The organism is Micromonospora sp. Mcm103, assembly GCF_024519755.1.
GTDB classification, from domain to species: Bacteria; Actinomycetota; Actinomycetes; order Mycobacteriales; family Micromonosporaceae; genus Micromonospora; species Micromonospora aurantiaca.
Window position 1 is genome coordinate 167146 of the sequence record NZ_JALJRJ010000007.1, and the last position, 97960, is coordinate 265105.

86 protein-coding genes, 3 tRNA genes, 1 other RNA gene and 1 pseudogene (1 of these 91 cut by a window edge) are annotated in these 97960 nt (G+C 72.7%); 44 read left to right on the plus strand and 47 right to left on the minus strand.

Translation table 11 applies throughout. From position 1 onward, the window contains the following. Positions 1 to 9 carry the beginning of a CapA family protein gene (locus OC439_RS11700; protein WP_355511559.1) on the minus strand. Its footprint begins 1212 nt before the window's first position, so 9 of the gene's 1221 nt are visible here — the first part of the coding sequence; it begins with the start codon at positions 7 to 9; its stop codon lies beyond the left edge, outside the window. 106 nt (positions 10 to 115) lie between these two features. Continuing rightward, positions 116 to 823 carry an adenosylcobinamide amidohydrolase gene (locus OC439_RS11705; protein ID WP_262013416.1) on the minus strand — a complete coding sequence of 236 codons (708 nt, stop codon included), beginning with the start codon at positions 821 to 823 and terminating at the stop codon, positions 116 to 118. A 219-nt stretch (positions 824 to 1042) separates the two neighbouring features. On the opposite strand from OC439_RS11705, the gene OC439_RS11710 reads away from it, so the two are divergent. The 9 genes from OC439_RS11710 (at position 1043) to OC439_RS11750 (ending at position 11783) form a co-directional block, all read left to right on the plus strand. Continuing rightward, positions 1043 to 1720 (plus strand): Crp/Fnr family transcriptional regulator, encoded by a 678-nt coding sequence (locus tag OC439_RS11710; RefSeq protein WP_007466162.1) that lies wholly within the window; start codon positions 1043 to 1045, stop codon positions 1718 to 1720. A gap of 157 nt (positions 1721 to 1877) precedes the next feature. Continuing rightward, positions 1878 to 2621, plus strand: coding sequence for a metallophosphoesterase family protein (locus OC439_RS11715; protein WP_262013417.1), 744 nt, complete (start codon positions 1878 to 1880; stop codon positions 2619 to 2621). 104 nt (positions 2622 to 2725) lie between these two features. Then, complete coding sequence (locus OC439_RS11720; protein ID WP_013289007.1) at positions 2726 to 3337, plus strand: TetR/AcrR family transcriptional regulator; 612 nt, start codon at positions 2726 to 2728, stop codon at positions 3335 to 3337. A 33-nt stretch (positions 3338 to 3370) separates the two neighbouring features. Further along, complete coding sequence (locus OC439_RS11725; protein ID WP_262013418.1) at positions 3371 to 4165, plus strand: TIGR03084 family metal-binding protein; 795 nt, start codon at positions 3371 to 3373, stop codon at positions 4163 to 4165. Next, a complete protein-coding gene (locus tag OC439_RS11730) occupies positions 4162 to 5838 on the plus strand; it encodes an acyclic terpene utilization AtuA family protein (protein WP_262013419.1) in 1677 nt (558 codons plus the stop codon). The genes OC439_RS11725 and OC439_RS11730 overlap by 4 nt, the downstream gene beginning before the upstream one ends. Further along, positions 5835 to 6974: an acyl-CoA dehydrogenase family protein gene (locus tag OC439_RS11735; RefSeq protein ID WP_262013420.1), complete on the plus strand. Its 1140-nt coding sequence runs from the start codon at positions 5835 to 5837 to the stop codon at positions 6972 to 6974. Before OC439_RS11730 ends, OC439_RS11735 begins: the two co-directional genes overlap by 4 nt. After that, positions 6971 to 8578, plus strand: coding sequence for an acyl-CoA carboxylase subunit beta (locus OC439_RS11740; RefSeq protein ID WP_262013421.1), 1608 nt, complete (start codon positions 6971 to 6973; stop codon positions 8576 to 8578). The genes OC439_RS11735 and OC439_RS11740 overlap by 4 nt, the downstream gene beginning before the upstream one ends. A 68-nt stretch (positions 8579 to 8646) precedes the next feature. Then, the gene (locus tag OC439_RS11745) at positions 8647 to 10623 is read left to right on the plus strand and encodes a biotin carboxylase N-terminal domain-containing protein (protein ID WP_262013422.1); all 1977 of its coding nucleotides are present in this window, start codon (positions 8647 to 8649) and stop codon (positions 10621 to 10623) included. Then, positions 10620 to 11783 (plus strand): acyl-CoA dehydrogenase family protein, encoded by a 1164-nt coding sequence (locus OC439_RS11750; protein WP_262013423.1) that lies wholly within the window; start codon positions 10620 to 10622, stop codon positions 11781 to 11783. The genes OC439_RS11745 and OC439_RS11750 overlap by 4 nt, the downstream gene beginning before the upstream one ends. 218 nt (positions 11784 to 12001) lie before the next feature. Here the strand turns inward: OC439_RS11750 and OC439_RS11755 are convergent, their stop codons facing one another. Beyond that, entirely contained in the window at positions 12002 to 13780 is a 1779-nt protein-coding gene (locus tag OC439_RS11755; RefSeq protein ID WP_262013424.1) for an alpha/beta hydrolase, read from the minus strand. Positions 13781 to 14015: 235 nt separating this feature from the next. On the opposite strand from OC439_RS11755, the gene OC439_RS11760 reads away from it, so the two are divergent. Beyond that, on the plus strand, positions 14016 to 14480 hold the full coding sequence (locus OC439_RS11760) for a hypothetical protein (protein WP_262013425.1): 465 nt from the start codon (positions 14016 to 14018) through the stop codon (positions 14478 to 14480). Here OC439_RS11760 and OC439_RS11765 read toward each other — a convergent pair. The 7 genes from OC439_RS11765 to OC439_RS11795 all read right to left on the minus strand — a co-directional run bounded on the left by OC439_RS11765 (position 14467) and on the right by OC439_RS11795 (position 22182). Next, complete coding sequence (locus tag OC439_RS11765; protein WP_262013426.1) at positions 14467 to 15930, minus strand: serine/threonine-protein kinase; 1464 nt, start codon at positions 15928 to 15930, stop codon at positions 14467 to 14469. The two genes, OC439_RS11760 and OC439_RS11765, sit on opposite strands and share 14 nt — an antisense overlap. Before the next feature lie 30 nt (positions 15931 to 15960). Beyond that, entirely contained in the window at positions 15961 to 16419 is a 459-nt protein-coding gene (locus tag OC439_RS11770; protein WP_262013427.1) for a hypothetical protein, read from the minus strand. 134 nt (positions 16420 to 16553) lie between these two features. After that, positions 16554 to 20135, minus strand: coding sequence for an adenylate/guanylate cyclase domain-containing protein (locus tag OC439_RS11775; protein ID WP_262013428.1), 3582 nt, complete (start codon positions 20133 to 20135; stop codon positions 16554 to 16556). Further along, positions 20132 to 20926, minus strand: a complete 795-nt coding sequence (locus OC439_RS11780) for an MBL fold metallo-hydrolase (RefSeq protein ID WP_410054910.1) — start codon at positions 20924 to 20926, stop codon at positions 20132 to 20134. The genes OC439_RS11775 and OC439_RS11780 overlap by 4 nt, the downstream gene beginning before the upstream one ends. A gap of 130 nt (positions 20927 to 21056) precedes the next feature. Then, positions 21057 to 21518 (minus strand): RidA family protein, encoded by a 462-nt coding sequence (locus tag OC439_RS11785; RefSeq protein WP_135242382.1) that lies wholly within the window; start codon positions 21516 to 21518, stop codon positions 21057 to 21059. A gap of 5 nt (positions 21519 to 21523) precedes the next feature. Then, a complete protein-coding gene (locus OC439_RS11790) occupies positions 21524 to 21679 on the minus strand; it encodes a DUF4177 domain-containing protein (RefSeq protein ID WP_013289021.1) in 156 nt (51 codons plus the stop codon). A gap of 62 nt (positions 21680 to 21741) precedes the next feature. Continuing rightward, complete coding sequence (locus OC439_RS11795) at positions 21742 to 22182, minus strand: hypothetical protein (RefSeq protein ID WP_194801986.1); 441 nt, start codon at positions 22180 to 22182, stop codon at positions 21742 to 21744. A 336-nt stretch (positions 22183 to 22518) separates the two neighbouring features. Here OC439_RS11795 and OC439_RS11800 point away from each other — a divergent pair, with 336 nt between their 5' ends. From OC439_RS11800 to OC439_RS11810, 3 genes are read left to right on the plus strand one after another with little or no spacing between them, the layout of a single operon-like run. Next, positions 22519 to 23097, plus strand: coding sequence for a hypothetical protein (locus tag OC439_RS11800; protein ID WP_262013429.1), 579 nt, complete (start codon positions 22519 to 22521; stop codon positions 23095 to 23097). A gap of 49 nt (positions 23098 to 23146) precedes the next feature. Continuing rightward, positions 23147 to 24121 (plus strand): ArsA-related P-loop ATPase, encoded by a 975-nt coding sequence (locus OC439_RS11805; RefSeq protein ID WP_030273789.1) that lies wholly within the window; start codon positions 23147 to 23149, stop codon positions 24119 to 24121. 54 nt (positions 24122 to 24175) lie between these two features. Continuing rightward, complete coding sequence (locus OC439_RS11810) at positions 24176 to 25324, plus strand: ArsA family ATPase (protein WP_262013430.1); 1149 nt, start codon at positions 24176 to 24178, stop codon at positions 25322 to 25324. A gap of 9 nt (positions 25325 to 25333) precedes the next feature. Here the strand turns inward: OC439_RS11810 and OC439_RS11815 are convergent, their stop codons facing one another. After that, positions 25334 to 25654 carry a WhiB family transcriptional regulator gene (locus tag OC439_RS11815; protein WP_043327856.1) on the minus strand — a complete coding sequence of 107 codons (321 nt, stop codon included), beginning with the start codon at positions 25652 to 25654 and terminating at the stop codon, positions 25334 to 25336. 402 nt (positions 25655 to 26056) lie between these two features. Here OC439_RS11815 and OC439_RS11820 point away from each other — a divergent pair, with 402 nt between their 5' ends. Further along, a complete protein-coding gene (locus OC439_RS11820) occupies positions 26057 to 28501 on the plus strand; it encodes a transglycosylase domain-containing protein (RefSeq protein ID WP_262013431.1) in 2445 nt (814 codons plus the stop codon). Between the two features lie 77 nt (positions 28502 to 28578). Here the strand turns inward: OC439_RS11820 and OC439_RS11825 are convergent, their stop codons facing one another. After that, a complete protein-coding gene (locus tag OC439_RS11825) occupies positions 28579 to 29034 on the minus strand; it encodes a GatB/YqeY domain-containing protein (protein WP_262013432.1) in 456 nt (151 codons plus the stop codon). Positions 29035 to 29059: 25 nt separating this feature from the next. Between OC439_RS11825 and OC439_RS11830 the strand changes: the two genes are divergently transcribed. The 4 genes from OC439_RS11830 to OC439_RS11845 all read left to right on the plus strand — a co-directional run bounded on the left by OC439_RS11830 (position 29060) and on the right by OC439_RS11845 (position 32097). Further along, positions 29060 to 29953, plus strand: coding sequence for a metallophosphoesterase (locus tag OC439_RS11830; protein ID WP_262013433.1), 894 nt, complete (start codon positions 29060 to 29062; stop codon positions 29951 to 29953). 130 nt (positions 29954 to 30083) lie between these two features. Further along, a tRNA-Pro gene (locus OC439_RS11835) sits at positions 30084 to 30160 on the plus strand. An 82-nt stretch (positions 30161 to 30242) separates the two neighbouring features. Next, on the plus strand, positions 30243 to 30917 hold the full coding sequence (locus OC439_RS11840; RefSeq protein ID WP_262013434.1) for an HAD family hydrolase: 675 nt from the start codon (positions 30243 to 30245) through the stop codon (positions 30915 to 30917). Positions 30918 to 30993: 76 nt separating this feature from the next. Beyond that, a complete protein-coding gene (locus tag OC439_RS11845; protein WP_262013435.1) occupies positions 30994 to 32097 on the plus strand; it encodes a calcium:proton antiporter in 1104 nt (367 codons plus the stop codon). A gap of 37 nt (positions 32098 to 32134) precedes the next feature. Here OC439_RS11845 and OC439_RS11850 read toward each other — a convergent pair whose 3' ends face one another. Next, complete coding sequence (locus OC439_RS11850; protein WP_262013436.1) at positions 32135 to 32608, minus strand: hypothetical protein; 474 nt, start codon at positions 32606 to 32608, stop codon at positions 32135 to 32137. Between the two features lie 110 nt (positions 32609 to 32718). Between OC439_RS11850 and OC439_RS11855 the strand changes: the two genes are divergently transcribed. Further along, positions 32719 to 34005, plus strand: coding sequence for an MFS transporter (locus OC439_RS11855; RefSeq protein ID WP_262013437.1), 1287 nt, complete (start codon positions 32719 to 32721; stop codon positions 34003 to 34005). A gap of 94 nt (positions 34006 to 34099) precedes the next feature. Here the strand turns inward: OC439_RS11855 and OC439_RS11860 are convergent, their stop codons facing one another. The 5 genes from OC439_RS11860 to OC439_RS11880 all read right to left on the minus strand — a co-directional run bounded on the left by OC439_RS11860 (position 34100) and on the right by OC439_RS11880 (position 39576). Further along, complete coding sequence (locus tag OC439_RS11860) at positions 34100 to 35842, minus strand: bifunctional metallophosphatase/5'-nucleotidase (RefSeq protein ID WP_262013438.1); 1743 nt, start codon at positions 35840 to 35842, stop codon at positions 34100 to 34102. Between the two features lie 466 nt (positions 35843 to 36308). Continuing rightward, a complete protein-coding gene (locus tag OC439_RS11865) occupies positions 36309 to 37574 on the minus strand; it encodes a hypothetical protein (protein WP_262013439.1) in 1266 nt (421 codons plus the stop codon). Between the two features lies 1 nt (position 37575). After that, positions 37576 to 38088, minus strand: coding sequence for a SigE family RNA polymerase sigma factor (locus OC439_RS11870; protein WP_262013440.1), 513 nt, complete (start codon positions 38086 to 38088; stop codon positions 37576 to 37578). A gap of 81 nt (positions 38089 to 38169) precedes the next feature. Further along, positions 38170 to 38784 carry a histone deacetylase gene (locus OC439_RS11875; RefSeq protein ID WP_262013441.1) on the minus strand — a complete coding sequence of 205 codons (615 nt, stop codon included), beginning with the start codon at positions 38782 to 38784 and terminating at the stop codon, positions 38170 to 38172. Between the two features lie 12 nt (positions 38785 to 38796). Next, the gene (locus tag OC439_RS11880) at positions 38797 to 39576 is read right to left on the minus strand and encodes a phosphodiesterase (RefSeq protein ID WP_262013442.1); all 780 of its coding nucleotides are present in this window, start codon (positions 39574 to 39576) and stop codon (positions 38797 to 38799) included. A gap of 178 nt (positions 39577 to 39754) precedes the next feature. Here OC439_RS11880 and OC439_RS11885 point away from each other — a divergent pair, with 178 nt between their 5' ends. Next, entirely contained in the window at positions 39755 to 41212 is a 1458-nt protein-coding gene (locus tag OC439_RS11885) for a sensor domain-containing diguanylate cyclase (RefSeq protein WP_262013443.1), read from the plus strand. An 80-nt stretch (positions 41213 to 41292) separates the two neighbouring features. Next, complete coding sequence (locus OC439_RS11890) at positions 41293 to 42477, plus strand: peptidase M23 (protein ID WP_262013444.1); 1185 nt, start codon at positions 41293 to 41295, stop codon at positions 42475 to 42477. 33 nt (positions 42478 to 42510) lie between these two features. Here the strand turns inward: OC439_RS11890 and OC439_RS11895 are convergent, their stop codons facing one another. Both OC439_RS11895 and OC439_RS11900 read right to left on the minus strand, forming a co-directional pair. Next, a complete protein-coding gene (locus tag OC439_RS11895) occupies positions 42511 to 43572 on the minus strand; it encodes an aspartate-semialdehyde dehydrogenase (protein ID WP_262013445.1) in 1062 nt (353 codons plus the stop codon). 6 nt (positions 43573 to 43578) lie between these two features. After that, entirely contained in the window at positions 43579 to 44844 is a 1266-nt protein-coding gene (locus OC439_RS11900; RefSeq protein ID WP_135242401.1) for an aspartate kinase, read from the minus strand. Between the two features lie 238 nt (positions 44845 to 45082). Here OC439_RS11900 and OC439_RS11905 point away from each other — a divergent pair, with 238 nt between their 5' ends. Further along, positions 45083 to 45844: a hypothetical protein gene (locus OC439_RS11905; protein ID WP_262013446.1), complete on the plus strand. Its 762-nt coding sequence runs from the start codon at positions 45083 to 45085 to the stop codon at positions 45842 to 45844. A 10-nt stretch (positions 45845 to 45854) separates the two neighbouring features. On the opposite strand, the gene OC439_RS11910 is transcribed toward OC439_RS11905, so the two are convergent. Further along, a complete protein-coding gene (locus OC439_RS11910; protein ID WP_262013447.1) occupies positions 45855 to 46841 on the minus strand; it encodes a helix-turn-helix domain-containing protein in 987 nt (328 codons plus the stop codon). Positions 46842 to 46913: 72 nt separating this feature from the next. On the opposite strand from OC439_RS11910, the gene OC439_RS11915 reads away from it, so the two are divergent. Further along, positions 46914 to 48188 carry an MFS transporter gene (locus tag OC439_RS11915; protein ID WP_262013448.1) on the plus strand — a complete coding sequence of 425 codons (1275 nt, stop codon included), beginning with the start codon at positions 46914 to 46916 and terminating at the stop codon, positions 48186 to 48188. Positions 48189 to 48426: 238 nt separating this feature from the next. Next, positions 48427 to 50172: a 2-isopropylmalate synthase gene (leuA, locus tag OC439_RS11920; RefSeq protein ID WP_262013449.1), complete on the plus strand. Its 1746-nt coding sequence runs from the start codon at positions 48427 to 48429 to the stop codon at positions 50170 to 50172. A gap of 24 nt (positions 50173 to 50196) precedes the next feature. Here leuA and OC439_RS11925 read toward each other — a convergent pair whose 3' ends face one another. Next, positions 50197 to 51636, minus strand: coding sequence for an MFS transporter (locus tag OC439_RS11925; RefSeq protein WP_262013450.1), 1440 nt, complete (start codon positions 51634 to 51636; stop codon positions 50197 to 50199). A 108-nt stretch (positions 51637 to 51744) separates the two neighbouring features. Here OC439_RS11925 and OC439_RS11930 point away from each other — a divergent pair, with 108 nt between their 5' ends. After that, complete coding sequence (locus OC439_RS11930) at positions 51745 to 52404, plus strand: HNH endonuclease family protein (protein WP_262013451.1); 660 nt, start codon at positions 51745 to 51747, stop codon at positions 52402 to 52404. Further along, positions 52386 to 52832: a hypothetical protein gene (locus OC439_RS11935; protein WP_262013452.1), complete on the plus strand. Its 447-nt coding sequence runs from the start codon at positions 52386 to 52388 to the stop codon at positions 52830 to 52832. Before OC439_RS11930 ends, OC439_RS11935 begins: the two co-directional genes overlap by 19 nt. A gap of 53 nt (positions 52833 to 52885) precedes the next feature. Here OC439_RS11935 and OC439_RS11940 read toward each other — a convergent pair whose 3' ends face one another. The 9 genes from OC439_RS11940 to ffs all read right to left on the minus strand — a co-directional run bounded on the left by OC439_RS11940 (position 52886) and on the right by ffs (position 63160). Beyond that, positions 52886 to 53989 (minus strand): ABC transporter ATP-binding protein, encoded by a 1104-nt coding sequence (locus OC439_RS11940; protein WP_030273815.1) that lies wholly within the window; start codon positions 53987 to 53989, stop codon positions 52886 to 52888. After that, a complete protein-coding gene (locus OC439_RS11945) occupies positions 53986 to 55101 on the minus strand; it encodes an ABC transporter ATP-binding protein (RefSeq protein ID WP_262013453.1) in 1116 nt (371 codons plus the stop codon). Before OC439_RS11945 ends, OC439_RS11940 begins: the two co-directional genes overlap by 4 nt. 11 nt (positions 55102 to 55112) lie before the next feature. Next, complete coding sequence (locus OC439_RS11950; RefSeq protein ID WP_252448187.1) at positions 55113 to 56081, minus strand: ABC transporter permease; 969 nt, start codon at positions 56079 to 56081, stop codon at positions 55113 to 55115. After that, positions 56078 to 57082, minus strand: a complete 1005-nt coding sequence (locus OC439_RS11955) for an ABC transporter permease (protein WP_194803309.1) — start codon at positions 57080 to 57082, stop codon at positions 56078 to 56080. Before OC439_RS11955 ends, OC439_RS11950 begins: the two co-directional genes overlap by 4 nt. A 78-nt stretch (positions 57083 to 57160) precedes the next feature. Further along, positions 57161 to 58822: an ABC transporter substrate-binding protein gene (locus OC439_RS11960; protein ID WP_262013454.1), complete on the minus strand. Its 1662-nt coding sequence runs from the start codon at positions 58820 to 58822 to the stop codon at positions 57161 to 57163. A 322-nt stretch (positions 58823 to 59144) separates the two neighbouring features. Continuing rightward, positions 59145 to 59738 carry a recombination mediator RecR gene (gene recR / locus OC439_RS11965; protein WP_013289050.1) on the minus strand — a complete coding sequence of 198 codons (594 nt, stop codon included), beginning with the start codon at positions 59736 to 59738 and terminating at the stop codon, positions 59145 to 59147. An 8-nt stretch (positions 59739 to 59746) separates the two neighbouring features. Beyond that, complete coding sequence (locus OC439_RS11970; RefSeq protein WP_228533033.1) at positions 59747 to 60055, minus strand: YbaB/EbfC family nucleoid-associated protein; 309 nt, start codon at positions 60053 to 60055, stop codon at positions 59747 to 59749. A gap of 108 nt (positions 60056 to 60163) precedes the next feature. Then, positions 60164 to 62962, minus strand: coding sequence for a DNA polymerase III subunit gamma and tau (locus OC439_RS11975; protein ID WP_262013455.1), 2799 nt, complete (start codon positions 62960 to 62962; stop codon positions 60164 to 60166). A 108-nt stretch (positions 62963 to 63070) separates the two neighbouring features. Further along, positions 63071 to 63160: signal recognition particle sRNA small type (gene ffs / locus OC439_RS11980), an RNA gene on the minus strand. 81 nt (positions 63161 to 63241) lie between these two features. Between ffs and OC439_RS11985 the strand changes: the two genes are divergently transcribed. From OC439_RS11985 to OC439_RS11995, 3 genes are all read left to right on the plus strand, one after another. After that, positions 63242 to 63326 (plus strand) — tRNA-Ser (locus tag OC439_RS11985). A 311-nt stretch (positions 63327 to 63637) separates the two neighbouring features. After that, the gene (locus OC439_RS11990) at positions 63638 to 64027 is read left to right on the plus strand and encodes a type II toxin-antitoxin system RelE/ParE family toxin (RefSeq protein ID WP_030502119.1); all 390 of its coding nucleotides are present in this window, start codon (positions 63638 to 63640) and stop codon (positions 64025 to 64027) included. After that, entirely contained in the window at positions 64027 to 64332 is a 306-nt protein-coding gene (locus OC439_RS11995) for a helix-turn-helix domain-containing protein (RefSeq protein WP_043327835.1), read from the plus strand. The genes OC439_RS11990 and OC439_RS11995 overlap by 1 nt, the downstream gene beginning before the upstream one ends. Before the next feature lie 65 nt (positions 64333 to 64397). Here OC439_RS11995 and OC439_RS12000 read toward each other — a convergent pair whose 3' ends face one another. Beyond that, positions 64398 to 65618 (minus strand): RNA polymerase sigma factor, encoded by a 1221-nt coding sequence (locus OC439_RS12000; RefSeq protein ID WP_262013456.1) that lies wholly within the window; start codon positions 65616 to 65618, stop codon positions 64398 to 64400. Beyond that, positions 65615 to 65947: a YciI family protein gene (locus tag OC439_RS12005; protein ID WP_262013457.1), complete on the minus strand. Its 333-nt coding sequence runs from the start codon at positions 65945 to 65947 to the stop codon at positions 65615 to 65617. The genes OC439_RS12000 and OC439_RS12005 overlap by 4 nt, the downstream gene beginning before the upstream one ends. Before the next feature lie 965 nt (positions 65948 to 66912). Between OC439_RS12005 and OC439_RS12010 the strand changes: the two genes are divergently transcribed. The 4 genes from OC439_RS12010 to OC439_RS12025 are packed head-to-tail and all read left to right on the plus strand — an operon-like array spanning position 66913 to position 69200. Beyond that, a complete protein-coding gene (locus tag OC439_RS12010) occupies positions 66913 to 67482 on the plus strand; it encodes a hypothetical protein (RefSeq protein WP_262013458.1) in 570 nt (189 codons plus the stop codon). A gap of 21 nt (positions 67483 to 67503) precedes the next feature. Continuing rightward, a complete protein-coding gene (locus OC439_RS12015) occupies positions 67504 to 68016 on the plus strand; it encodes an NUDIX domain-containing protein (protein WP_262013459.1) in 513 nt (170 codons plus the stop codon). A 51-nt stretch (positions 68017 to 68067) separates the two neighbouring features. Beyond that, a complete protein-coding gene (locus OC439_RS12020; RefSeq protein ID WP_262013460.1) occupies positions 68068 to 68682 on the plus strand; it encodes a hypothetical protein in 615 nt (204 codons plus the stop codon). Continuing rightward, entirely contained in the window at positions 68679 to 69200 is a 522-nt protein-coding gene (locus OC439_RS12025) for a hypothetical protein (RefSeq protein ID WP_135242414.1), read from the plus strand. Before OC439_RS12020 ends, OC439_RS12025 begins: the two co-directional genes overlap by 4 nt. A gap of 39 nt (positions 69201 to 69239) precedes the next feature. Here the strand turns inward: OC439_RS12025 and OC439_RS12030 are convergent. Then, positions 69240 to 69329: transfer RNA gene (locus tag OC439_RS12030), tRNA-Ser, on the minus strand. A 75-nt stretch (positions 69330 to 69404) separates the two neighbouring features. Between OC439_RS12030 and deoD the strand changes: the two genes are divergently transcribed. The 3 genes from deoD (at position 69405) to OC439_RS12045 (ending at position 71327) form a co-directional block, all read left to right on the plus strand. After that, positions 69405 to 70112 carry a purine-nucleoside phosphorylase gene (gene deoD, locus OC439_RS12035; RefSeq protein ID WP_047891806.1) on the plus strand — a complete coding sequence of 236 codons (708 nt, stop codon included), beginning with the start codon at positions 69405 to 69407 and terminating at the stop codon, positions 70110 to 70112. 112 nt (positions 70113 to 70224) lie between these two features. Then, the gene (locus OC439_RS12040; RefSeq protein ID WP_262013462.1) at positions 70225 to 70863 is read left to right on the plus strand and encodes a TetR/AcrR family transcriptional regulator; all 639 of its coding nucleotides are present in this window, start codon (positions 70225 to 70227) and stop codon (positions 70861 to 70863) included. Next, on the plus strand, positions 70860 to 71327 hold the full coding sequence (locus OC439_RS12045) for an acyl-CoA thioesterase (RefSeq protein ID WP_262013463.1): 468 nt from the start codon (positions 70860 to 70862) through the stop codon (positions 71325 to 71327). Before OC439_RS12040 ends, OC439_RS12045 begins: the two co-directional genes overlap by 4 nt. An 11-nt stretch (positions 71328 to 71338) precedes the next feature. Here OC439_RS12045 and OC439_RS12050 read toward each other — a convergent pair whose 3' ends face one another. From OC439_RS12050 to OC439_RS12065, 4 genes are all read right to left on the minus strand, one after another. Beyond that, the gene (locus OC439_RS12050; RefSeq protein WP_262013485.1) at positions 71339 to 71776 is read right to left on the minus strand and encodes a nucleoside deaminase; all 438 of its coding nucleotides are present in this window, start codon (positions 71774 to 71776) and stop codon (positions 71339 to 71341) included. Between the two features lie 178 nt (positions 71777 to 71954). Then, complete coding sequence (locus OC439_RS12055) at positions 71955 to 72479, minus strand: tRNA adenosine deaminase-associated protein (protein WP_262013464.1); 525 nt, start codon at positions 72477 to 72479, stop codon at positions 71955 to 71957. Positions 72480 to 72601: 122 nt separating this feature from the next. Further along, positions 72602 to 72772, minus strand: coding sequence for a hypothetical protein (locus OC439_RS12060; RefSeq protein ID WP_018786529.1), 171 nt, complete (start codon positions 72770 to 72772; stop codon positions 72602 to 72604). 72 nt (positions 72773 to 72844) lie between these two features. Further along, positions 72845 to 73141 (minus strand): hypothetical protein, encoded by a 297-nt coding sequence (locus OC439_RS12065; protein ID WP_262013486.1) that lies wholly within the window; start codon positions 73139 to 73141, stop codon positions 72845 to 72847. Between the two features lie 172 nt (positions 73142 to 73313). On the opposite strand from OC439_RS12065, the gene OC439_RS12070 reads away from it, so the two are divergent. Continuing rightward, positions 73314 to 74045 carry a M23 family metallopeptidase gene (locus tag OC439_RS12070; RefSeq protein ID WP_262013465.1) on the plus strand — a complete coding sequence of 244 codons (732 nt, stop codon included), beginning with the start codon at positions 73314 to 73316 and terminating at the stop codon, positions 74043 to 74045. 71 nt (positions 74046 to 74116) lie between these two features. Beyond that, on the plus strand, positions 74117 to 75187 hold the full coding sequence (locus OC439_RS12075; RefSeq protein WP_262013466.1) for a PHP domain-containing protein: 1071 nt from the start codon (positions 74117 to 74119) through the stop codon (positions 75185 to 75187). Between the two features lie 4 nt (positions 75188 to 75191). On the opposite strand, the gene OC439_RS12080 is transcribed toward OC439_RS12075, so the two are convergent. Further along, entirely contained in the window at positions 75192 to 76166 is a 975-nt protein-coding gene (locus OC439_RS12080; RefSeq protein WP_262013467.1) for a DMT family transporter, read from the minus strand. A gap of 73 nt (positions 76167 to 76239) precedes the next feature. Here OC439_RS12080 and OC439_RS12085 point away from each other — a divergent pair, with 73 nt between their 5' ends. Continuing rightward, entirely contained in the window at positions 76240 to 77910 is a 1671-nt protein-coding gene (locus OC439_RS12085; protein ID WP_262013468.1) for a DUF885 domain-containing protein, read from the plus strand. Between the two features lie 46 nt (positions 77911 to 77956). On the opposite strand, the gene OC439_RS12090 is transcribed toward OC439_RS12085, so the two are convergent. From OC439_RS12090 to OC439_RS12100, 3 genes are all read right to left on the minus strand, one after another. Further along, positions 77957 to 79504 (minus strand): DUF6114 domain-containing protein, encoded by a 1548-nt coding sequence (locus OC439_RS12090; protein ID WP_262013469.1) that lies wholly within the window; start codon positions 79502 to 79504, stop codon positions 77957 to 77959. 77 nt (positions 79505 to 79581) lie between these two features. After that, on the minus strand, positions 79582 to 80205 hold the full coding sequence (locus OC439_RS12095; RefSeq protein ID WP_194803292.1) for a DUF6230 family protein: 624 nt from the start codon (positions 80203 to 80205) through the stop codon (positions 79582 to 79584). Between the two features lie 392 nt (positions 80206 to 80597). Further along, entirely contained in the window at positions 80598 to 81755 is a 1158-nt protein-coding gene (locus OC439_RS12100) for a DUF3068 domain-containing protein (protein ID WP_120572659.1), read from the minus strand. 113 nt (positions 81756 to 81868) lie between these two features. Between OC439_RS12100 and OC439_RS12105 the strand changes: the two genes are divergently transcribed. Next, a complete protein-coding gene (locus tag OC439_RS12105; RefSeq protein WP_262013470.1) occupies positions 81869 to 83092 on the plus strand; it encodes an acyltransferase family protein in 1224 nt (407 codons plus the stop codon). 152 nt (positions 83093 to 83244) lie between these two features. Next, positions 83245 to 84423, plus strand: coding sequence for a glycosyltransferase family 4 protein (locus OC439_RS12110; protein WP_262013487.1), 1179 nt, complete (start codon positions 83245 to 83247; stop codon positions 84421 to 84423). Here OC439_RS12110 and OC439_RS12115 read toward each other — a convergent pair. Genes OC439_RS12115 through OC439_RS12125 form a run of 3 tightly spaced genes read right to left on the minus strand, consistent with a single transcriptional unit; the run spans position 84408 to position 88224 of the window. Next, the gene (locus OC439_RS12115; RefSeq protein WP_091425994.1) at positions 84408 to 84602 is read right to left on the minus strand and encodes a hypothetical protein; all 195 of its coding nucleotides are present in this window, start codon (positions 84600 to 84602) and stop codon (positions 84408 to 84410) included. The two genes, OC439_RS12110 and OC439_RS12115, sit on opposite strands and share 16 nt — an antisense overlap. Before the next feature lie 35 nt (positions 84603 to 84637). Continuing rightward, entirely contained in the window at positions 84638 to 86347 is a 1710-nt protein-coding gene (locus OC439_RS12120) for a DUF3367 domain-containing protein (RefSeq protein ID WP_262013471.1), read from the minus strand. Continuing rightward, positions 86347 to 88224 (minus strand): hypothetical protein, encoded by a 1878-nt coding sequence (locus OC439_RS12125; RefSeq protein ID WP_410054913.1) that lies wholly within the window; start codon positions 88222 to 88224, stop codon positions 86347 to 86349. The genes OC439_RS12120 and OC439_RS12125 overlap by 1 nt, the downstream gene beginning before the upstream one ends. Before the next feature lie 169 nt (positions 88225 to 88393). On the opposite strand from OC439_RS12125, the gene OC439_RS12130 reads away from it, so the two are divergent. Next, positions 88394 to 92917 (plus strand): alpha-(1->3)-arabinofuranosyltransferase family protein, encoded by a 4524-nt coding sequence (locus OC439_RS12130; RefSeq protein ID WP_262013473.1) that lies wholly within the window; start codon positions 88394 to 88396, stop codon positions 92915 to 92917. Next, the gene (locus tag OC439_RS12135) at positions 92893 to 94197 is read left to right on the plus strand and encodes a lipopolysaccharide biosynthesis protein (protein ID WP_410054914.1); all 1305 of its coding nucleotides are present in this window, start codon (positions 92893 to 92895) and stop codon (positions 94195 to 94197) included. The genes OC439_RS12130 and OC439_RS12135 overlap by 25 nt, the downstream gene beginning before the upstream one ends. On the opposite strand, the pseudogene nudC reads toward OC439_RS12135, so the two are convergent. After that, a pseudogene (gene nudC / locus OC439_RS12140) lies at positions 94088 to 95011 on the minus strand (NAD(+) diphosphatase); the annotation flags it as partial. The gene OC439_RS12135 and the pseudogene nudC sit on opposite strands and share 110 nt — an antisense overlap. 186 nt (positions 95012 to 95197) lie before the next feature. On the opposite strand from nudC, the gene OC439_RS12145 reads away from it, so the two are divergent. After that, the gene (locus OC439_RS12145; RefSeq protein WP_262013488.1) at positions 95198 to 97021 is read left to right on the plus strand and encodes a VanW family protein; all 1824 of its coding nucleotides are present in this window, start codon (positions 95198 to 95200) and stop codon (positions 97019 to 97021) included. Positions 97022 to 97079: 58 nt separating this feature from the next. Here OC439_RS12145 and OC439_RS12150 read toward each other — a convergent pair whose 3' ends face one another. Next, entirely contained in the window at positions 97080 to 97706 is a 627-nt protein-coding gene (locus tag OC439_RS12150; protein WP_262013475.1) for an NADPH-dependent F420 reductase, read from the minus strand. Between the last annotated feature and the right edge of the window lie 254 nt (positions 97707 to 97960).

Here is a 97960-nt window from a genome sequence, read left to right on the forward strand (position 1 = left end):
ACGGGGCACAGAGCGGGCGGAAGCGTACATCGTCGGCGACGCTACCGTCCCCGGAACGCCGCGACGAGGGCCGATCGGTCGGAAAACCCGGCGTGTCGCGTGTGCCGGGCGCACGTCAGCCCGCCCGCCGGTCGGACCAGGGCACCACGGTCCCGGCGCCGCCGGAGCGGACGGCGGCGTGCACGGCCCGGGCCAGCGGTGCGCCCCAGGCCGACCGGGGACCGCCGTACGGGGCCGGATCGCCGTCGGCCGGGCAGAGCACGGTCACCGCGTCGGTGGGGGTGCCGGTGGCGGGCAGTCCGAGTTCCCAGATCGCCTGTGCCTTCGCCTCGGTGGCGGTGGCCACGGCGTTGACCAGGGCGGCGTCGCCGAGCCGCACCGGGACGTACACGACGATGTTGACGGTGCCGACGTGCTGCGCGGGCCGGGCCGGCTCGCTCGCGGCCGACGGCGCCGGCCCGGGTGCGGCGGCGGACGGCTCGGGGGCGGCGGCCCAGACCGGCGTGCCCAGGCCGACAGTCGCCCAGACCCGGACGCCGCCGTCGGTGCGGCGGACCACCTCGCTCACGTCCACGCCGGTCAGCAGCCCGACCCCGGGCCCGTCCAGGTCGAGGCCGTGCGCCAGCTCGGCCAGGTGCGCGGCGGGGTCGTCCCGGTCGTACGACATGGGGACCGTCGCGTTCAGCACCCACCGGCGGACGCCGATCCCCCCGCCCAGCGGCGCGGAGCCGACCGCGAGCAGTGGCGACTCGGCCCGCCACGCCAGCAGCGGGATGTCCCAGCCGGATTCGGACCGGCTGGTCAGGAACGGCTCACACAGCACGCCGGTCACCCTACGATCACAGGTGGGAACGGGTGGCGCCGGCCCGGGCCGGGGGCGGGATCTTAGCCGCTCCCCAGGTCGGGTGGGTTACGCCCAACGATCAAGATTCCAGGGGTGCACCTCTGATTCCTGCTCATGTGCGCCTAGACTGGCGGCGCGCGAGGGATCAGCGGACGGCGGACCCGGCCGACGGACGGCACGCGCAGGCGGAGGTGCGCGATGGACGAGGTACTGGCCCGCAGCGGGATCTTCCAGGGTGTCGACCCGGAGGCTGCCGAGGCGCTCGCCAAGGAGATGGAGACGATCGAGGTCCGCAAGGGCGAGATCGTGTTCAACGAGGGCGAGCCCGGCGACAGTCTCTACATCCTCCTGTCCGGCAAGATCAAGGTGGGTCGCCGCGCGGCGGACGGCCGGCAGAACCTGATCGCTGTGATGGGCCCGTCGGACATGGTGGGTGAGCTGTCGCTCTTCGACCCCGGTCCGCGTACGGCGACGGCCACGGCGGTCACCGACACCCGTCTGGTCCGGCTGCGCAAGCAGGCGCTGCGGCCGTGGCTGAACAACCGGCCCGAGATCGCCGAGCAGCTGCTGCGGGTGCTGGCCCGCCGGCTGCGCCGGACCAACGACTCGCTCGCCGACCTGATCTTCACCGACGTACCGGGCCGGGTCGCCAAGAACCTGCTCCAGATGGCCGGCCGGTTCGGCACCCGCGACGGCGGCGTGCTGCGCGTGACGCACGACCTCACCCAGGAGGAGATCGCCCAGCTCGTCGGCGCGTCCCGGGAGACCGTCAACAAGGCGCTGGCCGACTTCGCCTCGCGCGGCTGGCTGCGGCTGGACGGCAAGAGCATCATCATCCTCGACCCGGAGCGCCTGGCCCGCCGCGCGCGGGTCTGATCCTCCGTACCGGCTTCCCGGCCCGGCCCGCCACCGCGCGGAGCCGGGCCGATGCCGTCTTCTGCGCAGGCCGGGCCGGTGTCGCCTCTGAGCGAGCCGGCTCTGCCCGCCGCAGAATCGCTTGGTGCTCCCGCCCCGGTGCCGCCAGGCTGGGACGATGCCCGATCGCGTCGCCGTCCTCTCCGACATCCACGGTGTGCTGCCCGCGCTGGAAGCAGTGCTGGCCGAGCCGGACGTGGCAGCCGCCGACCTGATCGTCCTCACCGGTGACCTGGCCGCCGGTCCGCAGCCGGTCGAGGTGCTGGACCGGCTGACCGCGCTCGGGGACCGGGCCTGCTGGGTCGGCGGGAACGCCGACCGGGAGCTGGTGCAGGCCCGGGCCGGGAAGGCTTCCCCGATCGAGGTCTCGAACTGGGCCGCCGGGCAGCTCCGCGACGACCAGGTGGCCCGGCTGGCCGCGCTGCCGCCATCGGTCACGCTGCCGGTCACCGGCCTGGGCGACGTGTTGTTCTGCCACGCCACCCCGCGCGACGACGAGGAGGTCGTGCTCGTCGACTCGCGGCTGGACCGCTGGGCCGAGGTCTTCGCCGGCCTGCCGGCCGAGGTCGGCACGGTGGTCTGCGGGCACACGCACATGCCGTTCACCCGGCTGGCCGACCGTCGCCTGGTGGTGAACCCGGGCAGCGTAGGCATGCCGTACGGGGGCGCGGGCGCCTGGTGGGCGCTGCTCGGCCCGGGCGTGCAGTTGCGCCGGACCCGCTTCGACGTGGACGTCGCCTGCGCCCGGGTCGCCGCCGAGTCCACGTTCCCGGATGCGGCGGCCTGGGCCGACGAGTACGTCCGCTCCCGCCACTCCGATGCCGACGCGCTCACCGTCTTCGCTCCGCGCGACGGCCGCTGAGGCGTTAAAAGGGGCCCTTCCTCTACCGCAGGCGTTAACAAGGGCCCCCTCCTTTCAAAAAAGTCAGGCTTGACTGTTTGTTTTGGGCGGGGCACGCTGTCTGCGTGTCGAGCCGAGTTCCGCAGCAGGAGCGCAGCCGTGCCACCCAGGCCCGGCTGCTGGAGGCGACCGTCGAGTGCCTGGTGGAGCACGGCTGGTCCGGCACCACGACGACAGTGGTGGCGGCACACGCCGGCGTCTCCCGGGGCGCCCAGCTGCACCACTACCCCACAAAGGCCGCGCTGGTGACCGCCGCCGTCACCCACCTGACCGAGCGCCGGGCGGCCGAGCTGCGCGCCGAGGCGGCGCACCTGCCGGTCGGCCCGAAGCGGCTCGACGGCGTGGTCGACCTGCTCGCCGCCTCCTTCACCGGCCCGCTGTTCGTGGCCGCGCTGGAGCTGTGGGTGGCCGCGCGTACCGACGCCGAGCTGCGCGCCGCGCTGGTGCCGCTGGAGGCGCGGATCGGCCGCGAGATGCACCGGCTCACCGTCGAGCTGCTCGGTGTGGACGAGCGCAAGCCGGGCGTACGCGAGTCGGTGCAGGCCACCCTCGACCTGCTGCGCGGCCTCGGCGTGGCCAACCTGCTCAGCGACGACTCGCCCCGCCGCGCCGCCCTGCTGCACACCTGGAAACGCCAGCTCGCCGCGCTGCTCACCCCCGAGAGCGAGCGGCACTGATCCCCTGACGCCCCACCCCCGCCCGGAGGCACAATGGTCGACCTGACAGCCCTGCTCGCGGATCTGGCCGCCGAGTCCGAACAGCTCGACGCGCTCGTCGCGGACCTGCCGCCGGAAGGATGGGAGCGGCCGACACCGGCCCCGGGCTGGACCGTCGCACACCAGGTCGCGCACCTGGCCTGGACCGACCACGTCGCCTACCTGGCGGCCACCGACGAGTCCGCGTTCTTCGCCTCGGTGATGGCCGCGCCGGACCCGTCGCGCCTGGTCGAGGACGGCGCCGAGTCCTTCCTCGCGCCCCCGCCCGCGCTGCTGTCCCGCTGGCGTTCCGGCCGGTCCGCGCTCGCCGGGGCGCTCGCCGCCGTCCCGGCCGGGCAGAAGATCCCCTGGTACGGCACCAGCATGTCGCCCACCTCGATGGCGACGGCCCGGCTGATGGAGACGTGGGCGCACGGCGAGGACGTGGCAGACGCGCTGGGCGTCAGCCGTACCCCGACCGAGCGCCTGCGGCACATCGCGCACCTCGGCGTCCGTACCCTCGGGCACGGCTTCGCCGCCCACGGCCGCGAGGTGCCCACGGTGCCGGTGCGGGTCGAGCTGACCGCGCCCGCGGACGGTGACGTGTGGGAGTTCGGGCCGGCCGACGCGGCCGACCGGGTGACCGGCCCGGCACTCGACTTCTGCCTGCTCGTCACGCAGCGCCGGCACCGCGCGGACCTGGCCCTGACCGCCACCGGGCCGGTGGCCGACGAATGGCTGGACGTGGCCCAGGCGTTCGCCGGCCCGCCCGGCGACAAGCGCGAACCGGCGAACGGAACCTCCTCATGAGCGTGCTGCGGATCGGGAACGCGTCGGGCTTCTACGGCGACCGCTTCGCCGCCTGGCGGGAGATGCTCGACGGCGGCGAGCTGGACGTGCTGACCGGTGACTACCTGGCCGAGCTGACCATGCTCATCCTCGGCCGGGACCGGATGCGCGACCCGTCGCTCGGGTACGCCAAGACGTTCCTGCGCCAGGCGGAGGGCGTGCTCGGCACCGCGCTGGAGCGCGGCGTCACGCTGGTCACCAACGCGGGCGGCCTCAACCCGGCCGGGCTGGCCGACGCGATCCGGTCGCTCGGCGACCGGCTCGGCCTCCAGGTCCGGGTCGGGTACGTCGAGGGCGACGCGATCCAGCGGCCGGACGCGCTGACCGCGAACGCCTACCTGGGCGCGTTCGGGATCGCGGCCTGCCTCGACGCGGGCGCGGACGTGGTGGTCACCGGGCGGGTCACCGACGCCTCGCTGGCTGTCGGCCCGGCGATCGCCCGCTTCGGGTGGACCCGCGACGACCTCGACGCGCTGGCCGGCGCGACTGTGGCCGGGCACCTGATCGAGTGCGGCGCGCAGGTCACCGGCGGCAACTTCAGCTTCTTCACCGAACTGCCGGACGGCGGGCACCGCCCCGGCTTCCCGATCGCCGAGCTGCACCCGGACGGCTCGTCGGTGCTCACCAAGCACGCCGGCACCGGCGGCGCGGTCACCGTCGAGACGGTCACCGCCCAGTTGCTGTACGAGGTGGGCGGGCCGGACTACCTCGGCCCGGACGTGGTGACCCGGCTGGACACGGTGCGGCTGGCGCAGGAGGGCCCGGACCGGGTAAGCGTCTCCGGGGTGCGCGGCACGCCGCCTCCGGACACGCTCAAGGTGGGCGTCAACAACCTGGGCGGCTTCCGCAACTCGATGACGTTCGTGCTGTGCGGGCTGGACATCCCGGCCAAGGCGGCACTGGTCCGGGGCCAGATCGAGGAGTCGGTCGGCACGGAGGGGCTGGAGTTCACGCTGGCCCGTACCGACCACCCGGACACCGGCGACACCGAGGCGGCGAGCGCGCTGCTGCACGTACACCTGCGTGACGGCGACAAGTCGCGGGCCGGGCGTGCGTTCTCGGCGGCGGCGGTCGAGCTGGCGCTGGCCTCCTACCCGGGCTGCACGCTGACCACGCTGCCGGGCGACGCGACGCCGTACGGGGTGTTCACCGCCGACACGATCGCGCAGGACGCTGTCGAGCACGTCGCGGTGCTGCCCTCCGGCGAGCGGGTGCCGATCGCGCCGCCGACAGTGACGGGCGGTTTGCAGGGGGCCCCTGTACGACACGAGGCGTCAACAGGGGGCCCTTCCTTACCCGCAACCCGGCGGGGGCCGCTCGGTGAGCTGGTCGGCGCGCGGTCGGGCGACAAGGGTGGCGACGCCAACCTGGGCGTCTGGGCGCGTACCGACGCGACCTGGCCGTGGCTGCGCGACTGGCTGACCGTGGAGCGGCTGGCCGAGCTGCTGCCGGAGACCGCGGCGCTCACCGTCGAGCGGTACGAGCTGCCGAACCTGCGCGCTGTCAACTTCGTGATCCGCGGACTGCTCGGGCAGGGCGTGGCCGCGTCCACCCGGTTCGACCCCCAGGCCAAGGCACTCGGCGAGCTGCTGCGCTCGCGAGTCGTCGATCTTCCGACGGAGGCTCCGGCATGACCATCGTGGACACGCCGGAACGCCGGCAACTGCGCGAGCTGACCCGCTCGTTCGTGACCCGGGAGGTGCTGCCGCACCTGTCCGACTGGGAACGGGCGGGCGAGGTGCCCCGGTCGCTGCACGAGACCGCCGCCAAGATCGGCCTGCTCGGCATCGGCTTCCCGGAGTCGGTCGGCGGCAGCGGCGGTGACCTGCTCGACTCGATGGTCGTCACCGAGGAGATCATCCGCTCGGGCGGGTCGTCCGGGCTGGTCGCGGCGCTGTTCACGCACGGCATCGCGCTGCCGCACATGGTCGAGACCCAGGACGAAGGGCTGATCGACAAGTACGTCCGGCCGGCGCTCGCCGGGACGATGATCGGCGCGCTGGCGATCACCGAGCCGGACGGCGGCTCGGACGTGGCGGGCATCCGCACCTGTGCGGTACGCGACGGCGACCACTACGTCGTAAACGGCTCCAAGACGTACATCACCAGCGGGGTCCGCGCCGACTTCGTCACCACTGCGGTCTGCACCGAGTTCCCCGGATCGGGCTCGGTCAGCCTGCTCGTCATCGACAAGGGCACGCCCGGGTTCACGGTGGGGCGGCGGCTGGAGAAGCTGGGCTGGCACTGCTCCGACACCGCCGAGCTGTCCTTCGTCGACGTGCGGGTGCCGGTGACGAACCGGGTCGGCCCGGAGGACACCGGATTCCTCGCCATCATGCAGCAGTTCGCCAACGAGCGGCTGTCGCTCGCCACCCAGGCGTACGCGACCGCGCAGCGCTGCGTGGAACTGGCCGTGCAGTGGTGCCGCGACCGCCAGACGTTCGGCCGTCCGCTCGTCGGGCGCCAGGTGGTCCGGCACAAGCTGGCTGAGATGCACAGCCGCACCGACGCGGCCCGGGCGTACGTGCACGACGTCGCCGAGCGGGTGGCCGCCGGCCAGCCGGTGGTGACCGAGGTGGCGATGGCGAAGAACGTGGCGGTGGCCACCTGCGACTGGGTGGTCGACGCCGCGCTGCAACTGCACGGCGGCTTCGGCTACATGCGTGACGCCGAGGTGGAGCGGCACTACCGGGACGCCCGTCTGCTCGGCATCGGCGGCGGCACCACCGAGATCATGAACGAGATCATCGCGAAGGGCATGGGCCTATGAGCACGACTGTCCTGCAGAGCACCATCGACCCGTCCGCGCCCGCCTTCACCGCCAACCGGGAGGCGCTGCTGGAACGCCTGGCCGAGCTGGAGGAGGCGCTCGACCAGGCCCGGGGCGGTGGCGGCGAGAAGTACGTGACCCGCCACCACGGTCGCGGCAAGCTGCTCCCCCGGGAGCGGATCGAGCTGCTGCTCGACCCGGACAGCCCGTTCCTGGAGTTGTCGTCGGTGGCCGCGTACGGCACCGACTTTCCGGTCGGCGCCAGCACCGTGACCGGCATCGGCGTGGTCGAGGGCGTCGAGTGCCTGATCGTGGCGAACGACCCGACGGTACGCGGCGGCGCGATCAACCCGTGGTCGCTGGCGAAGACCCGGCGGGCGGGTGAGATCGCGGCGGCCAACCGGCTGCCGATGGTGAACCTGGTCGAGTCGGCCGGGGCGGACCTGCCCACCCAGGCGGAGATCTTCATTCCCGGCGGCCGGGTGTTCCGTGACCTGACCCGGCTGTCCGCGCAGCGGATCCCGACCGTGAGCGTGGTCTTCGGCAACGCCACCGCCGGTGGCGCGTACGTGCCGGGCATGTCGGACTTCACCGTCATGATCCGGGACCGCTCGCAGGTCTACCTGGCCGGGCCGCCGCTGGTGAAGATGGCCACCGGCGAGGTCACCGACGACGAGTCGCTCGGCGGCGCGGCGATGCACGCCACCACCTCCGGCCTGGCCGACTTCCTCGCCGAGGACGAGCGCGACGGCATCCGGCTGGCCCGGCAGTGCGTCCGCAGGCTCAACTGGCGCAAGCACGGCCCGCCGCCCCGCAACCCCCACCCGCTGCCACCCCGGTACGACCCGGAGGAGTTGCTCGGGATCGCCAGCGCCGACCTGAAGGTGCCGTTCGACCCGCGCGAGGTGCTGGCCCGGGTGCTCGACGACAGCGCGTTCGACGAGTTCAAGCCCGGCTACGGCACCGCGCTGGTGACCGGCTGGGGTGAGCTGCACGGCTACCCGGTCGGTGTGCTCGCGAACGCCCGGGGCGTGCTGTTCAGCCAGGAGGCGCAGAAGGCGGCCCAGTTCATCCAGCTCGCCAACGCGGCGGACACACCGCTGGTCTTCCTCCAGAACACCACCGGCTACATGGTCGGCACCGAGTACGAGCAGCGCGGCATCATCAAGCACGGCGCCCTGATGATCAACGCGGTGTCGAACTCGAAGGTGCCGCACCTGACTGTCAACCTGGGTGCCTCCTACGGTGCCGGCAACTACGGCATGTGCGGCCGGGCGTACGAGCCCCGGTTCCTGTTCACCTGGCCGAACGCGAAGTCGGCGGTGATGGGCCCGGCACAGCTCGCCGGGGTGCTGTCCATCGTGGCCCGGCAGGCGGCCGCCGCCCGGGGACGCGAGTACGACGAGGACACCGACGCCGCCATGCGGATGATGGTCGAGCAGCAGATCGAGTCGCAGTCCGGCGCGCTGTTCCTGTCCGGGCGGCTCTACGACGACGGGGTGATCGACCCCCGGGACACCCGTACCGTCCTCGGGCTGTGCCTGTCGGCGATCCACAACGGACCGGTGAAGGGCGCCGACGGTTTCGGCGTCTTCCGGATGTGACCTGTGAGCGCGAGGAACGCAGCGAAGCGGAGTCCCGCAGTCGCGAACGAAAGGCAGGCTCAGCGCCAATGATCACGAAGCTTCTGGTTGCGAACCGGGGCGAGATCGCCCGCCGGGTCTTCGCCACCTGCCGCGCCCTCGGCGTGGCCACCGTCGCCGTGCACTCCGACGCGGACGCCGACGCGCCGTTCGTCGCAGACGCCGACCAGGCCGTACGGCTGCCGGGGAACACGCCGGCCGAGACGTACCTGCGCATCGACGCCATCCTCGACGCGGCCCGGCGCTCCGGCGCGGACGCCGTCCACCCCGGCTACGGCTTCCTGGCGGAGAACGCCGAGTTCGCGGCGGCGGTGACCGACGCGGGCCTGACCTGGATCGGTCCGTCGGCCAAGGCGATCGCGGCGATGGGCGACAAGATGGCCGCCAAGGCGCTGCTCGCCGACGCGGGCGTGCCGATGCTGCCCACCTGGACCGACCCGGCCGAGGTCGCCGCCTTCCCGGTGCTGGTCAAGGCCGCTGCCGGTGGCGGCGGCCGGGGCATGCGGATCGTCCGCGACGCGGCCGGGCTGGCCGAGGCCGTCGCTGGCGCGCGCCGCGAGGCGGCGGCGGCGTTCGGCGACGGCACGGTCTTCATCGAGCGGTACGTGGAACGCGGCCGCCACGTCGAGGTGCAGATCTTCGGTGACACCCACGGCACCGTCGTGGCGCTCGGGGTACGCGACTGCTCCATCCAGCGCCGTCACCAGAAGATCGTCGAGGAGGCACCGGGTGTGCTGCCCGACGACGTGCGGGCGGCACTGCACGAGGCGGCGGTGGCGGCCGGGCGCGCAGTCGACTACGTCGGCGCGGGCACCGTGGAGTTCCTGCTCGCGCCGGACGGTCAGGTGCACTTCCTGGAGATGAACACCCGCCTCCAGGTGGAGCACCCGGTCACCGAGCTGACCACCGGGCTGGACCTGGTCCGGCTACAACTGCTCGTCGCCGAGGGCGAGCCGCTGCCGGTCACCACCACGCCGCCGGCCGACGGTCACGCCATCGAGGTACGGCTGTGCGCCGAGGACCCGGCTCAGGGTTTCCGTCCGGCCACCGGCACGCTGCACCGGTTCGCGATCCCCGGGGTCGCCGCCGAGTTCGGTCCGGCCCGCGGGCTGCGCCTGGACTCGGGTGTGGTGGACGGCTCGACGGTGAGCGTGCACTACGACTCGATGCTGGCGAAGCTCGTCGCCTGGGCGCCCACCCGCACCGAGGCGGCCCGCGCCCTGGCCGGCGCGCTGGCCCGCGCCGAACTGCACGGCGTGGCCACCAACCGGGACCTGCTGGTCCGTGTGCTTCGCAGCCCGGAGTTCGCCGCGGTGGACGTGGACACCGGCTTCCTGGACCGGCACCCGGAGGTGTTCGCGCCGCTGCTGCCTGCCGAGCAGCTTCCGGTCGCGGCGCTGGCCGCCGCGCTGGCCGGGGCCGCCGCGCGCCGGGCCGCCGCACCGGTGCTGGCCGGGCTGCCGTCGGGCTGGCGCAACGTGCCGTCCTTCCCGCAGGTCACCCGCTTCACCGGCCCGGGCGACGAGGAGATCGAGGTCCGGTACCGGCTCGACCGCACCGGTGGGCTCGCCGAATGGTCGGTGTCGTCGTCCGACGCCACCCCGGCCGTGACGGTCGTCGACGTCACCCCGGACCGGGTGGTGCTCGACGTGGACGGGGTGCGGCGGGCGTTCCGCGTACACCGGGCGGGGTCGTCGGTCTTCGTGGACGGCCCGGACGGGGCGGCGAGCCTCACCGAGCTGCCCCGCCTGCCCCTGCCCACCGCGGAGCTGGCGGCCGGGTCGCTGCTCGCGCCGCTGCCCGGCGCGGTGACCCGGGTGCACGTCGAGGTCGGTCAGCGGGTCGCCGCCGGTGACCTGCTGCTGACGCTGGAAGCGATGAAGCTCGAACATCCCGTGCTCGCCCCCGCCGACGGCGTGGTGACGGAGCTGCCGGTGCCGGCCGGCGGCCAGGTCGAGACGGGTGCCGTACTTGCCGTGGTGGACCCCGAGGAGGACCCGCAGTGAACTTCGACCTGACCCCCGAGCAGGACCAGCTCCGCGACGCCGTACGGGCGTTGGGCCGCAAGTACGGCCACTCCTACTTCGTCGAGAAGGCCAAGTCCGGCGGGCACACCGACGAGCTGTGGCACGAGGCCGGCCGGCTGGGCTACCTGGGCGTGAACATCCCCACCGAGTACGGCGGCGGGGGCGGCGGCATCACCGAGCTGGCGCTGGTGTGCGAGGAGCTGGCCGCGACCGGCTGCCCGCTGCTGCTCCTGGTGGTCTCCCCCGCCATCGCGGCCACGATCATCAACAAGCACGGTACGGAGGAGCAGCGCAAGAAGCACCTCCCCGGCCTCGCCGACGGCTCCCAGAAGATCGTCTTCGCGATCACCGAGCCGGACGCCGGTTCGAACTTCCACCGCCTCGCCACTGTGGCCCGGCGCGACGGCGACGACTGGCTGCTCAGCGGCCGGAAGATCTACATCTCCGGGGTGGACGAGGCCGGCCACGTGCTCGTGGTGGCACGTACCGAGGACGCGTCCACCGGGAAGCTGAAGCCGGCGCTGTTCATCGTGCCGACCGACGCGCCCGGCCTGGAGAAGTCCAAGCTGGACATGGAGATCCTGTCGCCGGAGAACCAGTTCCTGCTCTTCCTCGACGACGTCCGGCTGCCCGCCGACGCGCTCGTCGGCGAGTCGCTGGACGCCGGGCTGCCCGCGCTGTTCGCCGGGCTCAACCCGGAGCGCATCACCGTCGCCGCGATGGGCGCCGGCACCGGCCGGTACGCGATCGAGAAGGCCAGCGACTACACGTCCACCCGCAAGGTGTGGGGCGGGCGTTCGATCGGCTCGCACCAGGGTGTGGCGCACCCGCTGGCGCACGCCGCAGTGCAGGTCGAGCTGGCCCGGCTGATGATCCACAAGGCGGCCACGCTCTACGACGCGGGCCGCGACCTGGAGGCCGGCATCTCCGGCAACATGGCCAAGTACGCGGCGGGTGAGGCCGCCGCGCTCGCCGTCGACACCGCCGTCCAGGCGCTCGGCGGGGCCGGCATGACCACCGAGTACGGCGTGGCGACGCTGCTCGGCGCGGTACGCGCGGGCCGGATCGCCCCGGTGAGCCGGGAGATGATCCTCAACTTCGTCGCCCAGCACGTCCTCGGCCAGGACAAGTCCTACTGACCAGCGCCTGCGGTGAGTGGAACGTCATGGGTGTCAAAACGCCTCCGAGACACCCATGACGTTCCACCCGGCCGGGGCGGGGCGGTCAACGCGGCCCAGACCAGCATGGCCAGCACCGCCGCCTCGGTGATCGAGGCGAGCGGCCGGACCAGTCGGCTACGCGCCTGCGGCCCGGGGTACGGCGGGTGCCCGATCCCCCGCCGTACCCCGGGGGTCCGTCAGCGGACGGTCAGCGTGCCGACCGCCGGACGCGGCGTCGCCACCGGCGGCAGCCGCTTCGGCTCGCCCCGGCGCGGCTCGCCCGCCCGGGCCAGCTCGCTCTTCGACGCGTCCGCCCGGCCGGCCGCCGCGTCCTCCTGGAACGGCTGCGCGTCACCGACGCAGAGCGTGCCCTTGGCCGGCAGTTTGCCGGTCAGCAGGTACGCGTCGATCCGGCCGGTCGCGCACGCCGAGGTGCCGTACGCGGTGTGGCCCCAGCTGTCGCTGCTCAGCAGGCGGCTGTTCGGCAGCATCTCGGCCGAGCTGACCGCACCCTGGTAGTTGGTCGCCGGGTCCCAGTAGTTGCCGACCACGAGCACCGGAGCGGCGGTGACCCGGTTGAACGGCCCGGTCCAGGCGTCCTCGTCCCGCACCGTCCAGGTGTTGCGGGCACAGGGCGAGGTGCCCCAGGCCCACGCGCGCCCGAAGTACGGCGCCCGCTTGTCCTCCTTCGCCGACAGCGCCGGCCAGGCGTCGGCGCTCTTCGGGTGGTACGCGTCGGTGCAGTCGACGGTCAGGAACGTCTCCAGCCCGTTGTCGTACGGGAAGTCGTACCCCCGCTGTTGCCGTGCCTGCGCGGCGCGGGCGGCGAGCGCCTTGCGGGCCGACGCGGTGGCGGCCTTGCCGGCAGCCGGATCGGTGGCGGCCAGGAGCTGCACGGTGATGTCGACGACCGACTGCCAGCCGTACGGGTCGTACAGCGCGCCGAGCGTGGCACCGACGAAGTCGGCGTAGCTGACGGTGAAGGAGCCGAAGTCCGGGTCCTCGATCACCACGGGCTTCTTGCGGAGTCGCTTCGCCACCGTGTCGTACGCGGCCAGCGGGTTGCCGGTGGCGGCGAGTTCGCACTTCTCGGCGCCGGCCTTGCCGCACCGGACGAGGATCTCCCGCAGCGCCCGGTACGCGCCGTCGGCGCTGCGCAGCCGCGTCTCCTGGAGCTGGTTGCGGGCGCTGCCCTGGCCGACCCAGGCGTTCGGGTCGAGCACGCCGTCGACGACGAGCGCGCGGAAGCGGTCCGGGAACATGTTGGCGTAGTACTGGCCCAGCGCGGTGCCGTAGCTGAAGCCGAGATAGCTGAGCAACTTGTCGCCGACGGCGCGGCGCAGCACGTCCATGTCGCGGGCCACCTCGGCGGTGGAGGCCGCGCCGGTGAGCGGCTGGCCGGTGGTGGAGCACGCCTTGCCGACCGCCTTGGACGCGGCGACGTACGCCTTCTCCTCCGCCTTGGTCCACGGGAACGCGACGTTCAGCCCGGCGTACGCCCGGGTCTGGTCCTTCACCGAGCGGAAGCACTTGATGTTCTCGCTGGCCTCGACGCCGCGCGGGTCGACGCCGACGATGTCGAAGCGGTCGAGCAGGTCGTCGCCGAGGAAGTAGGGCGCGGCGAGCGCGATGCTCGTGCCGGAGCCACCCGGGCCACCCGGGTTGAGGAAGAGGCTGCCGACCTTGCGCTGCTGGTCGCGGGCCTTGACCCGGAGCAGTGCGACCTCGGTGGTGGCGCCCTTCGGGTTGTCGTAGTCCAGCGGGAGCCGGACCGTGGCGCACTCGGCGTAGTCGTAGCACGCGTACCAGTCGAGCTTCGGCGTCGGCACGCGGTCCACCCGGCGCGCCTCGGCGGCGGTGGTCCTGTCGTGCGCGGGTGGTTGCGGAGTCGCCGCCGCGGCGGGCGCGACGGCCGGTCCGGCGAGGAGGACGCCGGCGATCCCGGTTGCGGCCAGGGATCGGATTGCACGGGGCATGAGGCTGCCTTCCGTCGGGGAACAGTTCCGTCGAGGAGACCTCGACCCCCGTCACTGTAGGGATCGACGCCCACGTTAGTGACCCCCAAACGTGGACCGATACGGCAAACGACCAGATGATGTAACGATTCTTTCTCGATCGTCGCTACCTGCGACTCCGAAGTGGAGCGTCGGTGACGGGAAGCCGTCTCATCCCGCCGGTTGACAGGTGGACGCGCTGGGCCATGCTTGTCGGGTGAGATCGTTCCCGAAGCCCGATGCGCGGGCGAAGGCCGTCGTCGCGTCCCTGGCGACGGTGGCGGCGGTGGTGACCCTCGCCGTGTGGCGTCCGCCCGGCATCCTGTCGGTCGTACTGGCCCTGGTCTGCGTGCTGCTCGCCATGATCACGGGAGTGACGATCACCGCCGCGCGCCAGCCCGGCGGCACCGGCGGGCCCACCCCGCAGGCCGAGACCTGGCCGGTCCCCCACCAGGGGTACGGAGTGGACGCCGACACGCTGGAGGCGATCGACCCGCGCGCGGTGCGGAACCTGCGCACCCCGGCGGGTCAGCCGATCGACGCGGACACGCTGGAGACGCTGGACCCGCGCGTGGTACGCGGCATGCGGGCGCCGACGGCGGTGGACGCGGACACGCTGGAGACGCTCGATCCGCGATCGGTGCGGCAGGGCCGGACCGTGAACGGGCTCAGCGACCGGTGAGCGTGGGACCGGCGAGCGCGTTGACGCCCCGGCCGGCCAGACAGCGGTAGGTGCGGTCCGCCTCGGCCTCCGGCGGCAGCACCTCCAGGTTCCACCCGCTCGCCGACTTGCCGCCGCTGACCAGCCGGAACGTGTCGGCGTTGCACACCCTGCCGACGGCCGGGTCGGCCGCGACCGTCTCGTGCCGGGCCCCGGCGAGCGCGGCCGGCAGGTCACCGGCGGCGTAGGTCTCCCACGTGTGCTGGCCGTCGCACGGCACCCGGCTCGCCTCGGCCCGGTCGCGGCGCAGCCGTACCGGACCGAAGCACTCCAGTTCCGTCGCGCAGCGCGCCCCGGCGGGCAGCCGCACGTCGGCGGACGCGCATCCCGGCACCGGCGCCACCCCGCTGGCCGCCGGCGTCGGCAGGGCGGCCGGAGCGTGGCCGCCGGCGACCCAGCCACCGCCGGCGGAGGCCGCAAGCGCCAGCACGCCGGCACCGCCGAGGAACCAGCGCTTGGGCCAGCGCCGGCGCGAGGCCACCGTCGGGTGGTCGTCGTCCGCGGGCGGTCGCGGGTTCGGCCCGCCGGTGCGGTGGAACCGGTCGCCGGTGCCGCCGTCGTACAGGCCGCCGGTCGCCGGGGCGCCGTCGAGCGGCAGCGAGGCGAGCAGGCCGCGCAGCTCGACCGCCGAGGGCCGCGCGCCCGGGTCGTTCGACATGCCCAGCCGGAGTACGTCGATCAGCTCGCCGGGCACGCCGGGCAGACCCGGGATCGGCTGCTGGAACATCTCCAGCACGGTCACCAGGCTCGGGTTGCGTTCGGTGTGCCAGCGCGGCGGACGGCCGTACATCAGCGCGTAGAGCGTGGCGCACAGCGAGTAGACGTCGACGGCGGGCGTGGGCGGGCTGTGGTTGAACGTCTCCGGCGGCGCGTACGCCGGGGTGAGCGCCTCCAGCATCACCGAGGAGTCGCGGAACTCGGCGAGCACCGCCAGGCCGAAGTCGGCCAGGACCGCCGAGTTGAACTCGGAGTGCAGGATGTTCGCCGGCTTGACGTCGCGGTGCAGGACGCCCGCCGCGTGCGAGTGCGCCAGCGCGTCGGCGATCTTCACGCCGAGGTCGCGGGTCTCCGCCGGACCCAGCGGGGAGGTGCGCATCCGCTCGGCGTACGAGCCGTCGCACAGCTCCATGATGAGGTAGGGGTGCTGGTCGACGGTGACCCCGACGTCGAACAGGTCGACGACGTGCGGGTGCGACGACATCCGCCCGGCGGCACGGGCCTCGCGCAGGAAGCGGGCCTGGTCGCGTTCGCTGTCCAGTGTGCGGTTCTCGATCTTGACCGCGACCTCGCGTCCCACCGAGATCTGGGTGGCCCGGTAGATGGTGGCGTAGCCGCCCCGGGCGAACACCTGCAGATCGGTCAGACCGGGCACGATGGGCAGCCGCAGGGCGCCGGGCGGGGTCTCGGTCACGACTCGAAAATACCCAACGATCCGGACCCGTCAGCGCGCCGCGTCGGTGGCCGGCGCCGGCTCCGGCGCGGACACGGCACCGGCGGGAGCCGCCCGGCGGGCGTCCCACCACAGGCCGGCTGCCGTGGCGAGCGCGCCCAGGCCCTCCCACGCGGCGACCGCGAAGAAGCGGCCCGGCGCGACGTCGGAGAGCACCGCGATGGTGAACACGGTGAAGGTGACCAGGCGGAACCACACGGTGAACCGGTAGAACGGCCGCCACTCGGTGGCGACGGCGAGCAGGTAGTAGACCCCCATGTTGAACGAGGCCATCGAGGACGCGGTGAGGAACGTGCCGGTGTAGTCGCCCGGAGCGCGCTCGGCCGGCACCTCGAAGCCGAGCAGGCGCAGCTGCGTCTCCGGCCAGATCAGACCGAGCGCGCCGAGCAGCAGCGCGAGGAGCCCGAAGACCGCGATCGTCCAGCCGGCGCCCGAGCGCGGCAGCCTCATCGTTCCTCCCCAGCGTGATCTGCCGGTGACGCAGGCGCGCACCGGGAGGCCACAGTCGATCCACGACTGTGGCCGCCCCACGCTAACCGGCTCCACCGACGAACACATCCCCGGAACCGTCAGAACACGGGCGATCAGCCCCCGGAGAGGCGCACCCGCAACGCGTCCGCGACGATCCGCTCACTGCGCTGCTCGGTGGCGTACGCGAGGCGTACCGCCTCCTCCGCGTGCGTCAGCGCCTCGGCCCGCCGACCGCAGGCGTCGAGCGCCTCGGCCAGCACGAGCAGCGCCACCACCTGGCTGCGGACGTCCTCCGCCGGGGCGGTGATGGACCGCTGCGCCCAGTCGAGCGCCTGTTCGCGCTGGCCGTGGGCGAGCAGCGCGGCGGCGTACCGGGCCATCGTCTGCCGCCGGGAGAACAACAGCGAGGGCGCGTTCGCCGCGCCGGTGGCGACCGGGGCGAGCAGCCCCACGGCGGTCCCCGGATCACCGGCCGCGAGGCGGGCCATGGCGAGCAGCACCCGGGGCGCGACCTGGGCCGGCGCCTGCGGGTTGTGCGGCTCCACCCGGGTCAGCACCGACCGTGCCTCCCGCTCGGCGGTCTCGTGGTCGCCCATGTCCAGCGCCACGAAGCCGCGCAGCGTCCCGGCCATGCCGGTGAGCAGCGGGTGGGTGGTGCGGTCGGCGTACTCGAGCGCGTCGGTGAACAGGTCGGCCGCGTGTTCCGGCTCGCCCAGCCCGCGCGCCACCACTCCGCGCACCACGAGCGCGAAGCCCTGCCCCCAGTCGTCGCCCACCTCGGCGAAGTCCCGGTACGCACGCCGCGCCGCCCGGTCCGCCTCGGCCAGGTCGCCCAGCTCGGCGGTGGCGTACGCCTCGACAGCGCGCAGCGTCCCCACCGCCCACGCCTCGCCGACCCGCTCCCCGAACGGCAGGAACACCCGCGCCATCCGGCACGCCTCACGCAGCCGGCCCGCGAGCAGCCGGGCGAACGCGGTGGTGCCGCGCAGCCAGGCCCGCCCGTACGGGTCCTTCAGCTCGGCGAAGAGCCGGGCGGCCCGGCCGAGCACCGCGTCCGTGCCGGCGAAGTCGCCCCGGGTGGTGGTCACCCAGGCCAGGTTCTGCAACGACCACGCCTGCCCGCGGGGATCCCGCGCGGCGAGACTGACCTGGTAGGACGCGGCCAGCCGGCTGCTCGCCTGCCCGAGCCGGCCGGCGATGAAGTCGGCCATGCCGAGCCGCCGCATCGCCGAGGCCCGCAGCGTGGGCAGGTCGGCGTCGGTCGCCACCTGCAACGCCTCCTGCCAGTTGCACTCGGCCCGCTCGGCGTCACCGAGGGTCTGCTGGGCCTGCCCGGCGAGCAGCAACGCGGCGGTACGGGTGGCCGGGTCGCCGGTGTTCGCGGCGATCTTCTCGGCGAACGCCAGCGCGTCGGCCGGGCGGCCGACCTGGAGCAGCGCCCGGGCGTGCACCACCCGGTCAGCCGCGGGCACCCCGTCGCGGGCCAGCTCGGCCGCGCGTTCGGCGTACTCGACGGCGAGAGCCGGCTCCCCCGACCGCAGCGACCGGCGGGCGGCCCGGCCCAGCGCGGCCACGCCCAGCGGGGTGACCGCCCGGGCCGGCGCGTCCGGGCGCAGCTTGACCGCGTCGGCGAGCGCTGTGGCCCGCTCCACGTGCTCGGCGACGAAGTCGTCCCGGGCGGCCTCGGTGAACGCGCCCCCGGGTGCGCCGCCGGTCTCGTCGACACTCTCCGGCGCGGCCCAGCGGGCCAGCGCCGCGTGCCGCTCGGCCAGTTCGGCCTTGCTCACCCCGGCGTACGCGGCCTCCCGCATCAGCGGGGTGGCGAAGGCGAACCCGCTGCGGGTGCGGTGCAGCATGCGCCGTTGCAGCAACTCCTCCACGGCCCGGTCCAGCTCGACGGCGGCCACCGCGGCGGGCCGCCCGTCCTGCCCGACCCGCTGTTCCCGCAGCGCCTCCAGCGCGCCCGCCGGTACGGTGTCGCCCACCACCGCGGCGTCGCGCAGCGCCGAGCGGGCATTGGGCGGCAGCGCGTCGATACGCGCGGCGAGCACCGCGGCCAGGTCCCGGGAGAGCAGCCGGCTGCCGAGCGAGCCGGGGGCGAGCCGCCAGCCGACGTCGGAGCCCCGCCCCGGCCCGGCCGTGAGCGCACCGCGCTCCATCAGCAGCGTGACCAGTTCGGCCAGGTAGAACGGGTTGCCCTGAGCGGTGGCGAGCAGCCGGTCCGCGTCGGTCTGGGGCATCCGGCCACCGGACAGGTAGCTGGTGAGCAGCCGGGACGCGTCCGCGCCGCGCAGCGGCGGCAGCGCGTGCACCTCGGCGTCCGCGACGCGGGTCAGCGCGCCGGCGGTCCGTACCAGCTCGGGGCGGCCGAGCAGCAGCACCAGCACCGGCCCGCTGAGCCGGTTGAGGGTCAGCGCGAGCGCCTTGAGCGTCTCGGCGGTGGCGTCGTGCAGATCGTCCACCACGATCACCAGCGGCGCCTCACCGGCGAGCGCGCTGAGCAGGTCCGCCACGGCGGTGGGCACCGCCTCGTCGTCGGGCGGGGGTCCGGCCGCGTTCCACTCGCCGTTCTCGGTGGCGGGCGGGAGTTCGGCGTACCCGAGCAGGGCCAGGAGCTGGTCCACGGCGATCGGCGGCGGGTCGCCGGGGAGCCGGGACAGGCGCTGGCCGAGGCGGCGCAGCCGCTCCTCGACGGCCGGCCGGGTGACGGCGGTGGCCGCGTCGCCGGGCAGGCCGACGGCGGCCCGGACCAGGTCGGCCAGCGGGGCCAGCCGGCGCCGCTCGCCGAACGCCGCGCAGCGCACCGACAGCACCCGCGCGCCGGTGTGCGCCGCGTACCGCCCGGCGCCGACGTCGTAGCCGGCGGCGAGGCGTTCCACCTCGGCCGCGAACCGGGACTTGCCGATCCCCGCCTCGGCGGTCATCAGCAGCACCCGGGGCTCGCCCCTGTCGATCACCTCGGCGAGCCGGCCGGCGACCCGGCCGATCTCGGTCTCCCGGCCCACGAACGGCGCCTCGTCACCGAGGCCGGACCGGGTGCCGGGCGCGTCGAGCAGGCCCAGCAGCTCGTACGCCTCGACCGGTTCCCGCTTGCCCTTGAGCCGCAGCGGGCGCAGCGCCCGCCAGGAGGCGACGTGCCGGGTGGCGGCGGACGTGCGCGCACCGGCGTAGACCGCACCGACGGCGGCGGCGTCGGCCAGCCGGGCGGCGGTGTTCACCGTGTCGCCGATGACCGTGTACTCGATCGCCGCCTGGATGCCCGCGATCACGTCCCCGGTGTTGAGGCCGACGCGCAGTCCCAGCGGCGCGCCGCCGCCGCGCTCGTCGTCGAGCACCCGCCGCACCGCGCGCTGCATGGACAGCGCGGCGCGGACGGCCCGCTCGGCGTCGTCCTCGTGCGCCACAGGCGCGCCGAAGACCGCCATGATCCCGTCGCCGGTGAGCTTGTCGACGTGCCCGCCGAACGTCTTGACCGCGCCCGCGAGGGCGGCCAGCACCCGGTCGGTGACCGCGCCGACCCGTTCCGGGTCCAGGTCCTCCGACCAGGAGGTGAAGTCGGACAGGTCACCGAAGAGCACCGTCACCACTCGGCGCTCGGCGGCGGGCAGTGTGGCGGCAGCCGGAAGCGCCGCCCCGCAGTTGTGGCAGAACCGCGCCCCGGGCACGGCTACGGTTCCGCACACCGGGCAGGTCACGGCTGCTCCACTCCGAGGTGTTCGAGCTGGGCCCGGACCGACCACTCGGCGGCCCACCACAGCGACCTGTCGACGTCGGCGTAGACCACTGCGGCCACCTCGGCGGCGGTGGTGGCGCCCGCGGCGACGGCGGCACGCACCTGGTCCAGCCGGGCCCGCCGGTGGGCCAGGTAGAAGTCGGCCGCCACACCGCAGTCGGCCAGCGCCGGGCCGTGGCCCGGCAGCGCCGGGATCCCCCGGTACGCGGAGAGGAGCTCCAGGCTCGACAGGTAGTCGCCGAGGTGCCCGTCCGGGTGGGCGACCACTGTGGTGCCCCGGCCGAGGATGGTGTCACCGGTCAGCACCACGTGCTCGCCGTCGTGCGCGGCGACCAGGCAGACCGAGTCGGCGGTGTGCCCGGGGGTGGGCAGCAGGCGCAGGTCCAGCCCCACGTCGATGGTGGTGTCGGCGGTGAGCGGCTCGCCTCCGGCGGTGTGCGCCGGGTCGGCGGCGAGCACCGGTACGCCGTCGAGCAGCTCGCGCAGCCGGGGCGCGCCCTCGGTGTGGTCGGCGTGCCCGTGCGTGATCAGCACGCATCCGATGCGTCCCTGCGCCGCGATCGCGGCCAGGTGCCCCTCGTCGGCGGGCCCCGGGTCGACCACGACGGCGGGCGCGTCCGGCCCGGCCCGCAGCACCCAGGTGTTGGTCCCGTCGAGCGTCATCGGCCCCGGGTTCGGCGCACGCAGCAGCGTCACCCACCCCGGCAGCCCGTCCGCAAGCGCCCCCGCCGCACCGGCCATACGCCCACCCATGGCTGCGATCGTACGACTCCGCCCGCCACTCCCCGCGATCTTGCAGTTCCGGCCCGAGCTTTGTCCCCGTCTGGGGCTTCTGCCGGGGCCACAACCGCAAGATCGCGGGCTTCAGCGGCGGGCTCCAGCGTTACGCGACCTCGACGATGACCTCTACCTCTACCGGGGCGTCGAGGGGGAGCTCGGCCACGCCCACGGCGCTGCGGGCGTGGCGGCCGGCCTCGCCGAACACGGCGCCGAACAGGTCGGAGGCACCGTTGATCACGCCGGGCTGGCCGGTGAAGCCGGGTGCGCTGGCCACGAAACCGGTCAGCTTCACGACCTTCACCACGTTCTCCAGCCCGACCAGCGCGTCGATCGCGGCGAGCGCGTTCAGCGCGCACCGCTCCGCCAGGTCCTTGGCCTGCTCGGCCGAGACGCCGTTGCCGACCTTGCCGGTGGCGAGCAGCTTGCCCTCGGCCATCGGCAGCTGGCCGGACACGTAGACGTGCTGCCCGGACTGGACGGCCGGCACGTAGCTGGCCACCGGCGGCACCACCTCGGGCAGTTCGAGGCCGAGCTCGGCGAGCTTCGCGTGGGGTCCGTTGCTCATCGAGGTCAGCCCTTCGGACGCTTCAGGTACGCGACGAGCTGCTCCGGGTTCGGGCCGGGGACCACGGAGACCAGTTCCCAGCCGTCCTCGCCCCAGTTGTCGAGGATCTGCTTGGTCGCGTGGACCAGCAGCGGCACCGTGGCGTATTCCCACTTCTGCATCGGAGGAGGGCTCCCTTGCCTGACTTGGACTTCGGTCAGGCACAGCCTACGGTCCGCCGCGGTCACCAGGACGCGGGACGCGGCTCCGGTGCCGGCGGCGGCTCGCCGCACGGGCCCTCGTGCTCGAAGCGCTGCGGGCACCGGCTGCGGTCGGGCAGCAGCAGGTCGCAGAAGACCCGGTGCCTGTTGTTCTGGTCGTCGGCGGTGGAGACGGTGGTCTCGCCCGCGTCCAGCTCCACCAGGAAGCCCAGCGAGGTGGCCACGGTGCCGGCGAGCGCGGTGGCCGCGTCCAGGTCGGGCACCCGGACCTGGAGGTGGATGACGTAGCCGGGCTCGTCCTCGTCCCGCCCCTTCCCGCCGGATCGGGGCAGCGTCCGGACCGCCTCGGCCGGCGGGCCGTAGGAGCGCTCGTTGAACGGCGCACCCGGCACCTCGGCCTCACCCGGCCGTCCGGCCCGGTCACCGGGGAACTGGCCTCGGGGACTGTTCTCCGCGTCGCGCATCCGTCGCCTCCGGGCGTCGTACCTGTTCAACAAACACCGCCATCCGGCTCGGAGCCGTCCCCGGCCCGGCTCTCCGCGTCGGGGACGAACGTAGATCCTTCGACAAGTCCCGGCAACGGGACGCGCACTCCTCGTCACCTCCAGTCACATTTGCGACACAAGGCTGGTCGGGAACGCGGTAGCCGTGTCCGCCCGGCGGGGCGCGTACGCGGGGCTGGCAAGCGCACCGCCGACCGATACCCTTCCGGACTGGACGCGCGCCGACGCGCGCCCGCACACCTCGACCCGTGCCCGTCGCCTGGGGCGGCGACGGGAGCCGCAACCCGGGGGAGACAGATGACCCAACCGCCCGCCGGTGGCGACACCGGCACGCCCGGCGACCCGAATCCGCAACCGCCGCCCGTCGGCGGCGCGCCGCCGGGATCCGCACCCGCAGCCGGTCCGCCGGCGTATCCGTCCGGCACCCCGCCGCGAAAGCGACCGGCGGTGCTGATCGTCTCGCTGGTGCTGGCCGCCGCGGTCCTGCTCTGCGGCGGCGGGGGCACTGCCGCGTTCCTCGCGTTACGCAACAGCGAGGACGGCCAGGGCGCGAAAGAACCGCAGGTAGCCGTGGACGGCTTCCTCAAGGCCGTCTACCAGGAGCGCGACGCCGAGAAGGCGGCCGCGTTCGTCTGCTCGGCGGCCCGTGACGACGAGAAGATCGCCGCCAAGGTCACCGAGGTGCGGGAGTACGTCGCGCAGTACCAGAACCCCCGTTTCCGCTGGCCCACCCCGACCGTCGACAACCAGACCGGGGACCGGGCCACCGTCTCCGCGCGGGTGACCATGACCACCGCCGACGAGAAGGTCGCCGAGCAGGCGCTGCGTTTCACAGTGGTGCGGAAGACGGGTTGGTGGGTCTGCGAGGTCGGCTGATCCCACCGGCCGGACAGAGCTGGTCCCAACGGCTGGTTAGGCTCGACGGGTGGCAGCTAGTGAGCAGCCGGCCGAGTCCGCCGGCAGATGGCCGGCCCGCCTGCACGTGGTGACCGGCAAGGGCGGCACCGGAAAGACCAGCGTGGCCGCCGCGCTGGCCCTCGGACTGGCCGCCGGGGGCCGGCGCACCCTGCTGGTCGAGGTGGAGGGCCGGCAGGGCATCGCCCAGCTCTTCGGCACCGACCCGCTGCCGTACGAGGAACGGCACCTCGCCGACGCGCCCGGCGGCGGTGAGGTGCGGGCGCTGGCGGTCGACGCCGAGGAGGCGCTCCTCGAATACCTGGACATGTTCTACAAGCTCGGCGCGGCCGGCCGGGCGCTGCGCAAGCTCGGCGCGATCGACTTCGCCACCACGATCGCGCCGGGCCTGCGCGACGTGCTGCTCACCGGCAAGGTCAAGGAGGCGACCACCCGCACCAGCGGATCGCGCCGGACGTACGACGCGGTGGTGCTGGACGCGCCGCCGACCGGGCGGATCGGCCGCTTCCTGAACGTGACGGCGGAGACCGCCCGGCTGGCGAAGGTCGGCCCGATCAAGACCCAGAGCGAGGGCGTCTCCGCGCTGCTCCGGTCCCCGATGACCGCTGTGCACGTGGTCACGCTGCTGGAGGAGATGCCGGTCCAGGAGACGCTCGACGCGGTCGCGGAGCTGACCCAGCTCGGTTTCCCGGTCGGCCGGGTGATCGTCAACGGCGTCCGTCCGCCGGTGCCGGCCGGACGCGCGGTGACAGCGGCCGAGCTGAAGCGCGGGCTGGCCGCCGCCGGCCTGCCGACCGACGGCCCGACCGTGGCCGGGCTCGTCGAGGAGGCTCGTGACCAGCAGGTACGCCGTGAGCTGGAGGACTCCCTGCGGGGTGACCTGGTGGATCTGGGCCTGCCCCTGGTCGAGTTGCCGCTGCTGCCCGAGGGGGTCGACCGGGCCGGGCTGGAGACGCTCGCCGAGGCCCTCGTCCGGGCGGATTGACTCACACCTGCGGCCGGCACGGAGCAGAGAGGCCCTCGGGACCGATACGCTCGATTGGTGCCTTCCGAAGACGCGGCGCCTCCGCTTGACGTCGACCAGATCCTCGCCGACGACGGCGTACGGATCGTGGTCTGCTGCGGGGCGGGCGGCGTGGGCAAGACGACCACCGCCGCGGCGCTGGCGCTGCGGGCGGCCGAACGGCACGGCCGGCGGACGGTGGTGCTCACCATCGACCCGGCCCGCCGGCTGGCCCAGTCGCTCGGCCTGACCGAGCTGGACAACACACCCCGGCAGGTCAAGGGCATCGACGTCGAGGCCAGCGGCGGCGAACTGCACGCCATGATGCTCGACATGAAGCGCACGTTCGACGACGTGGTGCTCCAGCACACCGACCCGGCGAAGGCCGCGGAGATCTTCGCGAACCCCTTCTACCAGGCCATGAGTTCCACCTTCGCCGGCACACAGGAGTACATGGCGATGGAGAAGCTGGGCCAGTTGCACGCCCGGGGCGAGTGGGACCTGATCGTGGTGGACACGCCGCCGTCGCGGTCCGCGCTCGACTTCCTGGACGCACCGGCCCGGCTGTCCCGGTTCCTCGACGGCCGGATGCTGCGGCTGCTGCTGGCTCCGGCACGCAGCGGCGGGCGGAGCATGTTCAGCCTGGTCACCGCCAGCTTCGGGATGTTCTCCAAGGTGGTGCAGAAGGTGATCGGCGCCCAGTTGCTCACCGACCTGTCCGGCTTCGTGGCCGCCCTCGACTCGATGTTCGGCGGGTTCCGGCAGCGCGCCGAGCAGACGTACCGGATCCTCCAGGCCCGGGAGACGGCGTTCCTGCTGGTCGCGGCGCCGGAGCCGGACGCGGTCCGGGAGGCCGCCTACTTCGCCGGCCGCCTGCGTGAGGAGCGGATGCCGCTGGCCGGGCTGGTGCTCAACCGGGTGCACCGGCCGGCCGCGGCCCTGTCCGCGGCGGAGAGCCTGGCCGCCGCGGAGCGGCTGGCCGGCCTGGGTGGGCACGAGGGCACCGTCGAGGTGTTGCGCGCGCACGCCGCGCTGGCCCAGCAGGCGGTGCGCGAGGAGCAGGTGGCGGCCCGGTTCACCGAGGCGTTCCCGGCGGTGCCGGCGGTGTCGGTGACGGCGCAACCCGCCGACGTGCACGACGTCGACGGGCTGCGGACGATCGGCGAGGCGATCAGCCGGAGCTGACCGGTGCGGTCAGGTGGCCGTGGTGACCAGGACCTTGTCCTTGCCGGCCTTCTCCTTGGCGTTCTTCTTCATGGCCGCCTCGAACATCTTGCGCCAGCTGGTGACCTGCGGGTGACGGCGCAGCAACGCCCGGCGCTCGCGCTCGGTCATGCCACCCCACACGCCGAACTCGATCCGGTTGTCGAGCGCGTCGGCCAGGCACTCGTACCGAACTGGGCAGCTCCGGCAGATCCTCTTCGCCACGTTCTGTTCGGCGCCCTGTACGAACAACGCGTCCGGGTCTCCGTTCTGACACGCCGCCAGTGACGGCCAGTCAGTGATCATGCCCATCTGTACACGTCCCCCCTTGCAGTACCTACCGACTTCGCGCGAGCAGCCCTCGTACTTCCCCCCGGTCGTTCGCCCCGGCCTCCCCAGGGCGGCACGAACGACACTGGCTGCGGTCGCCGCCACCATCATGCTGTGTAGTCGCCCGATTACGCAACGTTGTCGGCGAAATCCATCATTCCGGACACTCCCGGCTTCCCGGGCTTTCGCCCCGCGACTACCCCGCCCGACTACGTGAAAACGCTGCGCCGCTCCCGGAGTTCGGCGAGACTTCCGCCGGATCCCACGCAACCTCGGACCAGGGCTCGTGCGTTTAGCACAACGAGGCCGGCGCGTGCAGGAAATGGGGAAAGTTCCCCGCGCGCCCGCCGATTCCTACTCGCGTACCCTGTCGAGGTGACCTGGATGCGGAAACGTGACCACAACGTGCTGACCAACGCCGCATCGCTGCTGATCTGCGGCCTGTTGGCCGGAGTGGTGGTCGCTGCGGCGGCCTTCCCCGTGGCAGCGATGTCCGGACTGGCCGCCAAGGCCGGGGCGGAGACGTTCGAGGCGTTGCCCAAGGAGCTGACAGTCGCCCGGGCACCCCAGATCACCAAGCTGCTCGCGGCCGACGGCAAGACCGTGCTGGCCACGATGTACGACGAGAACCGCAAGGACGTCAAGCTCAAGGACATCTCGCCGTACATGCAGAAGGCCATCATCGCGGCCGAGGACCACGACTTCTACAAGCACAACGGCGTGGACATCAACGGTGTGGCGCGGGCCTTCGTCAACAACCAGGCCTCCGGCGCCTCCCGGCAGGGCGCGTCGACGCTCACCATGCAGTACGTCCGGCTGGCCATCTCCTACTCGGCCACGCACCCGGCCGACGTCGTCGCCGCGACCGAGGACACCAGCGGTCGCAAGCTGCGCGAGATGAGCCTGGCGCTCCAGGTCGACAAGGAGCTCTCCAAGGACGAGATCCTGGAGCGCTACCTGAACATCGCCGCGTTCGGCAACAGTGCGTACGGCATCTGGGCGGCCAGCCAGGTCTACTTCAACAAGCCGCCGAGCAAGCTCGACATCCAGGAGTCGGCGATGCTCGCCGGCATGGTGAAGGCCCCCACCGCGTTCGACCCGACCACCAAGGCGGGTTACCCGGAGGCGGTCGGCCGGCGCGACTACGTCATCCAGAACATGGTGCAGATCGGCGCGATCACCCAGCAGGAGGCGGACGCCGCCAAGAAGATCAAGCTCCAGGTCAAGGGCAAGCGCACCCCGAACGGCTGCACCCAGACCACCACCCGCTCCTGGGGCTTCTTCTGCGACTACCTCTACCGCTGGTGGCTCCAGCAGGAGACGTTCGGCGCCACCTCGTACGACCGTGAGCGGCGGCTCAAGAGCGGCGGCTACACCATCATCTCCACGCTGGACGTCCAGGCCCAGAAGGGCGCCGACAAGGCCGTCCGCAACAAGCTCGGCGAGAGCAGCAAGGCGGCCCGCATGGTGACCGCTGTCGAACCGGGCACCGGCCGGGTCCGCGCCGTGGCGGTGAACCGGAACTTCAAGCTCGACGACCCGGCCGACCCGCAGAACAAGATCTCCAGCGACCCGAAGAAGGCCAAGAAGAAGATCCGGGGCAACTACCCCAACACGGTGAACCCGCTGGTCACCGGTGGCCCCGGCATCGCCGGCTACCAGGCCGGCTCGACCTTCAAGATCTTCACGCTGGTGGCCGCGCTGGAGAAGGGCTACCCGCTCAGCTACCCCATCAACGCGCAGCCGGTGTTCAAGTCGAACTACCCGGTCGAGTTCAACTCGCCGGCCGCCTGCCCGGGCACCAACAAGTACTGCCCGAAGAACGCCAACCCCGCGATGGCCGGCATGCACAACATGTGGAGCGGCTTCGGTTACTCGGTCAACACGTTCTTCATCGACCTCCAGCAGCGGGTCGGCGCGGAGAACGTGGTGAAGGCCGCGCAGAAGCTCGGCATCACGTTCCGCTCGTCCAGCGACGCGCAGCTCGCCGCCAACCCGCACCAGTGGGGCGCGTTCAGCCTCGGCGTCTCCCAGACCACTCCGCTGGAGCTGGCGAACGCGTACGCCACGCTCGCCGCCGACGGCAAGTACTGCGAGCCGATCCCGGTGCAGGAGATCCGCGGCCCGGACGGCGAGAAGCTGGACGTCGCCAACCCCCGCTGCGAGCAGCGGGTCAGCACCGAGGTGGCCCGCGCCGCCGTGGACGCCGCGCGCTGCCCGGTCGGTGACCGCTCCTCCACCAGCAAGTGCGGCACCGCCACCGCCGGCAACGTCCGCAACATCGTCGACGCGCCGGTGGCCGGCAAGTCCGGCACCACCGACTCCGACCGCACCTCGGCGCTTGTCGCGATGACCAAGCAGTACGCGGTGGCCGGCATCATGGCCGACCCGGACTGGCCGCAGACCAACCAGAAGATGGGCCACGACGAGACGCCCCAGGGCATCAACCCGGCGGTCTACCAGACGCTGCGCGACGCCATGAAGGGCAAGGAGCGGAAGAACTTCACCCCGCCCAGCGGCAAGATCGTCCTGGGCGACCAGCGCTCCATCCCCGGCGTGAAGTGCGAGTCGATCGACACCGCGAAGTCCCGGCTGAAGGGCGCCGGCTTCGAGCCGGTGGTCTCCAGCAACAAGGTGCCGTCGGAGTGCCCGGCCGGCACCGCGGCCGGCACCAGCCCGGACGGGCGCACCATCAAGGGTGGCGTGGTGATGATCGAGGTCAGCTCCGGCCAGGGCACGGGCACCCCGGAGCAGGGCGGCACCGCGACACCGGACCGGCCGGGTGGGCCGGGCGGGGGTAACGGCCGGCCGGGACGACCGGGGAACTGACCCCGGACAGCAGACAGCGACGGCCACCTCCCCCGGGAGGTGGCCGTCGTCGTTTCCGCGCTACCGGAGCGCCGGGGTCAGAGACCGAGCTGGCGGCGTACCTCGGCGGCGACCCGGCCACCCTCGGCCCGGCCGGCCACCGCGCCCTGGGCCGCCTTCATGGCCGGGCCCATCTGCGCCTTGCCGGTGAAGCCGCCCGCAGCGAGCGCCCCCGAGACCAGCTCGGCCAGCTCCTCGTCGGAGAGCTGCTTGGGCAGGTAGCGCTCCAGCACCTCACCCTCGGCGGTCTCCTTGCCGGCCTGCTCGGCGCGCCCGGCGTCGGCGAACGCCACCGCCGCCTCGCGGCGCTTCTTCGCCTCCTTGGTCAGCACGGCGAGCACCTCGTCGTCGCTGAGCTCGCGCTTTTCCCGGCCGGCGACCTCGGCGTTGCCCACGGCGGCCAGGGCCATCCGCAGCGTGGAGGTGGTCAGCTCGTCGCGCGCCTTGAGAGCGGCGCGCATGTCGGCGGTGAGACGGTCCTTCAGCGTGCTCATGGACGGTGAAACTACCCTGAACGCCATGCGAAAGCGCACACTATTCCGGCTCGCGGCCGGAACCGTCGCCGCCGGCGCGGCCACCCTGGCGTACGCGTCGCTCGTCGAGCGCAACATGTTCACCCTCCGCCGGTACGACGTGCCGGTGCTCCCGACCGACGCCGAACCGCTGCGGGTGCTGCACCTCTCCGACCTGCACATGATGCCCGGCCAGCGACGCAAGCAGGACTGGGTGGCCTCACTGGCCGCGCTCGACCCCGACCTGGTCGTGGTCACCGGCGACAACATGGCGCACCCGGAGTCGGTGCCGGGCGTGCTGCGCGCCCTGCAGCCGCTGCTCGATCTGCCCGGCGCGTTCGTCTTCGGCTCCAACGACTACACCGGTCCGGTCTTCAAGAACCCCTTCACCTACTTCCTGCCCGACCGGGAGTACACCGAGGGCGTGCCGCTGCCGTACGAGGAACTGCGCGACATCCTCACCGGCGCCGGCTGGGCCGACCTGAACAACGCCCGCACCACGCTCAAAGCAGGCGGGCGGGAGATCGAGCTGGTCGGCGTGGACGACCCGCACATCGAACGCGACGACTACGACGCCGTGGCCGGCCGGGTCAGTGGCGACGCGGCGCTGTCGATCGCGGTGTCCCACTCCCCCGAGCCGATCGTGCTGGACCGGATGGCCGCCGACGGCTTCGGTCTGCTGCTCGCCGGGCACACCCACGGCGGCCAGGTCTGCGTGCCCGGGTACGGCGCCCTGGTGACCAACTGCGGGCTGCCCCGCTCGATGGCGCGCGGACTGCACCGCTGGCCCGGCTCGGACTCCTGGCTGCACGTCTCCGCCGGCCTCGGCACCCACCCCACCGCCCCCATCCGCTTCGCCTGCCCCCCGGAGGCCAGCATCCTCACCTTGATCCCCCGCTGACCCCCGGCAGATCTTGGTACGCGCCCGCCCTTCCCGGGGCCGATCCGTACCAAGATCTGCCGGGTACGCGGGGCGGGGGGTACCGAGTTTGACCGTGCGGGCGGGTGGGCTACTATTTGTCGGCACGCCTCGGGGTGTGGCGCAGCTTGGTAGCGCGCTTCGTTCGGGACGAAGAGGTCGTCGGTTCGAATCCGGCCACCCCGACCAGAGGTAAGAGGGCACATCCGATCCGTCGGATGTGCCCTCTGCGTTTCCCCGGCACCGGTCACCGTCGCAGTAGGATCCCGCCATGCCACGGCCGGTCGTCTTCGACCTCTTCCACACCCTGGTCCACGGCGCCGACGACGAGCGGGACCGCGTGGTCGGCGAGATGGCGCTCGTCGTCGGGGTGGATCCGGCGGCGCTCGTCGCCGCGTACCACGCGACCTGGCGGGACCGCCTCGTCCGCTGGAACGCGGCGGAGACCGTCCGCATCCTCGCCGAGCGCCTCGGTGGTTCGCCTACGGATGAGCAGGTGGCCCGCGCCGCCGCGCGCCGGCTGGCCCTCGCCCACCGGGTGCTGGGCCGCGTCTCGCCTGCCACGCTGGACGTGCTCGACGCGCTGCGCGAGCGCGGGCACCGGCTGGCCCTGATCAGCAACGCCACGTCGGAGACGGCCGAGGCGTGGCCGGGCGGACCGCTCGCCCGGCGTTTCGACGTCACGGTGTTCTCCTGCGAGGCCGGGCTGGCCAAGCCGGATCCGGCGATCTACCGCGCCGCCGCGCAGCGGCTGGGCGTCGCGCCGGCCGACTGCGTGTACGTGGGAGACGGCGCTGACGGCGAACTGGCCGGTGCGGCGGCGGTCGGCATGACGGTGCTCCGGACCACCGAACACCAGGACACCGATCCCGGCTGGATCGGACCGGTGATCGCGAACCTCCGTGACCTGTCCGCCCACCTGGAGCAGCCGGCCTCCACCGGATAGATCGACAGAGCTGCCCGAAGCCACCCCGCCACACGTTGTTGCCCCTGCTGCCTGGCAAAGTATGCGCATGCCGCCGATGATCCGATCCCGCCTGACCGATTGGACCACCGTCGCGCCCCTGGTCGCCGTGCTCGTGCTCGTGATGACCTGGGGACGGGAGCTGCCCGGCCCGCTCATCTTCGTGGTGGCGGGCCTGCTCGCGGCGGCCGTACTGGCGGCTGTCCACCACGCCGAGGTGGTCGCGCACAAGGTCGGTGAGCCGTACGGGTCACTCGTGCTCGCGGTGGCGGTCACCGTGATCGAAGTCGGTCTGATCGTCACGCTGATGATCAGCGGCGGCGACAAGACGCAGGCGCTCGCGCGGGACACCGTCTTCGCCGCCGTCATGATCACCTGCAACGGCATCCTCGGCCTGTCGCTGCTGCTCGGCGCGCTGCGGCGAAAGGTGGCGGTGTTCAATCCGGAGGGCACCGGCGGGGCGCTCGCCACGGTGGCCACGCTCGCCACGCTCAGCATGGTGGTGCCGACGTTCACCACGAGCCGGCCGGGCCCGGAGTTCTCCCCCGCGCAGCTCGCCTTCGCGGCAGTCGCCTCGCTCGCGCTCTACCTGCTGTTCGTCATGGTGCAGACCGGCCGGCACCGCGACTACTTCCTCCCGGTCACGCAGGAGGGCAGCATCCTCGCCGAGGACAAGACCGGCGACGGGCACGCCGAGCCGCCGTCCACCCGTACCGCGCTGGCCAGCCTGGCGCTGCTGGTGGTGGCGCTCGTCGCGGTGGTCGGCGACGCGAAGACGATCTCCCCGGCGATCGAGACGGCGGTCAGCGCGGCGAACCTGCCGCAGGCGTTCGTCGGCGTGGTCATCGCGCTGCTAGTGCTGCTGCCGGAGACGCTCGCCGCGGCCCGGGCGGCCCGGCGGGACCGGGTGCAGATCAGCCTCAACCTCGCGCTCGGCTCGGCAATGGCCAGCATCGGCCTGACCATCCCGGCCATCGCGATCGCCTCGATCTGGCTGGACGGGCCGCTGATGCTGGGCCTGGGCGGCACCCAGATGACGTTGCTGGCGCTGACCGCGGTGACGGCGGTGCTCACCGTCGTGCCGGGCCGGGCGACTGTGCTCCAGGGCGGCGTGCACCTGGTGCTGCTCGCCGCGTTCGTCTTCCTGGCCGCCAGCCCGTAAGCGGGCCCACTGCCGAGCCGCGCGCCGGCAAGAACCGTCAGTCGTGCATCTCCGTCCGCGCCACCTCGGCGAACGCGGCGGTCAGGTACTCGGCGAACGGCCGCCCGGTGACCGCCAGCAGGTCGGCCACCAGCAGCGGCGCATGCCGGGCGATCGCCGCCGGGTCGGGCGGGTTCTCGTCGTCACCCGGGTCGTAGACGCCGAGCGCGCCGGCCAGCAGCACCAGCAGCACGTGCGGGTCGACGTCGGGCCACCAGGTCGCCGCCGACCGGACGCACTGTTCCAGCACCTGGCGTACGTCGTCGCCGTCCAGCCCGTCCGGGTGCCCCTCTTCCAGCAGCAGCCGGACCACGCCGCCGAGCACCAGCCCGGACCGGTCGGCGGCGGCCAGCCGCTCGACGGCCGGGGCGTACGCCTCGGCGTCGCGGGCCTGCGCGGCGCCCACCGCGCCGGTGGCCGTCTCGGCGATCTCGCGGGCCGGTGCGGGCAGGTGCCGCCAGGTCGTCGTCACCGGGTCAGCATGGCAGAGCACGTGTGCTCGCTCACCTTCCGGCCCGGCGACCGCGTGTGTAAGGGGTAAACGGGTCGCGGTCGTCGTACCCGCCGAACAGAATCCCTGCCATGCTGCGCCGCGCCCTGCCCGCCCGTCCCGAAGCCCGCCGGATCCTGCTCGGCACGTTGTTCTCCGCTGTCGGGCGCGGCCTCACCCTGCCGTTCCTGTTCATCTACCTCACCGACGTACGCGGCCTGACCGACACCCGGGCCGGGCTGGTGATCGGCTGGTTCGGCGCTGTCACGCTGGCTCTCTCGCCGCTGGCCGGCACGTTCATCGACCGGTTCGGCGCGCGCCGGGTGGTGCTGCCCTGCCTGGTGATCGAGGCGATCGGCACCGGCTCGCTGGCGCTCGTCGACTCGACCGCCTCGGCGTTCGGCGTGATGACGCTGATCGCCGTCGGCAGTTCGGCGATCTGGGCCGGGCAGAACACGATCCTCGCGTCGCTGACCGACGACGGCGAGCGGCAGCGCGTCTTCGGGCTCAACTTCGCGCTGCTCAACCTGGGTATCGGCACCGGCGGCCTGATCTCCGGCGCGGTGGTCGACGTGGCCCGTCCGATCACCTTCGAGGTGATCTACCTGCTGGACGCGGTGAGCTACCTGACCCCCGCGCTGATCCTGCTCACGCTGCCGCACGTCGGACGCCGCCCGGCCGTGGCCGCCGGCGCGAAGTCCGCCGACGGGAGGCCCGGCGGCTACCTCACGGTGCTGCGGGACCGGCCGTTCCGCCGCCTGGTCGTCTTCGGCCTGGTGCTCACCACCTGCGGGTACGCGCAGATCGAGGTGGGTTTCGCGGCGTACTCGGTCCGGGTGGTCGAGGTGACGCCCCGGGTGGTGGCGTGGGCGCTGGCCGCGAACACGGTGATGATCGTGCTCTCGCAGTTGCTGGTGATCCGGCGGCTGGAGGGGCGCAGCCGTACCCGTGCACTCGCCACCGTCGGTGCGGTCTTCGCCGGCGCGTGGCTGGTGCTCGGCGCGGCGGGCGTGGTGGGCAGCGGCAACGCGGTGCTCGCGGCGCTCGGCGTGGTGGCCTGCTCGGCCATCTTCGGGTTCGGCGAGACGATGCTGTCGCCGGTCATGCCCGCGATCACCAACGCGCTCGCCACCGACGAGCTGCGCGGCCGGTACAACGCGATGAGCTCGATGATCTTCGGGATCAGCGGCGTGGTCGGCCCGGTCACCGCCGGCCCGCTGATCGGCGCGGCGAACGGCCGGGTCTGGGTGGCGGTGGTGGTGGGCGGCTGCCTGGCCGCCTCGGTGCTCGCGCTGTCGCTGCGTCCGCTGCTCACCGCCGCACAGGACGGCCGCGTGACGGCCGCCGCGACGCCGGAGCCCGCGCGGGCGACGGCCTGACATCGAAGCCGGCGGCCTGGGACGAGGCGGGCAGCCCGACACGAACGGGCCCCGAAGCGAACGCTTCGGGGCCCGTCGGCGGTGCGGTCGGCCGTCAGCCGGCCGCGACCTCGGTGGTCGTGCGGATCCGGTCCAGCGCCGGCGGGGAGACCGGCGACTTCTCGGTCAGGTACGCGGTGAAGGCGTCCAGGTCGATCTGGCCGGTCACCGCGTTGGTGCCGCCGGTCAGGACGCTGAAGCCGTCGCCGCCACCGGCGAGGAAGTTGTTCACGGTGACCCGGTAGGTGGCGGTGTCGGTCACCGGGGTGCCGTTGATGGTGAGGCTGCCCCGGACCACGCGGGTGCCGGCGCACGGCGTGCCGGCCGGCGCGGTGGTGCCGTTGACGTCCACGACGTAGTTGACGGTCGAGGACGCGTAGAGCACACGCGCGACTGTGAACTGCTGCTCCAGCATGCAGTAGAGCTGCGCGCCGGTCAGGTCCAGCGTCACCAGGTTGTTGGCGAACGGCTGCACGGTGAACGCCTCGGCGTAGGTGACCGGGCCGGCGTCGAGGTCGGCGCGGACGCCACCGGGGTTCATGAACGCGGCGACCGCGTTCTGCTCGGTGTCGGTGGCGGCGAGCTGCGCGTCGGCGATCACGTTGCCGAGCGGCGACTCACCGGTCTGGTACGTCGGCTTGCCGTTGACGTCGACCCCGGTCTGGTACAGGTTCTCCTGGGTCTTGGTGATCGCGGCGGTGGTCTCGCCGACCACCCGGTCGGCCACCGGGCCGAGCGCGGTCTTGTACCGGTTGATCAGCTCGGTCGAGGCCGGGTCCTTCTCGACGTCCCGGGTGACCACCACGTTGTTCGCGGACGCGGTGACCACGTCGCGGGTACGCGGGTCGATCTTCAGGTCGATCTGGGTGACCAGGCGGCCGAACGAGCTGGCGCTGGTGACCAGCTTGCCGTTGATGTTGCAGTTGTACGCGGCGTGGGTGTGCCCGCTGACGATCACGTCGATGGACGGGTCCATCCGGTTGGCGATGTCGACGATCGGGCCGCTGAAGCCGGTGCAGTCGTTGATGCCGCCGCCGTTCTGCACGCCGCCCTCGTGCAGCAGCACGACGATGCTCTTGACCCCGAGCAGGCGCAGGATCTTGGCGTACTTGTTGGCGGTGTCGGCCTCGTCGGTGAACCGCAGGCCGGCGACGCCCTGCTGGCTGACGATGTTCGGGGTGCCCTCCAGGGTCATCCCGATGAAACCGATCGGGACACCCTTGACGATCTTGATGCCGAACGGCTGCATCAGCGGCAGGCCGGTGGAGGTCTTGAAGGCGTTCGCCGAGAGGTACGAGAACTTGGCGCCACCGAACGGGGTGCCGTCGGCGCAGCCGTCCACCGGGTGGCAGCCGCCGCGCTGCATGCGCAGCAGCTCGGCCGCGCCCTCGTCGAACTCGTGGTTGCCGACGCTCGCGAACTCCAGCCCGGCGAGGTTCATCTCCTCGATGGTGGGCTCGTCGTGGAACGCGGCGGACAGCAGCGGCGAGGCGCCGATCAGGTCACCGGCGGCGACGGTGACGGTGCCCTTGCCCTGCGCCTTGGCCTCGGCGCGCATCGACTTCAGGTGGCTGGCCAGGTATTCCGCGCCACCGGCCGGCTGGCCGTCGATGCTGCCGCTGGAACCGGTCGGCGGCTCCAGATTGCCGTGGAAGTCGTTGATCGCGAGCAACTGGACGTCGACCGGCTTCGGGCGGGCCTCGGCCTGGTCGGGGGTGACGGCGACAGCGGTGAACGCGGTCGCGGCGAGTGCGGCCAGGCCGACGGCGGCCCGGCGTCGCATCCCGGTGACGGACATGGAACTCCTCGTGAGATGCCGGTATGTGGCGTCCGGGCGATGGTGCGCCCGGCGACCCTGGTCCGTGCCGTGACAGGTGTCGATCGCGGAGGGCGGTACTCGGGGGAACGCCGCCCCGCCGGGGTAGCTTCTCATCCACCGGCCGCCAGGTCGAACGGGGTGGCATCAGGAATCGTCGCTGTCTCGGGCGGCCCGTACCGGTCTGCCGGACGAGTCGGACATGACGGTCAGGTGAAATTCCGCGCGGGCGCACGCGTCGATGCCCGCCGCCGTCGAAGGCGCCGGCTCCCAGGGACAGGGAGCCGGCGCCGACGCTCATGTCACGCGGAATTCGTTGCGCTGGCAACCGTCCTTGCCGGAATCACCTCCTGCCGGTCACCCATCGCGGACCGAACGGTCGTTCATGTACGACGGCTCGGCATATCGAGCGAACTGTCCGAACTCGACTCACTGCCGGGCGTGCCGGTCACCGGCACTGCCAGACGACCGGCCACTGCCGCCCGTTCTCGTCGACCGCCCCGCCGTAGATGCGTCCCGCGTCGTCGAAGAGGATTCCCCTCGTCAGGCCCTCGCCCGTCAGGCTCCTCGGTATCCGCCGCGCCGTCCCGTCCGGTTCGACCAGGAACCAGTCCTGCCGAGGCATCCAGACGAGCAGGCGCCCGTTCCGGTCGGTGGAGACGTTGTCGAGCCGGTGGGTGTCCAGACCGGCGAACACCGTGAGCCGGCCCGTCCGGACGTTCCACTGCGCCGGTGACGACTTCTCGGTACCGACGCCCCTGACGGTTCCGGCCAGCCAGTCGCCCTGCAACGCAGCGTCCCGGCGGAGATGCCAGCCGGGCGCGGCGGGCTGCACCAGAGTGCCGCCGTCCGGCCGGGAGATCCGGACGGCCGCCGTCTCCCCGGCGGGAATCACGCTCTCGGTGACCGTGCCGTCGGGCGCCCAGCCGAGGAAGGCACCGAAGGGGTCCGTGACGACCCGGGGAGGAGTCTGCGCCGCGGCGTCCCACCGGACCAGTACCGCCTTCTCGCCGTTGCCGCCGGCGACTCCCAGGATCTCCCCGGCGGCGTCGACCGAGACCGGACGGACGTCCCGGTAGCCCTCGGGCAGGGGAAGGTTGCGCACCTGCCCGTCCCGATAGACCCAGGGCACGTCGGGCCGGCTCACGCCGTCCCACCGGTTGCCGACTGCCACACCCGCGGAGTTGATCGCGGTCACGGTGGCCTGGAACGCACGTGACAGCTCCACGAGACTCGCCTTCCCCCGGTCCCAGATCACCAGGTAGGTGCGGAAACCCGTCTTCCGCCAGTCCTCCGCCGAAGAGGTCCCCGCGAGGAACCGGCCGCTCGGGTCCACCGCGCCCAGGCTCGGGAAGTACGCTTCGTCCGGCGTGTCGTACTGCTCGGAGGTGCATTCGGCCGGACTCGCGCTCATCCGTACCCGCACCTGGTCCACGGTGGGCACGGCGCGGGTCTCGGTCGGGCCCGGGGACGGCCGGCCGACGATGTCGTCCATGCCCCGGTCGCGGCCGTCGCCGCCCAGCGCCACCGCGGACCCGAGCCCGATCGCGAGCACCGTGGCCGCCGCGAGGCCGACGGTGAGCCGGCGACGCCGCCGCTCGGCCCGGCGTACGGCGATCAGCACCGCACCCGGGTCGATCCGGCTCGGCGGAACCTCGACCCGGGTCAACTCCCGGCGGACGATCGCACCCGCCCGGTCCTCGTCCCAGGTCATGTCATCCTCCCGCTCGGTTGTCGGTGCAGGTCTCCAGGTCGAGCCGGCGGCGCAGCTTCGCGAGGCCGCGAGAGGTGTGGCTCTTGACGTTGCCGGTCGAGCAGTTGAGCAGGCTCGCCACCTCCGCGACGGGAAGGTCGCAGAGAAAACGGAGGGTCAGCACGGCCCGCTGGGCCGGTGGCAGGCCGGCCAGCAGATCCTGGACGCCGTCGCGTTCCTCGACGTCCGGCGGCGCGGCGGCCGGTCGTTCCGGCGCCTGCGGCAGCAGCCGGATCCGGAACCACCCGCGCCGGCGTTCGTCCAGATAGGTGTGGATGAGGATCCGCCTGACGTACGCGTCGGTGTCGTCCGCCGCGGCCGCCCGCCGCCAGTACCGGTAGAGCTTGGTCAGCGTCGTCTGCACGATGTCGTCCGCCAGGTGCGCGTCACCGCAGATCAGGTACGCGGTGCGGTGCAGCGCGGGAAGCCGTGCCCGCACGTACGCCACGTACTCGGTCTCGTCCTCGGCCCGCATGCCGCTCCTTCCCGGGACCCTACGGCTGATGGACGCGAGGGACGCCGAGGGCGGTTGCATCAGGACAAATCGCCACGGCCTTCAGTCGGCGGCGACCAGCCTGCGCAACGCCGGCCGGGTCCACCGCCCGGCGACCCCCGGCCGGCCCGCCAGGTAGCCGACGGTCTGCGCGGCGTCCCAGCCGTGCGCCTCGCGCAGCCCGCGCGCCAGCATCCCGAGGTAGACCGGGGCGGGCCGGGTCCACCGCACCTCCACCGCCCGGTGCGGCGCGGTGAACGTGAGCATCGGCAGGCCCTCGTGGACGCCGACGCGCAGCAGCGTCTCGTACCGGCCCGGCCCGAGCGTCGCCCGCCCGGTCTCGACCGCCGCGAGGATCCCGGCCAGGTCGGCGCCGGGCGGCCGGTACATCTCCTGCGCGGCGATGTCCGCGAACTGCTCGACGGTCACCAGGTAGCCGCGCGCCGCCGCCCGGCCGGGCAGCAGCGGATCGTAGAACGCCATGCCGCCGGTCCAGGCCCGCGACTCACCGGCGAAGTAGACGCCGCCGGGGATCAGCACCGGAACCGTCCGGCGCGGTGGCCGGCGGTCCCGGCAGCCGGGGTACGTGCGCAGCCCGCCCGGTGGGCATCCGCCACGCAGGTACCAGTCGAGCCGCGCGGCGTGCAGGTTCGAGCCGTACGCGACGTACCAGAGCATCGGCGGCGCGGCTCAGAACCAGCAGGTGCGCCCGGCGGCGTGGCTGACCTGGACGGTGTGCGTCACGCAGCCGCCGTCGGCGATCAGGTGCAGCAGGAAGGCGGTCGGCTCGGCGACGAACCCCGGCTCCTCCTCCTCGGTCATGCTCAGGCTCACCTGGATCCAGGTGCTCGGCGCGGTGGTCAGCACCGTACCGGCGAACGCGCTCGTCACCTGACGGTGCAGGTGACCCGCGGCGACGCGTACGACATGGGGGTGACGGCCGACCACGGCGGCGAGCGCGTCGGCGTCGGCGAGGCCCATCGCGTCCATGCCCGGCACGCCCACGGTGACCGGCGGATGGTGCAGGCACACGACGGCGGGCGCGTCGGTACGCCCGGCGAGCACCCCGTCCAGCCAGGCGAGCTGCTCGTCGCCGAGCCGCCCGCCGGGGCTGCCCGGGGTGAGCGAGTCGAGCACCACGAGCGTCGCGTCCGGCAGGTCGACGTGGTAGTGCGCCGAGAAGCCACCGGCCAGGTAGGGGGTGCCGCCGAACGTGTCGAGCAGCGACTCGCGGTCGTCGTGGTTGCCGGTCACCAGGTGCACAGGCAGCGGGAACGCGCCGACGATCTCGCGCAGGGCGAGGTATTCGTCCGGCCGGCCGTTGGCGGTGAGGTCACCGGTGATCACCACGCAGTCGGGCCGGGGCCGCAGCGCGAGCACCGTGCCGAGCGCCCGGTGCAGCCCGGACGCCGGGTCGGCCGCGAGCGGGCCGGTGGTCACGTGCGGGTCGCTGAGCTGGGCGATGAGCATCGGCCGCCTCCTCGGGTGCCCGGGCCCTCACGCTATCGCCGCACACCCTCCCCGCGCAGGCCCGCTTCTGCCCACAGGCTGCGTCCACAGCCTGTGGATAGCACATGTGTACGAAGGTCGGCGGCGGTTGCGCTGAGTACCCTTGATCGCGACCCGACCCCCTCCGAGCAGGAACGACGTGGACCACGAGCGAGTCCTCCGCGACGTCACGGTGCGCCTCCCCACGGCGTCGACCGTCCCGGAGGCGTGCCAGTGGACCGTCGCCGCGCTCGCCCGGCACACCCCAGCGACCGCCACCGTCCTGCTGCGCGTCCACGACCGTCTGCGCTGCGTCGCCGCGACCGGCGCCTGGCAGGTCTTCTCGCACGTGCCGGCCACCGCCGACGGCACTCCGCCGGGCCGCCACCGGCCCGAACCCTCGGTGGTACGGCGGGTCTACGCCTCCGGGATCACCGCCGCCGTGCCCGACGTCGGCGCCGACCCCGACTACCTCGAGGTCCGCCCGGACGTCACCGCCGAACTCTGCGTGCCGGTACGCGACCCGGACGGCCGCCCGATCGGCGTGCTCGACCTCCAGTGGAGCGAGCCGGTCGTGCTCGCCGCATGGCGGGAGACAGCAGAGCTGGTGGCCGACCGCCTCGGCGGGCGGATCGCCGCGCTCGGCGGGCCGCCGGCCGAGAGCCGCAGCGAGAAGCTGTTGCGGCACGCCGCCGCGTTCACCGCCGCGCCGACGGACTGGGACCTGATGACCGCCGCGCTCGCCGCGGCCCGGGACGTGTCAGCGCTCTCCGCCGCCGTACTGGTGCTCACCGGCCGACGCGGCCCGCGCCTCGGCGCGCCCACCGGCACCCCGGGGGCGCTGGAGGCGCGCATCCGAGCCGAGCTGGAAGAGGCCGGACCGGTAGCGCTGGACCGCATGATCGACCGGGCCCACCGGTACGGCTCGGCGTACACGCTGGGCGAGGCGGGCCACCCGCCCACCGAGGAGTACCTGCCGCTGACCCGGGCCGGCGCGCGCACGCTGGTGGCGGTGCCGGTCGGCACACCCGCCTCCGGTGGCGTGCTGCTCGTGGCCGACGAACAGCGCCTGCGCCCCGACCCGACCACCGTCAACCTGATCGAGCTGCTCGCCGGGCAGGCGTGGACCTGCCTGGACCGGCTGCGTACGCTCGCCCGGCTGCGCGAGCAGGCCAGCTCGGACCCGCTCACCGGGCTGCGTCACACCGGCCCGTTCGGGCAGCGGATCGCCACCGCCACGCCGGGGCGTACCGCGCTGCTGGCGATCGACGTGGACGGGTTCAAGGACGTCAACGACACGTACGGCCACCAGGCCGGCGACCGGCTGCTGGTGGGTCTGGCACGGGCCCTCGAAGGCGCGTTGCGCCAGGGCGACGAGCTGTACCGGACCGGCGGCGACGAGTTCGTGGCGGTGATCGAGGTGAGCCGCCCGGAGGAGGCGGTCCGGATCGCCGAACGGCTCACCGAGGCGGCCCGCCGTACCGGCCGGACGATCAGCGTCGGCGTCGCCCTGCCGAGGCCCGGTGAGTCCCCCGAGCGCACCCTGCACCGTGCCGACCAGGCCCTCTACGCGGTGAAGCGCCACGGCCGGGACGGCGTACACCTCTCCGCCGCCTGACAAACATAGACACATGTAAATTATTCAGATATCGTCCGTCGGACACGCGTCAGCCTCTCGACACCCCCCTGGGAGAGGACATGATCAAAACGCGACGCCGGCTCGGCACCGCCACCGCGATCCTGCTCGTCGCCGCAGTGATCGGCACCGTGCCGAACAGCGCCCAGGCCGCACCGGCCGACGACGTCACCACCGCCGTACGGCACAAACTTCTCGAAGAAGCCGCGGTCGCGACGGACCAGGAGATCCGCGCCGCCGGCGTGGAGGACACCCGGGTGACAGTCACCCGCCGCGACGGCCGGGCCTGGGCCTTCGGCACCGCCGTGCTCGTCGCCCCGCGGAAGGAAGGGCTGTACCCGTCCGGCTGGATCTTCATCGCCCGCCAGCAGCGCGGCGACTGGCAGGTCGCCCTGGAGGGCGAGGCCACCTTCGCCGACCTGGCCGCTGCGGCGCCCGCGTCCGTCCTCGCCCGCGGCGAGCGGGACGCCTTCACCACCCTCGGCACGTTGTCCGCCAACGGGGACTACCGCACCGGTATGCGCCTGCCGTTCGCCCTCGGCCAGTCGTGGACCCTCAGGGGTGGCCCGCACGGCTGGTCCGGCTCCCCGCGACCGTTCAGCTCGATCGACCTGTTCGGCGGTGACCAGCGGGTGCTGGCCGTGCGGGCCGGCACCGCGTACACGATGTGCAAGGGCTGGGTCCGGGTGGTCCACGACCGGGGCTACACCACCGACTACTACCACCTCTGGAACAACATCGACGTCGACGGGGCGTCGGTCAGCGCGGGCACCTACCTCGGCGACACCGGCACCGACATCACCTGCGGCGGCTCCGCCAGCAGCCGGCACGTGCACCTGGGATTCCGGCAGAACGGCGCGTACGTGGCGATCGCCACCCACAACCTGGGCAAGTGGGTGCCGAGAGAGGGCAGCACGGCCTACGAGGGCTACGCGCTGCACGGCTCGAAGCGCGTCAACGTCGGCGGATCGCTGTACAACTACGGGGCGCTCGGCTTCACCGAGGGCATCGTCGACAGCTACGGCGGCACGTCGGTCAGCCGGCGGTCCGGGCCGGGCACCGGGTACGGGGTCGTCGGCTCGATCGCGGACGGCGCCACGGCGGCCGTCGCCTGCTCGTCGAGCGGCACCTCAGTGACCGGCCGCTGGGGCACCAGCACGCTGTGGAACAAGCTGACCGACGGCACCTGGATCCCGGACTCGTACCTGTACACCGGATCGGCCAACCCGGTGAACGGTTCGTGCTGACGCACCGCCCCGGTCGCCGCGAGCGGACACCGCTCAGCTGCGGGTCAGTTCCTTGGCCAGGAGTTCGGCGATCTGGGCGGTGTTGAGGGCGGCGCCCTTGCGGAGGTTGTCGCCGGTCACGAAGAGGTCCAGGGCGCGGGGGTCGTCGACCGCTCGGCGGATGCGGCCCACCCACGAGGGGTCGGTGCCGACCGCGTCGATCGGCATCGGGAACTCCCCGGCCGCCGGGTCGTCGACCAGGATCACGCCCGGCGCGTTGCGCAGCACCTCGCGGGCGCCCTCGGCGTCCACCTCGGTGGCGAAGACCGCGTGCACGGCGACCGAATGACCGGTCACCACCGGCACCCGTACGCAGGTCGCGGACACCTTGAGGTCGGGCAGCCCGAGGATCTTGCGCGACTCGTTGCGCAGCTTCATCTCCTCGGAGGACCAGCCGCCGTCTGCCAGCGAACCCGCCCACGGGACGACGTTGAGCGCCAGCGGCGCCGGGAACGGACCCAGCTCGTCGCCGACCGCCTGTCGCACGTCACCGGCCCGGGACCCGAGTACCCGATCGCCGGCGATCTTGCCGAGCTGGAGGTGCAGCGCGTCCACACCGGCCTGCCCCGCCCCGGACACCGCCTGGTACGACGCGAGCACCAGCTCGCGCAGGCCGTACTCGCGGTGCAGCGGCGCGACCGCCACGATCATCGCCATCGTGGTGCAGTTGGCGTTGGCGATGATCCCCTTGGGCCGGTTGCGTACCTGCTCGGGGTTGATCTCGGTGACCACGAGCGGGACGTCGCGGTCCATCCGGAACGCGCCGGAGTTGTCCACCACCACCGCGCCGCGTGCGACGGCGACCGGGGCCCACTCCGCCGAGACGTCGTCCGGCACGTCGAACATCGCCACGTCGACGCCGTCGAGCGCGTCGGCGGTGAGCGCCTGGACGGTCAGCTCCTCGCCCCGGCACTGCACGCGCCGACCGGCCGACCGCTCGGAGGCGAGCAACCGGATCTCGCCCCACACGTTGCGCCGGGACGAGAGGATCTGGCACATCACCGTACCGACGGCACCTGTCGCCCCGACCACGGCGAGGGTGGGCAGCGACGCCACGGCGCGTTACCGCCCGGTGCCGGCGTAGACGACGGCTTCGGTGTCACCACCCAGCTCGAAGGCGTCGTGGATGGCGCGGACCGCCTTGTCCAGGTCGGTGTCGCGGCAGACCACGGAGACCCGGATCTCCGAGGTGGAGATCATCTCGATGTTGACGCCGGCCGCGCCGAGGGCGGCGAAGAAGCCGGCGGCCACGCCCGGGTGCGAGCGCATGCCGGCACCGATCAGGGACACCTTGCCGACGTGGTCGTCGTACAGCAGGCCCTTGAACTTGACCGACTCCTGGATCTTGCTGAGCGCGGTCATCGCGGTCGGGCCGTCGGCCTTGGGCAGCGTGAACGAGATGTCCGTGCGGCCGGTGCCCTCGGTGGACACGTTCTGCACGATCATGTCGATGTTGATCTCCGCGCCGGCCACGGTGTCGAAGATCGACGCGGCGGCGCCCGGCTCGTCGGGCACGCCGACGATCGTGATCTTCGCTTCGCTGCGGTCGTGGGCGACCCCGGTGATCAGTGCCTGTTCCACAGGAAGGTCCTCCATCGATCCGGTGACCATCGTGCCGGTGTTGGTCGAGTATGACGAACGGACGTGGATCGGCAAGCCCGCGCGCCGCGCGTACTCGACGCTGCGCAGGTGCAGCACCTTCGCGCCGCAGGCGGCCAGCTCCAGCATCTCCTCGTAGGTGATCTGCTTGATGTGCCGGGCGTTCGGCACGATGCGCGGGTCGGCGCTGAAGATGCCGTCCACGTCGGTGTAGATCTCGCAGACGTCCGCCTCCAGCGCGGCGGCGAGCGCCACGGCGGTGGTGTCCGAGCCGCCCCGCCCGAGCGTGGTCACGTCCTTGGTGTCCTGCGAGACACCCTGGAAACCGGCGACGATGACCACCGCGCCCTCGTCCAGCGCGCCCTTGAGCCGCCCCGGGGTGACGTCGATGATCCGGGCCCGGCCGTGCACCGAGGTGGTGATCACGCCGGCCTGGGAACCGGTGAACGAGCGGGCTTCGTACCCCAGGTTGTGGATGGCCATGGCGAGCAGCGCCATGGAGATCCGCTCCCCGGCGGTGAGCAGCATGTCCAGCTCGCGGCCCGGCGGCAGCGGGCTGACCTGGTTGGCCAGGTCGAGCAGCTCGTCGGTGGTGTCGCCCATGGCGGACACCACGACTACCACGTCGTCGCCGGCCTTGCGGGCGGCCACGATGCGCTCGGCCACCCGCTTGATCCGCTCGGCGTTGGCGACGGAGGACCCGCCGTACTTCTGCACCACGAGTGCCACGACGGTGCACTCCCTCCCAGCGACGACCCTGAGCGTGCCGACGCCGCCGGTGCTCTCGGTCCGGCGGCGCGTGTCAGACCGCCTCAGCCTATCGGGCGGCCCGTGACGCCGGGTCGGGTGATCCCACCATCCGGCCCCGGCGTGGGGCGGCTCACCAGCCCCGAAGGACGCGACACGCCAAGCGGTACAGCCGTACGGTGGGCTGACCTGGACCCTCCCCACGACGCAGAATGAGCCGGTGCACGCTCATCGACGTGCGGCCCGCCTGACCGGCGTGCTCGCGCTCACCCTGCCGGTACTGCTGGCCGCCTGCGACGGCGGCAACCCCGAGGCGGCGCCCACCGGCACCGCCGACCCGGTCCCGGTGCAGGTCGACGCCGCCCGCGAGGAACTGGCCGGGCTGGCCGCCGCGGCGCAGGACCGCCACCTCACCGCCACGTACGCGTTCGCGCCCGCCGAGGGCACGCCCCGCACGGTGGCCTTCACCAGCGCCAACGACGGCAGCTGGCGGGTCGACGTGCCCGGCTGGGGGCACGCCGGGACGGTGGACGTCTCGCTCGCCGGCACCTCCGACGGGCTGTTCCAGTGCGCGCTCCCCTCGGCCGGCTGGCCGCAGGCGGCGACCTGCGTCCGCCTCGGCGACGCCGACGACGCGGTGCCGCGCCGGCTCGACCCCCGCGTGCAGCACCCGTTCACCGACTGGCTGGAGGTGCTGACCGACAGGCGTGCGCCGCTCGCCGTCTCCCCGGCCGATCCGCTGCCGGGAGCCGACGGCCCCTGCTACACGGTCGACAGCACCTCGGCGTCGCTGAACGCGCCGCTCGACGTGGGCATCTACTGCTTCCGGGAGGACGGCACACCGGCGGCGGTACGGGCCGGGTTCGGCACGCTGACGCTGACCGGCGAGCCCGGCGCCGCGCCGGGCACCGTCGAGCTGGCCGGCGCGGTGACCGACGGCGAGCCGGTCAGCCGGGACGCCCCGAGCCCGGGCACGCCCTGACGCGTCCCGCTCAGCCGCCCCGCGCCGCGCGCAGCAACGCGGCACCGACCTCGGTGTTGCGGTAGAGCACGTGCCGCCCGGCCCGGGACCGGGTGACCAGACCGGCGGCGTGCAGCGCGGAGAGGTGCTGGGACACGTTCCCGGCGGACAGCCCGGTGAGCCGGGCGAGGTCCGTGGTGGTCGTCGCCGCGTCGAGCAGGTGCAGCAACGCGGCCCGGCCGGCACCCACCACCCGGGCGAGCGCGTCGCCGACCGGTTCGGTTCCGCGTTCCCACAGCGTCCCGACCGCCCGCACCGGGTACGCCGCGGCGGGCAACGAGTCCTCCAGCAGGTTCCACAGCACCCGCTGGCGGCTGAACACGCTCGGGTTCAACGCCAGCCCTCGCCCCCGCAGGTCGAAGTCCCGCTCGAACGGGTCGTCGCTGACCACCCGGTCGCCGAGCCACCGCAGGTCGGGGTGGAGCCGCTCGAACAGCTTCCCCGTCCCGCCCTCGGCGAGCTGGGCCGCCCGATACGCGACGTCGGCGTCGAGCACCGCCCGCATCCGCGGCCAGTCCGGGGCGATCGCCTCGTCGTACCAGACGCGCATCGCCTCGACGAGCCGCGGCAACAGCTCGGTCGGGTCGGCGAGCAACGCCCGCCCGAACGGGCGCAGCGGCCCGCTCGGCGTGGTCGCCAGCAGGTCCCGGACCACCACGTCGGGCGGCGTCGCGGCGATCTGGTCGAGCTGGCCGTTCATCTCCACCCCCGGGCGGGCCGCCGGGGTGAGGAAGTCGGGCAGCCAGCGGCGCGGCAGGGTGAGATGCACCAGCGGAGCGACGCGCTCGGCCACCTCCGGGCGGCGCAGCGTCGCCCGGGCCCGGTCGATCCACGGCAGGTGCACCGGATAGCGGGCCGGAGCGGCAAGCGCCCACATGCTCATGACCGTCTCGTTGGCCGGCGACACACCGAACCGCACGCCCGCGACGTCGGCCAGCGTGAACCGCAACTCGGACATGCGCACCCCCCCGATTCGGCTCAGCCTAAAAGGCTCGCCCCTCGCGTGGGGGGCACGATCTGCTCACCGGTCATGGGGGCCAGAGAGAGCATCCGCACCGCCGTCCGTGACGTCGTACCACCGGCCGGGCTGACCCGCGCCCTGGCCGTGCAGGCGATGGTCTACGCCGTCGGCACCGGCCTGTTCCAGGCGGGCAGCGCCGTCTTCTTCACCCGGGCGCTCGGACTGAGTCCGGCCCAGGTGGGTCTCGGCCTCTCCCTCGCCGCGGGGGCGTCCCTGCTCGGCACCGTGCCGCTGGGCGGGCTCACCGACCGGTACGGGCCGCAGCGGGTGTGGATCGTCTGCCTGCTGCTGGACGCGGCGCTGTTCGCCGCGTACCCGTTCGTCGGCGGATTCGCCGGGTTCCTCGCGGTGGTGATCGCGCTGGCCGTGACGGGCGCGGCGACCGGCGTCGCCCGCCAGGTCTACTCGATAAACGTGCTGCGCCCGGAGGAACGGGTCACCGCGATGGCCTACCAGCGCTCCTCGCTGAACGTCGGCTTCGGGCTCGGCGCGCTGATCAGCGGCCTGGTGCTGGCCGTCGACACGATCTGGGCGTACCGCGGGATGGTCTGGTTCATCGCCGTGGTCTTCCTGGTGACCGCCGCCTTCGTGCACCGGCTGCCCCGGCTGCCGGAGGTGACCCGCACGGCCGAACCGATGAGCCGGCTGGCGGTGCTGCGGGACCGGCCGTTCATGACCGTCGCGCTGCTGTCCGGGCTGCTCACCGCGCACCAGACGCTCTACCTGACGGTGATGCCGCTGTGGATCCTCACCCGTACCGACGCACCGAAGACGATCATCGCCGCGCTGGTGCTGCTCAACACCGTGCTGATCGTGCTGTTCCAGGTGCGGGCCAGCCGGGGCGCGGACGACGCGCCGGGCGCGGCCCGGGCGTCCCGCCGGGGCGCGGTGCTGATCGCCGGGTTCTGCCTGGTCCTGCCGATCTCCGGCGCGACCCGGGGACCGCTCACCGTGGCGGTGCTGGTCGGCGCCGCGACGCTGCTCATCCTGGCCGAGCTGATCGAGTCGGCGGGCGCCTGGGGACTGACCGCCACGCTGCCGCCCGCCGCCCAGCGCGGCGCGTACGTCGGCGCGTTCGGGCTCGGCTCCCAGGTGCAGTTCCTGATCGCTCCGGCCGGGCTGACCGCGCTCGGCGTGAGCACCGGCGGCTGGGGCTGGTACCCGGCCGCGGCGCTGTTCGTCCTGGTCGGGCTGGCGATCGTGCCGGCGGTGGCCCGGGCGGAGCGGACGCCTCGGCTACCGCGCGTGTCCAGGTCCGCCGACTCGGTGACTCTGATCCCATAGTCCGGACCGGCCTTCCCACCGCCCGTCCCACCACGTAGGGTGACCTTGTCATGTGGCGCGCGTACCTTCTCCTTGGCTGCCGCGACGAGGCCTGACCGGCCGGCACCTCGTCGCGGAGTCGCTACGCGCCGTCCAGCACATCCGATCTTCTTCTCGGCACCGCCGCGCACCGTCGCCCGGCAGCCCGCCGACACCTTTCCGATCTGCTGACGCCACATGTTCCAGGGAGCACTCCGAGATGGCTCAACCTGTCACCGCCACCGATCCGTTCGCCAGCCAGCGCCCCAGCCGGATGCCGGTCCACCGCTACGTCCCGTACGACAGGGAGTTCGGCGTCGACCTGCCGGACCGCTCCTGGCCCACCCGCCGCGTCGAGGCCGCGCCCCGCTGGTGCGCAGTCGACCTCCGCGACGGCAACCAGGCCCTGATCGACCCGATGTCACCCGAGCGTAAGCGCCGGATGTTCCAGCTCCTGGTACAAATGGGCTACAAGGAGATCGAGGTCGGCTTCCCGTCGGCGAGCCAGACCGACTACGACTTCGTACGGCAACTGATCGAGCAGGACCTGATCCCGGAGGACGTCACCATCCAGGTGCTGACCCAGTGCCGGGAGCACCTGATCGAGCGGACCTTCGAGTCGCTGCGCGGCGCCCACCGGGCCATCGTGCACTTCTACAACTCCACCTCGACGCTGCAGCGCCGGGTGGTCTTCGGCCTGGACCGCGACGGCATCACCGACATCGCCACCCAGGGCGCGCGGCTGTGCCAGAAGTACGCGGAGATCCACACCCCGGACACCGACATCCACTACGAGTACTCGCCGGAGTCGTACACGGGCACCGAGCTGGAGTACGCGCTGGAGGTCTGCTCGGCGGTCATCGACGTGATCGACCCGACGCCGGACCGGAAGCTGATCATCAACCTGCCGGCCACCGTCGAGATGGCGATGCCGAACGTCTACGCCGACTCGATCGAGTGGATGCACCGGCGCCTGCCCCGGCGGGACAGCCTGGTGCTGAGCCTGCACCCGCACAACGACCGGGGCACCGGCGTGGCCGCCGCCGAGCTGGGCCTGCTGGCCGGCGCCGACCGGATCGAGGGCTGCCTGTTCGGCAACGGTGAGCGCACCGGCAACGTCGACCTGGTGACGCTGGGCCTGAACATGTTCTCCCAGGGCATCGACCCGATGATCGACTTCTCGAACATCGACGAGATCAAGCGCGCCGTCGAGTACTGCAACCAGCTGCCGGTGCACGAGCGCCACCCGTACGCGGGCGACCTGGTCTACACCGCGTTCTCCGGCTCCCACCAGGACGCGATCAACAAGGGCTTCGCCGCGCTGCACGCCGACGCGACGGCGGCCGGGGTGCCGGTCGACGACTTCACCTGGGCCGTGCCCTACCTGCCGATCGACCCGAAGGACCTGGGCCGCACCTACGAGGCGGTCATCCGGGTCAACTCGCAGTCCGGCAAGGGCGGCGTCGCGTACATCATGAAGACCGAGCACCAGCTCGACCTGCCGCGCCGCCTCCAGATCGAGTTCTCCGGCGTGGTGCAGCAGGTCACCGACAACGACGGCGGCGAGGTCGAGCCGGGCGCGATGTGGGAGATCTTCGCCCGCAACTACCTGGTCGACCACCAGGTGGACCCGGCCGTGAAGCTGGCCGAGTACACCATCGGCACCGTCGACGGCAAGGTCGAGATCGACGCCCGCGTCGGCTTCGGCGGCGAGACCCGCGCGCTCACCGCCGTCGGCAACGGTCCGATCGACGCGTACGTCAACGCGTTGCAGTCCCTGGGCGTGGCGGTACGGGTGCTCGACTACCACGAGCACGCGCTGTCCTCCGGTGGGGACGCGCAGGCCGCCGCGTACGTCGAGTGCGAGGTGGACGGCCGTACGGTGTGGGGCGTCGGGGTGGACGCGAACATCGTCACCGCCTCGATCAAGGCGGTCACGAGCGCGGTGAACCGCACCCGCGCCTGATTCCGGCGACGCGGGGGTCCGGCTTCAGGCCGGGCCCCCGCTCTGCTTCGGCGGGCGGTGAATCAGCACTGCGGCGAGCACGGCCCCGGCCAGCAGCAGCCCGGCGCACCACGCCAGCGCCCCCCGGTACGCGTCGGCCAGGGCGCCCTTCTGCTCGTACCCGGTGCCCGACAGCCCGACCAGCAGCGGCAACGCGGCCACCGCGAGCAGGCCACCGGCCCGGGACGCGGCGTTGTTGAAGCCGCTCGCCACCCCGGCGAACCGGTCCGACACGGCGCCGAGCACCGACGTGGTCAGCGGCGCCACCACGAGCGTGAGCCCGGCGCCGAACAGCGCCACGCCCGGCAGCACGTCCACCCAGTACGACGCGCCCGGCCCGACCCGGCGCAACAGCAGCAGGCCCACGGCGGCGATCACCGGGCCGACGGTGAGTGGCAGCCGGGGGCCGATGCGGGCCGACAGCGCACCCGCGCGCGGCGAGCCGACCAGCAGCAGCACCGTCATCGGCACGGTGGCCAGGCCGGTGAGCAGCGCCGACCAGCCGACGACGTTCTGCAGGTAGACGGCGAGGAAGAAGGTGAACCCGCCGAGCGCCGCGTACACCACCACTGTGAAGACGTTCAGCACGGAGAACAGCCGGCTGGAGAACAGCCCGGTGGGCAGCATCGCGGTGTCACCGCGCCGCCGCTCGACCAGCACGAAGACCACCACGGCGACCACCCCGAGCACCGCCGCGGCGAGCACCGCCGGGGAGTCCAGGCCGCGCGCCGGGGCGTCGATCAGCGCGTACGTGACGCCGCCGAGCGCGAGCGCGCCGAGCAGCGCGCCCGTCACGTCGAAACGCCGCCCGCCTCCGGTACGCGAGACCTCCTCGTCCCGGCTCTCCGGCACCCAGCGCAGCGCGGCGAGCACCACGCCGACGGCCAGCGGCAGGTTGACGAAGAAGATCCACCGCCAGGAGAGCGTGTCGATGAGCCAGCCGCCGAGCAGCGGGCCGAGCGCTGTGGACACCCCGGACAGTCCGGACCAGGTGCCGATGGCCCGGCCCCTGTCGTCGGGGTGGAAGCTGGCCTGGAGCACGGACAGCGACCCGGGGGTGAGCAGCGCCCCGCCGGCACCCTGGAGGAACCGGGCGGCGACGAGCCATCCGGTGTCCTGGGCCAGCCCGCAGAGCACCGACGCCACGGCGAACCAGACCACGCCGAGCAGGAAGACGCGCCGCCGCCCGAACCGGTCGCCGAGCGCACCCCCGAGCAGGACGAACGCGGCGAGCATGAGCAGGTAGCCGTTCACGGTCCACTGCAGACCGGCGACTGTGGCGTCTAGTTCGGCGCCGAGGCGCGGCAGCGCGACGTTGACGACAGTGCTGTCGAGGAACACCATGCCGGAGGCGAGGATCGCGGCGAGCAGGGTGCCGCGTCCGGCGGTGGAGCCGGTACGCAGCGCGGGAGCGGGTGCGGTCACGTCTCACCACTCTGCCCGCCGCCCATCCTCGACGCCACGAATCACGGAAACCGCCGCCGGGTACTGTGCGGACTCGCCCGGAGCACGCAAGCTGGAGAGGTGTCGTCTGTGCGTACGAGATCAGGAGCCCGAGCCGGGCTGGCGGCCGCGCTGAGCGCGGTGCTCGCCCTCGGCGTGGCCGGCTGCGACGTGTCGGTCACCGAGCCGGAGGCGCCGCCGAGCGCCGCCGGGAACGTCAACAAGCAGCTCGGTGAGCTCACAGTGGCCACGGCCGGGTCGATGAAGGGCTACAGCCGTTCCCGCTTCCCGCACTGGCGCGGCACCGGCAAGAACTGCGACGTCCGCGACAGCGTGCTGCAACGCGACGGCGAGGGCATCAAGCTGTCCGGCTGCAACGTGGTGGGCGGCCGGTGGGAGAGCGTCTACGACGGTGTGGTGCTGAACGACCCGTCGGACGTGGACATCGACCACACCGTCCCGCTGGCCGCCGCGTGGCGTTCGGGCGCGGCCGAGTGGGACGACTCGAAGCGCGGCGACTTCGCCAACGACCTGACCCGGCCGCAGCTCATCGCGGTTTCGGCGCGGTCCAACCGGGCAAAGGGTGACCAGGATCCGTCCCAGTGGAAGCCGCCGAACCGGTCGTCCTGGTGTCAGTACGCGGCGGACTGGGTGACGGTCAAGCACTACTGGCGGCTGACTGTGACAAGTGCCGAGAAGGCCGCTCTCACCGACATGCTGGAGGGCTGCACATGGGCGAGCAAACCGTGACCGGGCCGGACGCCACACCGGCCCCGGCGGGCACGCCGGAGACAGACGCCGCACCCGCCGGTCCGGCCTCGGCCGGGATGACGGCGGACGGCCGGCAGCCGGCGTCCGCGGACGTGGCCGGGGCGGGCATGACCGCCGACGCGGTGCCGGGTGCTCCGGCCGGGGGCGCGCCGGCCGGACCGGCGGACCGCACCACCGACATCACCGCCGGTCCGGGCGGGGTCATGACCGACGAGGTGGGCGTGGTGACCGGCGAGCTGACGCTGCGCACCGAGCACGCCGACGGCCGGGTGACGTTGCGGGTGCAGTACAAGGACGCCGACGAGTGGTACGCGGTCACCGGCGGTTCCGCGCCGCTGGCCGACCCGGCCGCGCTGGACGCCGTGCACACGATCGCGGTGGGCCTGCTCAACCGCCCCGAGGGCTGACCGACGACGAAGCGCGTCCCCACCCGGGCCGGGTGGGGACGCGCTTCGTCATGTCAGACGTACGAGCCGGGCTCGCTGGGCGCGGAGACCACGCCCGGCTCCTCGCCCTCGCCCTCCGGGCGGGTGATCTTCGCGGTCACCTCGTGCGGGCGCAGCTCGCCGGCGGCGATCTGCTCGGCCCAGTGGCAGGCCACCCGGCTGGCACCGATCTGGCGCAGTTCCGGCCGCTCGTCGGCGCAGCGGGTCGGCTGCGCCCACGGGCATCGGGTGTGGAACCGGCAGCCCGACGGCGGGTTGGCCGGCGACGGCAGGTCACCGGCGAGCAGGATGCGCTCGCGGCGGTCCTCCACGTCCGGGTCCGGCACCGGCACCGCCGACATCAGCGCCCGGGTGTACGGGTGCAGCGGCTCGGTGTAGAGCCGGTCGCTCGGCGCCTCCTCCACCAGCGCGCCCAGGTACATCACGCCGACGATGTCGGAGATGTGCCGCACCACGGCCAGGTCGTGCGCGATGACCAGGTAGGTCAGGCCGAGGCTGTCCTGGAGTTCGTCGAGCAGGTTCACCACCTGCGCCTGGATCGACACGTCCAGCGCGGAGACCGGCTCGTCGGCGACGATCAGCTCCGGGCCGAGCACCAGGGCGCGCGCGATACCGATGCGCTGGCGCTGGCCGCCGGAGAACTCGTGCGGGTAGCGGGACAGCGCCCACTTGGGCAGGCCGACCGCGTCGAGCGTCTCGCCGATGATCCGCCGCCGGTCGTCCCGGTTGGCGCCGATGCCGTGGGTCTGGAGGCCCTCGGTCAGGATCGACTCGACGTTCTGCCGGGGGTCCAGGCTGGACATCGGGTCCTGGAAGATCATCTGCATCCGGCGGCGCATCGCGCGCAGCTTGCCGGCCGGCAGCGTGGTCAGCTCGACGCCGTCGAACTTCACCTCGCCGCTGGTCGGCGGGTTGAGCTGGAGCAGCGCCCGGCCCAGCGTGGACTTGCCGCAGCCCGACTCGCCCACCAGCCCGTACGTCTTGCCGCGCGGAATGCTCAGGTCGACCCCGTCGACCGCCTTGACGTGCCCGACGGTCCGGTCGAAGATCACGCCCCGGCGGATCGGGAAGTGCACCTTCAGGTCGCGGACCTCGACGAGGATGTCGTTGTCGCTCATGGGGTCTCCTCCTCGCGCGGAGCCGGTCCGAAGCCGGGCACGGCGGGCGGGTCGGCCGGCTCGGCCTGGGCCGGCACCGCACCCGGTTCGGTGGTCGTCGGCGCGGTCGCGCGGGCGTCCGCCTCCGGGGTCAGGCCGGGGATCGGCACCGGGTTGACGCAGCGGTAGCTGCGCGCGTCGTGGGTGAGCACCAGCTCCGGCGGTTCGCCCACGCACTCGTCGACGCGGCGCGCACAGCGCGGGGCGAACGCGCAGCCGTCCGGCCAGGGCAGGACGTCGCGCACCGAGCCGGGGATGGGGTTCAGCCGTTCGCCACGGCCGGCGTCCAGGCGCGGCACCGAGGCGAGCAACCCCTCGGTGTACGGGTGCCGGGGCTGGCGGAACAGCGGACGGCGGGTGGCCGTCTCCACCACCCGGCCGGCGTAGAGCACGTTGATGGTGTCGCACATGCCGGCCACCACACCGAGGTCGTGCGTGATCATGACCAGGGCGGTGCCGGAGTCCCGGACCAGGCCCTTGAGAAGTTCCAGGATCTGCGCCTGGATGGTGACGTCGAGCGCGGTGGTCGGCTCGTCGGCGATCAGCAGCCGGGGCTGGCAGGCGACCGCCATGGCGATCAGCGCCCGCTGCCGCATGCCGCCGGAGAGCTGGTGCGGGTACTCCTTGAGGCGCCGCCGCGGGTCCGGGATGCCCACCCGGTCGAGCAGGTCGGCCGCCTCCCTGGTGGCCGCCTCGCCCTTCATGCCCCGGTGCCGGGCGAGCACCTCGGTCACCTGGAGCCCGATCGGGATGACCGGGTTCAGCGAGGAGAGCGGGTCCTGGAAGATCATCGCGACGTCCCGCCCGCGGATGTCGCGGCGCGACCGGTCGTCGAGCTGGAGCAGGTCGGTGCCGTCGAAGACCGCCTTGCCGCCCACGCGCAGGCCCGGCTGCTTGGGCAGCAGGCCCATGATGGCCAGCGACGTGACGCTCTTGCCGCAGCCGGACTCGCCGACCAGGCCGACCACCTCGCCGGCGTCGACCGAGAAGGACACCCCGTCCACCGCGTGCACGGTGCGCTGCCCACGACGGGCGAACGTGACGGAGAGGTCGTCCACTTCGAGCAGTGCCATGGCTGACTGACCTACTTCCGCAGCTTCGGATCGAGAGCCTCGCGCATCGCCTCACCGAGCAGGGTGAACCCGAGCGCGGTGATGATGATGCCGAGCGCCGGATAGATCGCCAGGCCCGGCCGGATGCCCAGGTACGGCTGCGCGTCGGCGAGCATGACGCCCCACTCCGGGATGGCCGAGTCGGGGTTGCCGAGACCGAGGAAGGACAGCGCGGCCGCCTCGATGATCGCGGTCGCCAGCGTCAGCGTGGCCTGCACGATGACCGGGGCGATCGAGTTCGGCACCACGTGGGTAAGGGCGATCTTGGAGCGCTTCACGCCGAGCGACGTCGCGGCCAGCACGTAGTCGCTGTTTGCCTGCGCGATCATCGAGCCGCGCAGCAGCCGGGCGAAGATCGGCACGGACACCACACCGACGGCGATCATCACGGTGGTGAGGCTGGCGCCGAGCAGTGCCGCGATGCTCACCGCGAGCAGCAGGCTCGGCATGGCCAGCAGCATGTCGATGAAGCGCATCAGGGTGGTGTCGATCCAGCGGCCCCAGCGCCCGCCGAGACCGGCCGCGGCACCGGCGACGCCGCCGATCAGCGCGCCGACCGCGAGGCCGATCAGGGTGGAGACGACGCCGACGAGCAGCGTCTGCCGGGCCCCGACGATGAGCCGGCTGAACTCGTCCCGGCCCTGGTGGTCGAAGCCGAGCCAGTGGTCGGCGGAGACGCCCGGGATGATGCCCTGGCCGGACTTGACCAGTCCTTCGCGGATGCCGATGGAGTCCGTCGGGCTGTACGGGACGAGGAACGGCCCGATGACCGCGACCAGGACGAAGACCGCCAGGATGACCACGCCGATGACGGCGGCCGGGTTGCGGCGCAGCCGGCGGAACGCCTCCTTCCAGAGGCTCACCCCCTGCTCGTCGTCGCGGGCGGCCAGTTCGGCGAGCCGGTCGATCTTCTCGCGCTTCTTGCCAGTGGTGATGGTCATCGCACCCTCACCCTCGGGTCGATCACGCTGTAGGAGAGGTCGACCAGGAGATTCACCAGCACGTACACCACCGCAATGATCATGATGAAGCCCATCAGCACCGGGTAGTCGCGCTGACTGATCGACTCGGCGACGAACGCGCCGATGCCGCTGAACGCGAACACGGTCTCGGTGAGCACCGCGCCGGAGAGCAGGAGACCGGTCTGGAGACCGATCGAGGTGGCCACCGGAAGCATGGCGTTGCGCAGCACGTGCCGGCGGCGGACGGTCCGCTCGGTCAGGCCCTTGGCCTCGGCGGTGCGGACGAAGTCCTCGTTCAGCACCTCCAGCACGCTGGCCCGGGTGATCCGGACGATGATCGCGAGCGGGATGCTGGCGAGCGCGATACCAGGCAGCACGAGGTGCCAGAGCGCGTCGGCGGCGGCGTCCCACTCGCGGGTCATGAGCCCGTCGAGGACGAAGAAGTTGGTGACCCGGGTCGCCCCGATGGTCGGGTCCTGCCGGCCGCTGGAGGGGAACCAGCCCAGGTTCTCCGCGAAGATCGCCTTGAGCACGTACGCCAGGAAGAAGACCGGGATGCAGATGCCGATGAGCGATCCGCCGACCGAGGCGTGGTCGAGGAACCGGCCCCGGCGGCGGGCGGCCAGGTAGCCGAGCGGGATGCCGATGCCGACCGCGAGGATCATCGCCATGATCGTCAGCTCGACGGTGCCGGGGAACCGTTCCACGAACTCCGTGGTGACGGCCCGCTTCGTACCGGTCGAGGTGCCCAGGTCGAGCCGGATCATCCGCCGCAGGAAGCGGGCGTACTGGACCAGGATCGGCTCGTCGAGGCCGAGGTTGCGCCGGATGGCGGCGCGCGTCTCGGGCGTGCCCCGTTCACCGAGGATCGCGGTCTCGGGCCCGCCGGGAAGTCGGTGGAGCCAGATGAACAGCAGGACGGAGAGCCCGAACAGCGTGGGTATCAGCTGTAGCAGGCGTCTGATGATGAACCGGAACACGGGCGCCTCGGAGGGTGTGCGGAGGGGTGCGGGCGGGCGCTGTGGTCACAGCGCCCGCCCGCGTACGGTGCCTTCAGATCACTTGAACTCTGCGGTCGCGTACCGCTCGTCGGTGAGCGGGCTCGCCTTGATCCCGGTCACGTCCTTGCCGAACACGATCGCCGGCGGGGAGTGCGAGATCGGCACACCCGGCAGGAAGTCCATGATCGACTTGTTCAGTGCCTTGTACTTCTCCGTACGGGCCGCCGCGTCGGCGGTGGTGTCGGCGTCCTTGAACTGCGCGAAGAGCTGGGGGTTGTTGAAGCCCCACTCGTCCTTCGGGCGGTCGAAGAAGGTGCCGATGAAGTTGTACGCGTCGCCGTAGTCACCGGTCCAGCCGAGGAAGTGCAGGTCGTGCTTGTTGCCGGAGGTGGTGGCGTTGAGGTAGTCCGGGCTCCACTTCAGCGGGATGGCCTGGACGTTGATGCCGACCGCCTTGAGGTCCGCCGAGAGCAGCTCGAAGATGTCCTTCGGGTTCGGCATGTACGGCCGGGTGACCTCGGTCGGGTAGTGGAACTTCAGCGTCAGGTTCGACGCGCCGGCCTCGGCCAGCAGGGCCTTCGCCTTGGCGGGGTCGTAGTCGTACTTGGTGACGTCGCCGTTCCAGCCCTCGACGGTGTCCGGGAAGAAGTTCATCGCGACCTTGGCGCCCGGGGGCAGCTTCGAGTCGACCAGGGCCTGCCGGTTCAGCGCGTGCGCGATGGCCTGCCGGACCTTCAGGTCGGCCAGCTTCGGGTTCCCCTTCTGGTTGATCGCCAGGTAGAGGATGTTGAAGGCGGGCCGGGTGAGGACGTTGAAGCCCTCCTTCTTCAGCGGCTCGACGTCGGCCGGGCCGACCAGGTCGTAGCCCTGGATGTCACCCGAGCGGAGCGCCTGCTTGCGGGCGTTCTCGTCCGAGATCGTCTTGAAGATGATGGTCTTCAGCTTGGCCTTGTCGCCGTAGTAGTCGTCGTTGCGCTCGATGGTGAGCGACTTGTTCGCGATGTCCCACGCCTTGAACTTGAACGGGCCGGTGCCGGTCGGGTGCTCCATCGCGTACGCCGGGTACTTGATGTCCTCGGCGGTGCCGGTGACGTTGCTGGCGTCGTACTGCTCCATCGCCTTCGGGCTCTGGATCGAGAACGACGGCAGCATGAGCGCGGCCGGGATCTTGCTGGACACCCGGGTGAACGCCAGGTCCACAGTGGTGGCGTCCTTGGCCGTGCAGGACTTGAAGAGGCTCGGCGGCAGGTCCGGGTTCTCGTTCTTGGCGAACCCGCCCATGACGTCCTGCCAGTACGCGGTCACGTCCGGGCTCTGCATGAGGCCCTTGGCGTTGTACCAGCGGTTGAAGTTGACGCAGACGGCCTCGGCGTTGAAGTCGGTGCCGTCGTGGAACTTGACACCCGAGCGGAGCTTGAAGGTCCAGGTCGTGCCCGCCGCATCCGGCGTCCAGGACTCGGCGAGGCCCGGCGTCACCTTGGTGCCGCCCTCCTCCGGACGGACCAGGGTCTCGAAGACCTGGCGCGCCACGCGCAGCGACTCACCGTCGCTGGCGAAGCTGGGGTCGAGCACCTTCGGGTCTCCGGCGACGCCGAAGACGAGGGTGTCCTTCTTGCTATCTCCGGAGCCACTCTCACGGTCGCTCTCGGCGCAGCCTGCAACCGCGAGGGCCGCGACCGCGACGGCCGCGATTGCGACCTTCGGCCTGGATGCACGCATGGTGCTTCACCTCGTCCTTGGGGGTACGGACAACGTGGTGACAGGGTCACCGATGTGCGCAGACCTTAGCCCTCGGGTGGACGGCGCGGAAACGGGCGGGGGGCGGGTTGGTATCGAATCGTGTCTGTTCCGCAACGAGGCATACGAATCGAAGGATAATCACTTACGCTGCCGATGTTTCGTCGGCCAGAAGGCCGAATTTATTACGTCGATCCGGTCCCGGACGCACGTTCCTGTCAGATCGACGGACATGCCCGTCCGGCCCGGAGACACGTCCGGCGGGCACCCCGCAGGGCACCCGCCGGAGGCGGCACGACTTGATTCAGACGGCCCGTCGGCCCTCGAAGGCCCGGCCCAGCGTGATCTCGTCGGCGTACTCCAGGTCGCCGCCGACCGGCAGTCCACTCGCGAGCCGGGTCACCGCGATCCCCATCGGCTTGACCATCAGCGCCAGGTAGGTGGCTGTCGCCTCGCCCTCGGTGTTCGGGTCGGTGGCGAGGATCAGCTCGCGGACCTCGCCGCCGCCGAGGCGGGTCATCAGCTCACGGATCCGAAGGTTGTCCGGGCCGATGCCCTCCAGCGGATTGATCGCGCCGCCGAGCACGTGGTAGCGCCCGCGGAACTCGCCGGTCCGCTCGATCGCCACCACGTCCTTCGGCTCCTCGACCACACAGAGCACCTCGTCGGTGCGCCGTGGGTCGCGGCAGATCCGGCACTGCTCCGACTCGGCCACGTTGTAGCAGGTCGTGCAGAACCGGACCAGGTCCTTGACCTTGCGCAGCGCGCCGGCCAGCCGGTTCACGTCGGCCGGATCCGCCGACAGCACGTGGAACGCGATCCGCTGGGCGCTCTTCGGGCCCACGCCCGGCAGCCGGCCCAGCTCGTCGATCAGATCCTGGATGGCACCCTCGTACATCTGCCGGCTCAGAACCCGGGCAGGCTGAGGCCGCCCATGCCGCCCGCGACCGGGCCCATCTTCTTCTCGGTCAGCTCGCGGGCCGCCTCGGCGGCGTTGTGCACTGCGGCGACCACCAGGTCCTCGAGCGTCTCGACGTCCTCCGGGTCGACCGCCTTCGGGTCGATCTTGATCGCCTTCAGCTCACCGGTACCGGCGACCGTAGCGGTGACCAGGCCCCCGCCGGCGGTGCCGGTCAGCTCCGCCTCGGCCAGCTCGGCCTGGGCCTTGGCGATCTGCTGCTGCATCTTCTGCGCCTGCTTCAGCATCTGCTGCATGTTCGGCTGTCCACCTGGGCGCACGGACCGCTCCTTCTTCCACTCGTCTGCTCGGCCGCGCCCAGCCTAGTCGGGCCACGGCACCGCTGAATCGCGGTCGGCGCACGCTCAGCGCGCGTCCACCTCGTCGATCTTCTCCGCCCCGAACGTCTCGCGCAGCAGCTGCACCGCCTGCTCCTCACTCGACTGCCGGGCGGTCCGCTCGTCGATCACTTCGTCGAGCGGCTCGTCGCCCGGATCGAACCCCTCGTAGGCGGGCGCCGCGGCGGGCGCGCCCCCGCCCCGCACCGGGCCGTCGAAGTCCGGGTCGTAGGGCGGCTCGCCCGCCCACTCGGCATCGGCCGTCTTCCGCGCCGGCTGCGCCGCGCGCGGCCCCTTGCCGGCACCACCGCCCGCGGCAGCAGCCGCCGCGGCCGCACGCGCCGCCGCGATCGCGCTGTTCTTCGGCCCCGCCGGCCTCGCCCCACCGGCAGGCGCCGCCGCAGGTGCAGCAGGCTTGGGTACGACGACAGGGGCGGTGGCGGTCGCCGTGCCCCCGCCCGGACGGGCCGCCGCCGGCCAGTCCTCCGCATCCCCGGTGCCCGCCGCCGAGGCGGTACCGGCGGCCGCGCCACCGGGCCGAACGGGCTCCGGCCAGTCCTCCTCGCCGGCCGGCCCAGCCGCAGCGACCGGCGTGGTCGAGGATCGGGCCGTGCTGTCGGGCTTCGTCGATTCCGGGCGCCCGGCAGCACCGGAGTCCGGACGGCCCGGTCCCGGGTCGGGTGCGGTCGAGTGGGAGAAGTCTGCTGCGCTGCCGGAAGCGGGGCGCACCTGAGCGGTGCCAGCCGCTCGGGGGTCCGGGCGACCGGGAGCGGCGTCGGACGCGGCACCTGTCGGGGCGGGGGCCGAGCGGGCCGGAGCGCTGTCGGGCGCGTTGCGGCCCGGTGCGGCGTCGGCCTGCGCGCGGCTCGCACCGGACGGGCGGGACGGGCCGCCGAGTGAGGCCGCGCCGCGCTCGCCCGCCACCTCGCAGCGGATCTGCCAGCGACCGCCCAGCTCCTCGTAGAGCGCGTCGGTCAGCACGGCGGCGTGGTCGGCCATCATCTTCGCCAGCACCGTCGACTTCACGGTCAGCACCAGGGTGTCGCCGTCCAGGTCGCGTACCACCGCGTCCCGCATCAGCGCGGCGATCCGCTTGTTGCTCCGGTTGACCTTGCCGACCACCTCGGGCCAGACCCGGCGCACCGCTACTGCGTCGAGCGCGCCGGGATTCGCCGCGCCCGGGCGGGGCGGCTCGGGCGTGGCCGGGTCGCGCATCACCGCGGACGGCGGTACCGGGCGTCGGGCGGTGGCCGGACCGGACGTCGTCGAGCCGGAGGCGGCCGGTGCAGGGAACCCGGCGTCCGTGTCGGTGTGCACCCCGGCAGCCGCGGCCGCTTCGGTCGCCACCGGGGCGGGACGCGGGCCGGACTCGGCAGACGCCGGACCGGACTCGGCAACCGCACCGGCCGCGGGACGGGAATCGGTGGCCGCACCGTTCGGGGCCGGACGGGCACCGGGTGCGGCGTTCCGGGCACCCGCCGCAGCGGCTGCGGCGGCACGTGCGGCGGCCGCACCGGTCGGGGCACCGGCAGCCGCCGGCGTGCCGGCGGAATCCGGGTGGACCGCGGCGGCAGCCGCGCCCGGGGCGGGAGCTGCCGGGCGTACCCCAGGGGTCTGGGTGGGATGCGCGGAGTCGGCGGCGGCCGGCGGCAGCTCGGCGCCCCCGAGCGTCAGCCGGCGCTCCATCCGCTCCAGGCGCTGGAGCAGGCCGGCCGAGGTGTCGTCCGCGCCGGGCAGCAGCATGCGCGCGCAGATCAGCTCCAGCAGCAGCCGGGGCGCGGTGGTGCCGCGCATCTCGACCAGGCCGTTGTGCACGATGTCGGCGCAGCGGGACAGCGTGGCCGGGCCGAGGCGCTGCGCCTGGGCGGCCATCCGCTCGATCTGGTCGGCCGGGCCGTCGATGAGGCCCCTGGCGGCGGCATCGGGCACCTGCTGCAGGACGATCAGGTCGCGGAGGCGTTCCAGCAGGTCGGAGGCGAAGCGGCGCGAGTCGTGCCCGGCCTCGGCGACCCGGTCGACCGTGGCGTACGCGGCGGCGCCGTCACCGGCGGCGAGCGCGTCGCACATCTCGTCGATCAGCGCGGCGTCGGTGACCCCGAGCAGCGCGGCGGCCCGGGCGTAGTCGACGCCCTCCGGGCCGGCGCCCGCGATGAGCTGGTCGAGCACGGAGAGGCTGTCGCGCATGCTGCCCCCGCCGGCGCGCACCACCAGCGGGAAGACCGCCGGCTCGACAGTGACGCCCTCCGCCTCGCAGAGCTGTTCGAGGTAGGGGCGGACCACCTTCGGCGGGAACAGCCGGAACGGGTAGTGGTGGGTCCGCGACTTGATCGTGCCGAGGACCTTCTCCGGTTCGGTGGTGGCGAAGATGAACTTGACGTACTCCGGGGGCTCCTCGACCAGCTTGAGCAGGGCGTTGAAGCCGGCCGACGAGACCATGTGCGCCTCGTCGATGATGTAGATCTTGAAGCGGCTGCGGGCCGGGGCGAAGAACGCCTTCTCGCGCAGCTCACGGGCGTCGTCGACACCACCGTGGCTGGCCGCGTCGATCTCGATGACGTCGATCGAGCCGCCGCCGTCGGGAGCCAGCCCGCGACACGAGTCACACTGCCCGCACGGCTCGGGGGTGGGGCCCTGCTCGCAGTTGAGGGAGCGGGCCAGGATCCGGGCGCTGGAGGTCTTGCCGCAGCCCCGCGGACCGGAGAAGAGGTAGGCGTGGTTGAGCCGCCCGCTGCGCAGCGCCTGCGACAGCGGCTCGGTGACCTGCTCCTGGCCGATCATCTCGGCGAACGTCCGCGGCCGGTACTTGCGGTAAAGGGCCAGTGCCACCCGTCCCGCCTCCTCTCGAGGAGAGCCATTCTGCGCCGGTCGGCCCCGGGTGACCACCCACCACCCCGTGACCCGACCCGCAGGGACGTTACCCGGCCCGGGAGACAGAAAGGCCTCCCGTGCACCCGGCAGAGCTCGCTTATCCTTGCTGCCTTCCGGCCCTGGGGAGGTTCACGAGGTACCGCCGCACGGGAGGTGACGCCAAGCCTACCCGAAGGGTTGTGGATCTTCCGGGAGGGTGGGGTGGCCCGCCGTCGGGAGACCTGTATCCTGGCTCGCGGAGGATTCGCCTAGAGGCCTAGGGCGCACGCTTGGAAAGCGTGTTGGGTTCACACCCTCACGAGTTCGAATCTCGTATCCTCCGCTCGCTTGAGCAGGAAAAACGACAGGGCCGGCCCCCACGGGACCGGCCCTGAGTCGTCTACGCTCACCCTCGTCTCACTTGCCATGGTCCGGCCCGCCTGGTTGCTCGCGGCCGGCTGCTCGGCCAGATCGCTGGCGGCTGTCATGAATCGCAGAGATCAGCTCTCCCCGTCACTCGCGCGCAGACACAGGATGGTCTTGTCGTACTCCTGACGCTACGTAGTGCCGGATCTGTGCATGTGCTAGCACTGTGATGCCAAGAGTCCGATTTTTATTCCCAGAACCACAATCGTTATAACGCAGGAGTATTACGTGGTCTACAGTGGGGAAGCGAGCGGATGGGAAGTCAGCCTCACTGAGGAGGTCGAGGAGTGGTTCCTTCGCCTCAGTAAGGATGACCCGGATTCCGCAGGCCAGGTGGCCGCCGCCATTGACCTGCTCGCCGAGGAAGGCCCGGCCCTCGGGCGGCCCCTCGTTGACCATGTGAAGGGCTCCGACTACAAGAACATGAAGGAGCTCCGGCCGGGCTCGGCGGGGGATACGGAGATCAGGATCCTGTTCGCCTTCGACCCCCAGCGGGAGGCCATCCTCCTGGTCGCGGGTGACAAGGCCGGCAACTGGAAGGGCTGGTACGAGACCAGCATCCTCGAAGCGGACCAGAAGTTCACCGAGCACCTGCGAGAGCTGAAGGGACAACGCTGATGGCACGTAGCTGGCGGGACGTTCGCTCCCGCGCCGACCTGAACGAGACCACCGTCGAGCAGCACAAGGAGCGGATGCGCGGCGAGGTCCGCGCCGCGCGCCTGCGCGAGATGCGCGAGCGCCGGGGCCTGACCCAGCAGCAGGTCGCTGACCGCATGAAGGTGTCGCAGCCTCGCGTCGCGGCGATCGAGAACGGCGAGTTGCCGAAGGCCGAGGTTGGCACTGTTGTGCGTTACATCAGGGCCCTCGGCGGCAACGTGGAGATCGTCGCTGACTTCGAGGGCGAGCGGGTCACCCTCAGCTGAGTGGGCAAGAGATAGACACGAAGGGGCGTCGCTTGCGGCGCCCCTTCGGCGTTCCATGGCACTCCTCACCCGGTGCCCAACTGGTCCCGTCGCCGCTTCAGGTACGCCGTCTCCGCGCTGTTCCCGGCCAACTCGATCGCCCGGTCGTACGCCGCCCGCGCCTCCCCACCCCGCCCCATTCGCCGCAACAACTCGGCACGCGTCGCGTGGTACGCGTGATACCCGTCCAGCGGCAACGCGTCCACCTCCGCAAGCGCGACCTGCGGCCCGTCCAGTTCCACGACCGCCACGGCCCGGTTAAGCCGCACGATCGGCGACGGGTCGACGCGTACCAGATGGTCGTAGAGCGCGGCGACCTGCGCCCAGTCGGTGTCCCGCGCGTCGCGGGCGTCGGTGTGGACGGCGTTTATCGCGGCGAGGATCTGGTAGCGGCCCGGCGGCCGTCCGGCGGCGATGCACGCGCGGACCAGGGCGTGTCCCTCGGCGATCAGCTCACGGTCCCAGGCGCTGCGGTCCTGCTCGGCCAGGACGACGAGTTCGCCTGTCGCGGAGACCCGGGCGGGCCGGCGGGCCTCGGTGAGCAGCATCAGCGCCAGGAGTCCGGTGGCCTCGTCGTCGTCGGGCAGCAGCGTACGGACCAGCCGGGTGAGCCGGATCGCCTCGGCGGTCAGGTCGGCGCGCACCGCTTCCTTGCCCGGGTCGGAGGCGAGGTAGCCCTCGTTGAAGATCAGGTACAGGACGGCGAGCACGCCGCTGACCCGGGACGGCAGGTCGTCGCGGGACGGCACCCGGTACGGGATCCCGGCCGCCTTGATCTTCGTCTTGGCCCGGGTGATCCGCCTGCTCATGGCGGCCTCCTGGACGAGATACGCCCGGGCGATCTCCGGCACGGTGAGCCCGCCGACCAGGCGCAGCGTCAGCGCCACCCGCGCCTCCATGGCCAGCGCCGGGTGGCAGCAGGTGAAGATCAGGCGGAGCCGGTCGTCGTCGATGACACCGAGCGGTTCGGGCACGTCGGCCAGCATCAGCGCCTCCCGGTGCTTGTCGTCCCGCCGGCTCTCGCGCCGGATCCGGTCGACAGCCCGCCGGTACGCGGTGGTGGTGAGCCACGCGCCGGGGTTCGGCGGTACGCCGTCGGCCGACCACCGCTCGACGGCGGCGGCGAACGCCTCGGCGGTCATCTCCTCCGCGACGTCGAGGTCGCCGATGCGCCGGGCGAGCGTGGCGACGACCCGGGCCCACTCCTCGCGGTGGACCCGGGTGAGCGCCTCGCCGACGTCTGTCACGCGCCCAGGAACGGCCGCAGCTCGACCCGCCTGTTGCACTGCTGCGACGCCAGCGCGGCGAGCGGCAGCGCCACGTCGAAGTCCGGTGCCTCGATGATCCAGAACCCGCCGACGTACTCCTTCGTCTCCACGTAGGGCCCGTCGGTGAGCAGCGGACTTCCGCCCCGCGCGTCCACGACGGTGGCCGTCTCCGGCGCCGCGAGCCCACCGGCGAAGACCCAGTGGCCGCCGGCGCGCAACTGCTCGTTGAACTCACCGATCGCTGCCATCTCCGCCTCGGTGGCCGAGCCGGTCGTGTCGTCGAGTACGGAGATCAGGTACTGCGCCATTGGTCCCTCTTCCACTCTCGCCGGCCGCCGCGGCCGCCGTCACCCCGGCTACGAACACCGTCACCCCGATCCGACAGCCTCCGAGGAGGTCGATCACGCAATTCTCGTACGTGGCACTCCAACCTTTTGGTCCTAGTCATGACCGGTTATGCGTTGCATGTATAACCGAAAGTCACTGAGCGGGTTGAATAAGTGAGTGATCGCGGCATCGAGGCCGAGCAGGTGTGCGCGTTGCGGCGCCAACCTGGCTGCCGACAACGACTCGGGACGGTGCGCTCCCTGTCAGCGAGCGGAGCGGGACCGCATCGTCGCTGCTCCCGACGTTCCACCCAGCTTCTGGTCCCATGAACCGCTTCGCCATGCGCTTGCGGATCGGCACCTCGGTGGCGTTGTCCGCGCCTACCGTCACCATCCCTATCACGGGCGACAGCCGCTGCCCCAAACCACTGTCGCCGGCTGGTTCGGGATTACGCAGGCGCAACTGAGCCGCATCGAGAACGGACCGGCGGTGGTGCACCTCGACCGACTGGCACATTGGGCCCGCGTGCTGCGGATACCCGCGCACACCTTGTGGTTCCGACTACCGGCCGCACCAGGCGACACCCCGCTGCCGGCCGATGTCGTGGAGGTGGGTCCTCAACTGATCCGCGCACTCCGATCCGCAGATCGTCAAGTCGGCGGCAAATACCTCTACAGCACCGTGCTGTCACACCTCGCCACCTTCTCCACGCCGACAGGTCGTCCTCCTGCCATGCCCCCGCAAGTGCTCATGGCGGTGGCGGCCCTGCACGAGATGGCCGGTTGGATGGCACACGATTCCGGGGACAGCACGACGAGTAGACGGCACTTCCTTGACGCCTTGGCGCTCGCCGTCGACAGCAGAGACGCGCTGCTGGTGGCGCAGGTGCACGGAAGCCTGAGCCACCTCGCCTGCCACGGCGGAGACGCGGAGGCCGCGATCTCACATGCCAGCGACGGGCTCGCGGCCCGTCGCCCAAGAGGACGCCGGTGCTCTGATACGCGCCCGTCTTCTTGCCTTGCAGGCGCGCGGCCTCGCCGCAGCAGGTCTCACCGCCGACTGCCACGCTTCCCTTCAGCGGGCCGAGTCCGCCTTCGCGGAGGCGGCACCTGCACCCACCGAATGGCTGAGTCCGTTCGACCGCACCTCGTTCGATATCGAGTCGGCACGTTGCCTGCTTCGCCTCGGTGACGTCACGGCCGCTCTTCGCATCCTCAACGGCAGCGTCGCCGAGCGGCCGGGCGGCCGGGTGCGGAGTCAGGCGCTCGCCCGGATGCTCCTGGCCACCGCGCTCGTCGGGCAGGCCCGGATCGAGGAGGCGTGCGACCTGACGCATCAGACCGTCGATCTCACCCATGGTCTGGGCTCGGCCGTCGTCCTCGACCAGCTCAGACATCTCGCACTGCTGCTGCGGTCGCATGCCGTCCGGTGCCCGGACGTGCCACAGCTTCTGGACCGGCTTCGCGACACCATCCGGGAGCGGAGATGGGTGGCGCTGCCGCTGCCGACGGGGTGAGGACAGCCGACAATCGTCGGTATGGCCGACGAGCGTCCCCTGTACGAGCGAGATCCGGCAGCCTGGCACGCCCACCTCGCCGAGGGCAACGCGCGGCAGCCCCGGAAGCGGGTGGGAGCCGACGTACTGCTGCGCAACGGTGACGGCGACGTCCTGTTGGTGGATCCGCGCTACAAGCCGGACTGGGACCTGCCGGGCGGCATGGCGGAGGCGAACGAGCCGCCGCACCTGGCCGCCGAGCGGGAGGTACGCGAGGAGTTGGGTCTCGATCTGTGCGTCGGACCGTTGCTGGTGGTGGACTGGGTGGCACCGCACGGCCCGTGGGACGACAGCCTGATGTTCATCTTCGACGGCGGCGCACTGCCTCCCGCAGAGCCGTTGAAACCGGCTGACGGCGAACTGACCGACGCACGATTCGTTGCGCTCGCTGATGCGCAGGCGTTGCTTCGCCCGTACGTTTGGCATCGGCTGCGTCACGCGGTGGCCGCGCTGAGCGACGGACGCCCGAGGTACCTGACCAACGGAACCACCTGAAGCCGTCGTACACATGTTCCATCCACAGCCTGTGGACGCCGAGAGGACCGGATGAGTTACCAGCTCAACGCCGTGGTCGCCGACGTCGAACTGCTTCGCGAGCAGACCGCCGACCTGGATCACGCGGTGCTCGCCGCGCTCCGCCAGGACTTCGCGCTGCTGCCGGTCACCCGGCAGTTGGTGCAGGAGCTGACCGGCGGCCTGCCGGACTTCGCCACCGACGAGCCGCGCGCCGAGCGTCCGTTCCGGCTGGTGCTCTCGCCGCCGCTGGCGGAGGTGCTGGCCCGCTGGTCGAGGAGCGGCCCGGTGGCGTACCTGGAGGCGGAGTTCGCGGGCGGCCTGGGCCACCAGTCGGCGGTGGTGTGGCTCGGCGGCGAGGTGAGCTGGGGCCCGCGGTACGACGCCGCGTTGGACCGGCCGCGTACCGAGTGGCCGATCAACACGGCGCTGGCCCGGCTGGGCGCGGAGCCGGGCGCGTGGATCGACCCGTTCGCGGAGCTGGGCCTGCACCTGGAACGCGACACGGACGGCTGGCTGGCGCACGGCCGGCGCGGACTGTCCGCCGACTACTGGGACGAACTGGCCGAGGAGTGGGAACTACGCCAATCCGACAAACAACAGCAACCTCATCGCCCCGGTCCCGTTGGTGACTGGGGGATTGCATGAAACTACGACAATTCGGCTTTATTGCCGCACTGCTTGCTGCCGCGTCCGCAGCCGGCAGCGGCGTTCATCCACAGTGGCCCACCCGCCCGGTCGGCGCCGCTCAGGTGGTGAGTCTGGAGGGACTGCGCAACGCGGAGTTCGGCGACACCGAGGCGGACCTGACCCGGCGCGGTGTGCTGCGCGCCGACGAGGAGGCATGCGGACCCGCGCTGGTCGGGCACGGTTCGGTCAGCCCGATCTTCGTCGACGACCGGCTCGTCCTGCTCTGGCTCGACGACCCGATGAGCACACCCGAGGGCATCAGCGCCGGCTCGCCCGTGGGCGAGGCCCGCGCCGCGTACCCGGGCGCCGTCGACCTGCCGGCACCGCCCGGCAGTCACCGCTTCGCCGGGCTGCTCGCCCGCGACGGCGACCGCGCGTACCTGTTCCTGCACGACGGCGTCACCGTCCGGGAGATCATCGCCGGGTACGCGGACTGGGCCCGCCGCCTCTTCGACGAGGGCTACGGCCCCTGCTGACGACGAAGCGCCCGGGACAACCCGGGCGCTTGATCGATATGGCGGTGGCGGCGGGATTTGAACCCGCGGAGGGCGTAAACCCTCACACGCTTTCGAGGCGTGCTCCTTAGGCCACTCGGACACGCCACCGCCGACGAGGGTACAGGACCGCCGGCTTGGACGCCGAACCGGTATCCCTCGGCCCGGCCTGGCAGGATCTTTGCCATGAGTACGCACATCGGCGCTGAGCCGGGAGAGATCGCCGAGCGGGTCCTGATGCCGGGCGACCCGCTGCGGGCCAAGTGGATCGCGGAGACCTACCTGGAGGGGGCCCGCTGCTACACGACGGTGCGCGGCATGCTGGGCTTCACCGGGAAGTGGAACGGTGTCGACGTGTCCGTCCAGGGTTCCGGCATGGGCATGCCGTCCGCCTCGATCTACGCCCACGAGCTGGTAAACGAGTACGGCGTGAAGTCGCTGATCCGGGTCGGCTCCTGTGGCGCCCTGACCGAGGATCTGCAGCTGCGGGACGTGGTGGCGGCGATCGGCTCGTCCACCGACTCGAACATGAACCGGATGCGCTTCGACGGGCTGATCGACTACGCCCCGGTGGCCGACTTCGGGCTGCTGCGTACCTCGGTCGAGGTGGCCGAGCGGCGCGGCATCAGCATGCGGGTCGGACCGATCCTGGCGGCGGACGCCTTCTACACCGACCGGCCGGACCTGTACGACAGGCTCGCCGACTACGGCGTGCTGGCGGTGGAGATGGAGTCGGCGGCGCTCTACACGATCGCGGCGCGTTTCAAGGCCCGCGCGCTGACCATCCTGACCGTCAGCGACCACATCAAGACCGGCGAGAAGACCACGTCGCAGGAGCGCGAGCAGACGTTCGGCCAGATGGTCGAGATCGCGCTGGACACCATCATCGCCTGACCTGATCGATCCTGGACCGCCCCGTCACCGCTCGGTGGCGGGGCGGTTGCGCGTTACCGGTGTCACAAAAATAAATACGACCGGTCGTGCTTGTTTCCCTTACGCTGACCGCATGACCTCCGACGGCCGCGTCGCCCGTGGCGACCGCACCCGCACCGCGGTGCTGGACACCGCAGTGGCGCTTGCGACCGAGGTCGGCCTGCACGGCCTGTCGCTGGCCCAGCTCGCCGACCGGCTGGAGGTGAGCAAGTCCGGCCTCTTCGCGCACTGGCGCTCCAAGGAGGCACTGCAACTCGCCACCGTCGACCGGGCCGTGGCGCAGTGGCAGGAGATGATCGTCGCCCCCGCCCTGCACGCACCTCGGGGCGTACGCCGGCTGCGCGCGCTGCACGAGGCCCGGATCGACTTCTACGCCGCCCGGGTACTGCCCGGCGGCTGCTTCTTCGCCAACACCGAGTTCGAGTACAACGCCCGTCCCGGCCCGGTCCGGGACCGGCTCGCCGAGGCATTCGGCAGGTGGACCGCGCTGCTGGAGCGCCTCGTCCAGGATGCGGTCGACCTCGGCGAACTCCCCGCCGACCTGGACGTGCCGCTGCTGGCGTACGAGATCGACGCGCTGGGGATCAGCGCGGTGATGCGGTCCCGTCTGCTCGACCCCGACGCCTCCTACCGGCACGCCCGCCAGGGCCTGCTGAACCGGCTGCGGGCGCTCTGCCCGGATCCGGCCCTGCTACCGGAAGGCCAGTCATGAGCCACGCCACCACCGACCGTCCGGTCGCCGAGTTCGGGCACGTCGAGCACGTGCCTGTGCACTTCGACGACCTGGACGCGATGGGCATCCTGCACAACGCCCGGTACGCCGTACTGCTGGAACGCGCGCTTACGCCGTACTGGGCCGAGCGCGGCGTCGCCTTCCGCGGCGACGTGCACGCCACCCCCGACGTGTTCCACGCGGTCCGCGAGTTCACCATCACCTACCAGGCGCCGGTCGTCGGCGTCGGCACGGTGGCTGTGCACTTCTGGCTGGAGTACTTCGGCACCAGCAGCGCCCGCTACGCCTTCGAGTTCCGCTCGACCGACGGCGCCACCGTGCACGCCTCCGGCACCCGGTCGATCGTCCGGCTGGACCCGGCCACGCTGCGCCCGACCGCCTGGACCGAGGTCGGCCGCGCGATCGCCGCGACGCTGCTCCGCCCCGCACCGGCAGGCGCCTGAGACAGAACCTCTCAGCGGAAGAAGGCGCGCAGCACCGCCGCGCTCTCGCGTTCCAGCACGCCTCCGTACACCTCGGGGCGGTGCGTGACGCGGCGGTCGCGCAGCACGTCCCAGAGCGACCCGACGGCGCCGGTCTTCGGTTCCCAGGCGCCGAAGACGACTGTCGAGACGCGCGCCAGCGCGATCGCTCCGGCGCACATGGTGCACGGTTCGAGCGTCACGACGAGCGTGCAGTCGTCCAGCCGCCAGCGGCCCAGCCGCTGCGCGGCCCGCCGCAGCGCCAGCACCTCGGCGTGCGCGGTCGGGTCGCCGGTCAGCTCCCGCTCGTTGCGCCCGATCGCGAGTTCGGCGCCGTCGGGGCCGTAGAGCACCGCGCCGACCGGCACGTCGTCGGCGTCGGGGGGCGCACCGTCCGCGCCGGTCACCGCGACCTCAAGGGCCCGGCGCATCCACAGCTCGTGCCGCTGCCGGCGGCCCACCGCGCCCGGGTCGGCCAGCGCCTCGTCGGCGCCGGGACCGACGCGTGCGGCCCGGCCGGGGGTGGGCTGCCCCGGGCGTACGGTCTCCAGCGACGGGTCGGTCGCGTCTGCCGGTTCGGCGGCGCCGGGCGTCACTGACTCCCCGGGCTCAGACCTCACGCAGCTCCTCGACCTCGTCCACGCAGCCGAGCACCTGGCAGATCTCGGCTGTCACGTCGGCCGGCATGGAGCCCTCGTGCGCGCAGAGCGCCAGCAGCTTCTGCGCCGGGATGCCCAGGTCGGCCAGCAGGTCGGCGTCGCCGACCGGGTCGGCCTCCGGGTCAACGGCGGGCTGCTCGGTGTCGTCGTCGCCGGTGGAGGCACGCGGCTCGTCGACATCCTCCAGCCCGGTCACCGAGGTCTTCAGGTCGCCGACCAGCAGCGCGCCCAGCCGGGACTCCTCCGCGTACGCCGAGTCCGAGCCGAAGACCCGCAGGTCCTCCCCCTCGTCCAGGCGCAGGATGACCAGGTACGTGTCGTCGGCCTCGACGAACAGCAGCGAGAGGTCGGCGTCCGGCTCGACGTCGCGCAGCCGGTCGGCCACCTCCTCGATGTCGGTGACACCGCGCAGGCTCACCTCACCGGCGGTCCAGCCGCCGTCGAGGCGCGCCACGGCAGCAGCGAAGTACGACACGGTCCCCCCAAATCAGCCTCGGCAGCACGCCGACACGTCACGCGATGCACGTTAACCGGTCGGGTCGGCAGGCGAGCGGTCAACGCCCCGTATGGGCCGGCCGTTCCTGAAGAGAAAGCCGGTCAGCCGACGACGCGCCGGCGGGTGGCGATGAGTTGGCGCAGCCGCTCGGTGCGGGCCCGCTGCGGTCGCTGGCGCTGCTGTACCGCACGGGCACCGGCCAACTCGGCGAGGAGTTGCAGGCGACGGCGGCTCCGATCGGGGTCGAGCCGCGGCGGTGTGGTCCAGGCCATACCGCGAGCGTGGACCGTCCTCAGGCGTACGTCAAGGTGGCCTTCGCTACGCAGCGAAACCGGCACCGAAGGTCACCAGAGCGGCCAGTCTCCGGTCTGCGCCCAGCGCATCGCGACGATCGCGGCGGCGATGCTCCAACCACCGGCGGTGACGATCGCGACGCCCGTCGCCACTCCCCGGTCGCCGTGACGGACCAGCACCGCGGCGGCCACCCACGCCAGGCCGCCGGCCAGCAACGTCCACCAGGCGTATCCGGCCACGCCGCCGCCGAGCAGCCCGAACAACAGCAACCAGGCGAACGCGACGAGCGCGCCGGCTGCGACGCCGGCGCCGGTGATCGGGTACGGCTCGCGGTAGCTGGGCCGCATCGACGTGCTCGACGGGAACAGCCCGGAGGGCGTACGCGGTGGCGGGAACGCCCCCGGACCGGTCCCCTCGGGTCCGCCGTGCCATCCGTGCGTCACCGCCGCCCCCTTCCCGGATCACCCGTCCCGCGTTCGGCATTCGGTACCTACGGTAGTGGTCTGTCAGGATGACCGGATGCGCTCGCCATCGATCGGACGCCGGACGCGGCCGGCGTACCCGGTCCTGCTGCTCGTCGCGGCGCTCGCCGCCGGTGGGTGCGCCGCCTCCACCGGGCGCGCCGACAGGTGGCAGGAACCGAGCCCGGTGGCGACCGCCGCGCAGCCCGCCGATCCGGCCCCGCCGTCGGCCGCTGCCTCGTCGTCCGCGCCGTCGCCGGCGCGCGCCGACGTGAAGCGGGTCTTCCCGGTACGGGCCGGCAACGTCGACTACCACCCGACGCACGGCGGCTACCCGGGCACCGACGTGTTCGCCGACTGCGGGGAACCGGTGGTGGCGGTCACCGACGGCGTGGTGCTGGAGGTGAGCCGCGTCGACAGGTTCGACAAGCGCGGACCGCTGGGCCCGAACAACGGCGGGCTCTCCGTCGCGCTGCTCGGCGACGACGGGGTGCGCTACTACGGCTCGCACCTGAGCGCGATCGCCGCCGGTGTCGACGCCGGGGTACGCGTACGCGCCGGGCAGCAGCTCGGGAAGGTGGGCCGCACCGGCAACGCCAACAACGTCTGCCACCTGCACTTCGGGCTCTCCCCGAAGTGCACGGGCGCTGACGACTGGTGGATCCGCCGGGGCGTGGTCTGGCCAGCACCGTACCTGAACTCGTGGCGCAAGGGCGGCAACCGCTCGCCGGCCGCCGAGGTCACCGCCTGGCAGCGCAAGCACGGCTGTCCGGCGACGCCCGGCCGGTAGGCGCGCGGCGGCTGACCGGCTCGCGGTGCGGGGTCACCCGGCGGGCGGCGAATGCGCGTAGGTTCCAGGACATGACTGCCCGGGATCCCATCGCCGACCTGCGCCGGATCGCGTTCCTGCTGGAACGGGCCAACGAGGCCACGTACCGGGTCCGGGCGTTCCGGTCGGCGGCGAAGACGCTCGGCGCGCTGCCTGCCGCCGAGGTGGCCGAGCGGGCCCGCACCGGCAAGCTGACCGAGCTGTCCGGCGTCGGTGACGTGACCGCCCGCTGCGTGGCCGAGTCGCTGGCCGGCGAGGAGCCGGTCTACCTGCGCCGGTTGCTGGCGACGGAGGGCACCGACCTGGACGAGGCGGCGGCGAAGCTGCGGGACGCGCTGCGCGGCGACTGCCACACCCACTCGGACTGGTCCGACGGTGGCTCACCGATCGAGGAGATGGCGCTGGCCGCGGTCGAGCTGGGTCACGAATACCTCGTGCTCACCGACCACTCGCCCCGGCTGACTGTGGCCCGCGGCCTGACCGCGGAGCGGCTGCGCAAGCAGCTCGACCACGTCGCCGCCGTCAACGAGGCGCTGCCGAAGGGCTTCCGGATCCTCACCGGCATCGAGGTGGACATCCTCGCCGACGGCTCACTCGACCAGGACGAGAAGCTGCTGGCCCGCCTGGACGTGGTGGTCGGCTCGGTGCACAGCGGCCTGAACGACGACCGGGCGAAGATGACCCGCCGGATGCTGACCGCGATCGCGAACCCGCACCTGGACATCCTCGGCCACTGCACCGGCCGGATGGTCTCCTCCCGGCCCGCCGGGGTGACCGGGCCCGGCGACAAGGGGCACCGTGCGCGTACCCGCAAGGAGAGCGAGTTCGACGCGGACGCCGTCTTCGCCGCCTGCGCGGAGCACGACGTGGCCGTCGAGATCAACTCCCGGCCGGAGCGGCAGGATCCGCCGAAGCGGCTGATCCGCCTCGCGCTGGAGGCCGGGTGCCGGTTCGCGATCGACACCGACGCGCACGCACCAGGCCAGCTCGACTGGCAGCGGTTCGGCTGCGAGCGGGCCGCGCTGTGCGGCGTACCGGCGAAGCGGGTGGTGAACACCTGGACGGCCGACCGTCTGGTGAAGTGGACGGCCGGCCGCGGGTGAGGAGTCAGCCCCGGGTCGCCGGTTCGGCCGCGCGGGCGGCGGGCGCCACCGCGTCCGGGCGTGGCCGGCGCCGCCCGAACAGGCCCTGGGCGACCGCGACGCCGACGAGCACCACGAACGCGCCGACCGGTTGGTGCCAGTTCATCCGCTCGCCCAGCACCACCGCGCCGACGAGCACCGCGAACACCGGGATCAGGTAGGTCACTGTGGACGCCGTGCTGGCCCCGGCCAGCCGGATGTTGCGCATGTTGATGACGAAGGCGAGCCCGGTGCCGAGCGCACCGAGCGCCAGCACGCTCGCCGCCACGCGCGGGGAGAGGCCGATCGGTGACGGCGGCGTGCCGACGAACGGCGCGACCAGCGCGAGCTGCGCGGTCGCCACCAGCAGCTGCGCCGCCGACAGCGACAGACCGGAGTACGCGCTGCCCGCGACGAACTTCTTCTGGTACGGAATGGCCAGCCCGTAGCAGGCCGCCGCGCCGAAGCACATGAGCTGGCCGACGAAGTGGGCGCCACCGACGCCCTCCCAGACGCCGAGCACCACCAGCACACCGACGAAGCCCAGCCCCAGCCCGACCGCCCGCCGGGCGGTCAGCCGCTCGGTGCGGAACACCAGCACCGCCAGCGGCAGCACGATCAGTGGCGTGGTGGCGTTCCAGATGCCGGCGAGCATCGACTCGACCCGCTGCTCGCCGTAGCCGAACAGGGTGAACGGCACCGCCACGCCGAACGCGGCCACCACGAGCATGTGCGCCCAGACCCGGGGCTCGCGGGGCAGCCGGTCGCGCAGCACGGCGAGCACCACGAGCAGCGTCAGCGCGCCGGTGGCCACCCGGTAGAGGGTGAGGTGCACGGGGTGCAGCTCGGTCACGCCGACCTTGATGAACAGGAAGCTGGAACCCCAGATGGCGGCGAGTGCGACGAACCCGGGCAGCCAGCTGCGTACCGGGGCCCGGTCAGGAGTGATCTCGACGGTCACCCATGACACTCTGCCGCAGAGGTACGACGAAGTCGCGCGGTATTCCGGATGCGGGGTCACGTAGGGTCGCCTCGTGGGACGAATCGATGACCTCGCCAACCGGTACGTGGCCGAGTGGGCCCCGCTGAGCCCGACCGGCGCCACCTACGTCGGCATCAACGGCTACGACGACCAGCTCGACGACCTGTCGCCGGAGGGTTACGCGGCCCGCGCCGACCTGGCCCGCCGCACGCTCGGCGAACTCGACGTGACCGAACCGGAGACCGAGGCGGAGCGGACCGCCCAGGAGGCCATGCAGGAGCGCCTCGGCCTGGAGCTGGCCCGCTACGACGCGGGCGAGACCGGCAGCGAGGTCAACGTGATCTCCAGCGGGCTGCACGAGATCCGGATGGTCTTCGACCTCATGCCGACCGACGGCGAACAGGCCCGGGCGAACGTGGCCGCCCGGCTCAACCGCTTCGCGTCCGCGCTGGACGGCTACAAGCGGACGCTGCGCGAGGCCGCCGCCGCGGGACGGGTCAGCTCGCGGGTGCAGCTCGTCGAGGTCGCCAAGCAGTGCGACGTGTGGGTCGACCCGGAGGGCGACAACTTCTTCCACGGGCTGGTCGAGCGGATCGACGCCGACGGCGCGCTCGGCGCGGAGCTGCGCAAGGGCGCCGCCGCCGCGACCGCCGCCACCGCCGAGTTCGGGCAGTTCCTGCGCACCGAGCTGGCCCCGGTGGGCCGGGAGAAGCAGGCCGCCGGGCGGGAGCGCTACGAGCTGGCCTCGCAGTACTTCCTCGGCGCGACCGTCGATCTGGACGAGACGTACGCCTGGGGTTTCGCGGAGCTGGCCCGGCTGGAGGCCGACATGCGGACGGTGTCCGCGCGCATCGCCGGGCCTGGCGCATCGATCGACGACGCGGTACGCGCGCTCGACGCCGACCCGGCGCGGACGGTACGCGGCAAGGAGGCGTTCCGGGACTGGATGCAGGCGCTCGCCGACAGGGCGATCACCGAGCTGAACGGCACCCACTTCGACATCCCGGAGCAGGTACGCCGGATCGAGTGCTGCCTCGCGCCGACGAGCGACGGCGCGATCTACTACACCGGCCCGAGCGAGGACTTCTCCCGGCCGGGACGGATGTGGTGGGCGGTGCCGCAGGGCATCACCGACTTCTCCACCTGGCGCGAGGTGACCACCGTCTACCACGAGGGCGTGCCGGGTCACCACCTCCAGGTCGCCCAGACCGCCGTCCGGGCCGACCTGCTCAACCGCTGGCAGCGGCTGCTGTGCTGGGTCTCCGGGCACGGCGAGGGCTGGGCGCTCTACTCCGAGCGGCTGATGGACGAGCTGGGCTACCTCGACGACCCGGGTGACCGGCTGGGCATGCTCGACGGGCAGGCGTTGCGCGCGGCCCGGGTCATCGTGGACATCGGCATGCACGTGGAGCTGGAGATCCCGAAGGACAACCCGTTCGGCTTCCACCCGGGCGAGCGGTGGACGCCGGAGCTGGGCTGGGAGTTCATGCGGGCGCACTGCCGGGTGCCGGACGAGAACCTGCGCTTCGAGCTGAACCGCTACCTGGGCTGGCCCGGGCAGGCCCCCTCGTACAAGGTGGGCGAGCGGATCTGGTTGCAGGCCCGGGAGGACGCGAAGGCCCGCAAGGGCGCCGACTTCGACCTCAAGGAGTTCCACCGCCAGGCGCTCGACCTGGGCTCGCTGGGGCTGGACCCGCTGCGCAAGGCGCTGGCCCGGCTGTGAGCCGGTGCCGGGTGCCGGCGGTGAGTCCCGCCGGCACCCGCACGCGTCAGGCGCCGAGCGTCAGGCGCAGCGTCGGCCGGCCGGTGAGCGTGTTGCTGGTGACGTACGCCAGGTCGATGACCGGGTCGGTGAACGTCACCGGGATGGGCAGCGTGACCGGCAGGCCGTCCGGGAACGGCAGGTCCGGGGTCAGCGTCAGTTTGATGCCGGCGAGCTTGCCGACGAACCGGGTGCAGTAGAACGCGACGTCGTCGCGGACGGTGAGGCGGTCGGTCGCGTACCGCTGGGTGCGACCGCTGGGACCGTCGGCGACCAGCAGGAAGTCGTCGGTCACCGCCTCCTTCATGCTGAACTTCAGCACCTTGAGCACGCCCTGCTCGGTCTGGAGGTCGGTGATCCCCTCGAACCGGAGCCCGGTCATGGTGACCTTGGAGCCGGTGAGCTTCGACGGCTGCTGGCCCACCTTCGGCAGGCTCGGGTCGGCGGCGATACGCGGCAGCGGCTTGCCCGGTTCCACCTTGCCGGGCTTCGCCGGGTCCACCTTGCCCGGCTTGTCCGGCGCCGGGCACCCGGTCGACCCGGGACGGGCCGTCGGCTTGCTCGTCGGAGCCGCCGATCCGCTCGCGGTCGGCGTGGGCGAGGGCGTCTCGCTCTTCTTGCTGCTGCCCTTGAACAGGTCACCGATCCCCTCGAAGAAGTCGGTGATGATGTTGCCCGCCCGCGTCGGGCTCGCGCTCGGCGACGGGGTGGGCGTCGCCGTGGGCGCGCTCGCGCCGGGTGTCGGCGTGGCGGGCTTCGACGGGCAGGCACTGGCGGCGGGCTTGCTCGGGGCGGCCTGCACCGCGCGCGGCTGCACGGCGAGGCCGGCGGTGGCGAGGCCGAGCACCACGAGGACGATGCCGAAGGCGCGCGGGTCCGCCGAACGGCCCGCCCACTCCGGCGGCCCGCCGTCGGATCCGGCCGCCTGCCCGTTCACCGACTGCCGAGGGACCGGCCGCTCCCCGCCCGGCCGCTCGGCAGTCGGCTGCTCGACGGCCGGCCGTACGCCGGCCGACACCTCGACGGTCGGCCGCTCGTCCGCGGGCTGCGCGTCCACGGGCTGCGCGTCCACGACGGTGTCGGCCTCGGCGTCCGCGGCGGTGCCGGGTTCGTCGTCCGCCTCGGTGTCGGGTTCGTCGGCGGCCGGACCGGCGGGACCAGCCGGAGGGGTCGGCACCCAGGCGAACGCGAGCGCGCTGCCCACGATGCCGAGCAGCAGGCCGAGGAAGAAGCCGCCGAGGTTGAGCCCGATCAGGGAGTAGACGGCGGTGATCGCCGCGACGATCGAGTAGAACAGCCGCTGCGGCGGGCTGAGCCAGAGCAGCACCCCGCAGGTCACCAGGATGCCCGGGATCAGCAGCGAGAGCAGGCCGGTGGCGCCGCTGCTGAAGCTCAGGCCGTTGAGGGTCAACCGGGTGGAGGCGAGCATCTCCACCCCGGCCAGGATGATCAACAGGCCACCCCAGAACGGCCGGCTCCGCTGCCAGCGGCGGAAGGTCCGCCATGCCCGGGCCGCGGTGCCGGGCCGGGCGTGGGACGGGTCGACGGTTGTCACGTACTCCTCCTGGCGGAGCGGGGACGGGGACGGTCGGGCGGACCCGCGGTGGTCGGCCACCGCGGGCCGTGCTCAGCTCAGAAGCACTCCTTGCCCTTGGCGTCGTCGCCCACGTTGACCTTGAGCCGCAGCCCGACCAGGTTGAACGTCGAGGAGGTGGTGTAGCGGGAGACCTGCTTCAGGTCACGGATGGTCACCCGGTCGGAGTTCTGGCCGAACGAGCCGCGCTGCGCCGTCGGGTTCAGGTCGCTGGCGTCGCGTCCGATCTTGATGTTGGTGAAGGTCGCGTTGCCCTCGAGCGAGTCCATGGCGATCACGAGGTCCTTGGCCCGGGCGGGCTCCTTGCCCTCGCCGGCGTTGATGGTGAGCACCACCGGCAGGCCGGGCAGGTCGGCGCGGACGGACTGGCAGAGCTTGTACAGCTCGGCGCTGCTGATCTCGGCCATCGCGACCGGGCGGGTCGCGCCGGCCTTGCCGTCCTCGCCCTTCTCGCGGACGATGCCGCCGTACTGCTTGAAGCCCTCACCCTCCAGGCGGTCGGCGCCGATCTTGAACGTCTGCCCGGACACGGTGATGTCGGAGGCGATGGCGCCGGTCGACATGCCGAACAGGATGGCACCGGCGGCGGCCGTGGTGGGCACGATCATGGCGGCGAACCGCCGCCACCGGGTACGACCCTGGTTGTCGAGCCGATTCTGCACGGGTTCCTCCTCGAACGAATGTGCGCGGCGGCCGGTGCGGAACCGGCGGCCCGCGCCGGGCCCGTCCTCTGTTACCGACGGGTAACGATCGAGCCTGATCGTGCACCCGATGCGGTGCAGCTCACAACCCCCCGATTACCCGGCGGTAACACCGGGGTGAGACGGGGACGTGACCACGCGTCACGAAATCCCAGGCCAGGGGCGGCCTGGAGGGCGAAATGTCGCGGCAAACCGGGCATAGATGACGGTGAGCGCGACGGAAAGTCACCGGATATCTCGCCGTTACAATCGAGTAACGAATGTAAAGTAGGTTCGCCCGCATGGGAGATCTTCACGACGGAGGGGTGGACCGCGATGCGGCCCACCCCTCCGTCGTGCTTACGGCTCACCGGTCAGCGGCGCTCCACCTCACCGGCACCCGAACGCTGGGCCGGCACCGACGGATCGTCGGACCGCCAGTTCGTCGACGCCGGCGGGATCTCGTCGTCGAGCGGGCCACCCACGGGCTCCTGGTCGACGCGGGTGGGCGTCGGGTCGGAGGTCGGCGCGTCCGCGCGGTGCCGGGCGTTGCCGTCGCCCTTGGGCCGGGTCACCAGCCACACGCCCGCGATCAGGGCGATCAGGCCGAGCACGCCGGCGATGATCGGGCCCCAGACACTGATCATGCCGATCTTGAAACGGTTGTCCTTCACCGTCTCGACGCTGCGGCTGATCGTGTCGTCGTTGTAGTTGAAGTCCGCGTCCAGCAGCACGGTCGGGGCGCCGGTGTCCGGACGCAGCTCCTTGTACTGCTGCTCGCGCACCTTGATGTAGGCGCCGGTCACCGGGTCGACCCAGAGCGTACGGGTGTTGCTGTAGACGACCTGGCCGCTGGTCGCGGTCGGGGCGAACTTGCCCAGCAGCGTCTTGACGCTGTCCGCCGGGGTGTTCAGCGGCTCGTTCTCGATCCGCTGCTCGAAGCGGTACGTCTCGACGCCCTTGATCTTCTCGGTGCCGGTGAACCGCGCCGGGAACGTCTTCTTCAGGTCGCGGTCGAACACCTGGTAGTCACGCTTGCCGGTGCCGAACGGGAACTTGTAGATCTGGCCCGAGTAGCGCACGTTGCCGACCGGGGTCTGCTCCGCGCCGGACTCGTTGAGCCACTGCTCGTCCCACGGCGCCGCCGCGCCGGAGATCCGGTAGAGCGCCAGCTCGGTACTGTACTGGCTGATCACATCCTGGTTGTCGCTGCGCTTGACCGTCTGGAAGACGTTCCAGATGACCGCGTCGCCCTTCAGCTCCTTGGGCACGCGGTCCTTGGTGTCCTCCGGCTGCGGGATGACCTCGATGCTTGATACGAGATCGGCCTGCGGCACCTCGATGCTCACCGCGCCGGCTTCGGACTTGATCTGTAGGAACTTCGCGCCCTTCGCCTCCGCGACGGACGTCGTTGGTTCCAGGTCATAGGGCAGCTTGGTCACGGCGGGGGCCACGTAGAACGGCAGCCCGGCCGCGAAGACCAGCAACAAGACACCTAGCCCGAAGAGCGCGGCGCCCACGCGAAGCTTCACTCATCCTCCTGTAACCTGCCGCCCTGCGGTCTGTCGTCCGGGGCACCCGATCCTTAGCATTGGCGGGAGGTTACTCCCCAGTCACCTGCAAAAGCGACCCCCTGGATGTCCAGATGTCCACAGCCACCACGCCAACAATCCCGGAGCCATCGGTAACGGGCCGTCTTCCCGCCCTCGACGCGCTGCGAGCGATCGGCGCGGTGGCGGTCGTCGGTCACCACGTCGGCTTCCAGACCGCCGTCACCATGAACACCACGTGGGGCGGCTGGTTGGCGCGCCTGGACGTCGGTGTGGCGATCTTCTTCGTGCTCTCCGGCTTCCTGCTGTTCCGCCCGTGGGCGCTCAGCGTCGCGACCGGACGGCCCCGGCCCCGCACCAAGCGCTACTTCTGGCGCCGGGCGCTGCGGATCCTGCCCGCGTACTGGCTGGCGGTGGTGGTCTGTTTCGTCGTCCTGCCCGGCAACCACCCGGTGTCGGCCGGTGACTGGCTGCGCCACCTCACGCTCACCCAGATCTACGAAGCCGGCCAGCTCGGGCACGGGCTCAGCCAGACCTGGAGCCTCGCCACCGAGGTCGTCTTCTACCTGCTCCTGCCGCTGCTCGCCGTGCTCGCCGTGGGCCGGACGTGGCGTCCCGTCCGCACCGTCCTGCTCGCCTCGTCCGGGGCGCTGCTGACCCTCGCGTGGGTCGCCATGATGGGTGCCGGCTGGCTCGACGGCGCGCTGCACACGATGTGGTTCCCGTCGTACGGCGCCTGGTTCGGCGGCGGCATGGCGCTGGCCGCGGCGCACGTGGCCCTGCGTACCGGCACCGCGCCGGCCGCCTTCCGGGTGCTCGACGACCTCGCCTCGGCGCCGCTCGCCTGCTGGGGCGCGGCGATCGCGGTGATGGCGATCGCGACGACGCCGATCGCCGGCCCGCGTGACCTGACCAGCCCGACCGCCACCGAGTTCGGCACCAAGCTGGCGCTCTACCTCCTGATCGCCGTCCTGATCACGATCCCGGTGGCGTTCGGCGGCCCGACCCGGGCGAAGGAGGTCTTCAGCACCGGGCCGGCGCGGTGGATGGGCCACGTGTCGTACGGGCTGTTCCTGTGGCACCCGCTGGTCATCGAGCTGATCTACCTGCTCGAGGACCGGCCGCTGTTCACCGGCGACTTCGTCGACGTCTTCGCCCTGACCATGATCTTCGGGCTGATGTACGCGGCGGCCAGCTACTACGGCGTCGAGCGCCCGCTCCAGATGCTCGGCACGCAGCGCCGCCGCCGGCCGACCGGACGCGGACCGGCGCCGGAGACACCGGCCGCCACCACGCCGGACGTCGCGGCGCCCGCCTGAGGGTAACCAACCGAACACCGATCGTCGTACCGCGACGCCCGGCGGCTCAACGCCGCCACTCGGAGCATTGCCGGGCGCAAGCCCCAGCCCTTAATGTGACGCGCACCGCTAAATTACTTGAGAGTAGGGTTCGCGTGGAGCGTCGCTTCGGCATGCCCGGACACGTGCTGTTCCTCAACTGGCGAGACACTCGCAACCCCGAGGGCGGCGGTTCCGAGGTGTACGTGGAACGGATCGCCGCCGAGCTGGTGGCGCGCGGGTTCCGCGCCACCCTGTTCTGCGCCGCGCACCGCGAGGCTCCCGCCGACGAGGTGAACGACGAGGGCATCCGGTTCGTCCGGCGCGGTGGCCGGCACACCGTCTACCTGTGGGCCGCGCTCTGCTACCTGGCCGGGGCGTTCGGCCTCGGCCCGCTCGCCGCGCGCCGGGGCGGCCGGCCGGACATCCTCGTCGACGTCTGCAACGGCCTGCCGTTCCTCTCCCCGCTCTGGGCCCGGCGCCCGGTGGTCAAGCTGATCCACCACGTGCACCGCGAGCAGTGGCCGGTGGTCCTGCCGCAGTGGGCCGCCCGGTTCGGCTGGTGGGTCGAGTCGTCGCTTGCGGTACGCGTCTACCGGCGCTGCCGGTACGTCACCGTGTCCGAGGCGACCCGGCGCGAACTCGCCACCCTCGGCGTACCACCGGAGCAGGTCTCGGTGGTCTACAACGGCACGCCGGAGCTGCCCCGCACCGACGCCGAGCGCGCCCCGTTCCCCCTGCTCGTGACGCTGAACCGGCTGGTGCCGCACAAGCGGGTGGAGGTGGCGCTGCGTGCGGTCGCGGCGCTCGCCGACGAGCTGCCCCAGCTCCGGCTGGTGGTCGCCGGGCAGGGCTGGTGGGAGTCGCACCTGCGCGAGGTCGCCGACGAGCTGGACATCGCCGACCGGGTGGACTTCCGGGGCTTCGTGACGGAGGAGGAGAAGGCCGCGCTGCTCGCCTCGGCCTGGGTCGCCCTGACGCCGTCACTGAAGGAGGGCTGGGGGCTGACGATCGTGGAAGCCGGCGCGGCGGGTACGCCGACGGTGGCGTTCCGGGAGGCGGGCGGCGTCGCGGAGGCGGTGGTCGACGGGCGTACCGGCCTGCTGGCCGACGACATCGACGACTACCTGGCGAAGGTGCGCGCGCTGCTGCACGACGACGAGATGCGTCAGGAGATGGGCGCCCAGGCCCGGCGGCACGCGGCGAACTTCACCTGGCCGGTGGCGGGGGAACGCTTCGCGACCCTGCTGGAGACTGCGGACTCGCCCCGCCCGGTCCAGCGGCGGGGCGACCCGTCCTACCTGTTGCCGTAGACCTCGGGGGCGTACGGGTCCTGCTTCCCGGCCCGCTTGGCCGCCTCCGTGGCGTTGCGCGCCTCGGTCGCGGCCTCCTCGGCCGTGGCGGTCGCGGCGGCCGAGAGCCCGCCGAGGGCCAGGACCCCGAGCAACGCCGCCACCAGGCCGGACACGACAAGGGTCAAAGCTCTACGCATGCCATTCCTCCGATGGTGAGACGTGCGAGCGGACGTTACCACGCAGTAGCTCGCCGGCGTAGGGTCGAAAAGGCGGCAGCCATGACCGCCAGAACGGCAGTTCCGCACGCCAGCACGACCAGCCAGCGGCTCGCTCCGGTCCGCGGCGGCGAACCCGAGGCGGCCGGGTTCCGGTAGAGGCTCAGCGACTCCCCCTCGTACCGGAGGTCGAGACCGGTCAGAACGGCCGGGTCCACTGTGCTCGGCGTACCGTGCTGCACCACCACCCAGCCCACCCCGGTGGCCGAGACGGGCCGCCCCTCGGCGAGCACCCGGCGCACCTCGCGCAGGCGCGGATTCTCCCCGGCCACCGCGACGTCGTCGACCACCAGCGTGTCGTCGGTGAGCACGGTTCCCGGCAGATAGCGGGGCGCCGGGTCGAGCACCACCCGCCCCGGGTTCCACGGATAGGCCCGGTAGGTGGTCAGCGGCAGGGCGAGGACCTCCCCCGGGTCGTCGGGCAGGCGCTCGGCGACCGCCCGCCAGTCCGCCGGGTAGCGCACCGGGCTGATCCGGCCGGCGCCGCCGAACGCCAGGTCCGGCATCGCGGCCACCGGCAGGAGCAGCAGCCCGGCCAGCACGATCCCGCCGACCTCCCGGTCGATCCGGGCCACCAGCCGCTCGGCGCCCAGCACCGCGCACACCACCAGCACGAGGGCGTACGGCGCGAGGAACTTCTGCCCGTCGCGGAGCAGTCCCGCGCCCGGCACGTGCGCCACCGCCCAGCTCAGCGCCGCGTTCCCGCCGGGCAGCACGGCGAGGGCGGCCAGCAGGTACCCGCCGCCGGCCAGCACACCCAGCCGTACCGCCGCGCCCGCCGGCAGCCGGCGCCGCAGCAGGCCCGCGCCGACCAGGGCCAGGACCACGAGCACCACAGTCGCCAGCGGGGCCAGCGTGGCGGACCGGCTGGACGGGGTGGCCTGCACGTTCCAGATGCCGCCGGTGCCCGCGAGCGCCACCAGCGGGCCGGCCCAGTTCTCGGCGCGCGCCGCGAACGCCGCCACACCCGCCGGGTCGGACGTGCCACCCGCGCCGGTGACCAGGGCCGCCACGATCCACGGGGCGTTCAGCAGCGCGACACCGCCCACCGCGACCGCCGACAGGCGGAGCCGGGCCCGGTCCGCCGCCAGCACCAGCACCGTCGCCAGCGCGATCAGGCCGCCGGTCGGGGTGATCGCGGCGGGCGCGGCGAGCAGCACCACCCGGGCGAGCGCGCCGTCGCGGCCCGCCCGCAGGTCCAGCGCCGCCCGCACCAGCCACGGCAGTGCGGCGTACGCCAGCAGCAGCCCCCACTGCCCGATCAGCAGCCGCTCGGCCAGGTACGGCGTCCACGCGTACGCCACGGCGGCCACGAGTTGCACGGCACGCCGCTGCGTCGGCACCAGCCGTCCGGCGCCCACGGCGGCGAACAGGACCGCACCGGCCAGCGCCACCCGCTGCACCACCCAGCCCGGCACGAGCTGGGTCACCAGCGAGACCAGCGCGTCCATCGGCACCGCCCGGGGCAGGCTCTGCGCCGGGGCCACCAGGTCCCAGCTCAACGGCTGCCGGGGGACGAACACCATGTCGTACCGCAGCGCGTAGCCCGGCGCCACCAGCGGCGCCAGGATCAACGCGGTGACGACGACCGCCACGAGGTACAGCGGCAGCGTCTCCCGCCACCGCCGGAGCGCGGGGCCGCCGGCCTCGGCGGGACGTCCGGTCATTACGGCTTCGGCACCGCCCGGCCGATGGTGATCAGGTTGGTGCACAGCCGGACGCCCGGCGTGTTCACGGTCAGCTCGACGGCCGAGCCGGCGCCCTCGAGCATGAAGAACACGTCGTTCAGCCCTTCCTTCAGCGTGATCTCGCGGGTGGCGTCGCCGAGCTTGAACACCGCCGTCGAGTCACCGGAGCTGACGTAGCCGAAGTGCACCACGTACGGCCACTCCACCAGGTAGCCGTCCATCGGGATCCGGGCGGTCCGGCCGCCCTCGGCCAGGTGCCCGCAGCCCTCCACGGTGCCGGGCGCGACCTTGCGCCCCTCGACCACCACCGGACGGATCCGGCCGTTCTCGTCGAACGTCGACGGCTTCTCACTCATCGTCACGAACGTCGGCCGGCGCTCGGCCGGACGGAAGAAGTGGGACTGGAGGTTGTCCGGCCAGAAGTACCCGGCCACCACCCGGTCCGGCACGGTCGTGTCGAAGAAGACGGTGCCCGGCGGCGCGGCGGCCAGCTCGGCCTGCGTCGTGGCCAGGTAGTCCCGGCCGTGCTTGGTGCTCCAGTTGTCACCGAACCGCGCGGTGCTCCACAGCGTGCCCACACCGATGGTGGCCAGCAGCACCACCATCGAGACCAGGCCGACGGCGAAGGCGCCCGGCTCCCGCAGCACAGTCGGCAGCGGCCACGCGGAGACGTCGTCCTCGTCGTGGTCCTTCATCCCGAGCAGCGCCACCCCGACGCAGATCGCGGCCACCAGCACCACGTCCGCGACGTAGCGGGGCACGACGCCGACCAGCGGGCCGAGCGGCCCGCCGAGCCGGGTCACCGCGAACAGCGCGGCCACCAGACCGAGGTAGCAGGCGAGCAGCAGCCAGGCCCGCCCGGCGGACGGCCGCCGCCGCACGGTGACCACGATCAGCGCCGCGAGCACCGCCCACGACAGCCACTTCGCGATGTCGTACGGGTCGGACAGCGGCGGCCCGTCACCGGCGTACGTCCAGCGCCACGGCCCGCCGAGCAGACCCGGCACCACCGTGTCGCCGATCAGGTCGCCGAGGAAGGAGAAGACCTGCCCGACCGAGGTGGGCTCGTCCAGCCTCCGGGCCGGGCGGGTCAGGTAGTACGCCAGGTACGCACCGGACAGCACGGTGAGCATCAGCCACGCCGGCCAGAACCGCACGACAGTGGTCACCAGGCTGCGCCACGCGCGGCCCTTGGTGAACAGGAACGCGGTCAGCAGGAACAGCAGCGGCACGATCAGCAGTGCCTTGGTGTCGAAGAGCAGGCCGAACACCACCCAGAACGCCACCAGGACGAGATGCCGCCTACGACCGGTGCGCACGTAGCGGACCTGGGCCGCCACCGCGAGGACCAGGGCGAGCTGCGGCGGCAGCACGAGCAGCCCGACCAGCCACAGCGACGACACCTCGAGCGTCAGCGGGCTGAACAGGAACAGGCTCAGCGGGACCAGCAGCCCCCAGCCGGGCCGCAGCAGGTCACGCAGCAGCCGGTAGAGGGCGATCCCCACCGCCGCCTGCCCGGCCGCCAGCAGCAGGATCCACGGCCAGCCGGCGAAACCGGCCGCCCGGACCATCAGCCACGCGACCGCCAGCCCGGCCGGCATGAGGTGGTTGTTGAACGTGCCCAGCAGGTAGTCCGGGTCCAGGCGGGTGTCGAGCACCTGCGCGGCGATGACGAACTCGTCCTGCGAGAACCAGCCACGGGCGGCCAGCCCGGCGCGCGACGCGACGGACACGATGATGAGGGCGATCGCGACCGCGCGGACGCGGTCGGCGGCGATCCAGCGACCGATCGGTCCGGGTCCGTCGTCCTCCGCGCCGACGGCTGCCGGATGCGTCTCGGCCGCTGCTTGTGGCATTGACATGGTCGGCAGCCTGCCACACGCTTACACGCCGTGGGGACGGCCGTTCTCCTGATAACGCCTCGCCGCGCCCCCAGGTCGCCACTGCGCGTCCGGTCCGGATAACGTCGCGCGACACGCGTCATGTTGCAGGTGCGCGTACGGCCGGCGGAGACGGGAGCCGAAAATGCGTGCGGACGGGACGACAACGTCGCCGACGGGGACGGACACCCCCGCCCGGGAGACCGGCCGTGCCCGGCAGACGGCGCGGCGGTTCCGGCACCTGACGATCTGCCTCGCGCTCACCGCACTCGCCTTCCAGCAGGCACCCGGGCAGGTCGTACCGGACACGAAGGTCGACCTGAACGTCAATCCGGCGGGGTGGCTGCTGCGCTCGCTGCACCTGTGGGATCCCACCGGCACGTTCGGCCAGCTCCAGAACCAGGCGTACGGATATCTGTGGCCGATGGGCCCGTTCTTCCTGCTCGGGACGGAACTGGGGATCGCGCCGTGGATCGTCCAGCGGCTCTGGTGGGCGCTGCTGTTCTGCGTCGCGTACCTCGGTGTGGTGCGGCTGGCGGGCCGGCTCGGCATCGGCAGCCCCGCGGGCCGGATGATCGCCGGTGTCGCGTTCGCGCTGTCCCCGCGCATCCTGACCCAGCTCGGCTGGTCGTCGGTGGAGTCCTGGCCCAGCGCCGTCGCGCCGTGGGTGCTCATCCCGCTCGTGGGACTCGCCCGGGGTGCCCGGCTGCGCCGTGCGGTCGCCGGGTCGGCGGTCGCCGTCGCCTGCGCGGGCGGCGTCAACGCCACCGCCGTCGCCGCCGTGGTGCCGCTCGCCCTGCTCTGGCTCGCCACGCTCCGGCCGCTGCGCCGCCGCGTCACCGCCCTCGCGGCCTGGTGCGGCGCGGTCGCCCTTGCCACCGCGTGGTGGCTGATCCCGCTGCTGGTCCTCGGCCGGTACAGCCCGCCGTTCCTGGACTACATCGAGACCGCCCGCAACACCACCAGCGTCACCGACGCGGTGACGACGCTGCGCGGCGCCTCCTACTGGGTCGCGTACCTGGCGTCCCCGTTCGGCGCGAACATCCCGGCCGGCGCCCGGCTGGCGAACGACACGCTGCTCGTGGTGGCCACCCTGGCGGTGGCCGCGCTCGGAGTGCTCGGCCTGTCCCGGCGCGGCATGCCGCACCGCCGGTTCCTCATCACCGGTCTGCTGGCCGGCGTCGCGCTCGTCGGGCTCGGGCACACCGGCGACCTGCCGAACATCCTCGCCGGGCCGCAGCAGCAGTTCCTCGACGGCATCGGCGCTCCGCTGCGCAACGTGCACAAGTTCGACGTGCTGCTGCGCCTGCCGCTGGCGCTCGGCCTGGCGCACCTGGTCAGCCTCGCCGTACGCGCCGCCCGGACCGCGCCCGAGCAGCGTCGTGGCCGCGCCACGGCCCGGGCCTGGCTCACCGCCGGCACAGCGATGGTCGCGGTCGCGGGCGTCGCCTCGCCGGCGCTCGCCGGTGGCCTCGCCACCCCGGGAGCGGTGAAGGACGTGCCGGGCTACTGGCACGAGGCCACCGACTGGCTGGACGCGAACACCGGACGCGGACGCGTGCTCGTCGTCCCCGGCGCGCGCTTCCCCGCGTACGACTGGGGCAGCACCACCGACGAGATCGCCCAGCCGCTGCTGGACAGCCGGTGGGCGGTCCGCAACGCCATCCCGTTCACCCCGCCCGCCACGATCCGGCTGCTCGACGCGATCGAGTCGACGCTCGCCACCGGCGCCGGTTCGACCGGCCTGGCCGACCTGCTCGCCCGCTCCGGGATCAGCCACGTCCTGTTCCGCGCCGACCTCGACCACGGCCGCTCGGACACGGCCCGCCCGGCGGTCGTCCGGCAGGCGCTGGAACGCTCGCCCGGCCTGACCCGCGTGGTGTCCTTCGGCCCGGTACGCGGCGGCTCCGACACCCCTGACGAGTTCCGCGACCAGGGCCTGGACGTACCCGGACGGGCACTCGAGGTGTACCGGGTGGACCGGCCCGTCGAGCCGGTGGTCGCGTACGACCGCGACGACGTGACCACAGTCGTCGGCGGTCCCGAGTCGCTGCTCGACCTGGCCGCCTCGGGCCGGCTCGGCGCCGCGCCCACGGTCCTGGCCGGCGACGTGAAGGCCGGCGAGAGCACCGGGCGGGTCGTGATGACCGACGGGCTGCGCCGGCGCGACGTCTCGTTCGGCCGGCTGCGCGACAACTCCTCCCAGACGCTCACCGCCGACGACACCTTCGCGGTGTCCGCGCCCGCGCACGACTATCTGCCCGACTGGGGGCCGGAGTGGTCGACTGTCGCGCGCTTCGAGGGCATCAGCGGGATCCGCGCCTCGTCCGCCCGCTCCCAGATCGACGCCGCCGGCGGTGCCCGGCCCGAATACCAGCCGTATGCGGCGATGGACGGGAACACCGCCACGTCCTGGCGGTCGGCGCCGCACTCGGAAAGCGACAGGCAGTGGATCGAGGTGAACCTGGCGAACCCGACCCGGGTCACCCGGGTGGAGGTGTGGTTCGACCTGAAGGCCGACGCCCTGCCCACCACGGTCACCGTGACCGCCGGGTACGAGAGTCGCACCGTCGAGCAGTTCGGTGACCACATGGTCTTCGAGCTGCCCGGCGTGCACGCCACCCGCAAGGTCGAGGTCTCCGTCGACGCCGCGTTCGACCTGCGCCCGTTCGGCGACAAGTCGGTCGGCATCACCGAGATCAAGATCCCCGGTGTCCAGACCGGCCGGACCCTCCAACTGCCCGCCGCCCCCGCCACCGACCAGCCCGCCGGCGTGGTCGTGTCGGCGGCCCCGTCCACGCCCGCCTGCTTCACCGTCGACGGCCGCCCGCGCTGCTCCACCGACGCGATCCGCGGCTCGGAGGACGCCTCCACCATCGACCGCACCTTCACGCTGCCGGTCGCCGGGACGTACGACGCGAAGCTGTGGGCGCGGCCGACCCCCGGCCCGGAGCTGAACGCCGCCCTGGACAAGCTGGTCGCCGACGCCCAGCCGTTGCGCCTCGCGCCGCAGGTCACCGCGTCCTCGACGGCGGTGCCCGACCCGGCCGGCCGGCCCGGCGCGGTCCTCGATGGGGACCCGGCCACGAGCTGGTCACCGGCGCTGAACGACGAGGCGCCGATCCTGCGCCTCACCTGGCTCGAACCGCAGGTCATCAGCAAGATCCGGTTCACCGTCGAGGAGGGGACCGCCGCCACCCGGCTCGGCAGCGTCCGGGTGGTCGGCAACGACGGGTTCCGCAGCAACCTGCTCACCAACGACGGCGTACTCACGCTCGACCCGCCGATGCGGACCGACTCGATCACCATCCAGTTCCTCGACAAGCCGTCCGCCACCAGCACCGACCCGTACGGCCTGCGTCTGCCCGAGCCGCTGCCCATCGCTGTCGGCGAGGTGACGGTGCTGCCCCTCGGGACCACTGTCGCACCCCGCCCGGAGACGCCGCTGAAGCTGGCCTGCGGCTCCGGCCCGACGCTTCAGATCGGCTCGTCCCGGATCACCACCACGCTCACCGGTACCGTCCGCGACCTGCTGGAACTGCGCGAGATGCCGGTCGCCGCCTGCGGCCGGACCACGTCCGAGCAGCTCGACCTGGGCGGCGGCGAGCACCGCCTCGTCACCACCGCGAGCACGCTCGCCACCGCCACCCGCGTCGCGCTGACGCCACGGACCGCGACGCCCGCCGCGGCGGCCACCGCCGGCGACATCGAGGTGGGTTCCTGGTCGGCCACCGAGCGGCGGGTACGGGTGTCCGAGCACTCCGTCGACCGGGTGCTCGCGGTCCGGGAGAACACAAACACCGGCTGGCAGGCGACCATCGGCGGCACGACGCTCACCCCGCTCGTGGTGGACGGCTGGCAGCAGGGCTGGATCCTCCCCGCCGGTGTCTCCGGGGACGTGGTGCTGCGCTTCACGCCGGACACCCCGTACCGGATGGGTCTGCTGCTCGGCGGCGTCCTGCTGGCGGTGGTGGTCCTGCTCGCGGTGCTGCCCGACCGCCGGCCCGCCGGGGATCGCGCGGTCGTCGTCGCACCGGCGGCCCGGCGACGGCTCACCCGCTCGCTGCCGCTGCTGGCAGTCGGCGCCGCCGCGCTCGTGCTCCACAGCGGTCTCATCGGTGCCCTGCTGGTCGCGGCGGGCTTCATGCTCGCCGTACCCGGGCCGCGCCGCCTGCCCTGGACCGGTGACCCCCGGCGGGTCAGGAGAATCGCCCGGGCCGTCGAGACGTGGCTCCCCGGCGCGCTCGTGGTGCTCGCCGGATGGATCTACCTGGAATCGGCCGACCGGCACACCGACGCGCTGCCGCAACTCGTGACTGTCGCCGCGCTGGGCGCGCTCTGGCTCTCCACGACCGCCCGCCGACGGCCGGTACGCCGGATCAGCCCGGCCTCGGCGGCAGCCGTGACCGTGCCGGCTCCCCGGATGCCGGAGCCGGCCGGACAGCCGACGCCCGTCCCCGCCCTCGCCGGGGCCGTCGCGGCTCCCGCCGCCCACATCGACCCGGGCGCGGGTCCTGATCGAGCGCCGGACCTCGACGCCGAGCCGGAGCCGGACCGGGATGCGGATCTGGACGGTCGTGCCGAGCGCGACTCGGACGGGCGGCCGGGGCCGGACGCCGCTCCGGGGCCGGACGGCGGTCCGGCATCCCGCGTCTCGGAGATCACGTGAGCGAGGGCCGGCCGGGCCCCGAGCCGGCGGGCGGCCGGAGGACCGGGCTGGGTGCGGCGGGCGTCGCCGTCACGCTCGCCGGGGTCCTGGTGAACGGCCTGGCCTACCTGGTGCCGGTGCTCGCCGCCCGGAAGCTCGACGCGGACGACCTCGGCGCGCTCGCCACCGCCCTCGGCCTGGTCGCCATCGCCGGTGTGCCGGGGCTCGGCCTGCAACTCGCGGTCGCGGTGCACCACGCCCGGCACGGCCCGTCCGACACCCGGCGGCTCACCGTGCTGACCGCCGCCCTCTGCGCGGGGGCGCTGCTGGTGGCGACGCCGGTGCTGGTCGCCGCACTGGACCTGCCGACTGTGGTACCGGCGCTGCTGGCAATCACCACCGCCTCGGTGGTGCTCTCGTCGCGTTCGCTCGGCGAACTGCAGGGCGGTCAGCGCTTCCTGCGGCTCGCCACCGCGATGGCGCTGCTGGCCGCCGCCCGCTACGGCGGGGTGATCGTGGGGCTGCTGCTCGGCGCGGGCCTGACCGGCGCACTCGGGGTCGGTGCGCTCACCGCCGCGCTGGCGCCACCGGTGCTGGCCTGGCTCACCGGTACGCCCCGGCGTTCCTCGGCCGCCCCGCGCCTGACCGTCGCCCAGGTGACCGCCGGATGCGGCGCGACGCTGGCGATGCTCGTCGTCTCCTACGCCGACCTGCTGCTGGCCCGGCAACTGCTGCCGCCCTCGGGCTCCGGGGCGTACTCGGTGGGGACGGTCCTGACCAAGGGCGCGCTCTGGGCGCCGCAGGTCGCCGCCGTTCTGGCGCTGCCGCGCCTGGCCCGCGGGGACCGCCGCAGCCGCACCGTCGCGCTCGCGGTGACCGGTGCGTGCGGTCTGGTCCTGGTGGGCGCGTCGGCTGTCGCCGGCGGGCTGGCCTTCCGGCTCGTCGGCGGACCCGACTACACGGCGCTCGGCCGGTACGCGCCGCTGTTCGCCGCCGTCGGCGCGCTCTACGCGGTGACGTTCGTGCTGCTCAACGACCGCCTCGCCGGAGGCGTCAGGTGGGCGGCGGCGCCACTGTGGTTCGGCACCGCCGCGCTGGTGACCGTCGCCGTGATCGTGCGCCCGCGTACCGTCGGCGGTCTCGTCGCCGCGGCCCTCGCCACCGCCGTGGTCACGACACTGCTGATGGCCGTGCCGGCGCGTCGGCGGACAGCCAGTCACCCAGCAACAGGTGATCGATCGAGTCCACCCGGCCCAGCGACCGACCGGACGCGATCCGCTCCCGCAGCTCCGCCCGGCTGAACCAGCGCGCCTCCAGCAGCTCCACGCCGTCGACGCGGACGTGCTCGGAGGTGGCGACGGCCCGGAACGCCACCATCAGACCGGCCGGGAACGGCCACGCCTGCGACCCCTGGTAGGTCACGTCGGTGACTGTCACCCCCGCCTCCTCCGCCAGCTCCCGGCGGACCGCGTCCTCCAGGCTCTCACCGACCTCGACGAACCCGGCGAGCGTCGAATAGGCCCCCTCGGCCGCGCCCGCGTGCCGGGCCAGCAGGCAGCGCCCCGGCGGGCCGGGCGCCTCGACGAGCACGATGACGGCCGGCTCGATCCGGGGGAACAGCAGCCGCCCGCACTCCGCGTCCGCGCAGGTCCGCACGTGCCCGCCACCACCGGCCACCGCCGCCGCCCCGCACGCGCCGCAGTACCGCTGCTGCCGGTGCCACGACAGCAACCCCCGGGCGTACGCCTGAACAGCCGCACCGGCCGGGTCGAGCCGGCCGGCCAGCGCCCGCAGGTCGACGGCACGCGTCGCGGCGGCCGCCTCCACGGCGGCCCGCTCGCCCAGCGCGGACAGGTCCGCGGCGAACACGGCGGCGTCCCCGTCGAGCCCGAGGAAGACGGTCTCGCCCGCGGCGGCCCGGACGGCCGACGCGCGCTCCCCGGTGAGCCGGACCGGACCGTCCCCGTCGGCCAGGCAGCGGTCCCGCCACAGCGGCAGCACCACGCTCGCCGGATCGGTCAGCCGCTCGGCCAGCCAGTCCGCGTCCGTGCGCCGCGCCGCCGCCCGGTCCAGCCATCCGCCGCCGTACGCCGGCACCCGATCCTGTGTCCGCACCAGCTCACCGTGCCACGATCCGCACCGCGGCACGGCCCCGAAACGGGTGATCGGTGCGACACCGGCGGTCACCCGACACGACCGCCGGGCCGGACCCTCCCGGCGGGCCCGAGCGTTGGTTACCGTAGGTGTCTCCCGCGGGGGAAGCGGTCCCCGCGTGTACTTCCGATCGAGGTTGCAGTGACGATGTACGGCGAGAAGATGCCGGCTGCCGACGACCGTCCCACCATCAAGGTGGCGGCGGTGAGCTGGCCCGGCGTCGAGATGGAGCCGGTCGCCACACCACCCGGAGGCGGCGCGGCCAAGCCCACACGCTCGCGACGGGCCCGGCTGCTGCTGGCCGGGGGGATCGTCGCGGCCGTGCTCGCCGGCGGTGTCGGCCTGGGCGCCTACGCGTACGCCGGCGACGTGCCCCGCGGCACCACGGTGCTCGGCACCGAGCTGGGCGGGCGGAGCAAGGCGGAGGCGGCTCAGGCGCTCCGCGCCGAGCTGGAACGCCGGGCCGACAGGCTCAACGCCCCGCTCGCTGTCACAGTCGGTGAGAACAAGGCCGAGCTGAAGCCGTCCGAGGTGGGGCTCACCATCGACGTGGACGCCACGGTGGCGGCCGCCGCCGAGGCCGAGGCGCACGCGGTGAGCCGGCTCGTCGGCTCCCGGGCGGTCGAGCCGGTGGTCACCGTCGACCAGGCCAAGCTGGGCGCGGCCCTCCGCAAGGTGATGGGCACGCAGGGTCGCGAGATGACCATGCCGGCGATCATCTGGACCGGCACCACACCGAAGCCGGTCTACCCGAAGCCGGCGCTGACGATCGACACCGACGGCGCCACCGCAGTGGTGAAGGCCGGGTGGCCGGCCGCCGAGCCGGTCACCGTGCCGCTCGTCGAGAAGTGGCCGGCGACCACCCGGGAGGAGGTGGACCGCCTCGTCGCCGAGCTGGCCCGGCCCGCGGTGGCCGCGCCGGTCACGCTCACCACCGACGGCGGCTCGGTCACCATCCCGCCCGCCGCAATCGCCCGCTCGCTGCGCTTCTCCGCCGACGACGCCGGCACGCTCACCCCGAAGGTCGACGTCAAGCGGCTGCGTACCGCGCTCGGGGACCAGCTGACCAAGCTCGAGGTCGAGCCGCGGGACGCCGGGCTGACCATCAGCGGCGGCAAGCCGAAGGTGCTGCCCAGCAAGGCCGGACGCCAGGTCGACGCCGCCGCGCTCGGCCCGGCGCTGCTCGCGGTGCTCCCGAAGACCGAGGGCCGTACGGTGACCGCCGAACTGAAGCCGGCCGCCCCCGATCTGACCGAGGCGGAGCTGGCGAAGCTCGGCATCAAGGAGCGGGTGTCGAGCTTCACCACCCACTTCACCGGCGGTCTCTCGTCGCCGCGCAGCCAGAACATCGTCCGCGCCGCGAAGGACGTGGACGGCGCGCTGGTGAAACCGGGTGAGACGTTCTCCCTGAACGGGCACACCGGCGAACGCGGCTACGACCAGGGCTACAAGGACGCGCCGACGATCGTCGGCGGCAAGCTGGTGCCGGGCGTCGGCGGTGGCGTCTCCCAGTTCACCACCACGCTGTTCAACGCCACCTACTACGCCGGGCTGGAGGACGTCGAGCACAAGCCGCACTCGTTCTACTTCAGCCGCTACCCGGCGGTGATCGAGTCGACCATCTACTGGCCGCAGCTCGACTTCAAGTTCCGCAACAACACGCCCTACGGCGTCCTGATCGACACGTCGTACACGTCCAGCTCGATCACCGTCTCGATCTGGAGCACCAAGATCTACGACAGCGTGAAGACCGAGTACGGCCCGCGCCGCAACATCACCCAGCCGAAGACGGTCTACCTGACGCCGGGGCCGAGCTGCATCGCCGCGACCGGCAGCGTCGGGTTCGCCCAGGACGCGTACCGGGTCATCAAGAAGGACGGCAAGGTGTTCAAGCGGGAGAAGTTCAGCTGGCGCTACGACGCCGAGCCACGCTTCATCTGCGCCCCGAAGCCGGGCGGCGGCGACGACTGATCCACCGAACGCCGAAAGGCCCCGCCGGACGCATCCGGCGGGGCCTCTTCCATGCTTGTCACGGCCGCGCCGCGGCCAGCCCTTCGCGTACGCCGTCGGCGTCCCGGTCGGTGCCGTAGACGGGCGTGTCCGGCTGCTGCCGCCAGCTCTCGTCCAGCGTGCCCGCGTCGACCGGGTCGAAGCCCAGCTCGTCCACCAGGCCCATCACGATCCGCTTGGCGTCCGCGTCGTCGCCGGCCACCGGCAGCGCGCTCCGGCCCGCCGTACCCGCCGGCTTGCCCTCGTCCATCAGGTGCGCGGCCTGGATGTTGTTGAAGACCTTCACCACGCGGGCGCCCTTGAGGTGGTCGGCGGTCCAGCGGCTGGAGCTGAGGCTGCGGTCGAGCAGCTCGGCGATGTCGCCGTCCCGCTGGGGGTAGTAGTTGTTGGCGTCGACCACGAGCTTGCCGTCGAACAGCGCCGCGGGGAGCTGCGGCACCGCCTTCAGCGGGATCGCGATGACCACCAGCTCGGCGCCCTGCACGGCCTCCTCCACCGACACCGCCCGGGCGCCGGTCTCGGCGGCCAGGTCGGACAGGCTCTGTGGCCCGCGGGAGTTGGCCACCGCGACGTCGTGGCCGAGTGAACGCAGACGACGGGTGAGGGTGCCCCCGATGTGCCCCGACCCGATGATTCCGATCTCCATGCCCACTCCTGTACCCCGTGCGGTCGGACCCGATCACGGTCCCGGCGTACGGCACGTCACGTTTCGCGCCACCGAGCCGGCGGGCGGACGTGCGTCGTCGGTCCCGGCTCGACGGTACGAGACGGAGGCGGCCCGGCGTGGTGATTTCGGGGGAGAACGCAATTCAGGGCCACCCCGGTGGGGGTGGCCCTGAATTTGAAAGATTGTCCGGCGGTGTCCTACTCTCCCACACCCTCCCGAGTGCAGTACCATCG

Excerpts from the sequence above, each read along its gene's own strand:
- OC439_RS11710 (WP_007466162.1), top strand. The coding sequence starts at position 1,043 with ATGGACGAGGTACTGGCCCGCAGCGGGATCTTCCAGGGTGTCGACCCG.
- OC439_RS11715 (WP_262013417.1), top strand. The coding sequence starts at position 1,878 with ATGCCCGATCGCGTCGCCGTCCTCTCCGACATCCACGGTGTGCTGCCC.
- OC439_RS11725 (WP_262013418.1), top strand. The coding sequence starts at position 3,371 with ATGGTCGACCTGACAGCCCTGCTCGCGGATCTGGCCGCCGAGTCCGAA.
- OC439_RS11730 (WP_262013419.1), top strand. The coding sequence starts at position 4,162 with ATGAGCGTGCTGCGGATCGGGAACGCGTCGGGCTTCTACGGCGACCGC.
- OC439_RS11735 (WP_262013420.1), top strand. The coding sequence starts at position 5,835 with ATGACCATCGTGGACACGCCGGAACGCCGGCAACTGCGCGAGCTGACC.
- OC439_RS11740 (WP_262013421.1), top strand. The coding sequence starts at position 6,971 with ATGAGCACGACTGTCCTGCAGAGCACCATCGACCCGTCCGCGCCCGCC.
- OC439_RS11745 (WP_262013422.1), top strand. The coding sequence starts at position 8,647 with ATGATCACGAAGCTTCTGGTTGCGAACCGGGGCGAGATCGCCCGCCGG.
- OC439_RS11755 (WP_262013424.1), bottom strand. The coding sequence starts at position 13,780 with ATGCCCCGTGCAATCCGATCCCTGGCCGCAACCGGGATCGCCGGCGTC.
- OC439_RS11770 (WP_262013427.1), bottom strand. The coding sequence starts at position 16,419 with ATGAGGCTGCCGCGCTCGGGCGCCGGCTGGACGATCGCGGTCTTCGGG.
- OC439_RS11780 (WP_410054910.1), bottom strand. The coding sequence starts at position 20,926 with ATGGGTGGGCGTATGGCCGGTGCGGCGGGGGCGCTTGCGGACGGGCTG.
- OC439_RS11785 (WP_135242382.1), bottom strand. The coding sequence starts at position 21,518 with ATGAGCAACGGACCCCACGCGAAGCTCGCCGAGCTCGGCCTCGAACTG.
- OC439_RS11790 (WP_013289021.1), bottom strand. The coding sequence starts at position 21,679 with ATGCAGAAGTGGGAATACGCCACGGTGCCGCTGCTGGTCCACGCGACC.
- OC439_RS11795 (WP_194801986.1), bottom strand. The coding sequence starts at position 22,182 with ATGCGCGACGCGGAGAACAGTCCCCGAGGCCAGTTCCCCGGTGACCGG.
- OC439_RS11800 (WP_262013429.1), top strand. The coding sequence starts at position 22,519 with ATGACCCAACCGCCCGCCGGTGGCGACACCGGCACGCCCGGCGACCCG.
- OC439_RS11815 (WP_043327856.1), bottom strand. The coding sequence starts at position 25,654 with ATGGGCATGATCACTGACTGGCCGTCACTGGCGGCGTGTCAGAACGGA.
- OC439_RS11820 (WP_262013431.1), top strand. The coding sequence starts at position 26,057 with ATGCGGAAACGTGACCACAACGTGCTGACCAACGCCGCATCGCTGCTG.
- OC439_RS11825 (WP_262013432.1), bottom strand. The coding sequence starts at position 29,034 with ATGAGCACGCTGAAGGACCGTCTCACCGCCGACATGCGCGCCGCTCTC.
- OC439_RS11830 (WP_262013433.1), top strand. The coding sequence starts at position 29,060 with ATGCGAAAGCGCACACTATTCCGGCTCGCGGCCGGAACCGTCGCCGCC.
- OC439_RS11840 (WP_262013434.1), top strand. The coding sequence starts at position 30,243 with ATGCCACGGCCGGTCGTCTTCGACCTCTTCCACACCCTGGTCCACGGC.
- OC439_RS11845 (WP_262013435.1), top strand. The coding sequence starts at position 30,994 with ATGATCCGATCCCGCCTGACCGATTGGACCACCGTCGCGCCCCTGGTC.
- OC439_RS11855 (WP_262013437.1), top strand. The coding sequence starts at position 32,719 with ATGCTGCGCCGCGCCCTGCCCGCCCGTCCCGAAGCCCGCCGGATCCTG.
- OC439_RS11860 (WP_262013438.1), bottom strand. The coding sequence starts at position 35,842 with ATGTCCGTCACCGGGATGCGACGCCGGGCCGCCGTCGGCCTGGCCGCA.
- OC439_RS11865 (WP_262013439.1), bottom strand. The coding sequence starts at position 37,574 with ATGACCTGGGACGAGGACCGGGCGGGTGCGATCGTCCGCCGGGAGTTG.
- OC439_RS11870 (WP_262013440.1), bottom strand. The coding sequence starts at position 38,088 with ATGCGGGCCGAGGACGAGACCGAGTACGTGGCGTACGTGCGGGCACGG.
- OC439_RS11875 (WP_262013441.1), bottom strand. The coding sequence starts at position 38,784 with ATGCTCTGGTACGTCGCGTACGGCTCGAACCTGCACGCCGCGCGGCTC.
- OC439_RS11880 (WP_262013442.1), bottom strand. The coding sequence starts at position 39,576 with ATGCTCATCGCCCAGCTCAGCGACCCGCACGTGACCACCGGCCCGCTC.
- OC439_RS11890 (WP_262013444.1), top strand. The coding sequence starts at position 41,293 with ATGATCAAAACGCGACGCCGGCTCGGCACCGCCACCGCGATCCTGCTC.
- OC439_RS11910 (WP_262013447.1), bottom strand. The coding sequence starts at position 46,841 with ATGTCCGAGTTGCGGTTCACGCTGGCCGACGTCGCGGGCGTGCGGTTC.
- OC439_RS11915 (WP_262013448.1), top strand. The coding sequence starts at position 46,914 with ATGGGGGCCAGAGAGAGCATCCGCACCGCCGTCCGTGACGTCGTACCA.
- leuA (WP_262013449.1), top strand. The coding sequence starts at position 48,427 with ATGGCTCAACCTGTCACCGCCACCGATCCGTTCGCCAGCCAGCGCCCC.
- OC439_RS11935 (WP_262013452.1), top strand. The coding sequence starts at position 52,386 with ATGGGCGAGCAAACCGTGACCGGGCCGGACGCCACACCGGCCCCGGCG.
- OC439_RS11940 (WP_030273815.1), bottom strand. The coding sequence starts at position 53,989 with ATGAGCGACAACGACATCCTCGTCGAGGTCCGCGACCTGAAGGTGCAC.
- OC439_RS11945 (WP_262013453.1), bottom strand. The coding sequence starts at position 55,101 with ATGGCACTGCTCGAAGTGGACGACCTCTCCGTCACGTTCGCCCGTCGT.
- OC439_RS11950 (WP_252448187.1), bottom strand. The coding sequence starts at position 56,081 with ATGACCATCACCACTGGCAAGAAGCGCGAGAAGATCGACCGGCTCGCC.
- OC439_RS11960 (WP_262013454.1), bottom strand. The coding sequence starts at position 58,822 with ATGCGTGCATCCAGGCCGAAGGTCGCAATCGCGGCCGTCGCGGTCGCG.
- recR (WP_013289050.1), bottom strand. The coding sequence starts at position 59,738 with ATGTACGAGGGTGCCATCCAGGATCTGATCGACGAGCTGGGCCGGCTG.
- OC439_RS11970 (WP_228533033.1), bottom strand. The coding sequence starts at position 60,055 with ATGCAGCAGATGCTGAAGCAGGCGCAGAAGATGCAGCAGCAGATCGCC.
- OC439_RS11995 (WP_043327835.1), top strand. The coding sequence starts at position 64,027 with ATGGCACGTAGCTGGCGGGACGTTCGCTCCCGCGCCGACCTGAACGAG.
- OC439_RS12005 (WP_262013457.1), bottom strand. The coding sequence starts at position 65,947 with ATGGCGCAGTACCTGATCTCCGTACTCGACGACACGACCGGCTCGGCC.
- OC439_RS12010 (WP_262013458.1), top strand. The coding sequence starts at position 66,913 with ATGCCAGCGACGGGCTCGCGGCCCGTCGCCCAAGAGGACGCCGGTGCT.
- OC439_RS12015 (WP_262013459.1), top strand. The coding sequence starts at position 67,504 with ATGGCCGACGAGCGTCCCCTGTACGAGCGAGATCCGGCAGCCTGGCAC.
- OC439_RS12020 (WP_262013460.1), top strand. The coding sequence starts at position 68,068 with ATGAGTTACCAGCTCAACGCCGTGGTCGCCGACGTCGAACTGCTTCGC.
- OC439_RS12025 (WP_135242414.1), top strand. The coding sequence starts at position 68,679 with ATGAAACTACGACAATTCGGCTTTATTGCCGCACTGCTTGCTGCCGCG.
- deoD (WP_047891806.1), top strand. The coding sequence starts at position 69,405 with ATGAGTACGCACATCGGCGCTGAGCCGGGAGAGATCGCCGAGCGGGTC.
- OC439_RS12040 (WP_262013462.1), top strand. The coding sequence starts at position 70,225 with ATGACCTCCGACGGCCGCGTCGCCCGTGGCGACCGCACCCGCACCGCG.
- OC439_RS12045 (WP_262013463.1), top strand. The coding sequence starts at position 70,860 with ATGAGCCACGCCACCACCGACCGTCCGGTCGCCGAGTTCGGGCACGTC.
- OC439_RS12050 (WP_262013485.1), bottom strand. The coding sequence starts at position 71,776 with ATGCGCCGGGCCCTTGAGGTCGCGGTGACCGGCGCGGACGGTGCGCCC.
- OC439_RS12060 (WP_018786529.1), bottom strand. The coding sequence starts at position 72,772 with ATGGCCTGGACCACACCGCCGCGGCTCGACCCCGATCGGAGCCGCCGT.
- OC439_RS12065 (WP_262013486.1), bottom strand. The coding sequence starts at position 73,141 with ATGCGGCCCAGCTACCGCGAGCCGTACCCGATCACCGGCGCCGGCGTC.
- OC439_RS12070 (WP_262013465.1), top strand. The coding sequence starts at position 73,314 with ATGCGCTCGCCATCGATCGGACGCCGGACGCGGCCGGCGTACCCGGTC.
- OC439_RS12075 (WP_262013466.1), top strand. The coding sequence starts at position 74,117 with ATGACTGCCCGGGATCCCATCGCCGACCTGCGCCGGATCGCGTTCCTG.
- OC439_RS12105 (WP_262013470.1), top strand. The coding sequence starts at position 81,869 with ATGTCCACAGCCACCACGCCAACAATCCCGGAGCCATCGGTAACGGGC.
- OC439_RS12110 (WP_262013487.1), top strand. The coding sequence starts at position 83,245 with ATGCCCGGACACGTGCTGTTCCTCAACTGGCGAGACACTCGCAACCCC.
- OC439_RS12115 (WP_091425994.1), bottom strand. The coding sequence starts at position 84,602 with ATGCGTAGAGCTTTGACCCTTGTCGTGTCCGGCCTGGTGGCGGCGTTG.
- OC439_RS12120 (WP_262013471.1), bottom strand. The coding sequence starts at position 86,347 with ATGACCGGACGTCCCGCCGAGGCCGGCGGCCCCGCGCTCCGGCGGTGG.
- OC439_RS12125 (WP_410054913.1), bottom strand. The coding sequence starts at position 88,224 with ATGCCACAAGCAGCGGCCGAGACGCATCCGGCAGCCGTCGGCGCGGAG.
- OC439_RS12130 (WP_262013473.1), top strand. The coding sequence starts at position 88,394 with ATGCGTGCGGACGGGACGACAACGTCGCCGACGGGGACGGACACCCCC.
- OC439_RS12145 (WP_262013488.1), top strand. The coding sequence starts at position 95,198 with ATGTACGGCGAGAAGATGCCGGCTGCCGACGACCGTCCCACCATCAAG.
- OC439_RS12150 (WP_262013475.1), bottom strand. The coding sequence starts at position 97,706 with ATGGAGATCGGAATCATCGGGTCGGGGCACATCGGGGGCACCCTCACC.